The organism is Lysobacter sp. cf310 (assembly GCF_900114355.1).
In the GTDB taxonomy this organism is placed as follows: domain Bacteria; phylum Pseudomonadota; class Gammaproteobacteria; order Xanthomonadales; family Xanthomonadaceae; genus Lysobacter.
This window is the reverse complement of sequence record NZ_FOSS01000001.1, coordinates 284,868-400,210: the sequence shown is the minus strand read 5'-3', so window position 1 is coordinate 400,210 and position 115,343 is coordinate 284,868. Positions and strand designations below refer to the sequence as shown.

Here is a 115,343-nt window from a genome sequence, read left to right as displayed (position 1 = left end):
AGGTCTGCTCGCGCAGCAGCCGGGTCAGGTCGTTGCCGATGTTGCGCAGCGAGACCGCGTCGCCGCCGGGGCAGCGCACGGTGATCTTGCGCACCACCGGGCGCAGGCGGCCGTTGTCGGGCAGGTCGCGCACCGGGAAATCGGGATCGCGCGCGGGCACGTCGCGGCCATAGACCTCGCGGTCCAGGCGGTCGAAGGCGTCCAGCAGGTCGGGCACGCGGATGCGCACCTGCGCGGGCAGGATGCGCGCGACCACGGTGTAGAGCAGGTCGCGGTAGCGCAGCTCGTGAGTGCGCAGCAACTCGAAGGCCTGGTCGGGCGTATCGACGCCGAACTCCTGCGCCATCAGCGCCGGTTCGCCGCGGAACACGCTCGCCGGCGGCGCCATCAGCTGCTGCGCCAGCGCGTCGGTGGCCGGGTCCAGCGCGAACGGCGCGGCCATGTCCACGTCGAACTCCGGGCCCCAGGGCGTGGACAGGGTGATGCCGCCGCGCGCCGCGCCGACCATGAGCTTGGCCATGTCCATGCTGGGCGTGGGCGGCGCCACCAGCATGCCGCTGAGTACGCGTGCCGGCGCCAGCGCGCTGCTGATCGCGCCCGGGCTGCCCGACGAGGACGGCGGCGGCGCGGCGGCCGGCGGCGCCGCCGGGGCGGCCGCGCCGGTGCTGGCGAAGATCTTGCGGACCTCGGTCACCACGCGTGCGGCCGCGCGGAACTGGCGGATCAGCGGAATGTCCTCGATCAGCCCGCGCGCGGCGGATACCGATATGTCGATGTAGGCGCGGGTCTCGTTGGCGATCGAGCCGAAACCGTCCTTCAGCGCTATCGCCATCTGCGCCAGCATCGCGCCCGCGCCTGCGATCAGGCGTCGCGCCATCGCCATGACGTGATCGATCATGCGCGTCAGGATCGCCATCGGCGAAGCTTCCGGATCGGCGCCTTCGAGCGCGGCGACCGTGCCTTCGCCGATACGCTTGACCACCTCCCAGATGCCCTTGCCGAATTCGATCAGGGCGTGGAACTGCATCGCGGTCGGCAGGATCAGCCTGCCGAAGCGGGTCAGCAGCCAGGCCGCGGCGCCGATCAGTTGCGCGAACAGCGCGGCGACGCGATCGACCAGCTCCAGGATGCCGCGCAGCAGCGGGTTGCGGATCGCTTCGCGCGGGCCGGTGAGCAGGTTGATGAAGCGCGTGAGCGCCTGGATCGTGCGGGTCGCGTCGCCGACCAGCTCGTAGGCCATGACCAGGACGCCGTTGGCGCCCTGCGCGGCGGCGACGATGGCGACGACGAAGCCGCCGAGCAAGGCTAGCGGAAACAGGATCGCCGCGGCCGCGGTGCCCAGGCCGGTGAACTCGGCCAGGAAGATCGGGCTGTACAGGATCGTGAGCAAGCTGGCCGCGACCGCGCACATCGATTCGCGGATCTTCACGTACAGATACATGATGATGCCGCTGGGGCTGATGAACATGCCGACGGCCATGCCGGCCATGCCGGCCACCGGCTCGAGCAGATTGGGGCCGGTCTGGCCGCCCTTGGACTGCGCGCGCGCCTCGCGATAGCGCTCGCCCAGCGCGGTGATGTTGGCGATCACCACGCGCAGGCGGCTATCCAGACGCGGCAGACGCACGCCGAACCATTCCACCAGGAAGGCGCCGCGTGCGCGGTCCATCACCACGGCTTCCAGCCGCAGTACCGCGTTCCATCGCTCGAACGCCGTGGCCATGCCGGCCAACGGCGCAGAGAGCGATGTGAGTAGCAGCCCGATGGGCATTCAGCGGCTCCAGTTCAACGACCTGCGGTTCAACGTCCTCGGGACGATTCGATCTCGGCGTTTTCCCGCTCGATCTGCTCGATCAGCAGACGCGCGAAGCTGCGTCGGTCCTCGGTGGGCATGTCCATCAACTCGGCGTGCGGCCAATGAAGGTGGTACGCCAGAAAGAACACCTCGCGACGCAAATCCTCGAGCGTCAGTCCAATGCCAAAAAATGGGACAGATCCAGGCTGGCCTTGAACTCGTGACCGCAGGCCGGGCACTCCAGCGCGCGGATCAGATCGACGCCGGGCGCGGCCGAGTTGAGCGCCCGGTCGATCAGGCGCCGGTCGGTCATGGTCAGCTCGGCCAGCAGCTTCGGTCCGATCGCGTTGAGCCGGTGCTGCGGCACGTCGCCCAGCGACTTCAGGCAGCGGGCGAGCAGCGCGTTCTTGCCCAGCGAGGCGTTCTTGCGCATCTGCGGCGCCACCGCCGATTCGTCGGCACCGGTGGGCAGCCGCATCACCATCGCGTGGTGGGTCACGCCCTGGTTGTCGATGTAGCCGTCCTCCAGGCGGATCCGGATCTCGCCGGCCGATTCCTCTTCCGGCATGCGCCGCACCGGCAAGGCGTCGAGCTCCTCGGTGACCTCGTGGCTGTGGCCGCAGGACGGGCACTTGTAGGTCGCCTGCAGCTCGTTGCCGAAGGTCGCGCCGCGCAGTCGCAGCAACAGGTAGTTGCGGTCGGCCGAGTACATCTCCGAAACCACCGATGGTCCGGTGGACTTGAGCTCGCCCAGGCCGACGATGCAGCTGGCCAGCAGTTCGGTGACCAGCTTGCCGCCGTTACGCTGGTTCTGCGGATCGGCCAGGATCGCCTCGTCGCGGCCGGTCATCTTGCGCAGCATGCCGTGGCGATGCAGGCGGCCTTCGTCGTCGTAGACGCCGATCGGCAGCTCGAACTCGTAGGTGCGGTGGGTCGTGCTCGGCGGCGGCGCCAGTGGGACCTCGCGCAGTGCGGTGGCTTCGGTTCTCATTCGACACGCTCCAGTCCTTCGTGTTCGAGGACGATGGTCTGCTTGAAGTGGTTGGTGGACCCGGCTTCCAGGTCGGTGAATTTCGACGACTTCACCCAGGCCCCGTAGAAGGCGAAGGTCAGCACGTCGGCGCCGTTGTGGCGCTTGACGATCATTCCGTCGCGACGCGGAACGGAGCCGCCCTGATCGTCGCGATTGAGCTTGAAGCACTCCTGGAACCAGTCCTTGAAGCGCTGGTCCTCGGGGCTGCCGTCGACGTAACGCTCGATCGTGAGCGAGTCGAACTTGACCTTCGCGCCGGCGGTCTTGAACACGCGGAACGAACCGCCGTGCGGCTGTTCCACGGTCTCGATCTCGCCTTCGCTGAGTCCGCCGATCTTGCTCACGCCGGGGCTTTCGCGCCCGTCGATCACCAGTACGAACTCGCTCGCGCGATAACTTTCCCAAATGTCTCCGACTTGTGGCATGACGCCCTCCTGCGTGCGCTAGTGATGAGTTCAGCCTTCGGACGCCGAAGCCCCGGAGGGCTGCTGGCCGACGGTGATGACGATGGTTTCCGCCGGCTTGGACGGATAGAAATAGACTTCGACGTTGAGCAGGCCCTGATCGACCTGGTCCGGCGGATTGTTCGAGGCGTCGCAGATGACGGTGAACACTTCCTCCGGCGAACCGGTGCCGAACGCGCCTTGTCGCCACAGCCCCAACAGAAACGGGTTGACGGCGTTGAACTTGACCGCGTTCCACAGCGAGTTGCGGTTCGGTTCCTGGCGCACCCAACGCAGGCCGTTCTTCAGGCTGCTCTTGACGAAGTTGAAGAGCAGGCGCACGCCGACGTACATCCAGCGCGGATCGGTGCTCAGCGTGCGCGAGGAATCGATCACGATGCCGGCGCGCGGAATCGCGCGGATGCCGTTGACGCTGCCGTCCTTGACCAGTTGGGTGTGCTCGGCATCGGTGAGGCGGTAGGTCACGTCGAGCACGCCGGCCAGGTTGGCCTCGTCGCCCGCCGGCGCCTTCCACACGCCACGCGAGCGCTCGACGCGCGCGAACACGCCCAGCACATGCCCGACCGGCGGCAGGTTGCGGCGCGGGTTGTCGCCAACGCCGGCCGGATCGGCGATGGTGATCCACGGCGCGTACAAGGCGCCGTAGGCCTTCTTGGCCTGGAAGGACTGGCCGTAGGCGACCGCCTGGCCGGCCTCGGTGAAGCCTTCCGGCACCGCGCCCACGTACATGCAGTCGCCGCGGTTCTCGCAGTAGGCCAGGGCGGCGGCGACGATGCCCGGATCGGTGCGCTCGCAGGTCAGCAACTGCACGTCGTGCGGATCGAAGGCGAAGAAGCCGCTGCGCACCGACGAGTCGCCGTTGAAATGGGCGGAGGTCGGGGTGCCGTCGCGGCCGGCCGCCAGCGGGGTCCAGGCCAGCACCGCCGGACGATCGACGCCGACCGCGCTGGCGCTGAGCATGTCCTCGGCGACGACGTAGCGCGAGCCGCGGATGGTGTCGTTGATGCGCGCCGGCGCGTAGTTCGGCGTGTCGGCTTCCATCGACAGGTCCGACCAGGTCTCGCGCACGTTCTCCGCTTCGGTGCCGCCTTCGGCCACGGTTACGGTGAAGCGCAGGTTGCGCACGCGGATGTTCTGCGCGGTCCAGCCGGCGATGCCGGCGATCGGCGGTCCCCAGGTGACCGCGCCGGTCAGCGGGTTGCGCGACAGCAGCTTGACCATGGTGGTGTTGGCCGGCACGGTCGGGTCGAAGACCTCGATCGCGTCGCCGAGATCGAAGTCCTCGGTGCGGCGCAGGGTGGCGCCGTTGGTGGCCACCGCGCTGGCGGTGCCCGGCACCGCCGCGGCGATCGCGAAGCCCAGGGTCGCGTTGGCGGCGATGACCTGGATCGACGTCCAGCCGTCGCTCAGGCGCGCGACTTCGCCGGTCGAGGTCAGCACCAGGTTGCCCGGGCCGGTCAGAGACGCGACCACCCGGCTCTGACGGCCGTTGATCGCGTCGCGGATCTGCTGCGGGGTGGCGTTGGCGGCGCCGCCCGGGAAATCGGCGGGCAGGAAGGTGATCACGGTGTTGTCGGGCGAGCCGTCCACGCGCAGCGTCAGGCTGGGGAGGGTGCTCATGTCGACCGGCGCGACCATGGCCACCGTGCCGGTAATGGTGGCAGCCGCGGCTTCGCGCAGGCGGGTGGTGGTGGGCGTGGAGCGCGCCACCCGCACCTGCAGGGTATTGCCCCAACTGCCCGGATCCTCGGTGCCGCGGAAACCGGCCGAGATCCGCAGCGTGTCGGCGGGGCTGCCGTCGCGCAGCGCCAGCGTACCCGGCGCATGGCCGGTGGCGGGGTCGTCGGAGACCACCCGATTGACGTAGGCGACCTGGCCGCCGTTGTCGAAGTAGCCCTTGACGAGATACGCGCCCAGGCCTCCCGGGAAATAGCCGCCGAAACGCTCGACGAAGCGAGCGTAGGAATCGACCATCACGGCCTGATTCGGCGTGCCGCGCCGGGTCAGGATGTTGAAGCCCGCGATGGAGGTGGGTGCGGCGGCCAGTACCGGCGCGCCCGTTCCGTCGACTTCCCGCACATTGATGCCGATGAAGCTCATGATTCTTTCTTCCTCTTGGGTGGTTGCGGGGGCCGCGCGGATCCATCGGCGGCACCCTGGCCGCGCCTGCGCGGAGTGATTGCGTTGCCGGCGGCCTCGGCGGCCTCCGGCGGCGTTGCGCTGCGTACCGCCAGCGCCTTGCGATCGAGCAGATAGGTCAACTGCGGCGACGCCAACGCGGCGGCGTCGAGCTCGAGGCTCTGGCCGGCCGCGAGCACGTGCACCGACGAGCCCAGATGCAGCTCGACCGGCTGCGAGCGCGTATTGATCAGGCGGACGCGTTCGCTCGCCTTGTCTTCAGCCATGGCCGGACTCCTTCCAATCGATGTGGTTGACCACGCCCAGCACCGGCTGCACCGACGAAGGCGCGTCGTGGTCCTGCCACGCGTACACGCGGCAATACAGCCGCTGGCGTGGCGCTGGGTCGAGGTGGGGGTTGTATTCGTAGGTCGGCGGCGTCTGGGTCTCGATCGACCACGGATGCGCGGCCACGCGCAGCGCGCCGCGCGGGGCGATCTCGCGCAGCAGGAAATCCATCAGCGCGCCCTGGTCGATGCGATCGGCGGCGACGGCCTCTATCGCGTAGGCGGCCTCGAACGCGGTCGGTGCCGGGCGCACCCGATAGCCGTCGGCGACGAAGTCGCAGCGTTGCGCGCTGCCGATGCTGCGCTCGGCGAGATTGCGCACGTCCATCGGCACGATCGCGATGCAGGGCGTGGTTGCGGGCCAGGGTCCGCCGGCGCTCACCAATTCGGCCGGCACCGGTGTGCCGCCCAGGCTGGTGCGCTCGTGCAAACGTGCGAGCAAGGCCTGTTCCAGATCGGCGAGCATGCTCGGCCGCACCGCCAGCGCCTCGTCGATGGCGACGCTGTAGCCCTGGCCGGCGTCGATGCAATGCAACTGCGCCACCGTGACCGCGCCGCGCACCGCGGCCGGCAAGTCGGCCAACGAGAAGCGCACCACGTCCCAGCCGGCGCCGCCGCCCACCGGCACGCGCCGGTGCCAGGTATTGCCGGGCGCGCCGATCGGCAGCGCCACGCTGCCCAGGCGCAGTTCCAGATAGAAGGCGGGCGCGGAGCTGCGATCGCCGCGCAGAACCAGGCGCAGTTCGTCGTAGTCGTCCAGGTCCAGCGCGGCCAGCGGGCGACGCGCGATGTGGTCCAGCGAGGCCGCGGTGTAAGCCAGCGTCAGGCTGCGGTGGTCGCCGCTGGGTGTGTCGCCAACCAAATCCTCGGCCACCGCGATCTGCGCCGACGGCGTCACGCCATCGCCTTGCAGAGTCTGCCAGCCGGCGAGTTGGGTGAAGGCGGCGAGCGTCAGCGACGGCACGGGCGACTCTCCTGCATCCTTGCGTGAGCGGGCGTCATGTCAGCCGGCGCCTCGACAGTTCCTGCAGCACGCCGTCGAGCTCGTCGGCGCTGGCGATGCAGCGGTAGCGGTCGCCGGTGCTACTGGCGCTGAGCATTTCGACCAGGCCGCGTTCGCGCATCCAATCCAAGGCATCGAGCAGCGCGTGCCCGTCGACCACGGTTTGTTCGCGGAACCACCACATGGCGATCCCTTCCGCGGTATCGGAACTGTTCGGGTTCACCCGCAGGTAGCGGGCGAGAGCTCTTACGATCGCTAGCATTTCGGGGTAGTCGTCCATGCGTCCCAGCCTTGGACTGAAGAGCGCAAGTCGCGTGCCAAGTGCGCGGGTGTCGCAAACGATTGATTCCAAACGGGTGCGCGTAGCCGCGTGGGCCGGTGTCGGCCGTGCTTTGTCCTGCATCCGCGCAGCGTCGATGCCGCCAAAGCCTGTTGCGACGCGCTGCGAGCGGTAGGGCGTTTTTGTCCTGGAACGCGGACGATTCCGACCGGGCGCGTCGTCGTTACGACAGTGCGTCGTCTCCGCGCAGACGAATTCCGCGCGAATGGGCGGCGCAGGCGGCGATCCGGCGTGGATCGGGCGCAGCGCATCGCCGGCGCCGGGCGCCGTGGTGGTCGTGGTGAGCGTCATCAGGAGGCGTCGTTGAAGCGACGGGTGTCGATCTGGTGTTTGCGGACCAGCTCGAAGAACGCGCGTCGGTTCTTCTTGGCCGCGTGCGCTGCATGGGTGAGGTTGCCGTGGTGCAAGGCCAGCAGGGTTTCGATGTACTGCCGCTCGAAACGATCGACCACGCGTTTCTTCGCCGACTGGAAGGACTCGCCGGCGAGTTCGCCGCTGCCGACGCCCGCACCCTCGTCCGCGTCCAGGTCCGGATCGATGTCGATGTCGTCGGCGCCGATGCTGTCGCCCGTGGCCAGCAGCACCGAGCGCTCGATCACGTGGCGCAACTCGCGCACGTTACCCGGCCAGTCGTGGGCCAGCAGCTTCTGCAGCGCTTCGGCGGTGAGCCGGCGGCCGTCGCCGCCGCCGTGGGACTGGTCGAACTGATGCACGAAGTGGCCCGCCAGCAGGGCGATGTCCTCGCGCCGCTCGCGCAGCGGCGGCAGGGCGATCGGCAGCACGTTGAGGCGGAAATACAGGTCCTGGCGGAAGCTGTTCTGACGCGCGAGCACGCGCAGGTCGCGATTGCTGGCCGCGATCACGCGCACATCCGAGCGCTGCACGGCGTTGCAGCCGACCGGGCGGTACTCCTGCTGCTGCAGGAAGCGCAGCAGCTTGCCCTGTGCGAGCAAGGGCAGGCAGTCGATATCGTCCAGGAACATGGTGCCGCCCTCGGCCTCCTTGACCAGGCCGTGGCGAGAACTGTGGGCGGTGGTGAACGCGCCTTTGACATGGCCGAACAGCTCGCTCTCGATCAGTTCCACCGGCACCGCCGCGCAATTGACCGCGACCCAGGGCCCGGCCGAGCGCCGCGAGAGATAGTGCAGCGCCTGCGCACAGATCTCCTTGCCGGTGCCGGTCTCGCCGACGATCAACACGCTGGAATCGCTGCCGGCGATCACCGGCAAGCGCTCGGCGACCTTCGCGCAGGCGTCGCTGGCGTAGAGGAATCCGCGTATGTGGGGTGATCGTCCTAGCGCTGCGCCATGCGGCATACATCACTCCTTCCTTGGGTCGCCGAATCTGAGCAGCTGCGTCGCTGCCGGCCTGCCTGGCCGTTCTTGGCTCGGGGTACTGGGAGAAGAACGGCGATGGAACGCGCGACCGGACACGCGATGAAATATTTCGTATGCGGCCGGTGTCGCGCGGCGCTTGCGTTCGCGCGCGGCATGCGCACGCGACGGTACGGTGAGACTCGCGTTGCATTGAGATGCGCGTGTCGTGCGTCGCTAACCTGTTAGCGCGCGATCGATGAAGCTCAGCTGCGGCAGGCGTTGCGCGTCGCGCGGCGTCGTCCAGCGATCGGCCTCATTCGATCGGCGCGGTCTTCATTGCACTCGCGAGCAATGGAGAACCAGGCCTTCGCGCCGATCGACGGAACCCACGAAGTAGCCCCGCGCGTGGCATTGGAAGAGCCGGTGCGCGCGGCTGCCCGGCGCGAAGCACACTTCGGCGACTTCGGCGCGCGAGCGGGTCGCCGGCCGGCCGCGTGCGATCGCGTTCCGGCTCTCTTGGGCCAGATGGCGCGGCTCGGTCCCGGTGGCGGTGGCCGCCGCCGCGCAGGGCAGGTGGCCACGGAGGCGAGGGTGACGAGCAGGCGCGGGGGGTGTGGAGGCCGCGGCGGCGCCGGCCTGCGGATGATCCGCAGGGGCGGCGGGCCTCGGCGGCGCCGAAGGCCGCAGGGGCGGGGCGGACCGGCCCGCGGCGGACCCCGTTTGGCCGCCAAGCCGGCGCGCCCTGTGCCCGGGAACGGCCGGTCTGCGTCGCGCAAAGCCCGTCCCTATTGGCTCTCAGCCGCTCCGGCGGGTCGCCCGGGCCTACCCCGGGCCGCGGCATTTCCCGACAGCGAGCCGGGCGGCGGCCCGACGGTCCTGGGCCGGCGGTTATACTTCACTATCTATCGCCCGCTTTCGGCGACAACTTAAGGACCCGCATCCTCATGGCACGTGGCATCAATAAGGTCATCCTGGTCGGCAACCTCGGCAACGACCCCGAAACCAAGTACACCCAGGGCGGCATGGCCGTGACCACGCTCAGCCTGGCCACGACCAGCGTGCGCAAGGACAAGGACGGCAACACCCAGGAGCGCACCGAGTGGCACCGGGTCAAGCTGTTCGGCAAGCTCGGCGAGATCGCCGGCGAGTACCTGCGCAAGGGCCGCCAGGTCTACATCGAAGGCTCGATCCGCTACGACAAGTTCACCGGTCAGGACGGCGTCGAGAAGTACTTCACCGATATCGTCGCCGACGACATGCAGATGCTCGGCGGTCCGGGCGGCGAGGGCGGTGGCGGCGGTGGTGGTGGCGGTCGCGAATTCCGCGGCGGTGGCGGCGGCGAGCGCGCCGCGCGTCCGGCCGGCGGCGGTGGCGGTGGCGGTGGCGGCTACGGTGGTGGTGGTCGTCAGGACTCGGCCCCGCGCCGCGATGCGCCCCCGGCCAAGTCCAACGACTTCGGCGACGAATTCGCGGACGACGACATCCCGTTCTGAGTCGCGGCCTGATTCAGGTCACAGCTTCATGAAGTGGCAGGGGGCTCCGCGCTCCCTGCCATTTTTTTGAGCCCGGTTCCGCGCCGTGCCCGGCTCGGTCCATGGCCGGCCGCCATCGCGCTCGCTCGACCTGGCGATTCCGGCATCCGCATGGCCGATCGCGCTTACGGGCGTTCGATGCGCTCGATATAGGCCAGGAACATGTCGGACATGGCGTCCGCGTAGGCCTTGATCTCCGCTAGCGTGCGCGGGGATTCCGAGAACTGCTTGCCCACCGTGCTCAGCGTGGTGCTGATGAGGTCGCCGGCGCGCGCACGCGCGGCTCTGCGCGTGTTCGGCAGCACTTCGCGCATGAAGGCCTGGAGCGTGCGTTCGCCCTTGGCGCGTGCCTGCTTGGCCTCGGGCGCATCGCGGTAGAGCGGGGCGGCGTCGTTGAGCGCCACCCGCATCTGGGCCTCGTCGCATTCGGAACGGATGAAGGCGTGGACCAGGTTGCGCAGCCGTTGCTGCGGCGGCGTGCCGGCATCTTTCAGGATGGTGCTCAGCAGGTCGGTGGTCTGCTGCCACTCGTCGCTCTGCAGCCGGAACAGGATCGCGGCCTTGTTCGGGAAGTACTGATACAGCGAACCCACGCTGACGCCCGCGCGCTCGGCGACGCGCGCGGTGGTGAAGCGCTGCGCGCCCTCCGCCGCCAGCACCTGGGCGGCGGCCTGCAAGATCGCGGTGACCAGCAGGTTCGATCTCGCCTGCTTGGGTTGCTTGCGCGAGGAAATTCTGGGGGCTTTGCGTGCGGTCATGAGGCGGCCTGCCGATGCGGACGGTGAATCCGACGAAACATTCGCATCATAGGCCCGGTCGAGAAAGCCGAGGAGGTCGTCGGCGCTCGTCGCGAACACCGGATCGGCGAGCCGAAACGCGAACGGGCATGCGTCGGGACACGAAAAAACGCTGGATATCGCGGTCGGCCTGCACTCGAAATGGCCGGGAAAACACGCGATTCGTCATCGGTCGAATGCGCCGAATTCGAATGCGAATACGAAACACGACGATTTATTCGTATTGTGTTCCTGCACTGAATTCACCCATACGAAGGCCGAAACGACGATGAACACCCTTGCTACCGCCCCCCTGTCTCCCTTGCTCGAACGCCTCTTCACGGAAGCCGACGCCGCGACCAGCCCCGCCGTCGCCGAGATGTCGCGCGACGAACGTCAGCGCCTCATGCAGAGCAAAACCGAATACCTGGACTTTTACGAGCGCTTGAAGGATCTGTGGCTGCCGGTCTCGCGCGAAACCGGTCGTTTGCTCTACATGCTGGCGCGCGCGGCCAAGGCCCGCAGCGTCGTCGAATTCGGCACCTCGTTCGGAATTTCCACCCTGCACCTGGCGGCGGCGGTGCGCGACAACGGCGGCGGGCGCGTCATCACCACCGAGTTCGAACCGGCGAAAGTCGCGCGCGCCCGCCAGCACCTTGCCGAGGGCGGTCTGTCGGAGCTGGTGGAGGTGCGCGCGGGAGACGCATTGCAGACCCTGAGTTCGGACCTGCCCGATTCGATCGACTTGCTGTTGCTGGACGGCGCCAAATCGCTTTACGCCGAAGTGCTGGCGCTGGTGGAACCCCGCCTGCGGCCGGGCGCGCTGATCGTGGCCGACAACGCCGACAACAGCCCTGAGTACCTCGCGCATGTGCGTGCGCCGGCCTCGGGCTATCTGTCGGTGCCCTTCGCCGACGACGTCGAGCTGTCGATGCGGGTCGGCTGAGTCATCGAGGCGTTGCGGGCATGGTTCGACGGCCGCAATTACGCACCCACGCGCTCAGGCGGATTCGTCGCCCGCGTCCGCCGCGCGCTCGCGGCCGGCCACCACGCCGGTCGCGGCGAGGTCGCCGGTGACGTTGCCCAGGGTCGCGAACACGTCGGGGATGGTGTCGACCGCCAGCAACAGGCCCATGGGCTCCACCGGCAGGCCGGCGGCCTGCACCACCGGCATGTTGGTCGCCATGAAGCTGACCTGGCCGGGCAAGCCCACCGAGCCCAGGCTGATCACCACCGCCAGCGCGGCGCAGCCGGCCAGCTGCGCCGCGCTCAGGTCGACGCCGTAGATCCAGGCCACGAAGGCGGTCACGCCGATGTACTGGATCGGACTGGTCATGCGGAACAGCGACACCGCCATCGGCAACACCAGCGAAGCGATCTCCAAGGGATAGCCCAGACGCACGCGTGCGCTGTCGACCATCGCCGGCAGCGACGCCAGCGAGGACTGCGTGCTCGCGGCGATGGTCTGCGCCGGCAGCACGCCGGCGGCGAAGCGCCGCAGCGGCGTGCCGGCCGCGGCCGCGACCAGGTACAGCATCAGGGTCACCGAGATGTACAGCGTGCACTGCAGGGCGATGTAGTAGCCGACTGCGCCCAGCATGCCCACGCCGACGTGGGCGCAGACCGCGAACATCAGCGCGAACACGCCCAGCGGCGCGATCCACAGCAGCCAACGCACGATCACGATCATGGTGTCGGCGATGGCCTGGAACAGTTCGACCAGGCGCGCGCGACGGGCCTGATCGATGCGGGTCAGGGCGAAGCCGAAGAACAGCGCGAACACCACCAGCGGCAGCATCGCGCTGGCCGCGGCGGCGGCGACCACGTTGCTGGGGATCACCGCGGTCAGCCAATCGCCCAGCGCCGGCGGCGTGGCGGTCGGCGCCGTGGTGGCGGTGCGGAAGGCCTGCACCAAGGCCTCGTCGCGCGGCAGCAGCGACAGCAGGGCCGGTGCGGCGATCGCGGCGAAGGCCGCACCCAGGCTCAGCAGCACGATGAAGACCACCATCGCACGGCGCGCGGTGCGTCCGGACGCGGCCGCGTCGGTGGCCGAGGTCACGCCGATCACCACCAGCGACACCACCAGCGGCACCACCGTCATCTGCAGGGCGTTGAGCCAGAGCTTGCCGATCGGCTGCATCACCGCCGCGGCGCCGTGCGCGGCCTCGGGCGCCAAGGCGACCAGGATCAGGCCGGCGGCGGCGCCGGCGATCAGGGCGGACAGGACGCGGGCGGTCATCGACATGCGGACAGCGACTCCGGGTGGTGGGCGAGGAATGGTTCGGCTCAGGGCGCGGGCAGACGCCAATCCTGCCGCAGTCGGCGCAGTTCCGCCTGCGGCAACAGCACGAACACCGGATGCTGCTGCGGGCGCAGCCAGGCCAGCAAGGCCTCCATCGCCGGGTCGGCCATGGCGGTGCAGCCCGCGGTGGGCTCGCCGGGCGCTTTCCAAAGGTGGGCGAAGATGCAACTGCCGGCGCCGCTCAGGCGCTGCGGGTTGTGCTCGATCACCAGGCCCAGCCGGTAGCGTTGATCGCCGTCGGCATGCAGGTCGCGGCGCATGGGCTCGGTGGACTCGGCGACCGCGTCGCGGCCGACCGCGCCGGCGTCGACGATGCGGTTGTACAGCGGCGAGGCGTTGACGTCGATGCAATAGTCGTCGGCGCCCATGGCCTGGTAGGGCATGGGTGTCGCCGCGCTCGCGCCGTAACCGAAGGCGGTGCCGAGCGCGAACACGCCGGCCGGCGCGCGCCCGTCGCCCTCGCGCTTCTGTGGTCCGTCGGATTGGGCGGGGTGCAGCCCCAGGCCCCAGGCGCTGCCGTTGCGCCCGACCGTGACCGGGGTGGCCGCGCCGACTTCGCGCCAATCGCCGCCGTCGCGCTGGTAACGGCGCAATTGTCCGCCGCTGGCGTCCCAACCGTCGGTGGTCACCAGCACCAGCTGGCGCGCGTTGCCCCAGGGCGACGATGCGTTCGTGCCCGGACCGCTGGCGCAGGCGGCCAGCAAGAGCAGGGTGGGCGTCAGCAGAGCGATACGGAACGGGATGCGCATGCGGCCTCGGGTGGCGTCAGCTGTCGAGCAGATCCTGCATGCGCTCGAGGTTGAGGTCGAGCTGGCGGCGCCGGCCCTCGTGGGCGTCGCACAGCAGCACGAAGATCAGGTCCAGCAGATGCTGCAGCGCCGACTGGTACAGCAGCGGCTCGATATGCCGGCGTTCGTCGTGCGCCGACACCACCAGGGCGGTATCGGCGTGCGCGCGCAACGGATTGGGGGTGTGGCGGGTCACGGTGACGACCTGGCCCACGCGTTCGCGGAAGCGCCGGCCGATCTGGCACAGCGCCGGCTGGCGGCCGTGTTCGGAGAACAGCAGCAGCACGTCGCCGGCCGCCGCGCTGGAGATGCCGGCCTGCATCAGCATCGCGTCGACGTAGTGCACGGTGACGATGCCCAGCATCGACAGCCGGGTGGCGAAGGCGCGCGCCGGGATGCCGTCCTCGCCCAGGCCGATGATGTAGACCTTGCCGGCACGCTCGATCGCCGCGGCGATCGCGTCGATGCGCTCGGCCGGGTTGATCAGGCGGGTTTCGGCTTCCGCCAGGGCCTTGAGATGCCACAGGTCCTCGGCCAGCGCGGTGTGCGGGTCGTCCGCCGCGGTGGCGGTGGGCGCATGTTCCTCGCCGTTGCCGTTGCCGCGCGCGACCGCTTCGCCGATCGAGTACTTGAGGTCGGGATAGCCCTTGAAGCCGAGCTTCTGGCTGAACTTGACCACGCTGGACTGGCTGATGCCCAGCGCGTTGGCCAGTTGCTGCGAGGAGTAGTCGCGCAGCAGGTGGGCGTTGTCGAGCAGGAAATCGCCGATGCGGCGTTCGATCGCCGACATGCGGTCGCGTTCGGCCCGGATTTTCAACAGCGGCGACATGTACGGGGCGGTCCTGTGCTCAGCCGGGCAGGGGTTCGAGGCCGCGGATCTCGCGGATCCCCAGGCCGGGCGCGTCGGTGACCGAGATCTCCGACTCGTTGAAGATCACCCCGCCATCGACCGGATTGAACGCGCACAGAGAGGGCCCGTCCAGGTCCACCTTGGTGATCACGTTGGCCTTGGCCACCGCCACGTGCACGGCCGCGGCGACGCTGATGCTGGTTTCGATCATGCAGCCGATCATGCATTCCACCCCGTACAGGGCGGCGATGTCGGCGATGCGGATGGCATTGGAGATGCCGCCGGTCTTCATCAGCTTGATATTGATGATGTCGGCGGCGCGCATACGGATCAGATCGATGACCTCGGTGGGGCCGAACACGCTCTCGTCGGCCATGATCGGAGTATGCACGCGCTCGGTCACGTACTTCATGCCGTCCAGATCCTGCGCCTTGACCGGCTGCTCGACCAGTTCCAGGCGCACGCCGGCGTCCTCCAGCTGCTGGATCGCGTACACCGCCTGCTTGGCGGTCCAGCCCTGGTTGGCGTCCAGGCGCAGCAGGGCGCGGCCCTCGACCGCGGCGTAGATCGCCTTGACCCGCTCGATGTCGACGCCGATGTCCTTGCCGACCTTGATCTTGAGCGACTCGAAGCCGCGCTCCACCGCGCTCATCGAATCGGCGACCATCTTGTCGATGTAGTCGACGCTGATGGTGATGTCGGTGGCGATGACCGGGTCGCCGCCGCCCAGCATCTTGTACAGCGGGGCGCCGTAGAGCTGGCCCCACAGGTCGTAGAGCGCGATCTCGACGGCGGCCTTGGCGCTGGTGTTCTTCTCCAGCGCGCCCTGGACCAGCTGGGTCAGGCGGTTGAGGTCGGCGATGTCCTCGCCGATCAGGCGCGGGGCGATGAACTTGCGGATCGCCTCGACGATGGAGCCGTGGGTGTCGCCAGTGATCACCGCGGTGGCCGCGGCCTCGCCGTAGCCGATCTGGCCGCTGTCGGTGTGCACGGAGACGACGATGTCCTCGACCGTGTCGACGGTGCGCAGGGCGGTCTTGAACGGCGTCTTCAGCGGGACGCGCAGCATGCCGAACCGGATGTCGGTGATTTTCATGGAGCTCCGATCGCTTCGTGGTAGTGGGGCGCTCAGGGGCGGATACGCTGGATGCTGGTGATGCGATCGACGTAGCTGTGGGCCTCGTCGAACAGCAGCGGCGTCAGCGGCGATACCGATACCCCATTGAGGTGAGCGCGGGCCATGCGGCCCTCGCCGTCGCGGTAACTGATGCCGGTGGTGTCGTGGATCACATAGGGTTCGCCGTCGCGGTCGCCGATCACCATCATCACGTGGCCGGGGATGTAGATCAGGTCGCCGACCTGCAGCTCGCGCACCACCTTCATGCGCGCGGCGCGGTCGTCCTGCTCGCCGAAGGCGATGCGGTTCAGCGCCGGGCTTACCGCCTGGTCGCGGGTGTTGCGCGGCAGGGTCACGCCGAAGCTGCGGTACACGTCCGAGACGAAACCGCTGCAGTCGCGCGCGTTGTAGGAATGGCCCCAGCCGTAGCGCTCGCCGAGGAACTTGAAACCCTGGCGCAATAGGTTGGCCTTGGTCAGCGGCAGGTACTGTGCGGCGGTGTCCTGGGTCTTGGGCAGCAGCGCCGGGGCGAAGCTCAGGCGGCCGTCGTCGCCGCGCAGCGGCAGTTCGATCACGTGCGCGGTGTAGGGGTGCTGGCCGTTGACCGGGCGGTCGGCCGGCCAGTCGGCCAGCAGCGGCACGCGCACGCCCATGTCCAGCTGCAGCTGCGATAGTTTGGGCTGCTCGGGCGTGTACACGGTGCGCGCGGTCGCGCCGGTGACGATCAACTGCGGCGTGCGCCGGCCGTAGCCGAACACCGTCCCGGCCTCGCCCTCGGCGACGTGGCGCTTCTCGACCCAGGCCGTGTAGAGCGGGCTGACCACGAACCACCATTGGCGGTCGCGGCTCTCGTGGGCGATCGCGACCGGGTCGCCGGGGAACAGCCCGCTTTCCTGAAAGCGGTCGATGTCGTGATCGTCGGGCGAATTGAACACCCGCAGCGGCGTCGGGAATGCGCGCAGGTCGGCGCGGTGCACGATCAGGCCGTAACGCAGGGGCTGCTGCTGCGGAATCGCGTCCAGATCCAGCGCCGTCTGCAGGCCGTCCAGCACCTGGGCGGCGATGGGCTGGCCGCGGTCGTCGTACAGCGCCTGGGTCGGCCGCTCCGATACGGAGGCGATCCAGTCGCGGATCTGCTGACGCGAGACCGTCGCCGGCAGGCCTTCCAGGTCGTGCACCGAGGCATCGAGCTCGCGCAGCTTGGCGTTCTGCCCGGCGATCGCCTTCGTGTCGAGCACCACGCGGTCCGCGCGCGCCTGCCGCTGGATCCAGTAATCCGCATTCAATTGGCGTTCCTCCACGCCGATCACGCCGTGGGCGGGGATGGTTAGCGCGGCGGGCGGCGCCGCCGCGAGCGACCGCGGCGCGGCGCTGTAGAGGCCGGCCGCGACGAGCAGGACGAGGAGCGCACGCATCGGATCAGACTCCCGTGGGCGAAAGGCCGGACAGCACGCCGGCCATGAACAGTCCGATGCCGGTGCCCAGCACTAGGCCCAGCATCGCCAACAGCACCGCCGCCGGCACCAGCGCGCGCGAGTACGTCGCCGCCAGCACCGGCGCGGTCGCCATGCCGCCGATCTGCGCCAGCGAAGAGATCCCGCACAAGTACAGATCGAAGTGGAACGCGCGCGCGGCCAGCGCGAACAGGGCGACATGCAGCACCAGCACGGTAAAGCCGACCAGCAGGAACAGAGGCGCGGCCGACATGCCGGCAAAATTGCTCTGCGAGGCCAGCACCGCGACCAGGCAGGCCAGCAATGCGCCGGCCAGCGGTGCGGGCACCGGCGAGCCCGCCAGCGGCGTGCGCGCGAGCACCAGCCCAGCGACCGTCGCGATCAACACCGTCCAGGCGGTGCCGGTGAGGAAGCCCTGCGCGGGCAGTTGCGCGGCCAGCGCCATCGCAGCATTGCCGACCAGCAGGGCGATGCCCAACCACAGCAACACGCCGCCGGCACTGGCCGTTCCATGGGCGAGCGGCGCGGCGGCCATGGGCAGCGCACGCTCGTCTGCGCGCGTCCAACGATTGAATCGCGGCGCGAAGCGCACGGCCGAGAACAGCAGCACCACCCACACCGAATAGCACAGCGCGTCGGCCAGCAGCACCGGCGGCAGCAGGTTGTCGGGCAAGCCGATCGATTGCTTGACCGCGACCAGATTGGCCGAGCCGCCGGTCCAGGTCGCGCTGAGCGCGGCCAGCATCTTCCAGCCGTCGGCGGGCAGGGCGTTGCGGAAGATCAGATAGGCCAGCACGATCGCGACCAGGATGCTGGCCATCGCGCAGGCGAAGACCGCCAGCATGCGTGGGCCCAACGCCAGAATCGCGCGCAGGTCGCAGCCGACCATCAGCAGGAACAGCAGGGCCGGCAGCAGTTGCGTGGTGAGATGGCGTTGGGCCGCCGCGATCTCGGCCGTGCTCTGCCACAGGCCGGCCACCGCCAATGCGGTCACCAGCAGATAGGTCAGCACGATCGGCGGCAGCACTGAGAACAGGCGCCAGCCGTAGCGCCGTTCCAGCGACGGAAACAGCCCGGCCGCCAGCAGCACCACCGCCAGATATGGCCAGACCGTTTCGATCATCGCGTCCCCTCGCTAGCGCCGGGCGGTCGTCGCGACCGGCTCAGTGGGAATACATACTTCACAACGAGAATTTGTCAAGAATAAATTATTGACCAGCCCGTCCGGCCATGTTACACAGCCGTGACTGGGTCCTCGGATGGTCTGGCTGCGACGTGGAAACTTCCGTGCTTCCGCTAGCTTCGGCGACGTCGCCGGCACGCACCATGTGCCTGGGTGTGTGCAGCCTGTGCCTATCGGGCCTGCTGCTCGCGCTGCCTGCGGCCTACGCCGGTTACGACCGTGGCCCCGCCGATATCGTCGCCCTGGTCGATGACGGCCGCTTTCTCGACGCCCACGCGAGCATAGACGCGGCGCTCGCGCGTCCGAATCTGAGCGCCGACGAGCGCGCGGCGCTGGACTTCCAACGCGAGCGCATGCGTCGCATCCGCCTGGACTTTCCGCTCAGCGAGACCGAAGCGCGACGCAAGTTGGGCGAGCTGGTGCCGGATCTGCGCGAAGAAGAGTTCCAAGCCTGGAAGCGCAGCAACCGGCTCGAGCATCTGGACATCGACGGCCAGTCCTACTACTTCAGCCGCGCCGTCTCCAACCTGTTCCTGCTCGATCCCGCCGCCGATGCGCGCCGTCGACCGCCGCGCAAATCCGGCGGCGGACCGATGGAGCAGGCCAACGCCTATCACGACGAGGCGCTGCGCGAAGCGCGCGCGACCGGCAAGCGCAGCGTCGCCCCGCGCCGCGTGCGCGTGACCCAGTCCATCGTGGTGAACGCCGACGCGGTGCCGGCTGGCGAGACCGTGCGCGCCTGGATCCCGTATCCGCGCCTGCGTCCCGGCCAACAGGAGGACCTGGTCTTGCTGTCCAGCGCGCCCGTCGCCCACCGCATCGCGCCCGAATCGGCGCAACAGCGCACGGTCTATCTGGAGCAAGCCGCGAAGGCCGGCCAGCCGACCACGTTCTCGATCAGCTACGAGCTCACCGTCTACGGCCAGGTGCACCGCATCGACCCGGAGCGCGTGCGGGCGCTGGGCGAGCGCCCCGAGCTCGCGCCCTACCTGGGCGAGCGCGCGCCGCACATCGTCTACACCGACGCGCTGCGCCGCTACTCGCGCGAGGTCGTCGGCGACGAGACCAATCCCGCGCGCATCGCGAAAAAGCTCTATGCCGCGGTCGACCGCATCCCCTGGGCCGGCGCGCGCGAATACTCGACGCTGTCCAACATCAGCGATTACGCCCTGCGTGCCGGCCATGCCGATTGCGGGCAGCAGACCTTGCTGCTGATGGCCCTGCTGCGCTTGAACGGCATACCCGCGCGCTGGCAGTCGGGCATGGTCTATTCCGACGGCGATTACGACAACCTGCACGACTGGGGCTGGCTGTATCTGGCGCCCTACGGCTGGGTCCCGATGGACGTCACCACGGGACGCTTCCAGGACGCCAAGGATCCCGGCGTCGAGTGGTTCTATTTCGGCGGACTCGATGCCTACCGCATTGCGTTCAACGACGACTACGGGACCGAGCTGGTCCCGGCGAAACGGCACTTCCGTTCGGAAACCGTGGATTCGCAGCGCGGCGAAGTGGAGTGGGCGGGGGGCAACCTCTACTTCGATCAGTGGGACTACCGCTTCAAAGCACAAGTACTGCCGCTGCCCGGCCACGCGCCGTAGCGGCAGCTCACCACACGGCCATGCTCTAGGGGAAACGGAAACATGCGCGCAACAACGATGAGGAAGACCGCGCTCTGCGTCGCGATGGGGCTCTGCTTCGGCTCGCTCTCCATGGGCGCGCTGGCGGCCAACAACGACGGCTCGCTGGCGGGCCGCACCACGCCCGGCGCCGAAGTCACCATCCGCAGCCCGGACACAGGCTTCACCCGCACGGTCAAGGCCGACGAACAGGGCAACTATCGCTTTCCGTTCCTGCCGGTCGGCCAGTACACCCTGCAGACCAGCATCGACGGCGCGGCCGGCGAGCCGACGCCGGTGACGGTGTCCCTGGGCACCACGACCAACGTCAACGCCGGCTCGCAGGCGGCCACGGATCTGGCGGCGGTGCAGGTGGTGGGGACGCGGGGGATCAGTCCGGTCGATGTCAGCTCGACCGAGATCGCGACCAATATCACCCGCGAGCAGATCGATGTGCTGCCGGTCGAACGCGATGTGGTTTCGGTGGCCCTGCTGGCGCCTGGCGTCGTCAAGGGCAAGGGCTCGCTGGGCGGGCAGGGCCTATCCTTCGGCGGTTCCTCGGTGGCGGAAAATACCGTCTATATCAATGGCCTGAACGTCACCGACTTCTACAACCGAGTCGGCTTCTCCTCGGTGCCGTTCAACTTCTACCGGGAGTTTCAGGTCAAGACTGGCGGCTACTCGGTCGAGTTCGGCCGCAGCACCGGCGGCGTGATCAACGCCGTGACGCGTTCGGGCGGGAACGACTTCCATGCCGGGGTTGAGCTCAATTTCGAGCCGCGCGCGTGGCAGTCGGCGGCCAAGGACCGCTTCGATCGCGATGTCGAGCGCTATCTGACCGCGAGTCAAGACGATTACAGCCGCACCACGCTCAACGCATTCGCCTCCGGCGCGCTGATCAAGGATCGCCTGTTCTTCTTCGGTATGTACGAAGCCCGCGACTACACGCCGCGCAACACCAACGATGCCGGCACCGTCTACAACATGGGCGAGGCCAAGGACCCGTTCTGGGGCGGTAAGCTGGACTGGCAGATCAACGACGATCACCTGCTGTCCGTGTTTGGCTTCTCGGACAAGAATCGTACGACCACCGATGTCTTCGGATACGACTTCGACACGAAAACCAGGGGGCAGCGCACCAATCAGATATATAACGACACGGGCGGAACCAACTGGGCCCTGTCGTACTCCGGCTACTTGTCGGACTCCTTCTCAATGAAGCTGCTGTACGGCGAGAATGAGCGAGAACGCGCCCAAAGTAGCCTCAACGACATCACCTGTAACCGGGTGTTCGAGAATCGTACGGCTAGCCAAGGTGTTCCAGTAAATCTGCAGGGAGATCGCGGCTGTACGTCCAGCCCGTTGATCGAGAATGCGATCGACAATCGAAAGGCTGCGCGCGCCGACTTCGAGTGGCAACTCGGCGACCATTTGTTGCGCTTCGGCTTGGACCATGAGGAGAATACTTCGGATTATCAACGCTACTACCCCGGACCCAGCGGCTACCGATACGACGTCTACTATCGAAATCCGGGCGCGCCGCTCAACGGCGGCGTCGTGCCGGCCAGCGGCCTCGTCGTTCGCACGAGACGGCTTGAAGTCGACGGCAGTTTCGAAACCATCAATTCGGCCTACTACCTGGAAGACAATTGGTCGATCACGCCGAACCTGCTGCTGAACCTGGGCGTGCGTCTGGAGGCGTTCGACAATAAGGGCGGCGACGGCAAGAGTTATATCAAGATCGACGATATGCTCGCGCCGCGCTTCGGTTTCTCTTGGGACATGAAGGGAGACGGCACCACAAAGTTGTTCGGCAACGTCGGCCGCTATTTCCTGCCCGTGGCCAACGTGATCAACATCAAGCAGGCCGGCGGCTTCCTCGACGAACGGACCTGGTACGAGTTCCTGGGCTATGGCACGGGGCCGCAGAACACGCCCATCCTCGGCGGTCAGATCGGGCCGGTTGACAACTCGCAAGGCGACGGCACCGTGCCGGACCTGCGGGCTGAAGTGAATCGCGACATGGAACCGGTCTATCAGGACGAGGCTATCCTCGGCTTCCAGCAGATGTTTGGCGACCATTGGTCGTGGGGCATTACCGGTACCTACCGTAAGCTGCACGATGCCATCGACGACATGAACATCACGGCGACCGGGCGCTGCGGCGAGATCGATGGGGTCTGGATCATGGGCAATCCAGGTCGGGTCAACACGGTCTGGGGAGATACCGACTGCGACGGCAGTAACGACGGCTGGATCGATATCGATACCTCGCGCGAGGGCTGGGCCCTGTACGACGCTGCGGGCAACTATGTCGGTCAGACCGGCTGGGTGAAACCGCGTCGCACCTACAAGGCGATCGAGTTGCAGTTGGACCGCGCTTGGGACGGAAAATGGGCGTTCAATGCCTCGTACACCTATTCGAAGAATGAAGGCAACGCCGAAGGTCCGGTTAATTCGGATACGGATTTCGCGGATAGCGGCCGTACCGAGAACTTCGACAATCCGTGGGTGAACTACAACGGCTATGGCTATCTGGCGAACGACCGTCGCCACCAGTTGAAGCTGCGCGGTGCATATGCTGTGGGAGGTCACTGGCTTTTTGGTGCGACCTTGGACGTCAAGTCGGGCTCGCCGATCACCGGTTTCGGGGCCGGTAATCCATTCGACGAAACCGATTTCCATAGTTATTACATCTGTGTGCAGAACTGCATCGGCCCGGCGTCGCAGCGTGTGTACGCGCTGTCGCCGCGTGGAGGCTACGGGCGTACCGATTGGACCTATGACCTCGGTGCCAGCGTGACCTACCAGGCCAAGCTGGGGCGCGCAGATCTGAGGGTTAAGTTCGCCGTCTACAACCTGTTCAACCAGCAGCGCGAACTGGCGGTCGACCAGGACCTGGAGCCGCAGGACAGCATCGGTACCCCGAACGAACGCTTCGGTCTTGGGAGTAGCTTCCAGGAACCGCGGCATGCCCAGTTGACCGTTTCCGTTAACTTCTAAAACCCCCTTGCCGGCGAGCTGTGGCTTGCAGTTCGCCGGCTTTTTCCCTTTCGCACGACGGCGAGCCTGCCTCTTGCTACCCGCTCGGATGCTTAATGACCGAAGTTGCGTCTTGTCTCGATGGCGTCGACCTGCACGCCCTCGCCGAGCAGGTCGGCACCCCCTGTTATGTCTACTCCGCCAACGCGATCCGTGAACGCGTGCAAAGCCTGCAAGACGCGTTGCAGGGGCTGGACGCGCGCATCTGCTATGCGGTCAAGGCCAATTCCAGTCTAGCGATACTGCAAATGATGGCCGGGCAGGGCGTCGGCGCCGACATCGTGTCGGTCGGCGAGCTCAGACGCGCGCTGCGGGCCGGCATTCCGCCGCAAGCTATCGTGTTCTCGGGCGTGGGCAAGACCGCCGGCGAGATGGCGGAGGCGCTAACGGCTGGCGTCTGGCGCTTCAACGTCGAATCCCAGGACGAACTGCAGACCCTGCAGCGCGTCGCGGCCCGGCTGGGTGTCGTCGCGCAGGCGTCGGTCCGCGTCAATCCGGACGTAGATGCGGGCACGCACGCCAAGATCTCCACCGGCAAGTCAGAGAACAAGTTCGGCGTGTCGATAGACGAGGCGCAGCGCTGGTTCGCCGAGTCCGCCCTTTATCCCAATGTCCGCCTCGACGGCCTGCATGCACATATCGGCTCGCAGATCCTGCAACTGGCGCCGATCCGCCTGGCCTTGCAGCGCGTAGCTGCGTTCGCGCGGGAGTTGGCCGGCCAGGGCCACGCGCTGAGCTGCATCGATGTCGGCGGTGGTATGGGCGTGCGCTACCGACAGGACCAGGATCCGCCGCTCACCGCGGACGAGTATGCGGCCATGCTGCGCGAGACTTTCGCCGGATTCGCCGGCCGCCTCATCCTGGAACCCGGCCGTTACCTGGTCGCCGAGGCCGGGCTGCTGTTGACCCGCGTGATCCGGGTCAAACCCGGCCAGGCGCGTAACTTCCTGATCGTCGACGCGGCGATGAACGATCTACAGCGCCCGGCCCTGTACGACGCCTGGCACGACATCCTGCCCCTGCATGGGCGCGATGCGCAGACGGTCGCCTACGACGTGGTCGGCCCGGTCTGCGAAACCGGCGATACTTTCGCGCTGCAGCGGCGGATGCAGGCCTGCCGCGCGGACGACCTGATCGCGATCGCGGGCGCTGGCGCCTACGGGGCCTCGATGGCCTCGACCTACAACTCGCGGCCGCTGGCCGCCGAGGCCTTGTTGGACCGCGGCCGCTATGCGCTGGTACGGCGCCGCCAGGACTTCGATGCGATGATCGCCGACGAGCGCCCGGCGCAGGAGTGGCTGACCGCATGAAGCGTCCCTGGTTGATCTTGTTCGCCGCGCTCGGCTGCGCGGTGCCCGCGCTCGCGCAGCAGGCGCCGCCGCCGCAAGCCGCGATGGACGCCATCGTCGACGAGGTGGTCCAGCGCTACCGCCTGCCCGGTCTGGCCATCGGCGTGATCGAACACGGCGAGGTCGTATACCGGCGCGGCGTCGGCGAGTTGGTCGCCGGTGGCGGCGAGCCGGTCACGCCCGAAACGCTGTTCAAGATCGCCTCCAACAGCAAGTCCATGACCACCGCGCTGCTCGCGCGTCTGGTTGATGCCGGCAAGCTGCGTTGGGACGATCCGGTCACCAAGTACCTGCCGCAGTTCCGCATGTACGACGATTGGGTCACGCGCGAGATGCAGGTGCGCGACCTGCTGATCCACGACAGCGGCCTGCGCGCGGGCGCTGGCGACCTGATGCTGTGGCCGGAGCCGAGCCGCTTCAGCCGCGCCGACGTGATCCATGGGCTGCGCTACCTGAAGCCGGTGCATAGCTTCCGCTCGCGCTACGACTACGACAACCTGATGTACATCGTTGCCGGCGAAGTCGCCGCCGTGGCGGGCGGGGTGCCCTACGAAGAACTGCTGCGTCGCGAAGTGTTCGAGCCCTTGGGATTGAAACGCTGTCGCGTCGGCGAATGGCGGCGCGACGAGGTCGGCAACGTCGCCCAGCCGCACCGGCGCGAGGGCCTGCGCAACCTGCCGGTGCGCGAGGACGGGGCCGTGATCGCCAATAGCACCATGGCCGCGGCCGGCGGCGTGCGCTGCAGCCTGGACGATATGCTGATCTGGCTGCGGACCTGGTTGCGTCCGGACGACCCGGCCCAGCCCTGGCTGTCGGCCGAACAACGGCGCGCGCTATGGGCCCCGCAGATGCCGATGCCGGTGTCGCAGCGTCAGCGCGACTGGGACGGCAGCCGCTACAGCGCTTACGGGTATGGCTGGCGTTTGTCGGACGTGGACGGCAGTTTCAAGGTGTCGCACACCGGCACCCTGATGGGCATGTACTCGGTGGTGACCATGCTGCCGGAGCGCGACGTCGGCTTCGTGATCTTGATCAACGGCGAGGCCGAGGAAGCGCGCACGGTGCTGAATCAGGTGCTGGTCAAGCATTACGCCGCACCCTCGCAAGGGCGCGACGTTGCCTACTACGCGCAGGCATTGAGGCGCGAGCGCGCGAACACGCCGGCCGCGCAACGGGCGCCCGACACGTCCGCGCGTGCGCCGGCCAGCATCGACGCGATGCAAGGCTGGTTGGGTCGTTATCAAGACCCATGGTTCGGCGGCGTTTCGCTATGCGCCCAGGACGGGCGGGTTCGCTTCGTATCCCGGAAATCGCCGATGCTCAGCGGCACGGTGCAGCGCGTGGGACAGCGCTGGCTAGTGGACTGGGACGACGACAGTGTCGACGCCGAGGCTTGGCTGGACTTCGCCACGGGCGAGGCGCCTCAGGGTGGGGCGATGACCCTGGCCAAGGTCGATCCCGAAGCGGACTTCAGCTACGACTACGAGGACCTGGCATTCGTGCGCACGGGCGGCTGCGATTGAATGGCCGCTCTTTCTCGGTGCAGCCATCCCCGCGATCCGGTGCACGCAGGGGCCAAAAAAAACGGCCGAGCGCGCTAAAGCGCGATCGGCCGTGGGGACAACGCTCGGTGTAGGGCTATCCGGTGCGAGTAAGGTCCAGGCAGCGCTTGCGCAGCGCCGTCATGCCCGCTCCACCCGATCCGGCGCCGGCTTGACCTTGCGCAGCGCCAGCAAGGCGGTGGTGAGCAGCGAGAACGCGACGATCAGCGCCATCAAGGCCTTGGCCGTGCGATCGCTGGTCTGAGTCATCATCACCGGGCCGTCCACGATCACCCACAGCATCGCCGCGCAGGTCAGCAGGACGAACACCGTTTCGATGCGGCGCAGCACCGGCGACCAGCGGCCGCGGATCATGACGGTGGCGTAGAAGGGCAGGTTGAGCAGCAGCAGCGCGAACATCCAGGGCGCCTGGCGCTGCAGGAAGGTATCGGTGTAGGTGAGGGCCTGGTAGGCCGCCGGCGCGGCGCGACCTCCGAAGGCCAGATCCAGCACGACGGTCGGTTGGGTGAGTATGTACAGCCCGCAAGCCATGCCGACCAACGCCAGCGCCATGGCGGCGCGGCCGCCCTGGATGCGGTCGCCCGAGCGCGGTTCCCACTGCGCGGTTTGCGGCCAGCGCCGACGGATCCAGGCGGCGAGGGCGTAGCCCGTCACCAGCATGCCGGGCCACCATAGCGAGGGCACGAACACGCTGCCCCACCAGTAACCCCAGCGATGGCCGAAGGCGCTGAGCAGGCTGACGCCGGGGTCGATGGGTTGGCTCAGGCTGGACCACAGCCCCAGGCCCCAGATGATGAGCAGGCCGATCACCGAAGCGCGCAGGAAGGCGTGCGCGTCGGCGGGATCGATGATGCTCAGGTGGGGGCGGTAGCGCGCCGCGACCTCGTCGGGACGTCCGAACTCGCGCAGGAACGCGATCGCCATCGCGGAGTCGGGCTCGCGCCCCGCGGCTTCGGCGCGGTCCTGCAGCCCTTCGCCGATCAGGGCGCGCAGCTCGTAGGCCACGTCGTTGCGTTGCTTGCGCGGCAACTGCAGGGCCACGTCGGACACATAGGACTCGATCACTTCGTTCGCATTCATTCCTCATTCCTCCCGCAGCAGTCGATGCATGGCGTCGTTCATCCCCTGCCATGAGTCGGTGAGTTTGCTCAGCAGCTTTCGCCCGTTCGCATTGAGCGAGTAGTAGCGGCGCGGCGGCCCGTCCTCGGTGCGCCATTCGCTGTGCAGCAGGCCCTGGGTTTCCAGGCGCCGCAGCAGCGGGTAAAGCGTGCCTTCCTCGATCGCCATGCCTTTTTCGGCCAGGGCCTGACGCAGCTCGTAGCCGTAGCGCGGGGCCCGCAGCTGCGAGAGCGTGGCCAGCACCACCACGCCGCGCCGTAGCTCGAGTTCCAGTTTTCCGAAGGCATCTGAGTCGACCATGTGGCGCACAGTACTGTGTGTTGCACAGTATGTCAAACGGCCCCTCCCCCCCTGGGGCGCCGAGCGGCCGAATTCGAAACAAAACCTATCGTTTGAACATGCCTGGCCTGTGCGCTCGCTATCTTTGCCTTGGCGCACACTCCGGCCATGACCCAGACGACTCAGGCTCGGCCGTTCCATGCGTAGCAAATTGTTCGTGCCCGGAACGCGGCCGGAGCTGTTCGCCAAGGCGCTGGCCGGAGAAGCCGATGCGCTGTCGTTCGATCTTGAAGACGCCGTCGCGCCCGAGCGCAAGGGCGACGCGCGTGCGGCGGTGGCCCAGTTCGTAGGCTGCGAAGCACTCGTTACCAGCGCCAAGCTGACGATCGTGCGCGTCAATGCGCCGGATTCGCCTTGGTTCGCCGACGATCTGGCTGCGGTGGTCAAGCCGGGCGTGGACTTGCTCAATCTGCCCAAGATCGAAACGGCCGATGCGCTGCGCGATGCGGTCGCACGCGTCGAAGCGGTCGAGGCCGACAACGGAGTCGAATGGCCGATCGGGTTGCTGATCAATATCGAGACGCCGCGCGCGCTCGCCGCGGCGGCGCAGATCGCGGCTGCCGCGCATCCGCGCGTGGCCGGGCTGCAACTGGGGCTGGGCGACCTGTTCGAGTCCGAAGGCGTGGACCGGCGCGACCGCGCCAACGTGCACGCAGCGATGTTCGCGCTGCGCATGGCCGCGGCCCAGGCCGGCGTATTCGCCCTGGACGGAGCCTATCCGGACCTGCAGGACGACGAGGGCTACCGCGCCGAGGCGGAGATGGCGCGGCGCCTGGGTTTCCTGGGCAAAACCTGCGTGCATCCGCGCCAGATCGCCTTGGCCAACGCGGCCTTCGCGGCCACCGAGGCCGAACTGGCGGCGGCGCAGCGCATCGTCGATGCGGCGGCGCAGGCGCCCGAGCGCGGCGTGTTCGTGGTCGATGGCCGCATGATCGATCTGCCATTCTTGAAACGCGCACAGGCGCTGCTGGCTGCGAAGGGACGTGCATGAGCGTGCGGGCGATGGGTAGTTCGATTTGCGGCGCGTCCGTGTTGCCGAGGTCGTGGCGCACGGTGTTGCTGTTGCTGCTGCTGAGCGTGGTCGGACCGCTGCAGGCCGAAGCGCTGACGCCGATGCGTGCGCAAGCGCTGCCCAGCCTGAAGACCGACTCGCCATTGATCGGCCTCGCACGCGTGCAGGGCCGCGCGATCGCGATCACGCATGACGGCGCATGGTCGTTGCAGGAAGGCGCCCGCGCCTGGTCGCCGCTGCCTTGGCCCGAACAGACGAAGGCGTCCGAAGTCGTGTCGCTGGTACAGGACGGCGAACGCGCCTATCTGTTGCTGGGGCAGGGTGCGCCGCGCATGGCGACGCAAGTGGTGCAGCTGAGTCTGCGCGACGGCGCGATCGCGCTGCAGCCGTTGGCGCCGCTGCCGCTGGCCCTGCGCGACGCGCGCGGCGCTTTGTCCGCGGATGCGTTCTATATCGCCGGTACCGCGGGCGACGGCAGCGCGCACCTGCTGCAATTGAGTTTCGAAGACGAGCGCCCGCATTGGGCGCCGCTGCCGCCCTGGCCGGGCGGCGGCGCCGCGAGTTCGCTGGTCGCGCAGACCAAGGCCCTGTTCGCGGTGGTGCCGTCCACCAGCGGCGGCGACCGCGTGCTGCGCTGGTCGGCCGAGCCCGGCTGGACCGAGCCCAGCCGCGCGCCCGGCCGCGTCGTGCCCGGCTCCGGCCGCGCCATCGGCCAGGCCCACATTCTGTATCTGGTGGAGGAGGGCGCCGAGGCCGGCGCCGCCGCCAAAGTCGCGACCTACCAGACCATCACCGCCAGCTGGGCGACCCTGCCTGGCGCGCAGGCCGGCCGCAGCATCGCCACGGCCGCCTGGCCCGACGGCCTGATCTGGGCCCAGGCCGGTGCGGACGGGCGCGAGATCGCCTTCGCCAGCGCCCAGGTGCAGTCCAGCAAGCTGCGTCTGCATTGGCTGGACTGGGTGGTGATCGTGGTCTACCTGGCCGGCATGATCGGCATCGGCCTGTACTTCTACCTGCGCGAGAAGCGCAGCTCGACCTCCAACTTCTTCGTAGGCGGCCGCACCATTCCGTTCTGGGCCGCGGGCATCAGCCTGTACGCGGCCAACACCAGCTCGATCAGCTTCATCGCGATCCCGGCCAAGGCCTTCGAGACCAATTGGCAGTACATGGCCAACAACGTCATCGCGGTGTTCGGCCTGATGTTCGTGGCGGTGTGGATCGTGCCGTTGCTGCGGCGCCTGGACCTGATGTCGGTGTTCTCCTACCTGGAGACCCGTTTCCATCCCTCCATCCGCATGCTCGCCAGCGCCTTGTGCGTGTTCGTGCAGATCGGCAGCCGCATGAGCGTGATCCTGTTCCTGCCCGCGTTGGCCATCGCCACCATCACCGGCATCAGCGTGTTCTGGAGCGTGATCCTGATGGGCGGCTTCACCATCGTCTACACCGCGATGGGCGGTATGAAGGCGGTGATCTGGACCGACTTCGTGCAGGTGATCGTGAAGATGGGCGGCGCGATCTTCGCCATCGGCTTCATGATCTGGAGCCTGCGCGGCGGTTTCGGCGAGTTCTGGTCGGCGGCGATGGCCGAGAACAAGATGCACACCTTCGATTTCAGCTTCGACCTGACCAAGGCCACGGTCTGGGGCTTCATCTTCCTGGTGCTGTTCGAAGTGGTGCTGACCTTCCCCAAGGACCAGGTGCTGATGCAGCGCACCCTGTCGACCAAGTCCGACCGCGAGGCCGGGCGGTCGATCTGGGCCTTCGCGGCGATCATGATCCCCGGCGGCATCATCTTCTACACCATCGGCACGGCCTTGTTCGTCTACTACAAGGCCAACCCGGAGCGGATGAACCCGCTGCTGCCGATCGACGCGACCTTCCCGATGTTCATCGCCGCCGAGCTGCCGGTGGGCGTGACCGGGCTGATCATCGCTGGCATCTTCGCCGCGGCCATGGCGACCCTGTCGGGCATCATGAACTCGGTCGCGACTCTGATCTCGGTCGATTTCTACGAGAAGCTGGCCAAGAACCGCACGCCCAAGCAGAGCGTGTTTTTCGCCGAGATCATGACCGTGGTGGTGGGCCTGGTCGGCATCGCCACCGCGCTGGTGCTGTCGCGCTTCGACATCCATTCGCTGTTCGACGTCTCGATCGAGCTGGCCGGCCTGCTCGGCGGCGGCTTCGCGGGCGCCTACACCCTGGGCATGTTCACCCGCCGCGCCAATTCGCCGGGCGTGGCGATCGGCATCGGCGCCAGCATCGTACTGACCCTGGTGATCTGGTCCTTCGACATGGTGCATCCGTACTTCTACCTGGCGATCTCGATCCTGCTGTGCATCGTGATCGGCTACGTCGCCAGCCTGTTCTTCCCGGCGCCGACGCGATCGCTGAAGGGTCTGACGATCTATCGCGACCGCGTCAGCGATGTCTGAGCCGGGCGTGGCGGACCGGCCCAAGGGCAAGGGCTAGGGACTGGATGATCCAGGGTCGGGCGAACGGAGCGCCGCTGGCGCCTCGTCGAGCCGCGCCGCGAGCGGCGCTACATGCCCATCGCGCCCGGATCGTGCGCGCCGCCGCCGGGCACGCTGCGTTCGCCGGTCTGCTGGTTCACCTTCACCCGCCAGGGGTAGTGATCGCCCGAACCGGTGCCGTCCGCGGCCTGCAGATGATTGGTCACGGCCTTGCGCCAGGCGCTGCCGGTGTTGGCGTTGCTCATGTGCGGGGTCTTGGAATGATGGAAGGCGACATCGCCGCGCGCCATCGGACAGGGCACGGCGCGAGCTTCGTCGACCTCGCACACCAGCAGGTCGCTCTGCACGCCTTCGACCAGCCGATGGCGCAGCACGCCTTCGCGGTGGCCGCCGTCGACGAAATGCATGCAACCGTTGACCGTGTCGACGTCCTGCAGCGGGATCCAGCCGGTGATGCCGCGATCGAACAGGTTGCGCCCCCAGTAGCCCTCGTCCTGATGCCAGTAGGTGGGCGAACTGTTGCCCGGCGGTTTGCCCAGGAACTGGTCGTACCAGAACGCCATGTCGCGCTCCATCAACGAAGACGCGAAGGCGGCCAGCCAGGCCCGGTACGGCTGCTCGGCGATCTCCGGCCAGACCAGGGTGGGCGAGGATTGCACGATGCGGAACGAGCGCCGCTCCTTGCTTTCGCTGCGGTCCCAGGCCCAGTCGTTGGCCAGGCGTTCCTTATCCGCCAGCAGCAGGTCGCAGCGCGCCTCGATCCGGTCCAGCTCCTGCGCCGGCAACGCCTGGCGCACGATCAAGTAACCGTGCTCGGCGAAGAACGCGATCTGTTCGGCGCTTGCGATCGGGTAGGCCATGCGGGCGTCCGGCTGAGTTGGGGTGTGACGCCGATTGTTCGCCTGCCTGCGCGCCGCACCAAGACGCCAACGCTATATTCAGACGCTGGCCCAGCTTGGCTTTGGCGTTCGCCACGCACAGCGGTCGGCGACGCGCGGCCGCGCGCATGGTGCGGGCATCGGCGCTGGAGTAACCTCCAGCCTTCAACGGATTAAGGTCTCGTGGAAACTCAGTTCCTGCACACCTTCGTAACCGTGGTCGACCAGGGCTCGATGGCCGCGGCGGCGCGCGTGCTCGGGATCACCCCGGCCGCGGTCGCCCAGCAGATCCGCACCCTGGAGCGCGAGATCGGCGCGCCGCTGATCGCACGCGTCGGCCGTACCGTCAGCGTGACCGAGGAAGGTTCGCGGATCCTGTCGCGCACGCGCGAGCTGCTGCGCAGCGTCGCAGACCTGCGCAGCGTGGCCAACGAGAGCGGGGTCTCCGGCGAGCTGCGTCTGGGCGCGTGCCCGACCGCCCTGGCCGGCATGCTGCCCGACGTGCTCGCGCGCATGGTCGAGACCTTTCCGCAGATCAACGTGTTCATCAAGCCCGGCTATTCGGCCGATCTCTACCACGCCGTGGAGAAGGGCGATCTGGACGCGGCGGTGGTGCTGCAGGCACCGTTCCCGCTGCCTAAGACCTGCGAATGGCAGTTGCTGCGCGAGGAGCCGCTGATCGTGCTGGCGCCGCAGAGCATGGCCGAGCGCGACCCGCACGAACTGTTGGCGACCCAGCCGCTGATCCGCTACGACCGCCACCAGTGGGGCGGGCGCCAGGCCGACGAGTACCTGCGCGCGGCCAACATCGTCCCGCGCGAGCGTTTCGAGCTCAATGCGCTCAATGCGATCGCGGTCATGGTCGACCGCGGCCTGGGCGTGTCGCTGGTCCCGGATTGGGCCAAGCCCTGGCCGGAAGGGCTGAAGCTCGCGCGCATCCCGCTGCCCGATGCCTCGGCCACGCGCCGGATCGGCATCGTCTGGTCGCGTTCCAGCGTGCGCGTGCGGCTGGTCACGGTGTTCCTGCAGGAAAGCCGCAAGGCGATGCAGGCGGCGCAGAAGGGCTGAGCGCCGCGGCGCGCTTGCCTGCAGAAAAATGCTGCAACGCGACATTTTTCCTGCGCACTCAAGCAACAAAACCTAGTCTCTGAACATAGCCCGCGCCGGTTCTATGCCTGCGTCCGAGCGCATACGCTCGTTTACACCAACAGGGCTGCCGGGACGTCGGGGGGCGTCGCCAGAGCGAAGCGCGATCCGCGCGGTTCCACGCATCATCGATCAACGACCACGCCGCGACGGCGCGAACCGTCGCCATCCGAATCCAGCACGAGACACGACATGGTCAAGCCACTCAGCGCCGCGATCAGCAGCATCCTGCTGCTCTCCGTCATCTCCGGAAATGCCCGCGCGCAGGACGCCGAAGCGGTTGCCGAAAGCGAAACCAAGGATTCCTCGGCAGTCGACCTGGACAACGTGGTCGTCACCGGCACGCGCAGCCCCAAGGCGGTCGACAAGATCCCGGGCGCGATCACCCTGGTGTCGAAAGAAGAAGTGCAGCGCAGCCTGGTCCTGACCGAGGACGCGACCGCGGTGCTGGCGCGCTCGGTACCCGGCTACGCCGAGTCCTCGCAGGCGATGAGCAACACCGGCGAGAACCTGCGCGGGCGGGTCGCACTGCGTTTGTTCGACGGCGTGCCGCAGGGTTCGCCGCTGCGCGAAGGCACCCGCAACGCCACCTTCACCGACATGGGCATCGTCGGTCGCATCGAGGTCATCAACGGCCCCTCCGCATCGGAAGGCATCGGCGCGGCGGGCGGCATCATCAACTACCTGTCCTCGTCGCCGACCAAGGAGGGCAACGAGGTCACCCTGATCTCGCGCTACTCGACCCAGTTTGGCGACGACAGCGACGGCTGGAAGCTCGGCCTGAACTTCGCCCGCAAGGACGGCGACTTCGACATGCTGGCCAGCGCCTCCATCATCGACCGCGGCATCAGCTACGACGCCGACGGCCGCCGCGTGGGCATGAACACCAGCGGTTCGGTCGCCGATTCGGAAGCGCGCAACCTGTTCCTCAAGGCCGGCTACAACTTCGGCGAGGACGGCACCCAGCGCATCGAGGGCTCGGTCAGCCACTTCAAGATCGAAGGCAAGGCCAACTACATCCAGGTCCTGGGTTGCCGGCCGGAGGAATTCGCGATCTGCGGCGAGACCCGCACCAACACCTCCGAGCGCGGTCAGATCTTCGGCTCCAAGGCCGCCTTCAACGACTTCAAGCAATACCAGCTGAGCTACACCCACTTCGACTTCTTCGGCGGCACGCTGGTGCTCAACGGCTACAAGGCCGACCAGGCCATGCGTTACCTGGTCGAGAACTCCTCCGATCGTCAGGACCCGCTGATCGCGCCGATCGGCAGCATCTACGACCAGTCCGAGATCCGGGCCGACAAGCAGGGCCTGCGCACCTCCTGGACCCGGCCCTCGCTGTTCTCGGTGGACGGCCTGGAACTGCGGGTGGGCCTGGACCTGGTCAAGGACACCGCCGAGCAGCGTCTGGCCCTGACCAACCGGGTCTGGGTGCCGCCGATGGAGTACAAGAGCCAGGCGCCCTGGCTGCAGCTGTCCTGGGACGTGGGCCCGCTCACCTTCAGCGGCGGCATCCGCCGCGAAGACGGCGAGATGCACGTCGACGACTACACCACCACCTGGTTCCGTGACCGCCGCTTCGTGCGCGGCGGCACTCTGGACTACCAGGAAAACCTGGTCAATGCCGGCGTGGTCTGGCGCATCAACGAGGGCTTCTCGGTGTTCGGCTCCTACGGCGAGGGCTTCACCCTGGCCAATGTCGGCATCCCGCTGCGCAACATCCAGTGCTCCAACGACAGCCCCGAAGGCACCCAGCCCGACGGTTGCCCGAACGATCCGCAGATCAGCGTCGGCGACCTGCTCGATCTGAATGCGATCGTGGTGGACAACACCGAGTTCGGCTTCAACTGGCGCGGCAGCCGCGGCTCGCTGAGCGCCTCGCATTACGACTCCAAGTCCGACTTCGGCCAGTCGCTGTCGATCGATCCGGTCACCAACGACTTCGTGCTGCTGCGCGCGCCGGTGCGGATCAAGGGCTACGAGCTGTCCGGCGACTACCGCTTCTCGGAGAAGTGGAAGTTCAGCGCGGTCTATTCGCACACCCGCGGCGAGACCGCGTTCTGGTCGGCCGACGCGGCCGGGCGCTATCCGGCCGGCGGCCTGAACCGTCCCATGGGCGTGCTCGACATCAACCCCGACAAGTTCGCCTGGTCGGTGACCTGGAACTTCGTGCCGCGCGGCGACATCACCCTGGGCGCGACCACGCTGTTCTCGCGCAAGCTCTCGGGCACCGATGTGCGTCCCTTCGATGGCCAACGCTTCACTTTCACCGAAGAGACCCACGGCTACACCCTGTTCGACCTGGGCATGAACTACGAGACCGAGCGTTGGGGCCGGTTCTCGCTCGGCATCGAGAACCTGCTGGACAAGCAGTACATCCTGAGCTGGTCGCAGCCGCCGGGCGGCTTCCAGAACTACTGGGCCGGCCGCGGCCGCATGGTCTCGCTCACCCACACCATCAAGTTCTGAATCATAAGAAGTGGCGCGACACTCCCGAACTGCCGCCGACGGGCCCGTGGCCCGCGGCGGCTCTCTTTTCTCCGCTCTGGTTCGGTGCGCAGGCCTGTGCGGCCTGTTGCTCTGCGCCATGACGCTGGCCCCGGCGCAGGCGGCCGAGCCTTCGCCGCTGCCGGAGTCCGCGCCCGAGGCGCAGGGCTATTCGGCGCCCCGTCTGCAACGCCTGCACGCCTTCATGGAACAGACCACCGGCGCGGACGGCTATCTCGGCGGGATCACGCTGATCGCGCGCAAGGGGCGCATCGTCGACTGGCGCGCCTACGGCCACCGCGACCTCGCGCGCAGCCGTCCGCTGCAGCGCGACGATATCTTCCGCATCTACTCCATGAGCAAGACCGTCACCTCGGTGGCGGTGCTGATGTTGATGGAGGAGGGCAAGTTCGCCCTCGACGATCCGATCTCGCGCTATCTGCCGGGCTTCGACGCGCCGCAGGTGGTGGCCGGCGGCAGCGTCGACGCGCCGCGGCTGCGTCCGGCCGCGCGGCCGATCACGATCCGGCACCTGCTCACCCACACCGCCGGTTTCGCCGCCGGCCGCCCGGGCGACGACATCGCCCTGGCGCTGCTGCAACGCGCCGATCCGCACGCCGCGCGCGATCTGCGCGGCTTCGTGGAGCGCTTGAGCCGGGTGCCGCTGGCCGCCGATCCGGGTACGCGCTTCGGTTACGACGGGGCGGCCTTGGAGACCCTGGCGCGCCTGGTCGAGGTCGGTAGCGGCCTGAGTTTCGACGACTTCCTACGGCAGCGCGTATTCGCGCCGCTGCGCATGCGCGACACCGGCTTCAGCGTGCCCGCCGCGCAGCGCGCGCGCGTGGTCGACATCACACGCATGGGCGACGACGGACGCCTGCGCCTGGACGACGGCACCAGCGCGCGCGAACCCGGCGCGCCGCTCAATGCCTATCCCAGCGGTGCCGGCGGCTTGTACTCCACCGCCGGCGACTATCTGCGCTTCTGCCAGATGCTGCTGGCGGGCGGGAGCCTGGACGGCGAAACCTTGCTGGGCCGCAAGACGGTCGAGCTGATGATGCGCAACCATCTGACCATGTTGAACCCGCCGGTGACGCAGTTCAGCGACGCCGAGGGCTTCGGCCTGGGCGGCTACGTGGTGCTGGACCCGGCGCTGCGCGGCCAACCCGGCTCGGTGGGGCAGTTCGGCTGGTCGGGTGCGGCGTCCACCAGTTACACCATCGATCCGCAGGAGCAGTTGATCGCGATCCTGTTGTTGCAGCATTTGCCGCGCGAAGATCGCGCCGATCTGCCGCGGGTCGCGCGTCGGTTCTACGGCCTGGTCTACCAGGGCCTGGCGCCATGAGCGCGCGTGGCGGCAGCGTGCTGGTCGCGGGCTCGGCCAACCTGGATTTCGTGGTGCGCGCCGCGCACGTGCCGGCGCCCGGCGAGACCGTGCTCGGCCAGGGCTTCGCGACCTATCCGGGCGGCAAGGGCGCCAACCAGGCCGTGGCCTGCGCGCGCGCGGGCGCGCCGACGCGGTTGCTCGCGGCGTTCGGCGACGACGACTACGCGGCGCCGATCGAACGCTCGCTGCAGGCGGCCGGTGTGGACGTGCTGGCGCTACGCGTGGCCGACACCGCCACCGGCACCGCCTTCATCTGCGTGTCCGACGACGGCGAGAACGCGATCACCGTGGCCCCGGGCGCGAACGTCGCGCTGCGGCCCGAGCATCTGCCGGACCTGCGCGGCGTCAGTCATTTGCTGCTGCAACTGGAAACGCCGCTGGCGACGGTCGAGGCCTGGGCGCTGGCCGCGCGCGCGGCGGGAGTGAGCGTGATCCTCAACGCCGCGCCCGCCTGCGCCTTGCCGGAACGCCTGCTGGCCGCCGTCGATGTGCTGGTCGTCAACGAGGGCGAGCTGGCTGCGATCACCGGCGTGCGCGACGACCGCGCCGCGGCCCTGGCGCGTCTGAACACACCTTGGGTGATCGTCACCCTGGGTGCGCGCGGCTGCTGCGCGCGCATCGGCGACGCGCTGCTGCATCAGCCCGCTTATCCGGTGACCGCCGTCGACACCACCGCCGCCGGCGACACGTTCTGCGGCACACTGGCGGCAGCGCTGGCCGCGGGCGAGGACGGCGCCGCGGCCCTGCGTCGCGCCAGCGCCGCCTCGGCCCTGGCCTGCACCCGCGCGGGCGCGCAATCCAGCGTGCCCAGCCGTGACGAGGTCGAGGCCTTGCTGGCCCGCGTGCAAGCCGACGACGCGCCGGCCACGCGAGCCGCGTCACCCTGAAGCCAAGCCTGGCCGCAGTCCCCCAATTCCGCACCTTCCGATACGACCCGATCCGATGAACTCCAGCTCCGACCCCATCGCTCCCGAACCCGCCGATGCCGACGAACGCCGTCCGGTGCGCAGCGAATACAAGTTCTCGCACGTCACTACCCAGCGCTATCTGCCCCTGCCGGGCAAGGCGCCGGGCTGGCCGTTCGCCGAGATCGGGCACTGGAAGATGGACGTGGACAGCACGGTCGACGACTGGATCGCCGAGCTGGTCGATTGGCGCCGCGAGCATCTGACCCGGATCGGCTACGACGACGCCAACTACCGCCGGCCCGAGCTGCAATGGGCGCAGCGCAACTTCGTGCACGCGCAGATGATGGCCGAGGACCGCTACTTCTACGATCCAGTCGCCGGCCGCTACACCGTCGAGCGCTATCTGGACGATCTCAAGCAGCGCTACGGCGGCATCGACAGCGTGCTGATCTGGCATGTCTATCCCAATATCGGCATCGACGACCGCAACCAGTTCGATCTGGCCGGCGATCTGCCCGGCGGCCTGGACGGCCTGCGCGAGGCGATCGCCGAGTTCCATCGCCACGGCGTGCGCGTGCTGCTGCCGACCATGCCCTGGGACAACGGCACCCGCGACGACGGCCGCCACGATTGGGAATCCATGGCCGAGCTGGTCAAGGCGGTGGGCGCCGACGGCATCAACGGCGACACCTACAACGGCGTGCCGCGCGCGTTCTTCGACGCCTGCGACGCCCTGGGCCATCCGGTGGTGCTGCAGCCGGAGTCCACGATCAGCGCCGAAGAGGCCTTGATCTGGAACGTGCAAAGCTGGGGCAAGAAGGCGCCCAACGAGGTCGTGCCGCCGGTAGCCAAGTTCAAGTGGCTGGAGCCGCGCCACATGATCAACTACGAGAACCGCTGGGGCCGCGACCGCAACCACGATCTGCAATACATCTTCTTCAACGGCGTCGGCTACAACGCCTGGGAGAACATCTGGGGCCTGTGGAACCAGCTCACCCCGCGCGACGCCGAAAGCCTGCGCCGTATCGCCGCGATCGAGCGCCGCTTCGCCGCCTGCATGGTCAGCCTGGACTGGCGGCCTTACGAGCGCACCCTGCAGGCAGGCGTGTTCGCCAGCCGCTTCCCGCACGAGGGCGCGACCTTGTGGACCGTGGTCAACCGCAACGAGTACGAGGTCGCGGGCGAGCAGTTCGCGGTGCCGCATGTCGAGGGTAGGCGTTACTTCGATGTCTGGAACGGCGTCGCCTTGAGCCCGCGCCTGGACGACGGATGCGCGGTGTTCGAGTTCGCGCTCGAAGGCCGCGGCTTCGGCGCGGTCGCGGCGCTGGCGCCCGGTGCCGAAGGCGAGGGCTTCGCGACTTTCCTGGCGGGCATGGCCGAACGCGCCGCCACCCCTTTGCGTGCGTACTCCCACCAGTGGCGCGCGCTGACGCAGCAATTGGTCGCGATCGAGCCCACGGCGCCCGCGCCGACCGCGCCCGCGGGCATGATCGCGATCCCCGGCGGCGATTTCGATTTCGTGGTCGGCGGTGTCGAGATCGAGGGCCAGACCTGGGAGGGCGTGGACGTGCAGTACCCCTGGGAGACCAGCGCGCGCCGCAGTCATCGCCAGCGCATGCGCATGCGGCCGTTCCATATCGATCGCACGCCGGTGACCAACGCGGACTACCTGCGCTTCGTCCAGACCAGCGGCTACCGCCCGCGCGATGCGCACAACTACCTGCGTCACTGGATCGACGGCGCGCCGCCGCCGGGTTGGGAGCGCAAGCCGGTGACCTGGGTCGCGCTGGAGGACGCACGCGCCTATGCGCAATGGGCGGGCAAGCGCCTGCCGCGCGAATGGGAATGGCAGTACGCCGCGCAAGGCGGCGACGGCCGCCGCTATCCCTGGGGCAACGACTGGCGCGAGGATGCGGTGCCCGCGACCAATCGCGGCCGCCGCCTGCGCGCGCCCGACGATGTCGATGCGCATCCCGATGGCGCCAGCCCGTTTGGCGTACTGGACCTGGTCGGCAACGTCTGGCAATGGACCGACGAGTACCAGGACGAGCACACCCGCGCCGCGATCCTGCGCGGCGGCAGCTCGTATCAGCCGCAGACCTCGCATTGGTATTTCCCGCAGGCGCACCGGCTGGATCAGCACGGCAAGTATCTGCTGATGGCGCCCAGCAAGGACCGCTCCGGCTGCGTCGGCTTCCGTTGCGTCGTGGATGCGGGCTGAGCCCATGCAGCGCATTCCCGCCGCCGCCGTTCGTCTCGAAGGCCTGCTGGGCGAGGCCCTGGACGCCAATCTGGCCGGGCGCCTGTCGCATTTCATCGTCGACGAGCGCAGCCCGGCGATCGAGATCTTCGCGCCGGAGCGGCGCGCGCAGAACCACGAGGGCGATTGGTACGGCGAGCATGCCGGCAAATGGATGGTCGCCGCGGCCAAGGCCGCCGCGCGCTCCGGCGATGCGCAGCTGCTGGCGCGGCTGCGACGCGTGGCCGATTTTCTGGTCGACAGTCAGGAAGCCGACGGGTATCTGGGCACTTACGCGCCGGAACGGCGTTTCATGCGCAAGCAGCCGCCCAAACCGCTGAGTTGGGACGGCGCGCCCAGCGTGCGGACCTGGGACATCTGGACACACGCTTATCTGATCCTCGGCTTTCTCGAAATCCACCGACACTTCCCCGAGCCGCGCTATCTCGAAGCCGCGCGCCGCATCGGCGATCTGTGCGCGCGCGCCCTAGGCGAGGGCGGCATCGACATCACCGAGCTCGGCAACCATCACGGCATGTCGGCGACGGTGCTGATGGATCCGGCGACGGAGCTGTACTTCGCCACCGGCGAGCGGCGTTATCTGGATCTGGCGACGACGGTGCTGGAGCAGGCCGATCGTCACCCGGAGCTGGCCTTGCTCAGCCGCGCCCTGGCCGGCGTCGACGCAGCCGAGATCGCGACCGGCAAGGCCTACCAGTTGGCCTGGAACCTGGTCGGCCTGGCCAAGCTGCATCGGGCCACCGGCATCGCCGCCTATCGCGATGCGGTCGAAGGCCTGTGGCGCAGCATCCGCGACCATCATCTGACGCTAGGCGGCGGCCCCTGGGGCGGCGTCGCCCACCGCTCGCGCGAAGTGTTCAATGCGCCCGGCGCGTTCAGTCCTCACGGTTACGTCGAGACCTGTTCGACTCTGGCCTGGATCCAGTTGAACCGCGAATTGCTCACGATCTCCGGCGAGGCGCGCTATGCCGAAGAGATCGAGCGCTCGGCCTACAACGACCTGCTCGGCGCGCAGGCGCCCAACGGCGAGGACTGGTGCTACTACGTGTTCCCGAACGGGCGCCGCGTGCACACCACCTATTGGCGCTGCTGCAAGTCCAGCGGCGCGATGGCGCTGGAGGAACTGCCTGCGATCGCCTATGCGCGCAGCGGCGACGAGGGCATCGCGGTGAATCTGTACGGCCCCGGGCGGGCCGAGATCGAATTGGGCGCGGCCGGTCGGGTGCGTCTGGAACAGGCGACCGCCTATCCGTTCGATGGCGAGGTGCGCCTGCGCATCGGCCTGGAGCGCGAAGCGCGATTCGCCTTGAGCTTGCGCCTGCCGTCCTGGGCCGAAGACGCGACCGTGCGCGTCGACGGCGATACGGCCAGCGCCGTGGTCGAGCACGGCGGCTATGCCGTGCTCGACCGCGTCTGGCGCGACGGCGATGAGGTGATCGCGCGGTTCCCGATGGCGCCGCGCAGCCATCGCGCGCTCAGCCGCAACGTGCAGGAATCGCGTGCGCCCGACGGCAGCCCGGTTCGCCAGGAAGTCCTGCGCCACGAGTACCTGGGCATCACCCGCGGGCCGCTGGCTTACGCCTCGGGCCTGATCGACGGCTTCAAGACCGAGGAGACCCTGCGCCTGCCGTCGCAGCCGGAGGCGACCTGGCTGTGCGCGACGCAGGACGAGCAGGGCGCGCCGCTGCTGGAGCTGCGCCTGGGCTACCGCTCGCCGCTGGTGTTCGCTCCGTACTACCGCGCGGGCGGCCGCGTCGACGGGGCCTGGCGCCTGACCTGGATGAGTCTGGCGCCGGAGCCCACACCATGAGCGCCAAGCAAGATTTTGTGGCGCCAGAACATATGCGGCCTGCCTGTTTCTTTGCGCGGGCGCGCGGCACAGTGCAGACAGCATCACGCCAGGAGTTTCATGGACGCGCAGCGTATGGACGCATTTCGGCCTGACCCCAGCAGCGGGCGCGACGCCCCGGCGGGGCCGCTCGCCGGCGTGCGCGTGCTCGACCTGAGCGCTTATATCGCCGGCCCTTACGGTTGCGCGCTGCTGGCCGATCAGGGCGCGGACGTGATCAAGATCGAGCCGCCCGATGGCGACAATCTGCGCCAGTATCCGTCGACCCTGCCCAGCGAAAGCCGCGCCTTCCTGGGCGTGAATCGCAGCAAGCGCGGCATGGTGCTGGATCTCAAGCAGGCCGCCGATCACGCCGTGCTGCTACGGCTGGTGCGCGACGCCGACGTCCTGGTGCACAACTTCCGGCCTAGCGTGCCGCAGCGGCTGGGGATCGATTTCGAACGCCTGAGCCTGATCAATCCGCGCCTGATCTACTGCGCGGTCACCGGCTATGGCGAGACCGGGCCGATGAAGGACAAGGCCGGTTACGACCAGGTGCTGCAGACCATGACCGGCATGTGCGCGTTGCAGGGCCGACGCGGCGGGCCGCCGGAGATCATCTACGGCTCGGTCGTCGACTACTACACCGCGGCGTTGCTGGCCGCGGGCGTGTCCTCGGCGCTGTACGAGCGCGAGCGCAGCGGCCTGGGCCAGTTCGTCGGGGTGTCGCTGCTGCGCAGCGCCTTGACCATGCAGTCGGCGCGCATGATCTGGGCCGAGGGCGAGTCGCTGGACATCGGCCGCGACATGCGCTCCGGCGGCGTCACCGGCATCCATCCCACCCGCGATGGCCATATCTATATTTCCGCGAACACGCCGCGTTTCTGGAAAGCGCTGTGCGAGAAGACCGGCTTGGACGATCTGGCGGTGCAGGCGCGCTACGACAGCGTGCGCAAGCGCGCCGAGCACGCCGCCGAGATCGTGCCGCGCCTGCACGAGGCCTTGGCGCAGCGCGGCGCGATGGAATGGGAGGCCTTGTTCGGCGACGAGGTGCCCTGCGCGGCCGCGCGTCGCATCGAGGACATGTTCGAACACCCGCAAGTGCTGGCCGAAGGCATCGTCGGCACCATCGAGCACCCGCGCGTGGGCCACTACCGCGCGGTCGCGCAATCGATCAAGTTCGGCCGCACCCCGGGGCCGGCGCCGTTCGCCGCGCCGATGCTGGGTCAGGACACGCAGGCGGTGCGAGCCGCGGTCGAGGCCGGCGAGGGCGTCGAGTAACGGCGCCGACGGCCGGAATGAGAGCCCCGTCGCAAACCGCCGGCCCGATGCCGAGCGGACCGTTCTTGCACGTCGGCACCAGTTAGTCACTTTTTAGACGCCGCGGTTGCTGCTTTCGGCTTTAGGCCCGGCGCCACCGCGGCCGGGCTCGGGCGCGCGCTCGTTCAGCCTGGCCCGGGGCCGCACCGATTTCCCGCACGCAGGTCATTGGCGCGTAAGGCTTTGCGCCTCCGGATGCGACTGAACGGGCCGGCTCAGGCCGCCCCGTTGGGCCGGTTGCGCGCCGCCTTCGGCAAAAAGAAAGTATTAGAATCATTCGCTTGCACGACTCGGGCGTCATCGGACGACGGCCGGGCGCCGGCGCGATGGGTCTTTTCAGCTGGCCTGCCGTATCGTTCGGGCGGTTTCGGCGTCCGGTTCGGCCGGCTCGGTCCGATCTGCCCTCTTGCCGGCGCAAGGCGGCGTGCAGCGACTAATTTCTTGAGCAGGGAGTGTCTGAGTGTCTACTTGGTTGGTGACCGGCGGCGCCGGTTTCATTGGCGGTAATTTCGTACTCGAAGCGGTGCAGCGCGGCATCAAGGTCGTGAATCTGGATGCGCTGACCTATGCCGGCAACCTGGACACCCTGAGCCCGCTAGACGGTGACGGGCGCCATGTGTTCGCACAAGGCGACATCGGCGACGCGTCCCTGGTCGCGCGCCTGCTCGCCGAGCACCGCCCCGACGCGGTGATCAATTTCGCCGCCGAAAGCCACGTCGACCGGTCGATCGACGGCCCGGCCGCGTTCGTGCACACCAACGTGGTCGGCACCCTGAGCCTGCTGGAGCAGAGCCGCGACTACTGGAAGTCGCTGGACGCGCCTGGCCGCGACGCCTTCCGGTTCCTGCACGTGTCCACCGACGAGGTCTACGGCAGCCTCGGCGACAGCGGCAAGTTCAGCGAAACCACCCCCTATGCGCCCAACTCGCCGTACTCGGCGTCCAAGGCGGCATCCGATCATCTGGTGCGGGCCTTCCATCACACCTATGGTCTGCCGGTACTGACCACCAATTGCTCGAACAACTACGGCCCGTACCAGTTCCCGGAGAAGCTGATCCCGCTGATCATCGCCAAGGCCCTGGCCGGCGAGCCGCTGCCGGTGTACGGCGACGGCCTGAACGTGCGCGATTGGCTGTACGTCGGCGACCACTGCGCCGCGATCCGGCGCGTGCTCGAAGCCGGGCGCCTGGGCGAGACCTACAACGTCGGCGGCGATGCTGAGCGCCAGAACATCGTCGTGGTCAAGACCATCTGCGCGCTGCTCGATCAGCGCCGCCCGCTGGCCGACGGCCGCAAGCGCGAATCGCTGATCACCTACGTCAAAGACCGCCCGGGCCACGACCGCCGTTATGCGATCGACGCCTCCAAGCTGCAGGGCGAGCTGGGCTGGGCCCCGACCGTGACCTTCGAGCAGGGCATGGCGCGCACCGTGGACTGGTATCTCGACAGCCAGGCCTGGGTGCAGCGCGTGTTGGACGGCAGTTACCGACTCGAACGTATCGGCCAGGCCTGAGGACGACCATGAACCGCAAGGGCATCATCCTGGCCGGCGGCTCCGGCACGCGGCTGTATCCGATCACCCAGGCGATCAGCAAGCAGCTGTTGCCGGTGTACGACAAGCCGATGATCTATTACCCGCTCAGCGTGTTGATGCTGGCGGGTATCCGCGATGTGCTGATCATCAACACCCCGCACGAGCAGGCGCTGTTCCGTCACCTGCTGGGCGACGGTTCGCGCTGGGGCATGAACATCGAATACGCCGCGCAGCCCAGCCCCGACGGCCTGGCGCAGGCCTTCCTGATCGGTCGCGAGTTCCTCGCCGGCGGCCCCAGCTGCCTGGTGCTGGGCGACAACATCTTCCACGGCCCTGGCCTGACCGCGATGCTCAAGCGCGCCGACCAGCGCGAGCACGGCGCCACGGTGTTCGGCTATTGGGTCAACGATCCGGAGCGCTACGGCGTGGCCGAGTTCGACGGCGAGGGCCGGGTGATCGGCCTGGAGGAAAAGCCGGCCGAGCCGCGCTCGAACTACGCCGTGACCGGCCTGTATTTCTACGACGGCCGTGCCAGCGATTTCGCCGCGCAGCTCGAGCCGTCGCCGCGCGGCGAGCTGGAGATCACCGACCTCAACCGGCGTTATCTCGAGGAAGGCTCGCTGCACCTGGAACAGCTGGGCCGCGGTTATGCCTGGCTCGACACGGGCACCCATCAGTCGCTGCTGGAAGCGTCCAACTTCATCGAGACCATCGAGGCGCGCCAGGGCCTGCGCATCTGCTGTCCCGAGGAAATCGCCTGGAACAACGGCTGGATCGACGGCGAGCGCCTGATCGAACTGGCCGCGCCCCTGGCCAAGAACGGCTACGGCCAGTACCTGTTGGGCCTGGCCAAGCGGGGGTTCGTGCCGTGAAAGTGATCGAAACCGATCTACCCGGTTGCGTGGTGATCGAACCGCAGGTGTTCGGTGATGCGCGCGGCTATTTCTTCGAGTCCTTCAATCGCGACAAGCTGGCCGCGCACGGGCTGTCGCCGAATTTCGTCCAGGGCAACGTGTCCTCGTCGGCGCGCGGCGTGCTGCGCGGCCTGCACTACCAGTGGCCCAATCCGCAGGGCAAGTACGTGTCGGTGATCGAGGGCGAGGTCTGGGACGTCGCCGTCGACATCCGTCGCGGCTCGCCGCATTACGGCCGTTGGACGGCGGTGCTGTTGAGCGGCGAGAACAAGCGTCATTTCTGGGTGCCGGAAGGTTTCGCCCACGGCTTCTGCGTGCTCAGCGAGCGCGCGGTGTTCACCTATCTGTGCACCGCGACCTACGACGCCAAGGCCGACGCCGGCATCCGCTGGGACGATCCGGCGCTGGCGATCGACTGGCCGGTAAGCGAGCCCTCGCTGTCGGACAAGGACGCGCGCGCGCCGCTGCTGGCGGACGTCGCCCAAGACCGACTGCCCGTTTACAGCGCATGAGCAAGATCCTGCTGCTGGGCGCCAACGGTCAGGTCGGCCAGGAGCTGCGACGCAGTCTGGCGCCCCTGGGCGAGGTGGTGGCGACCACCCGCAGCGGCGAGCTGCCCGACGGCGGCCGCTGCGAGGCGCTTGATCTGGCCGAGCTCGACGCGATCGCGGCCCTGATCGAGCGGGTGGGGCCCGATGTGGTCGTCAACGCCACCGCACACACCGCGGTCGATCGCGCCGAGGACGAGGCCGAGGCCGCGTTCCGGGCCAATGCGCAGGCGCCCGGTCGGATCGCCCAAGCCTGCGCCGCGCGCGGCGCGACCCTGCTGCATTACTCGACCGACTACGTATTCGACGGCAGCGGCACGCGCCCTTATCGCGAGGACGACGCCACCGCGCCGCTGGGCGTATACGGCGCCAGCAAACTCGCAGGCGAGCAGGCCATCGCGGCCAGCGGCGCGCCGTATCTGATTCTGCGCACGGCCTGGGTCTACGCCACCCACGGCGCCAACTTCCTGCGGACCATGCTGCGCGTCGGCGCCGAGCGCGACGAACTGCGGGTGGTCGCCGATCAGATCGGCTCGCCGACGCCGGCCTGGCTGATCGCCGACGTCAGCGCGGTCATCCTGCGACAGGGCTTGGCCGAGTCCGGCGTGCGCCATCTCGTCGCCGGCGGCGAAACCACCTGGCACGGCTTCGCCGAGGCCATCTTCGAGCGCGCGTTCGCGCTGGGCCTGATCGCGCGCAAGCCGGTCGTGCACCCGATCGCGACCTCGGATTACCCCACGCGCGCGCGCCGTCCGGCCTACTCGGTGCTGGATACCGCCCGCTTGCGCGGCGAGTACGGTCTGGATTTGCCGGACTGGCATACCGCCCTGGACAGGACGCTGTCGACAGATTCGGCAAAGTCCCCGGCCTGAGCCCGCCGACGGGTAGGGGCCTGTATGCCCGGAACCGTTGGATGGGTTAGGCTAGGCGCGAGCCGTTTTTTCGCGTCGTTTTAGGGGATAACCGAAATGAAAAAGCTGCACCTCGCGGTGCTGGGCCTGGCGCTGTGCGCGGCCTCAGCGCAAGCCGCCGATGCGCCGTCCGGCGCGCCCTCGATCGCCGACTTCGTCCGCCACCCGACCTACAGCAGCGCCAAGATATCGCCAACGGGCGAATATTTGGCGTTGACGGTCGACATGGGCGAGCAAGACGTGTTGACCGTGCTGCGCACCAAGGATTTGAGCTTGGTGAAGATAAATCAACTTCCGGAGAAGAAGAGCGTCGGTCGTTTCGAGTGGGTGAGCCCTGAGCGGCTCATGTTCACCGCGCATCGAAAAGTCGGTCGATATGCTGCACCGATGGGGGATGGCCAGTGGTACTCAGTCAATGCCGACGGTAGCCAGCCCCGGACACTGGTCGCTCACGAGTCGGGTGACTCGAAGAAGCAGCGCAGTAAGCAAATCGGGAATAGGTCGTTTCAGTTGCTTGATACTTTGCAGGATGATGATGCGAACGTAATCATGGCAGCGTCCTCACGCCGTTCCATCGATGGTGTGGGGACCGAATTGATTTTGATGGACGCGACGAGCGGCCTCCAAAAGCCGCTGGCTCGCGCACCACGTGAGAACTGTGAGCTCGCGCTGGACGCAACCAAAGCACCGCGCTTCGCGATCTGCTACGACGACGAGGACGCGCAGGGCAACTTCGACAGCCAGAACGAGCTCTATCGTCGCGACGACGATGGCAAGTGGACCCTGATCAACAGTTCCAAGAACTCGGGCAAGCACCTGAGCGTGATCGGCACCTCCACCGACGGTCTGATCTACGCCAATCAGAGCGACGGCAAAAAGCCAGAGGCGCTGGGCACCATCGATCTCGCCACCGGCGCGTTCAAGACCCTGTTCGAGGACCCGATATCCGATCCGGCCGGTTACATTACTTCCGCCGACGGCGAAACCATCCTCGGCGTGATCACCGAGGCCGGCGCGCCGCGCGTGACCATGGTCGACGAGAAGCACCCCGATGCCGAGATCTACGCCTCGCTCGCGGGCGCCTTCCCGGGCCAGCTGGTGCGCTTCTCCAGCGCCACCAAGGACGGCAAGAAGATCGTGGTCTCGGTGGTCAGCGACAAGAACCCGGGCGAGCTCTACCTGTACGACCGCGATACCGGCAAGGCGCGCTTCCTGATGCAGGGCCGCAAGTGGCTGGACCCGAAGAAGATGGCCAGCGTCAAGCCGTTCTCGATGACCACCCGCGACGGTCTCAAGATCTACGGCTACCTGACCATCCCGCACGGTTCCGATGGCAAGAACCTGCCGATGATCGTCAACGTGCACGGCGGCCCGATGGGCCCGCGCGACGATTGGGCGTTCAACTGGGAAACCCAGCTGCTGGCCAGCCGCGGCTATCTGGTGATGCAGATCAACTACCGCGGTTCGGGTGGCTTCGGTAAGGGCTTCCAGGACATGGGCTACGGCACCTGGGCCACCGGCATCATGAACGACATCATCGACGCCACCAAGTGGACCATCAACCAGGGCTACGCCGACGGCGACCGCGTCTGCATCTACGGCGGCAGCTTCGGCGGCTACGCCTCCCTGATGGCGCCGACCATCGACCAGAAGCTGTTCAAGTGCGCGTTCGGCTACGTCGGCGCCTACGACATCGACGTGCAGCTGACCAAGAGCGATACCTCGGATCGCGAGAGCGGCCGTCGCTACATGGCGCGCGCCTTCGGCAAGACCAAGGCCGAGCAGGACGCGATGTCGCCGGTCAAGCACGCCGACAAGTTCAAGATTCCGGTCTACCTCGCCGCCGGCGCGCGCGATCCGCGCTGCCCGCCGGAGAACACCGAGTCGATGAACAAGGCCCTGATCGCGGCCGGCAACCCGCCGGAAGGCATGATCATCCAGTCCGGCGAAATGCACGGCTTCTACAAGGAAGAAAACAACCAGCGCCTGTACACCGAGATGCTGGGCTTCTTCGACCGCCATATCGGCGGCAAGGTCAACGTCGGGGGCGCGTCGAAGGCCAATTAAGCCCTTCGCATGCGTTCGACCGTTTTACCTGCGGCTACCTTTCGAGGTGGCCGCAGTCGTTTTGAGAATGGCGCCAACAGCAGTGGAAACCAGGGGAAAAAGACACAAATGAAACATCTATTCTGCGCGACCGCGCTCTGCGTCGGTCTACTGTCGGCACCGGTCGCATCGGCGGTCAACGTCGATGCCTACATCAAGAAAGATCGGTTCAACGAGGTCAAGATTTCGCCCAATGGCGACTATCTGGCCGCGACGGTGCCGTTCGAGGACAAGACGGCGCTGGTGATCCTGCGCCGCTCGGACAATAAGGTCACCGCCAATTTCCGTCTTGGAAAGAATAGCCATGTCGCCGGTTTCTGGTGGGTCAGTCCCGAGCGTGTGGTGATCAGCATGTCGCGCAAGTTCGGCGAGCTGGATACGCCGTTGTTGGACGGCAACCTTTATGCGATCAACGCCGACGGCACGAAGCCGGGGCTGTTGGTTGGGCAGGATGTGCAAAGCGCCGGGCCAGGCACCAAGATTCAGCCTAAGAAGGTCGAGCAGGTTGCGGCATTCCTCGTCGACGAGCTCGCGTCCGATGACAAGAATGTGGTCATTTCGGTCGAGCCGTTCAGCGACGACCCGTTCACCCGAGCCGAGAAACTCGATGTGTTTACGGGCCGCCGCACCCCGTTGGCGCGCGCGCCGGTGCGCAACGCGCGATTCATTACCGACAATCAAGGCGTCGTTCGCTTCGCGACCGGTGTGGGTAGCGACAACGTTCGCAAGCTCTACTATCGGACCGGCGACGGCGCGGAGTGGAAGTTGATCAGCGACGAACTGACCGCCGGCGGAATCGAAGTGCCGATCGGCTTTTCGGCCGACGACAAGGTCGCCTACCTGCAGGCAGAGCAGAAGAGTGGTCCCGACTCGATCGTTTCCTTCGACATTGCATCCGAAGCTCGCAAGGAGATCGTGCGCGACAAGGTGGTCGACCCCGATTCGATCATCTATCAGGGCGTGACGTCGGTGCCGGTTGGGGCGATGTTCGCCGATGGCAAGCCGCGCAGCGTGTTCTTTGATGCAGCAGCACCGGAGGCGAGGCTCTATCGGAGCCTGGAGGCAGCGTTCGGCGGCGACGTCGTGCACATCACCTCCAAGACCTCGGACGGGCGCCTGCTGCTGGTGCAGGTGTGGAGCGATCGCAATCCTGGCGACTTCTTCCTGTTCGACACCGTGGCCAAGAAGGCCGAGCACCTGCTGAGCCGGCGCGATTGGTTCGATCCGGCGGAGATGTCCGAAGTGCGGTCCGTCAAGTACGCGGCGCGCGATGGGCTGGAAGTGCATGGACTGTTGACCGTCCCCCACGGCTCCACCGGCAAGCAGATGCCGCTGATCGTCATGCCGCACGGTGGGCCGTTCGGAAAGAAGGACGAATGGGCTTTCGATTCCGACACGCAGATGTTGGCGGCCGCGGGCTATGCGGTGTTGCAAGTCAATTATCGCGGCTCCGGCGGCTACGGTCGGGCCTTCCAGATCGCCGGCGCGAAGGGATGGGGCGGCGCGATGCAGGACGATTTGACCGATGCCACGCGCTGGGCGATCAAGGAGGGTATCGCCGACCCGGCCAAGATCTGCCTCTACGGCGCCAGCTATGGCGGCTATGCGTCGCTAATGGGAGTGGCCAAGGAGCCGACGTTGTACAAGTGCGCGGTCGGCTATGTCGGCGTGTACGACCTGCCTGCGATGATCAAGGAAGACGCCTCGAGCGGCACCCATCGGGCCAAAAACTGGTCGGCGGAGTGGATTGGCGATGATCCCGCCCAGCTGGCGGCGACGTCTCCCAATCGCATCGCCGAGCGCATCAAAGTCCCGGTGTTCCTGGCTGCCGGCGGTGAAGACAAGGTGGCACCCATCGAGCACAGCAAGATGATGGAGCGCGCGCTAGTGAAGGCCGGCACGCCGGTGGAAACCCTGTACTACGACACCGAAGGCCACGGCTTCTACACCGAAGCGCACCAGCGCGAGTACTACACCAGGCTGCTTGCCTTCCTGGCGCGCAGCCTCGGCGGGCAGGTCGCCACCGCCCCGGCGGCGAAGCCGGCTGCTGCGAAGTAGGAGCGGTGGAATCGAGACCGGCGACGGAATCGGTCGTGCCGACTGAGCGGTCACGACGAAAGGTCTTGCCGTTCCAGTTGTGAGTCGAAGATCGCAAAGAGGGTCGGCTTCATGCCGACCCTCTTTGTTTTCAGCTACGGGTACTCGCGATCTGCATGCCGCCACGGCTGGAGATGTTCGCAGGCGGTGGGCGGCAAGCGCGATCCGAGTGACTGCCTGATGCGGATGCTCAAGGGCAGACGCCGCCTTCGCCGGGCAGCTCGATCGGCTGTTCGGGGATGGGGTTGCCATCGTTGCCGCCCGGGGGCGTGCAGCCGCCGCCCGCGCTGGAGGTCCAGGACGTACTGGCGGTGGAGACGACGTCGGTACCGTACAAGGTGTCGACGGTGAGCGAGGCCACGCCTTCCTCGGTATCGACCGTATCGATGTTCGGCAGTTCGACGTCGTATCCGTCCGCGGACGGGAACTGCGCCAGCCAGGTATTGACCGTGGATGGATCGGCGACGACCGCCATCGAGTCGAATACCGCGTAGTCGAACGGCGTCGATGCGATCACATTGCTGCCCTGTTTCACCAGCAGGGTGCCGGTGCCCAGACCGTCGAGCACGGTGGTGCGCTGGCCGGTGATGTCGATCGCGATGTCGGAGACGTCGACGCCGCCGCCCATGCTGAGTGCGCTCAGGCTGCTGCGACCGCTCTTGCGCGTGAAGGTGATGCTGCCGGTGACGGTGGTCGTTTCGCTGTGTCCCGTCGGGCCATCCACCTCTTGGCGGGTGACGCCGACCGTGCCCGAGACGTCGCACGCGGTAAGGCTTCCGCAGACCGCGAGCGCGGCCACGATGATGCGCAGTTCCATGTTTCCTCCTTGATATCCCCTGAATCCATCCTGCCCAGCCGGCGGCCGGGCAACCTGAGCATATGCGTGCGCACGGCCCCGCGCCACGTGGGCGCGCGGGGCGCGGATCAGGGCAGGGGGCGGCGGCAATCGGCCAGCCGTTGGGGAGCCGCATGAAGGTCGGCTTGCTTCCGACCTTCATGCCTCGTACGAAAGCGCCGCTTTCGTTCTGCGCAGAACCGGGGGCTTACTTCACCCCATGCATCCACTTGCGCAACAGCGGCGACAACAGGAAGTACAGCACGCCCGAGCCGATGCCGATCCACATCATCAGCTGGAACAGCTCGCCGTACTTGGCGCTGGCGGTGACGAAGTCGACCGCGGCGCCTTCCGGCAGATCCAGCGAGGCCAGCTTGCCGAACTGCGCGGCCAGCACTTCCGAGTAGGCGGTGGCGAGCCAGAAGCCGCCCATCATCAGGCCGACCACGCGCGCCACCGAGAGCTGGGTGACCGCGGAAAGGCCGATCGGCGACAGGCACATCTCGCCGACTTCGAGCACGAAGTAGGCCAGCACCAGCCACCACACGCTGGCCATGGCGCCACCGGCCGTGGCCTGGGCGGCCAGCATCAGCGGCACGAAGGCCAGGCCGGCGACGATCAGGCCGATCGCCATCTTGGCCGGCTTGCTCGGGTTGAGCCCGCGCCGCTCCAGCCACGGCCACAGCCAGGCGAAGATCGGCGACAGCACGACAATGAAGAATGCGCCCAGGAAGGTCAGCGAGCCGGCGGTCTGCGGTACCAGCACCACGTCGTGGAAGCAGGCCACGCCCAAGCCCAGGGCGAGCAGGACGATCATGGTGCGCGCCAGTCCGGCATTGCCGCTGTCGCTGGCCTTGAGCGCCACGATCATCAGGAACGGGCTGGCGCCGAGCAGGAACAGCGACCAGGGTAGGGTGCTGGTGCTGACGCCGCTGAGGCTGGGGAACAGGTCCTTGGTCAGCAGGCGGTCGGTGAAGGTGATCCAGCTGCCGTAGGTCTGCTCGTACAGGGTGAAGAAGATCAGCACGCCGACGATCATGAGCACCAGCGACAGCATTTGCTGGCGCTGGACCTTGTCGCACTTGGCGATCAGGAACCACACGAACCAGGCCAGGAACGCGGCCGCGATCAAGTGCATCGCGCCGTGCACGGTCCAGGTGCGCTGGATCAGCTGCCACACCACCGCCACGCCGCCGATCGAACCCAGATAGATCCACCATTCGCGCGACAGGCCCGCGACGCGTTCGCGCAGCAGACTCGGGTTCGCGGGTTCGGCATGGCCGTACAGGTATTTCTGGCCCCAGATGAACATGATCAGGCCGGCGACCATGCCGATACCGGCGGCGCCGAAGCCGTACTTCCAGCCGTAGGTTTCGCCCAGGAAGGCGCAGATCAGGCTGGCGAACAGTGCGCCGACGTTGATGCCGGCGTAGAACAGGGTGAAGCCGGAGTCGCGGCGCGCGTCGTTGTCGGGGTAGAGCTTGCCGACGATGGTCGAGATGTTCGGCTTCAGGAAGCCCACGCCCATGATGATCAGCGCCAGCGACAGGTAGAACACCTGCAGCGCGGCGGCGTCGCGCTGGATCGTGCCGTCGGCCAGTCGAACCGCCTGGTGGCCCTCGTAGGCCATGCCCAGGTGCCCCAGCACCAGCAGCACGCCGCCCAACACCACCGCCTTGCGCATGCCCAGGTAGCGGTCGGCCAGCACGCCGCCGATCACCGGCATGGCGTAGACCAGGCCGCCGTAGGCGCCGAGCAGGTCGTAGCCGGCGTCGTCCGTGAACAGGTGGTACTTCAGCAAGTACAGCAGCAGCAGCGCCTTCATGCCGTAGAAGGAGAAGCGCTCCCACATCTCGGTGAAGAAGCAGACGTAGAGGCCTTTGGGATGGCCGAAGAACTCGCCGTGGGCCGGCGTCGATGCGGTTGCGGGTACGGTCACAACGGGCTCCGTAGGGAGGGGCTTGCGGGACGGCATTCGGGACAATCGGGGGAGTATAGCGGCGCCGGCCCGGTCGCCCGATCCGGCCCGGAGCCGAGGCCCGGCCTTTGCGGCCCCCGGCCCGGACCCCTACCATCGACGTTTTGGTCCTGCCCGGAGTTCCCATGAACCTGCGTCACGCTCTCCTGCCGCTGCTGATCGCGGCCGCGCTGCCCGCCACCGCCGCCCCGCGCGGCTTCGAAGTGCGCGACATGGCCACCATGGACCGCGTGTCCTCGCCGACCGTGTCGCCGGACGGGCGCCGGCTGGTGTTCGCCAAGCGCAAGGTCGATTTCGCCGCCAACAAGTCCAGCACCGGTCTGTTCGTCGAGGACCTGTTCGCCCGCGATGCGGCGCCGCCGCAGCCGCTCACGCCCGCGGGCTGGAGCGTGAATTCGCCGGCCTTCTCGCCCGACGGCCGCACCGTCTACTTCCTCAGCGCCAAGTCCGGCAACCAGCAGCTGTACTCGATCGCGGCCACCGGCGGCGCGCCCAAGCAGCTCACCGCGTTCGCGGCCGACGTCGGCAGCTTCCAGCTCTCGCCCGACGGCAAGCGCGTGGCCTTCAGCGCCGAGACCTATGTGGATTGCGCGGCCGATCTGGCCTGCAGCAAGAAGCGCGTCGACGAGCGCGCGGCCAGCAAGGCCAGCGGCGTGGTCTTCGACCGCATGTTCGTGCGCCATTGGGACACCTGGAACGACGGCCGCTTGAACCGCTTGTTCGTGGTCGCGTTGCCGCAGGCGAACAAGCAGGGCGTGGTCAAGCCGGTCGCCGCCGCGACCCTGATCGGCGCCGACGTAATCGGCGACGTGCCTTCGCGCCCGTTCGGCGACAGCAGCGAGTACGCCTGGGCGCCGGACAGCGAGTCGCTGGTGCTGAGCGCGCGCCAGGCCGACGCCAAGGAGCCGTGGTCGACCAACTTCGATCTCTACCGCGTGCGCGCCGACGGCAGCGGCGCGGCCCAGAACCTCACGCCCGACAATCCGGCCTGGGACACCGGCCCGGTGTTCAGCGACGACGGCGGCACGCTCTACTACCGCGCGATGAAGCGTCCGGGCTTCGAGGCCGACCGCTTCGGCCTGATGGCGCTGGACCTGGGCAGCGGCCAGCGCCGCGAGATCGCGCCGAAGTGGGACCGCTCGGCCGAGAACATCGTGCTGTCCGCCGACGGCAAGACCCTCTACACCACCGCCCAGGACCTGGGCCAGCTGCCGGTGTTCGCCGTGGACATCGGCAACGGCAGCGCGACCCGTGTGATCGGCGAGGGCAGCGTGTCCTCGCTGGTACGCGGCGGCCCGACCCTGGCTTTCACCCGCAACAGCCTCAAGAGCGGCGACCAGGTCTTCGTCGGCGGCGTCGAGGGCGCACCGGTGCGCGCGATCACGCCCAGCGCCAGCGAGATGCTCAAGGACGTGGCGTTCGGCGATTACGAGCAGTTCGAGTTCAAGGGCTGGAACGGCGACACCGTGCGCGGCTACGTGGTCAAGCCCTGGAACTATCAGGAGGGCCAACGCTATCCGGTCGCGTTCCTGATCCACGGCGGCCCGCAGGGCAGCTTCGGCGACGGCTGGAGCTACCGCTGGAATCCGCAGACTTACGCCGGCCAGGGCTACGCCGTGGTCATGATCGACTTCCACGGCTCCACCGGCTACGGCCAGGCCTTCACCGACGCGATCAGCCAGCATTGGGGCGATCGCCCGCTGGAGGATCTGCAGAAGGGCTGGGCGGCGGCGCAGAAGAAGTATGCCTTCCTCAACGGCGACAAGGCCTGCGCGCTGGGCGCGTCCTACGGCGGCTTCATGGTCAACTGGATCGCCGGCAACTGGAACCAGCCCTGGAAGTGCCTGGTCAATCACGACGGCGTGTTCGACCAGCGCATGATGGGCTACGCCACCGAAGAGCTGTGGTTCACCGAGTGGGAGCAGGGCGGCACGCCTTACGCGGTGCCGAAGAATTACGAGCGCTTCAACCCGGTCAACCACGTCGACAAGTGGCGGGTGCCGATGCTGGTGGTGCACGGCCAGCTCGATTTCCGCATCCCGGTCGAACAGGGTCTGGCCGCGTTCACCGCGCTGCAGCGTCAGGGCATCGAGTCCAAGTTCCTGTACTTCCCCAACGAGAACCACTGGGTGCTCAAGCCGCAGAACAGCGTGCTCTGGCACGACACGGTCAACGGCTGGTTGAAGCAGCACATCGGTCAGTAAGGCCACGCCCCCTCTCCCGCGACGCGGGAGAGGGCTGGTGTGAGGGCGCGCGACACCGCAACAAGCGCGAGTTGGGACGCCGCAGGAAATCTAGGATGCGGTATGCCGAAGGCGCACCGCATCGTTCGCGGCCGTTCGGCACGGCGATGATGCGGTTGTCGCCGCGTCCTACGAGTCGGATTCGCAAAGAAAAGGCCGCCCCGGGGGCGGCCTTTCTTGCGGTGAGCGGAAGTCATCAGCAACAGCGCGATCGGCCTTTCCCGTACCGCGCCAACATCCGTTCGTGGAAGAAGGCATCGCGCGACATCGGTGCGATATCCGGATGCATGCGCCGCATGTGTTCGACGTAGTAGTCGTAGTCCGGAATGCCGATCGCCAGGCGCGCGGTCTGCGCCGCCGTGCGCCACCAGCGCAACAGCAGCGACCCGGCCAGCAGACCGGCGTCAGCGAGCCAGCGTGTCGAGCGCGACATAATCGCTCTCCTTGGCCGTGGCCACGTTGTTGCGGCGCGCGGCGAAGGCCGCGCGCAGGCCGAAGAACACCGTCGCCACCACCACCGCCACGAACAGCGCGGTCAGGCCGGCGTCGAGGTAGTTGTTGAAGACCACCCGCTGCATTTCCTCGACCGACTTGGCCGGCGCCAGCACCTCGCCGCGCGCGGCGGCGTCGGCGAACTTGCGCGCGTTGGCGATGAAACCGATCTTGGGATTGGGGTCGAACAGCTTCTGCCAGCCCGCGGTGAGGGTGCAGATCAGCAGCCAGACGGTCGGGATCAGCGGAATCCACAGGTACTTCTCGCGCTTCATCTTCACCATCACCACGCAGCAGAACACCAGCGCCAGGCCGGCGAGCATCTGGTTGGCGATGCCGAACAGCGGCCACAGGGTGTTGATGCCGCCCAGCGGATCGACCACGCCCTGATACAGGAAGTAGCCCCACATCGACACCGCGAGCAAGGTGCTGGCGATGTTGGCGGCCCAGCTGTCGGTGCGCTGGAACGGCGCGTAGGCCAGGCCGACCAGCTCCTGGATCATGAAGCGCGCCACGCGCGTGCCGGCGTCGATCGTGGTCAGGATGAACAGCGCTTCGAACAGGATCGCGTAGTGGTACCAGAAGGCCATCATGCCTTCGCCCGGGATCAGCCCGTGCAGGATCTGGGCCATGCCCACCGCCAGGGTCGGCGCGCCGCCGGTGCGCGACAGGATCGTGCCCTCGCCGATTTCCTTGGCGGTGGCGGTCAGCACGTCGGGGGTGATCACGAAGCCCCAGTTGGAGATCGCCAGGGCGGCGGATTCGGCGGTGGTGCCGATCAGCGCGCCCGGCGAGTTCATCGCGAAGTACACGCCCGGCTGCAGCACGCAGGCGGCGATCAGGGCCATGATCGCGACGAAGGCCTCCATCAGCATGCCGCCGTAGCCGACCAGGCGGATGTCGCCCTCGCTGGAGATCATCTTGGGCGTGGTGCCCGAGGAAATCAGCGAGTGGAAGCCGGACACCGCGCCGCAGGCGATGGTGATGAACAGGAACGGGAACAGCTTGCCGGAGAACACCGGGCCGGTGCCATCGACGAACTGGGTCATCGCCGGCATCTGCAGATGCGGCGCGGCGATCACGATCGCCAGGGCCAGCACCAGCACGGTGCCGATCTTGAGGAAGGTCGACAGGTAGTCGCGCGGCGCCAGCAGGAACCACACCGGCAGTACCGAGGCGATGAAGCCGTAGCCGATCATCAGCCAGGCCAGGGTCGTGCCCTTGAGGTGGAAGATCTCGCCCCAGGTCGGGTCCGCGGCGACCTTGCCGCCCAGCCAGATCGCGAGCAACAGCAGGACGAAGCCGATGATCGACACTTCCAGGATGCGGCCCGGGCGGAAGTAGCGCAGGTACACGCCCATCAGGATCGCGATCGGAATGGTCATGGCGACCGTGAAGGTGCCCCAGGGGCTTTCGGCCAGGGCCTTGACCACCACCAGCGCCAGCACCGCCAGCAGGATCACCATGATCATCAGGATGCCGATCATGGAGATCACGCCGGCCGCGGGGCCCATCTCGGCGCGAATCATCTCGCCCAGCGAGCGCCCGTCGCGGCGGGTGGAGAAGAACAGCACCAGCATGTCCTGGACCGCGCCGGCCAGGACCACGCCGAACAGGATCCACAAGGTGCCGGGCAGGTAGCCCATCTGCGCCGCCAACACCGGGCCGACCAGCGGGCCGGCGCCCGCGATGGCCGCGAAGTGGTGGCCGAACACCACGCTCTTCTCGGTGGGGACGTAGTCCAGGCCGTCGTTGCGGCGCCAGGCCGGGGTCGCGCGGCTGGGGTCGACCAGCAGGGCGCGCTGGGCGATGAAGCGGCCGTAGAAGCGATAGGCGATGGTGAAGGTGGAGACCGCCGCGACCACCAGCCACATCGCGCTGATGGATTCGCCGCGGTTCAGGGCCACGGTACCCAGGCAGAACGCCGCCAGTACCGCGAGCAGGCCCCAACCGAGCCAGGACAGAGCTTTCATCGACGCCTCTCCGAATGGACTCGGGCAGCGTCGCCCCTGGGTCCGCCCGGGGTCAATGCGCAGTGCGGCATCGGGGCTAGTACTTTGGTCTAAGGCCGGGCGCCGGCCGCTGTTCATCGGCGCGCGACGGCCCAAGCTCTGCTCTGGGATAGGAGCGGCGTGAGCCGCGACCGTGAGGCTTCGGCGACGACGCGGTCGCGGCTCGCGCCGCTCCTACCCGGAAGCATGGCGCGATTCGGATAACGGGGGGCGGATCGCGGTTGCGCGGCTATGGGATATAGCGCGGTCGCGGCATACGCCGCTCCTACCCCAAAGCGGATGCGTGGCGGATGTCGGGTGCTGTTTGGGCTACAACCACTTCGCGCGGCGCAGCAGGCCGAACAGCACCACGCAGACCACGGCGGTCACGCCGATCACGATCCAGTAGCTGTGCTCGCCCGCCAGCTCCGGCATGTGCACGAAGTTCATGCCGTACCAGCTCGCGATCAGGGTCGGCGCGGCCAGCAGCGCGGCCCAGCCGGCCAGGCGCTTGACTACCTCGCCCTGACGGATGGTGACCAGCGACAGGTTCACGCTCATCGCCGCGGTCAGCATCTCGCGCAGGGTGTCGGTGGTTTCGTTGATGCGCACGGCGTGATCGAGCACGTCGCGGAAATACAGCTGGCTTTCCTCGTCGATCAAGGCGCTGCGCGAGCGCGCGAGCTGGCCCAGGATGTCCTGCAGCGGCGAGACCGCCATGCGCAGGCGGGTGAGTTCGCGCTTGAGGTCGTAAAGCTTTTCGACCGTGCCCTTGCGGAAGTCCTCGGCGAAGACGTCCTTCTCCAGTTCGTTGAGCTCCTGGCTGAACTCGTCGACGATGGGGGTGAAGTTGTCGACCACCATGTCCAGCACCACGTACAGCGCCGAGGCCGGGCCGTGCCGCAGTTCCTCGGACTCGCGCTCCAGACGCAGGCGCGCGGAGGCGTAGCTGCTGGACGCGCCGTGGCGCACCGTGACCAGGTAGCGCGGGCCGACGAACAGATGGGTCTCGCCGAAACGGATGTGGCTGTCGACGGTCTGCGCGGTGTGCACGACGATGAACAGCGAGTTGCCGTAGGTTTCGATCTTGGGGCGCTGGTGGGCGTTGTGCGCGTCCTCGATCGCCAGATCGTGCAGGCAGAACTCTTCCTGCAGCTTCTCCAGGATGCCCTCGTCGGGCTCGTACAGGCCGACCCAGACGAAGCTGCCGTCGTCGACGGCGAGCACGTCGCTGATCTGGTCGAGGCTGATGTCGCGGCGGACGCCCTCGCGGCTGTAGGCCGCGCAGTTGATCACGCACTGGGGCAGGTTGGGATCCTTCATCCCGCGCATCGTGCCCGTGCGAGGCCGCGCGGGCAAGCCGCGCGCACGGCCTCAGCGCTTGCGCAAGCCCGCGAGCAGGCCCAGATGCAGGGGCAGCAGCAGGCTGATCCAGTGCACGTTGCGCTGCGGCTGCACCGGCAGCCAATGCGCGAACAGCGCCAGCACCGCGCAGGCCGCGACCGCCGTCAGGATGCGCCCGAACCAGGGGCCGGCGTCGCGGCCGCGCAGCACGCGCCAACCGCCCAGCCACAGCAGCCAGCACAGCGGATTGAACAGCAGCAGGTTCTGGTTGGCCCAGCCGTAGGTGTGCTGCGTGCCGAACCAGATGAACAGCATCAGCGCCGACAGGATGCCGCATAGGGTCCAGAACGGTAGTGCGATCGCCGCCAGCACGCGCGGCCGGCGTCGACCCAGCCAGGCCAGGCCCAGGCCGACGACGACGCCGGACAGCGCCCAGGGCACCCAGTCGATCGGCGCGTCGACCGGTTCGGGCGCGATCCGATGCGGCAGGATTTCCTGTTCGGACAGGACCAGCGGGCGACCCTGGGTGTTCTTGGTTTCGCGCAGCGCCGCGGCCAGGCGCATCGGCACGTAGGATTCGCTCCACACCGGCAGCGGGCGATCGGCCGACGGCCCCAGGCCGATGTCGAAGCCCAGCCACATCCACGGCGCCGGCGAGGCCAGGCGCACCGCTTCGCTGCGGAAGGTGCTGCCGTGCGAGCGGCCCTCGATCTGTCGACGCAGCGCGCCGCCCAGGGCCCGGTCGATGGCGTCGCGTACGCGGGTAGCGCAGTTGTCGTCGAAGTACTGGTAGCGGTAGTAGGCGTTTTCGGGCTTGGCGTTCTCGGCCAGGGTGGCGGCGAGCGTGCGCGCCTGATCGTCGTTCAGGTCCAGCCACTGTATGGATACGCCGCGGCCTTCCTCGCGGTACAGCGCCAGGTCCTGCTCGAACGGCAGCGCGGCCAGTCGGTAGCGCATGTCGTTGCGCATGAAGCGGGCGACGAAGTCCGGCGCTTCCGGGTCGAAGAAGCCGAAGTTGTACGAGGTCGCGGCGCCGGTGTCGGGATCCAGCACCACGATCGAATCGTGGCCGAAGCGTTCCCAGAAAATCTCGCCCGGCTGCATGGTCGCCATGCCGATGCGCGGTACGCCCGTCGGTGCCGTGGCTGCGGTGGGCGCCGGGCTTTGCGTCGTAGCGCCCTGCGGCGCGGCCTGCTGCGGTGGCGCCGCGGAGGCGACCAGGGTGCACAGCCACAGTACGGCGACGGCGAACAACGGGGGCAGGGCGCGGCGGATGGGATTCAAGGCAGACAGCCGGTCGTCGGATCGGGCCATTCTAAGCGGCGCGGCTGACGCGGGCATGATCGGGGCGCGACGGATGCGGTTCGCGCTCGCCGGGCGGGCTCGTCCGAGTCGTGGTCGGGATAGTGCGTCTAGGGATCGTGGCCGCAACCGGCATAGTCCGGATCGTCGGCGCGCAGGTTGCGGTAGCGGTAAGGCAGGCCCTGTTCCGGATGGATGCTGGTCCGGTGCTGGTAGTCCAGCGGTACGCCGTCCGGTACCGCGATCTCCAAAGTGCGCGCGCCTCCAGTTAGCGCAGGCCGATGGCGTGCTTGAGCGAACCGAAGCCGACGCCGCCGCTGCCCACGCGCTAGGAGCCGATCTCGTAACAGTTTTCGGCCTGGGTGCTGCCGTGGCCGGGGCGGCCAGGCTCCTCGTTCTGGGTCTAGGACGCGCCGCACGTTCCGTCCGGAGCGACGACCGGCCTGCTGGACAGGGTCTTGGTGCTGGGGTAGCCCGCAATCAGGACCGGCAGGACTGCGGCGCCGGCGATGACCGCGAGTCGGGTCATTGCCGGCGTTTTCAGGACGGTCAGTCCTTGCCGAGCACGCCGACGTGGAAGGCGTGCACGCGGCGCGCATCGGCGCTGGCAACCCGGAACACGAAGCGGCCCAGGGTGAGCTCCTCGCCGGCTTCGGGCAGGTGGCCGATCGCGGCCGTGACCAGGCCGCCGATGGTGTCGTATTCGTCGTCGTCGAAGTCAGCGCCGAAGCGCTCGTTGAAGTCGGCGATCGGGGTCAGCGCGTCGACCACGTACTGGCCGTCGGCCTGGGCCGCGATTAGCGCGTTCGGGTCCTCGGCGTCGTCGTGCTCGTCGTCGATCTCGCCGACGATCTGTTCCAGCACGTCCTCGATGGTGAGCAGGCCGGCGACGCCGCCGTGCTCGTCGATCACGATCGCCATGTGGTTGCGCGACTGGCGGAACTCGCGCAGCAGCACATCCAGGCGCTTGGACTCGGGGATCAGCACCGCCGGGCGCAGCAATTCATGGATGGTGCCGGGGCCGTTGTCGGCTACCACGCCGCGCAACAGGTCCTTGGCCAACAGCACGCCCAGGATTTCGTCCTTGTCCTCGCCGTGAACCGGGAAGCGCGAATGGCCGGATTCGACCACCAGCTTCATCAGATCGAGAAACTTGCCGTCGGCGGGCAGCACGACCATCTGCGAGCGCGGGATCATCACATCGCCCACGGTGAGGTCGGACACGGCGATCGCGCCTTCCATCATGCGCAGGGTATCGGCGGCGATCAGCCCATCGGCCTGAGCGTCGCGCAACAGCTCGACCAGGTCTTCGCGGGTGGTGGGTTCGCCGGACAGCGCCGAACTGATCCGCTCCAGCCAGGAGCGTCGTTTCTCCGGATGTTCGCTGTGTTGACTACTGTCGTCCTCGGACATTCGATGCGTGCACTAAGCCCTTGGGGGCAGGGCGAGGCCGCCAGTTTAACCCGGATGGCCCGCCGGATCGCTGCGGAGCCCCCGCGCAGGGGCGGCGGTAGGCCCGAGTCCGCCGCCTTGCCAGACTCGATCGCTCGTCGCCGCAGCCCGTCGGGCCCTTCGCGCCGGCCGCCAGGCCAGCGCGTCCGTCGCCGGCGACGGCCTGGGCGGGGTGCTGCAGCTCGGCCTGCAAGCTAACGGTGCCCCGCGCCGGCGCCGGGGAATGCGCCGACGCGGGGTCCGTGCCGCACCGCCAGGGCGGCGCGGGGGGCTCAGGTCTGCGGGCAATGGGGGCGCGGCTCGCTGTCCGCATCGGCGACCCGGAAGCGACCCTCATTGGAGAGCACGAGGGCGCCGACCGGGATGCCGTCGCGGCTGCAGACGCTGAAGCTGACGTTGCTGCCCTCATTGCCGCCGTCGGGTTGGAACACCACCCGGCGGCGGCCTTGCGTGCTGTAGATGCGCAAGCCTTGCACCGGGCCCTGCGGGCGGCCGATCACCGGGTCGCCCAGGCCGTAGCGGCGGTCGCCGTCGACGTCGGCATACACGACCCAGCCCAGGCTCCAGTCGACGCTCTCCTCGCAGCGGCCGTCGCGCGCGGCCGGGCACACGATCATGGCGCTGCCGGTGGATACGGCCATGCGCGCCGAGTCCAGAAAACTCTCGGTCATGGCCGTGGCGACCGTGCCCATGCGGACCCGAACGATGGCGCGGGTAGCGCCGGGCACGGCGATGCCGATCAATACGGCCGCGACGGTCAGCGCGACCAGCATTTCGATCAGGGTGATTCCTTTCACGCGGTTCATGCGGCGCTCCTTGCGACGAAGCGCCAGTGTCGATGCCCGAACCGGTCTTGTCCGTAGGAAATCTCCCCGGCGCCTGATCGGGAAATGCCGCGTCTTCGGCCGATGCGATGAAGGAATCGCCGCAGCGGCGCGATTCGCGGGCCGTCTCATGCAGGCTGGCAGCTTATGCATGGACTGCCGCACCACAGGACGAATCGGGCAGCGATCCGGATTCGGATTTTCCACGTCGTTCGCTCGTGCGGACGCGACACTCGGAGGACTAGGGATATTCCTACCCGACAGCGCGCGCAAACCCCGATACCGGACGTCGTTGGCCTCGGGCACGCTGAGGCCGTCGACGTCGATCGTCGGCGTGCCTGAGTCAATCGAGGAGACAGTTCATGCAAAAACACGATTCGCATCCGCGACGCCCTTGGGCGACATGCGGACTGGCCTTGGCGGCGTGGCTCGCCTTCGCCGGTCATGCCAAAGCGGCTGGCCCTGTTTACGAATACGTGGATGCGGGCAGCTACCTGCGCAACGAAGCGACGGTCCAGGTCTGGTACGGTCTGCGCCAGCGCCTGCGCGAGGAGTTCGACCAAATCTGCGGCGATACCTTCTGCGAGGGCGAGTACAGCAACATCGAATCCTTGGGCTTTCTTTGCTCGGCGAACCGCGTGAACGGCCTTATCGGTCAGTGCGTATGGGTGTTCGCCGGCAGCCAGGAAGACATCGATCCGGCGAATGGCCGCGTGCAGGTGCAGGCGCGGTCCTGGCAATGCTCAATTCCTTTGGCGCCGCGGACGACGATGGAGGCGCTGCTCTCCATAGCGGGCGCGGACTCGGCGCTGCACGCGCCCTTGCCGGGCACGCAGGCTTCTATCTACGACGGCCTGATCGCCTGCTTGTAGCGGCGCTGTGGCGCGCGAGATTCAGCATCCGGACCTCGCGATGGGAAGGACGGCTCTGCAGCCGGATGCAGGGGCCGTCCGAGGTCGTCAGGCCGCTGGATTGCCGAGATGCCGGGACGTGCAGGCGCGTAGCGGTCAGGCGAAGGCCCCGGCTTGCACTCAGGGCGAAATGGCACAACCACCGCAGCGTCGCTGGGCGCCACGATCGATCGGCGCCCGTCGAGCGTGCGCGGTCCGCGTAAGCGAGCCGCGCGGCTGGGCCGAGGACGAGGCGGGCTTTGTTGCCGGCCCCCTCACTTCCAGCAGGAGTCGGTAGATTTCGCCGTCTTCTTCCCGGTCGCATCCACGCTCATCGCACCGCACTTGTCCTGGCTTTGGTCCGAGCCGCTCGCGGGCGTCGCGGTGACGGTGAAACTGCGCGTGTCGGCTTGCAGGCTCAAGCTGTAATAGGCGGTTCCGCTGCTGCGCGGCGACTGGTCGAAGCCGGCGATTTCCTTCAGGGTCTTGCCGCTGTACTTGCCGTTGACCGTGTAGTAACGCTCCATTGCCTGAGCAGCCTCGGCCAGGTCGGCCTGGGCCTGACCGCGCCGGCTCTTGCGCACGCTGTCTTGATACGTCGGGACCGCGATCGCGACGAGGATGCCGATCACCGCCACCACGATCATCAGTTCGATCAGGGTGAAGCCTGCGCTGCGGTGGGCTTGGACGTGGGCGGTCATCGTCGTGCTCCTCATCGGATCTGGCGCCAGGACAGACGTCCGCAGGGACGCAACATGTACAGCGACGGAGCGCCCGGGGCCTGGAGAATGACCGAGCATTGCGTCGGCGGCGGCTGGTCGTCGCCCGGGGCCACGGCGGGATCGCTGTTGCTGGTGAGGAAGGTAGCCAGTTCCTTGGCTGCGCCCGAACCGCCGGTGTCGGTCTTCATCGCCCCGGTGCCCTCGGGCGGCGCGGTGCCGTCGATGGACTGCATGCGGGTGTCCTGCAGGCGTGCGGCACCGCTCAAGGCGTCCAGCCCGTACAGGTAGTTGTCGCCGCCCAAGGCGCAACCGACGCCGCCGATATCGGTGTTGGGCGTGTAGGTGAGGAAGAACAGGATGCCGTTCTGCAGCCTCGGGTAGCCGAGGAAGCGTTCGCCCCTGGCGACCGTGGTGCCGTCGCCGTTCGCGTCCAGTCCGAGGTCCAGGTACCAGCCGCGCGTGTTCAGGCCGCCGATGGTGCGGCTGGCGCTGCGCATGCCGCCGGTTTCGGAGCGGATGAACTGCTGTTGCAGCGCGCTGCGGCCGGAGACCGCGACGCCGCTGTCGAGGATGCCGTACACGGTCTGCATCGATGTGTCGGTTGCGTCGGCGGTGAAGGAGTAGCTGCCGGTGCCGAAGAACACCATCACGCCGGAGCCGGCTGCGCTGACTTCCAGGCCGCCGATGATGGGCTGGCGCTTGTTGGCGCGGTCGCGCGCCGTGTAGAGCGGCTTGCCACCCAGGGCCAGGCTGTAGTCGCGCAGGTCGAACTTCCACACGCTGCCGTGCTGGTCGGCGGCGTAGACGGTGTCGACCAGGCCGTCGCGGCCGCGGTTCTTAGTGCGGCCCTGCCATTGGTCGATCGCGACCAGATTGCCCAGGCCGTTGCTGGCGGTGACTTCGGCTTCGCTGGCCTCGATGCTGGTGACCGCGCCGGTGGACATGTCGACCACCAGCAGGGCGGCCTTGCCGCGCGTGCTGTTGTAACCGTTGCCCAGGATCGCCTTCCATTTCACGCCGCTGGCGTCGGCCACCGGCACCACGACCGGGCGGCCCAGCACGTAGCCCAGCCGGTTCTGGATCGGAACGCCCGTGCTGTCGTTGGCGGTGACCTTGTCGCTGAGCTCCCACATGACGGCCGGCGAGCTGCTTTGCGCGGTGACATCCAGGGCGAACACGTTCTTGCCGCCGGCGCCGGACGAGGCGACCAGCGCGGTCTTCCAACTGCCGTCGTAGACGTCGGACACCACGACCGGCCCGTCGACGTAGTAGCGGTGCTGATGCAGCTGCGCGGTCCGACTGCGATCGAACGGGAACAGCAGGTTGCCCATGTGCCCCAACGAAGTGGTGGGGATGTAGGCGAAGGTCTCGCTGCCGGTGTCGCCATTGAACGCGTGCAGCATGCCGTCGTTGGCGCCTGCGTAGACCATGCTGGTCTGGGTGGCGTACTTGCTCTTCAGATAAGCGGCGTACTTGAGCTCGTCGTACTTGCCGTTGGTGTACAGGTTGCCGTGCCCGTAGTCGTCGCCACGCGCGGAAATCACCACGTCGGAATTGACGATGTCGCCCAGCAGGGTGGTGCGCCTGCGCAAGCGCAAGTTGGTCCTGTCGGCATCGCCTTCCAGCGTGCGGTCGCCGCGCAGATATTGGATCATTTCGGCCGAGCTGGGGTAGGTGGCGAGGAGGGGCAATGCCGTGGCCGGCGCCCGCAACTGGTCGTACAGACCCTTGCAGGGCGACAACGCGTCCGCGCACAGCTCGTTGTAGGTCTCCAGCCCGGTGCCGGTGAACGCCGCCGGCAGGAAGGCTTCGACCTTGGGCTTGACGGTGCCGTTGGCGCGCGCGAACCGGATCGCGCGGGTGGCCGATCGGCCGACCAACTGGGTCTCGGCACGCCATTTCTCGGTGAGCGTGGCGCTCTTGGTCGTGGTGTCGAAGCCCACGGTGGAGGCGATCAGGCGGCTGTGCCAGTCGGTGCTGCTGTTGGTTGCGGCATAGCTGGGCTGTACGCTGAGGCTGTTGCTGCCCAGGCGGGTGCCGGTGGAACCGATGCTGGCCGAAGGCGAAGCGCCGCCGTCGGCGCTGGACAGGACCTCCCGCATGGCCATGGTGATCTGGTCGGGACTGCGGGCGTTGAACATCTTGCCGCGACCGTTGATCGTGGCATGCCACAACTCATCGATTACGTTGCCGTCGTCGACGGTACGGGGGTTGGTCGCGCTCCAGGTCGGGGGGAACTTGTATGGGTCGTTGGTCTGATTCGGATTGTGCGGCCCGTAGATGAGGCCGGCGGCTCCCAGCGTTATGCCGTAGAAGTTCATGTGCAGATTGCGCTGACAATCCACCGAAGGGTTGCCGGCGGGGTCGCGGCAAACTTCCTCGGAAACCGGCACGCGACCGCGCAGGCTCGCGAAGGCGCCGTCGACCCGCAACGGTGTCCCGTTGCCCGAGTAGTAGGCGGTTGCGATGTCGGCCATGGTGTCGTCGTGGATGTCGGCGTACGGCGCGCCTAGGCCTGAATCGGTATTACCGTAGCCGACTGGCCCGGTTTTGCTGTTGGTATAGCCGTCGGTGAACAGGAGCCCGACGTTCCTTTGGCAGGCGCTGATCACCGGCACCTCGCTGCCGCCGACACGTCGGAACTGTTCGCCCAGGTACGCGACGGCGTCGCGATTCGGGGTGCCGCCCTTGGCTTTCAGGGTGTGAAACCCCTGGGTGTACAGCCCGGTTCGCCCGTCGGCAGTGCCGGTGTCGTACATGGTGACGTTGGTGCGATTGTTGATGGTGAAATAGCCCACGCGTAGATCGCGGATGCCATCCATGGAGTCGGTCATGGCGCCGATTGTGGACAGCAGGCGATTACGGCGGTACTGAAACCAGTTGGCGAAGTTTTGAATCGCCGCGTTGTACTGCGCGGTCGAGTCGAAGTTTCCGGGAAGAATCTGGTACTTGCGCACTTTACCCATGTTGAGCGCATCGACTTCCACGATGCGGTCCGCACGATAGCCATAGTTCGGCGGCAGAAGGTTGTTGTTGCGTGTGGTGTAGAAGGTCGGAGGAAAATAGGCGAACGCGATCAGGCAGCTCACGCCCGCCAAGGTGACGTCTGCGGTCAACTGCTGCCACTGCCCGCCGGTGTTGACGAAGTTGGTGCGGATGGAGCCATTGGCATTGCGAATGACGCAAGGCGTCGTCGCTGGGGTATTGACCCAGGTGTTGGCGGGTATCGTCATGCCGTCGTAGACGACGAACATTTCGCTGGCGTCGACTCGGTAGTTCGTCATGTCGTAGACGACATTGGACTCCGGTTGGTTCGAGCGAATGTCGGCGCGCGTTTGAGCGATGACGGCGTTCGGAGTGCGAGTTCCGTCCGGATTGATCCACGGCTCGTAACGCAGCAGGGGGTTGAAGTAGCTGGTATTGACCTCGGACGCGCGGAACAGCGCAGCGCTGTCCAGCGGCGCCAGCGCATAGCCGGCGGGGAAGGCCGTGTTGAAGCCCTCGTGGGGGAACAGATAGAAGTAGCAGTTCATGACGGTGGTGCAGACGGTTTCCTCTGTGCCACCGAAGGTCTTGGCCGAGACGATCCACTTCGACTGACCATCGCGTATCCCGGGGATCAGGATATCGAAGCTCATCGAGCCCGAATCGTCCACCGCCATGATCAGCGCGGGCTTGATCGTGGCTTGCGCGTTCATCGGTGCCTGGGCGAGTTCGCCCGCGCCCTGGTCGGCGACGGAAGGGGCCCAGCGGGCGAGTCCGGTGAGCGCCAGGACCAGCGCGACGGAGATCAGAGGGGTGCGGGATGCCATCGTGGGGGCCTCAGGGGATGAACACGGTGTCGAGCACCGCATCCGAACTGGCGTTGTCGTCGCGATCGGTGGCGTAGGCGGTGATCTGGAACACCAGGTTGGGTTCCTTGTTCAACACTTCGCCCTGCTTCAGCGAGCTGTAGCCGCTGATGCACTGGTCGATGCGGCGCGTGATGCTGGCGCGGCCGCCGGTAGGCGGCGCGGAGAAGTTCTTGTCGGCGGCCCAGTCGCTGGGCGAATACGTCTTCTGGCAGTAGGGCTCGTCCACCGCGACCAGTTCCGCGCCCTGGCTGTCCAACTGGCGATCCAGGTCATTCTCGCGCTGGCGCACGCTGGCTTCGGCGTTCTCCAGGGCCTGCTGGGTGGCGCGATAGTTGGACGACATGCGTTCCTGCAGCCCGGTGACCTGGACCGCGGTGACGCCGATCAGCGACATCAGGATCAGCAGGATCAAGGCGACGTACAAAGACGAGCCGCGTTGGCGCGTGCGACTGCGCGGCATGCGGCGGCGTGCGGGGAGGGCGGCGATCGGGGTCATCGGCAGGTTCTCAGTTGCCGAACAGGCGGTTGCGCAGGGCGACGTTGGTTTCGTAGACGCCGCGGTAGCGCTGGTCGTCCGGGGCGCTGACCTTGACGCCGAGCACCGACGGCGCCTCGCTGCGCTGCGCCGCCATCGCGGGGTCGTTGCTGCGGATCATCATCCCCAGCTTGATGCTGCCCACGCGTTGCCAGCCTTCGCGGCCGCTGGCGTTGGGCAGAATGTTGCTTGCGGTGACCTGGGCGTCGATGTAGCCGGTGGGCACGCCGGCCGGGATCTTCTTGGCGCTGTTGTCCTGTCCGTACAGCAGTTGCAGCGTTTCCACGCCTGGCACCAGTTCTTCGATGTCGCGCTGGATCGCGGTGGCGCCCGGCGCGGCGGTGAAGCGCATCCGGTACAGGGCCGGCATTGCCTCGGCGCCGCTGACGCCGACGTAGTAGGCCAGACTGTCCGCGCGGTAGACGCGGACCTGCATCAGCGCGGGGTCGATGCTGTCGCGCAGATTGAATGCGCTGCGGTTGAACTCGGACTTGCCGCCGCCGGCGATCACGGTCAGGGTCACGTTCGCGCCGCCGCCGGGTTCCTTCACGCTGTCGACATGGAAGGTGGTCGCGCCGCGGCAATCGGCGATCGCCAGCAGGCCGGGCTGGACGCCGTTGCGTTTCATCGACGCCCAGCCGGTGCCGTCGACGAGCATGGTCGCTTCGCTGCCGTCGGCCGAAACGGTCAGGCTGCTGACCTGCGCGCTTTCCGCCGACAGGCTGCGGATCAGCAGCAGGTCGCTGCCTTTGACCGGTGCCGGCTCGCCGGCACCGACGCGCAGCAGGCCCGGCAGCGCCTCCACCCAATCGCCGTCGGGCGCGCCCGCCACCGGCGTCGCGCCCAGGCTCAGCGTGTCGCCGGGGCCGGTCCCTTTGGCTTCGTAGCCGCGCAGCGCGAAATCGAAGCGCAGTGCGTTGGTATAGGTGCGCGCCGGCAGGGATTCGAAGTTGGTGCGGTCGGTCAGAAACAGCTGGCCGAAGCTGGGCAGGCTGGACATCAGGTGCGACTGGTCGTTGACGCAGCCCATGTGGCCGACCATGCGCGCATCGCGTTGCAGGTACTCCACCGCGAAGCGTCCGCCTTCCTGGGCACGCGCCATGCCCTGGGCCATCACATAGGAGGCGCGCGAAGCGGCGAACACCTGCACCAGGCCGAGCACCAGCACGATGCTGAGCGTGATCGCCACCATCAGCTCGACCAGGGACAGGCCGGCTTGGGCATTGCGGGGCGTGCGCGTCATAGGTCGCTGCTCACGCTGAAGCGGGTGCCGCTGTCGTCGCTGCGCCAGCGCTTGGCGTCGCCCCAGTCCAGGGTCACGGTGACCCGGCTGATGCGGTTCACCACGTTGATGTTCACCTGCGCGGTCGCGTCCTCGCCCAGCGCATACAGCAGGCGGCACGCGAATTCCTTCTTCTGTTCCTTGGAGCCGGTGGCGCCGGCCGCGGTGCAGCCGCGCTTGTCGGCGTCGGCGGCCTTTATGGTGCCGGCGTAGTTGATCGCGTTGAAACGGTTGGAGCGGATGCTGTCCATCAATTCGTAGGACAGATTGGTCGCCACGGTGCGGGTGTTGGCGCTCTGGGTCAGGCGCAGGTTGGTCACCTGCAGCATGGCCAGCCCGAGCAGGCCGAAACCGAGCACGAGCAGACTGATGAGCACTTCGATCAGGCTGAAGCCGGCGGCGCTGCGCTTGCGGATGCCGTAGGTACGTCGCGTGTTCATGGGCAGGTCTCCTTGCTGACGCTGGCCTGGCCGATCGCGCCCACGCTGATGCTGCGCACCTGGTACTGGCCCGGGGTGCAGGGATCGGGTTGCAGGCGCAGGCTGCGCGGGGTGGTGGAGGTGGAGCGGCCCTGGTGGTCGAAGGCGATCCGGTCGACGTTGGCGGCGCTGATCGCGATGTCGCCGCTGGGCTCCAGGGTGCGGCGCAATTCCGCGGCGTCGAAGGTCTGGTCGCGGTCGTCGTCGGTCCAGACCAGCAGGCCGGCGTTCCAGTCCTTGCCGCAGCTGCTGCCGTCGGCGCCGCGCGGGCAGACCGTGGAGCCGGCTTTGGCGCGCAAAGCCTCGTTGCGGGCATAGGCCAGGGTGGCCAGGGTCAGATTGGTGGTGGAGGCCAGGCGATTGGCGCGCAGGGATTCGATGAAGCTGGGCAGGGCCAGGCCCATCAGCACCGCGGTGATGGTCAGCACCACCAGCAGTTCCATCAGGCTGAAACCCGCGCTGGTGGCGGGTGCGCGCGATGCGCGGGCGGCATGGCTTATTAAGCTGCGGCGCTCGGCACCATTTTCGTGAGTGCTTCGGCGATTATCTTCTGGCTCGGTATTTTCGTGCCTTTGCTGCGTCGAGACGGATGCTGCGTTCGGCGTCGCCATGAAGATTCGCGCTGCGCTATGGGTGGCGCGTGGATGCTAGCAATGGCGGGCGTTTATTTACTTGCGAAGGCCGATGGGCGGTATGGAATATCCGCTTCGGCGGGGTGTGTATTTAGTGTGTTGTTTTATACTTGAGTATATTCAGTGCCTATTTGTTTTGTTTGTAAGTATTAATTGCGGCGAAGTGTCGATATTTGCCGGATTTTAGTTGCACGACTGGCATTCTCTTGGTGCGCGTTTGAGCCAGCGACGCCCACCCCGCCTCTCGGATCCGAGCGCGCACCCGTGTCCTTCGGCCCAGGCCGGCGATGCGGCGGCGGTGCTAGCGTGCGCTCGGGGACGATGTGGACGGATCGCGGCGCGGCAGCGCGGGCGACGGTGCGCGGGCTCTCCGCTCCCGTTCCCCAACACCGGTACCGACCATGCGCCGAACCCTAGTCCTGCTGTTGCTGAGCGCCGCGTTCGCGGCCACCGCCCAGGCGGCGGCGCCCACCGTGCCCGACGTCGAAAGCCTGCGCATCAAGCACGAGCGCATCGTCCTGCCCAACGGCCTGACCGTGCTGGTGCACGAGGACCACAGCGTGCCGCTGGTCGCGGTCAACGTCTGGTACCACGTCGGTTCGCGCGACGAGCGCCGCGGCCGCACCGGCTTCGCTCATCTGTTCGAGCACTTCTTCTTCAACGGCAGCCAGAACTATCCGCACGGCTTCCGCGAAGCCATGGACGACCTGGGCGCGAACAACCGCAACGGCACCACCAACACCGACCGCACCAACTTCTTCGAGGACGTGCCGGTCTCGGGCCTGGAGCGCACGCTGTACCTGGAGGCCGACCGCATGGGCTTCCTGGCCGGCAACATCAACCAGGACATGCTCGAACGCGAGCGCGGCGTGGTCCAGAACGAGAAGCGCCAGGGCGAGAACCAGCCTTATGGGCGGGTGTTCGACCGCATGGTGCAGTTGATCTATCCGTACTCGCATCCCTACAGCTGGCCGACCATCGGCAGCATGGAAGACCTGCAGGCGGCCAAGCTCGACGACATCAAGCAGTGGTACGCGACCTATTACGGCCCCAACAACGCCGTGCTCGCGCTGGCCGGCGACATCACCGTCGAACAGGCGCGCGCGCTGGCGACCAAGTACTTCGGCGCGATTCCGCCCGGCCCGCCACTGTCGCGCGTGCAGGCCTGGGTGCCGGTGCTGGAGCAGGACCTGCGCGACAGCGTGCAGGACCGCGTGCCGCAGCACCGCATCTACCGCGCCTGGCACCTGCCGCCGATGGGCGAGCGCCAGACCCATGCCATGGAGCTGTTCGCCAGCGTGCTGGCCGGCAGCGAAAGCGCGCCCTTGAACCGGCAGCTGGTGTTCGAGCGCAAGCTCGCCACCGGCGTGTCGGCCTCGGTGTGGGACAAGCAGCTGACCAGCACCTTCATCGTCAGCGTCGACGTCAAGCCGGGCGTGGATCCGGCCGAGGCCGAGCGCGAGCTGGATGCCGTGCTCGCGCGCCTGATCGCGCAGGGGCCGGCCGCACCGGACCTGCAGCGCGCGCGCAGCCGCTACCTGGCCGACTTCGCGCGCAACAGCCAGCGCCTGGGCGGCTTCGGCGGACGTTCCGACGTGCTGGCCGAAAGCGCGACCTACTTCGGCGACCCCGAGGCCTATCTGCGCCGGCTGCGCGATTTGTCCGCGCTGAGCCCGAAGGAGGTGCAGGCGACGGCACGCGAGTGGCTGGGCCGTCACCACGCTACCTTGACCGTGGCGCCGATGCCCGAGCTCAGCGCAGGGCGCGACGGCTTCGACCGCAAGCAGTTGCCCGCGCTGGGCGCGCCGCCGCAGGTCGACTTCCCCAAGCTGCAGCGCACGACCCTGTCCAACGGCCTCAAGGTGATGCTGCTGGAGCGTCACTCCGCGCCGCTGGTGAGCGTGGCGCTGGCGGTGGACGCCGGCGTCGGCGCCGATCCCGCCGATGCGCCGGGCACCTCGCGCTTCGCTCTGGATCTGCTGCTCAAGGGCACGACCACGCGCGACGCCTTCCGCCTGGCCGACGAGCGCGACGCGCTTGGCGCGACCTTGAATGTCGGCAATTCGCTGGACCAGTCCCTGGTCTATCTGACCGCGCTGCGCCCGAACCTGGGCGGTTCGCTGGATCTGCTGGCCGACGTGGCGCGCAATCCGGCCTTCCCCGAGGACATGGTCGAGATCCAGCGCAAGCAGCAGCTGGCCGCGATCGAGCAGCAGCGCGCCAGCCCCACCGGCGCCGCCACCCGCACTTTGCCGCCGCTGCTGTACGGGCCCGGTCATGCCTACGGCAACGCCGGCGGCAGCCTCGGCCAGGCCGCGACGATCTCGGCGCTGCCGCGCTCGGCGTTGCAGGCCTGGCATGCGCGCTGGTTCGTTCCCGGCAACGCGACCCTGATCGTCGCCGGCGACGTCACCCTGGATGCGCTCAAGCCCGAGCTGGAGCGCGCCTTCGGCCACTGGCAGGGCGGCGCCGCGCCGAGCAAGCGGCTGAGCGCGCCGAGCTCGCCCGGTCGCGGCAAGGTGGTGCTGATCGATCGGCCGGATGCGCCGCAATCGGTGATCCTGGCCGCGCACCTGGGGCCGACCGGCGCCGGCGACGACGATCTGGCGCTGGAAACGGTGATGCGCAACTTCGGCGGCATGGCGACCTCGCGCCTCAACCGCAACCTGCGCCTGGAGAAGCATTGGTCCTACGGCACCTCGGGCGGCGTGTCCGGCGTGCGCGGTCCGCGCGCCTTCACCGTGATCGCGCCGGTGCAGACCGACAAGACCAAGGAATCCATGGTCGAGGTGCTCAAGGAAATCCGCGGCGTCGCCGGTGCGCGGCCGCTGGTGGGCGAGGAGTACGACAGCATCATGCGCAGCCAGGTCGCGCGTTTGCCGGGCCGCTTCGAGACCCTGGACTCGCTGGTCGCCGCGGCCACCGACGTCGCCAACACCGGCCGCGCGCCGGAGTACTACTACGACTACGCCCAGCGCCTGCGCGCGCTGGACGCCGACGCGCTCGCGCGCGCGGGCAAGACGGTCAAGCCCGACGAACTGGTGTGGATCGTGGTCGGCGACCTCAAGAAGATCGAGGTCGGCGTGCGCGAGTTGAACTACGGCGAGGTGGTGAAGGCGCAGGCGGAGTAAGCGCGAGCGGCGTGGCGCCGGCTTGCGGCGTCATGCTCGTTCCAGCGACAGGCCGGCACGGTCCCGGCCTATCGTGCGGCGGCCATGGGCGCCGCGTAGCGCGCAATTCGTCGTTGCCGGATCGAGCGCGATGGCGATGCGGCGCGCCGCTGCGGCTCAATCTTCCAGGTAGGGATCCGCGATCCCCAGCCCCGCCAGGATTTCGCGTTCCAGTTGCTCCATGCACTCGGCCTCGCGCTCGTCCTCGTGGTCCCAGCCCAGCAGGTGCAGGGCGCCGTGGACGGTGAGGTGGGCGTAATGCGCGGCCAGCGCCTTCTTCTGCTCGCGCGCCTCGCGCGCGACCACCGGGGCGCAGATCACCAGGTCGCCCAGCAGCGGGAACTTGACGCCCTTGGGCAGGCCCTCGGGCACTTCGGCCGGGAAGCTGAGCACGTTGGTCGCGTAGTCGCGGCCGCGGTAGTGGCGGTTGAGCGCGCGGCCTTCCTTGCTGCCGACGATGCGGATCGCCAGGTCGGCTTCGCGGATGCGGCTGTCGAGCGCGGCCGCGACCCAGCGACGGAAACTCACCGCGGCCGGAATACCGGTGCGCGGGACCGCGTAGCTGATCGCGACATCGAGACGGACGGGGCCTTTGGTCATCGCTGTGTCGGAATGGGTGTGGGGCGGATCAGGCGGACGGGCCGGTCTGGGCATCCTGGGCGTCGCGGGCTTCGTACGCGGTGACGATGCGCGACACCAGCGGATGCCGGACCACGTCGCGCGCCTCGAAGAAGGTGAAGCTGATGCCGTTGACGTTGCGCAGCACGTCCAGCGCGTCCTTGAGCCCGGACTTCATGTGCTTGGGCAGGTCGATCTGGGTGAGGTCGCCGGTGACGACGGCGGTGCTGCCGTAACCGATGCGGGTCAGGAACATCTTCATCTGCTCGATCGTGGTGTTCTGCGCTTCGTCGAGGATCACATAGGCATCGTTAAGCGTGCGTCCGCGCATATAGGCCAGCGGCGCGATCTCGATCACGTTCTTTTCCAGCAGCTTGACCACCTTCTCCACGCCCAGCATCTCGTAGAGCGCGTCGTAGAGCGGGCGCAGGTAGGGGTCGACCTTCTGGGTCAGGTCGCCGGGCAGGAAGCCGAGTTTCTCGCCGGCTTCGACCGCGGGGCGGACCAGGATCAGGCGCTGCACGCGCGCTTCGTTCAGCGCTTCGACCGCGCTGGCCACGGCCAGGAAGGTCTTGCCGGTACCGGCCGGGCCGATGCCGAAATTGATGTCGTGGGTGGCGATCGCGTGCAGGTACTTGGCCTGATTGGTGCCGCGCCCGCGGATGGTGCCGCGCTTGACCCGGATCGCGACTTCCTGCGGTTCGATGTCGTCGTTGACCAGTTGTTCGGCGTCGAACTCGGTCAGGGCGAGGTGGATCGCGCCGTCGTCGAGGGTTTCCTCGGCGGCGTCTTTCCACAGCTGGCGCAGCAGGCGTTCGGTCTTGCCGACCGCGAGCTGCGGGCCGACCACGCGGAACACATTGCCGCGGTTGGCGATTTCCACGCCCAGGCGCAGTTCGATCTGGCGCAGGTGGCCGTCGAACGGGCCGCTGAGGTTGGCCAGGCGTTCGGTTTCGGCCGGTTCTAGGACGAATTCGGAGGCGGTACGTGCTTGCATCGGGAGCGGATGTCTTCCATGGACCGCGCGCGTCATCGCGCGCCGGTGTATCAGCTTGCGCCCGTCGGCGCGGTTTCGCAAAGCCCCGCGACGACGGTGTTCAGTCGTTGGCGCGCGCGCGATGACGGCGCGCCGCGCGCATCACCGCGATCGCGCCCACCAGCACCAGCAAGGCCGAGCCGATCAGCCACAACCAGGTGACGCCGTCGGCGGCGAAGGCGCCGTGTCGGAACGCGCGCATCGCGCCGCGCAGCAGGCCGAGCACGCCCAGGCCGAGGAACCAGAAACCGACGGCGGCGCGCGAAAGCAGGCTGGGCGTGGTGGCGCTGGGCATGGCGACGGACAGGCCGGGGCGGGGTAGGCGAGAGCTTAGCGAGTGCGACGTGAGCGCGGCTTGCGCGTTCGGGCGGCCCACTGCGCCGGGCGCTCCAAGCGGCCGTGATGGCCGTGGCGCGGCCGGTCGCTGCAGCGTCGCGATCCGTATCGCGGACGGGTGCGCGTATGGGCCGCTGCCCGCGCGTTGGATCGGCGCGGGTTGGGGCGGGCGCCACCACCCGGCCGGCGCGCTTGCACCGTCAACCGGAAGGCCGGGACGGGCCCGCCTGGCGACCGTTCGTCGGCTCGCGCTTGTCAACTAATTAAACATTGAATTAAATAAAGTCCATGAGCACCGAGCAACCCCCGAACCCGCGCCGTCCGCGCAAGACCCCCGCCACCCGCCGCGCCCCCGGGCGTCCGGTCGCCGACGGGCCCGACCTGCGCTCGCGCCTGCTGGACGCGGCCATCGTCTGCTACACCCGCCAGGGCATCGCGGCCACCGCGCTGCGCAGCATCGCGATCGAGGCCGGGGTGAATCCGGCCCTGCTGCATTACTACTTCGGCGACAAGGAGCAGTTGCAGGCAGCGGTGATCCAGGAGCGGGTGATGCCCGCGATCGCGACCCTGAGCGGGCACCTGCGCACCGCCGGCGACGACACCGCGCGCCTGATCGCCGCCTTCGTGCGCGGCGTCGGCGAGACCGTGGCCGAACACCCCTGGTTCCCCTCGTTATGGGTCCGTGAGGTGCTGTGCGAGGGCGGCGCCCTGCGCGATTTGCTGGTCGATCAGATCGGCCCGCAGCTGCCGCAGATGATGGCGCAGCGTTTCGCCCAGGCGCAGCGCGACGGCCAGCTCAATCCCGATCTCGATCCGCGCTATCTGGTGGTGTCGCTGGTCGGCCTGACCCTGTTCCCGATCGCCGGCGCGCCGGTCTGGCAGCGCGTGTTCGGGGTCGAGACCTTCGACAGCGCCGCCCTGCGCGACCACACCATCGCCTTGCTCGACCGCGGCCTGGGCTGCGGCTGAGCGCATCGAACCCCGAGGTTTCCGGAGTCATCCGATGAATCATCCGACCAAGAACCATCGCCGCTGGAGCGCGCCGCTGTTGCTGGCGCTGGCTCTGTCCGCCTGTGGCGACGAGCGTCCGCAGGCCCTGGGCACGCTGGAGTGGGACCGCATCACCCTGCCGGCCCCGGCCGCCGAGAAGGTCGTGCGCATCGACGTGCGCGAAGGCCAGCGCGTCGCCGCCGGCGCGCCCCTGCTGCGACTCGAGCTCAGCCGCACCCAGTCGCAGCTCAACGCCCTGCAGGCGCAGGCGCGCCAGGCCGGCGATGCCCTGGCCGAACTGCAGGCCGGTCCACGCAGCGAGGCGATCGCCCAGGCGCGCGCCAACCTCAGCGCGACCCAGGCGCAGGCCGCCGATGCGCGCGCCTATTACACGCGCCTGCAGCCGCTGGGCCGGCAGAAGCTGGTCGCCGCCTCCGACGTCGATCGCGCTCGCGCCGCCGCCGGCAATGCCGAGGCGCAGGTGCGCGCGGCGCAGGCGGCCCTGCTGGAGCTCGAGCGCGGCACCCGCAGCGAGCAGATCGCGCAGGGCGAATCCGCGCTGGCCGCGGCGCAGGCGCAAGCCGCCGCGCAACAGGTCACGCTGCAGAAGCTGGACGTGGTCGCGCCGCGCGCGGGCGTGGTCGACAGCCTGCCGTACAAGCTCGGCGACCAGGCCCCGGTGGGCGCGCCGCTGGCGGTGATGCTGGTCGGCGCGGCGCCGTACGCGCGCGTCTACGTGCCCGAGCCGATCCGCGCCAACGTGCGCATCGGCCAGGGCGCGCGGGTCTACGTCGACGGCCGCGAACAGGCATTCGCCGGACGCGTGCGCGCGATCCGCAGCGATCCCAACTTCACGCCCTACTACGCCCTGACCGGCGAGGACGCCGCGCGCCTGAGCTACCTGGCCGAAATCGAGCTGACCGCGCGCGATGCCGCCGATCTGCCGGCGGGGCTGCCGGTGCGGGTGGAGTTCGACCCGGCCCGCTCCGAACCGGTGCGCGCCGAACCGAGCCAAGCCAGCGAGCGCCGGCCATGAGCGCCGACGCCGCGACCGCCGCCGCAGGCGAGCACGCCGGTCCGGCCGGCGAGCCGGCGATCCGCGCGCGCGGCCTGACCAAGCAATTCGGCGCCCTGACCGCGGTGAACCGCGTCGACCTGACCGTGCCGCGCGCGCATGTGTACGGCTTCCTCGGCCCGAACGGCTCGGGCAAGTCGACCACCATCCGCATGCTCTGCGGCCTGCTCACGCCCAGCGCCGGCGACATCGAAGTGCTGGGCCTGCGCATCCCCGAACAGGCCGAGGCGCTGCGCAAGCGGATCGGCTACATGACCCAGAAGTTCTCGCTGTTCGAGGACCTCACCGTGCGCGAGAATCTGGAGTTCCTGGCCGCGGTGCAGGACATCCCGCGTGCGCAGGCGCGCCAGCGCATCGACGAGCTGGTCGAGCAGTACCACTTCCAGGATCGTCAGAAACAGCTGGCCGGCACCATGAGCGGCGGCCAGAAGCAGCGCCTGGCCCTGGCCGGCGCGGTGATCCAGAAACCCGAACTGCTGTTCCTGGACGAACCCACCAGCGCGGTCGATCCGGAATCGCGGCGCGACTTCTGGGAGAAGCTGTTCGACCTGGCCGACGCCGGCACCACCTTGCTGGTGTCCACCCACTACATGGACGAGGCCGAGCGCTGCCATCGCATCGCCATCCTCGACCGCGGCGTGCTGGTGGCCGACGGCACCCCGCTGGAACTCACCGGCGAGCTCGCCGGGCGCACCGTGGAAGTGCTGGCGCCGCAGCCGCGACGCGCGCAGCAGGCCCTGGTCAAGGTGCCGGGCGTGCTCAGCGTCGCCCAGATCGGCAACAGCCTGCGCGTACTCGCCGACCGCGACGGCGACACCGCCGCGCGCCTGCGCGAGGTGCTGGCCAAGGCCGGCATCGAGGCCGAGGTCGCGCCCTCGCAAGCCAACCTGGAGGACGTGTTCGTCTCGGCCACCCGCGGCCGCGAACAGGACGCGGCCAAGGAGCGTGCCGCATGAACCTGCGCCGCCTGTTCGCGATCGTATTGAAGGAGCTGCGGCAGATGCGCCGCGACCGGGTCACCCTGGCGATGATCGTGGGCATCCCGGTGATGCAGCTGGTGCTGTTCGGCTACGCGATCAACCTCAATCTGCGCGGCCTGGAGACCGGCGTGGCCGACCAGGCCAACACCGCCGCTTCGCGCGCGCTGGTCATGGACATGGTCGCCACCGGGGTGATCGCGCCAACCGTCGCCGCGCGCACGCCCGAGGAACTGATGCAGCATTTGCGCCGCGGCGAGATCAGCATCGGCGTGGTGATTCCGCCCGATTTCGAGCGTCGTCGCTACGAGGGCCGCGAAGCGGTGCAGGTGCTGGTGGACGGCAGCGACACCACCGTCCAGGCCGCGGCCTCGCAGCTGGCGCAACTGCCCCTGAACTCGGCCCCGACCAGCAACGACCGCCCGCTGCGCGCGGGCCCGGGGCAGGGCGGCGGCCAGATCGGCGTGGTCGCGTTCTACAACCCCGAGCGGCGTTCGGCGATCAATATCGTGCCCGGCCTGATCGGCATCATCCTGACCATGACCATGGTGATGTTCACCGCGGTGGCGGTGGTGCGCGAACGCGAGCGCGGCAACATGGAACTGCTGATCGCCACCCCGCTCAGCCGCAGCGAGCTGATGGTCGGCAAGGTGCTGCCTTACGCCGGCATCGGCCTGATCCAGACCACTCTGGTGCTGCTGCTGGGCCTGTGGCTGTTCGAGGTGCCGATCCGCGGCAGCGTGCTGGACGCCTACTGGGCCGCGATCCTGCTGATCATCGCCAACCTAAGCCTGGGCCTGCTGATCTCGACCAAGGCGCAGTCGCAGTTCCAGGCCATGCAGATGACCTTCTTCGTGTTCCTGCCCTCGATCCTGCTGTCGGGTTTCATGTTCCCGTTCGCGGGCATGCCCAAAGTCGTGCAATGGCTGGCCGAGGTGCTGCCGCTGACCCACTTCCTGCGCCTGATCCGCGGTGTGATGCTGCGCGGCGCGCCGTTGTGGGAACTGTGGCCGGACGTGCTGGCGCTGCTGGCCTTCATCGCGGTGATGATGACGCTGGCGATCCTGCGCTTCCGCAAGCGGCTGGATTGAAGCGGCAGCATCGCCGGCAAGCGGACGCCGACCCGGCGTCCGCTTGCGCTAGCGAGAGCGATGGCTCATTCGTTGCGGCGCGACTTGGTCGAGTTCACGCCCTTTTCTCTGATGCTCTTGGATGCCGGCTGGATTTCGATGGCCTGATCGTGTCGCGGCTTGCTGGCGGCGACGCCTGGTTCGCTGACGCTCTGGGGCGCGGGCTCGGCGGTCTGGGCGTTGGCGTCCGGCTTGGTGGAGGTCACGCCCTTGCTGCTGATGCTCTTGGACGCCGGATCGACCTCGGCGGCGGGATCGGCGGCGGCGCTCTTGGCGTCGAAGGCGGCGCCCGCGTACTGGGTGGCGCGCGCCGCGTCTTGTTGCTGGGCCCAGGCCGTGCCGGTGGACAGCGCCAGCGTCACTGCGATCGACAGCATTGCGTTCCTCACAAATGCGTTCCTGCTCATGGCGTCTCTTCCTTAGAACCGCGGAGGGGTGGGGTGGATGTGTTCTAGCACCCTCGCGGCCCGCAGCATGGCCGCGCCGGAAATGTTGTTAATTTATAGTTAACGACGCGGACAGCTCGGGTTCACGCGCCGCAGCCGGCCTGTCGCCGCGTGCCGCGATGTCGATGCGATGCCGGACATCGGTGGATGCGTACGCGAATAGGCGACGTCGTCGGCGCTGGTTGTATGCCGATCTTGGCGCGCGTGCGACTGGCGATACCGTCGCGATGCGAACGCGGCATGGCTACCGCGACCGCGGTCTCCGATCAAGTCGATCCGACGCGCGCGCGCATCGATTACTGTGCGTGCTATCAAGAATCCGAATATGCCGGCGCGCTAGCATCACCGCCCATCAGCGAAGGGGGCGGCTGCATGAGATGGATCGCATTGCGCGCAGGATGGGCGACCGTCTGGCCGCGTCTGTTGGTGCTGCTGCTGGTGCTGGGTGTGGTATCGGTTCCCGATCGCTGGTGGCGCGCGCTGTCTCCGCCGCCCGCGCCGAAGGCCGTCGCGAACGCGACCAAGCCGGCGCCGCCGAAATCCAAACCGCTGCCGGCGCAATTGGTGATCGGCGACGCCGACGCCGCGAACTTCCTGGCCCAGGCCACGTTCGGTCCGACCTGGGCCGATATCGACCGCGTCCAGCAACTGGGCTACTCGGGCTGGATCGATGAGCAGGCGAGCTTGCCGCTGTCGTCGCAGCTGCGATTCCTCAACGCCGCCAGCGCCGCGACCGGCGGCGACCTGCGTCGCGAGTGGCGCATGGACGCCTGGTTCCTGCATGCGCTGGGCGGGCGCGATCCCTTCGACCCGCAGCTCGTGCACCGCGACCAGTTGCGCCAGCGCGTGGCGTTCGCGCTCAGCGAGATCCTGGTGGTGTCCGACGCCAATTCGGACCTGCTCGGCAATGCGCCGCACGGGGTCACCGATTACTACGACACCCTCGCGCGCGGCGCCTTCGGCAATTTCCGGCAACTGCTGGAGGACGTGACCCTGCATCCGGCGATGGGCATCTACCTGTCGATGATGCAGAACCAGAAGCCCGACCCGGCGCGCAACATCCGCCCCGACGAGAACTACGCACGCGAGGTGCTGCAACTGTTCAGCGTCGGCCTGTTGCGGCTGAATCCCGACGGCACGCCGTTGCTGGAGAACGGCCGCACCGTGCCGACCTACAACCAGGACACGGTCAAGGGCTTCGCCCACGTGTTCACCGGCTGGACCTTCAACGGCTGCCGCGAGTTCGACTGCTACTACTACGACTCCGACGCACCGGCCTGGATCAAGCCGATGCAGAACCACGCCGCCTACCACGCCTCGGCGCAGGCCAAGCAGTTGCTGGTGTACCCGGGCGTGGCCCTGGCCGGCGGCGTGCTGCCGGCCGGCGGCGACGGTCCCACCGATCTGCGCGCGGCGCTGGACAACATCTTCCAGCACCCGAACGTCGGTCCCTACATCGGCCGCCAGCTGATCCAGCGTCTGGTCACCAGCAATCCCAGCCCCGCCTACGTCGGCCGGGTGGCGGCGCGCTTCAACGACAACGGCCAGGGCGTGCGCGGCGACATGAAGGCGGTGGTCAAGGCCATCCTGCTGGATCCGGAAGCGCGCGATCCGAACCAACGCCCGGCCCACTTCGGCAAGGTGCGCGAGCCCCTGTTGCGCCTGACCCATGTGTGGCGCGCGACCAAGGCGCGCTCGGAGTCGGGCTTCATGGACGAGTTCTGGACCATCGGCTACGGCATGGGCCAGGCGCCGCTGTCCTCGCCGTCGGTGTTCAACTTCTTCAGCCCGAGCTATTCGCCCATCGGCGAGCCCGCGCAACTGGGGCTGGCGGTGCCGGAAATGCAGCTGGCCACCGATTACCAGATGCCCGGCACCGAGGGCTACTTCGGCGCCAAGATCTACGAGGTGTTCGTCGGCGCGCCGGACCTGAGCCCGCACGAGGTCGCGATCGACCTGACCGACGACATGCCCTACGCCACGCGTCCGGCCGACCTGATCCAGCGCTACAACACCCTGTTCCTGTCGGGGCAGATGTCCACGCGCATGCGCGGCGTGCTGCTGCATCGCTTGAACGGCATGCCGGCCGGCAACGACGAAGAGCGTCGCGTGCGGATCCAGGAAGCGCTGTACATCATCGTCAACTCGCCCGAATACGTGGTGCAGAAATGAACGCACGAGGAGACGAAGCATGAACCGTCGCGACTTTCTGAGCCGGGCCATCCTCGCGGGCCTGGGCGGCGCCGGACTGTACTCGGCGCGCGGCAATCTGCGCCTGCTGGAGTCGGCGACCCGCGCCTACGGCCCGAACGCGTTCTCCGACTACAAGGCGCTGGTGTGCGTGTTCCTGTTCGGCGGCAACGACGGCTTGAACATGGTGGTGCCGCGCAGCAGCACCCATTACCAGCGCTACGCCACCGCGCGCGCGACCCTGGCGGTGCCGCAGGCGCAGCTGCTGGCGCTGACGCCGCAAGTCGGCGGCGGCGCCTCCGACGGCGCCGACTACGGCCTGCAGGCCTCCACCAACGGCAACGACGCGATCGGCATGAGCGGCCTGCAAGGCCTGTTCAACAACGGCCGCGCGGCGATCCTGGGCAACGTCGGCACCCTGGTGCGGCCGGTGACCAAGGCCCAGTACCAGGCCGGCGGCGCCGACGTGCCGCCGCAGCTGTTCTCGCACAACGACCAGCAGTCGTACTGGCAGATCTCGCGCGCCAACGACGGCAGCGGCCTGGGCTGGGGCGGTCGCATCGCCGACCTGCTGCACGACGCCAACCCCGGCGCCTTCATCCCGATGAACATCGCCCTGAACTTCGAGAGCATCCTGCACCGCGCGCAAAGCGGCAGTCAGTACGTGATCGGCGCCGACGGCCCGCGCAGGTTCAGTTATTTCGAATGGGACGGCGATACCCGCGAGGCCATGCTGGGGCTGATGCAGCAGGGCACGCAGGGTCACGTGTTCGAGCGCAGTTATGCCGACGCGTTCCGGCGCGCGCGCGAGAACGCCGAAGCGGTGTACACCGCGCTGGAGACCTCGACGCCGCTGACCACGGTGTTCCCCGACAACGACCTGGCCGGCCAGCTGAAGATGGTCGCGCGGCTGATCAAGGTGCGCAGCGTGCTGGGGCTGAAACGGCAGGTTTACTTCGTGTCGATGGGCGGCTTCGATCACCACGACCGACTGCTGGCCGAGCAGCCGGAGTTGCTGTCGCAGCTGTCGCAGGCGATGACCGCGTTCTACCAGTCCACGGTCGAGCTGGGCGTGGCCAACAACGTCACCGCCTTCACCGCCTCGGACTTCGGCCGCACGCTGTCGTCCAACGGCGACGGCTCCGACCACGGCTGGGGCAGCCATCATTTCGCGGTCGGCGGTGCGGTGCGCGGCGGGCGCTTCTACGGGCGCATGCCGACCCTGCAGAACGAGGGCCCGGACGACGCCGGCTGGGGCCAGATCATCCCGACCACCTCGGTGGATCAGTACGCGGCGACCCTGGCGCGCTGGTTCGGCGTGGGCGATTCGGAGCTGGACCTGATCTTCCCGAACCTGCGCAACTACCCGAGCCGCGATCTGGGCTTCATGGTCTAGCGCATCGGCGGCGCGGCGACGCGCCGCCTCACAGCAGGCGGTGCATCACGTACACGTCGACCAGGCCCAGGCTGACGTGGCGGAAGGCGCCGGGGATCTGGCCGACGATCTGGAAGCCGTGCTTGAGCCACAGATGCACGGCGGCGGCGTTGCTGCTGACCACGTAGTTGAACTGCATGGCCATGTAGCCGGCCTGGCGAGCCTGCGCCAGCGAGTGCTCGCACAGCGCCGAGCCCACGCCCTGGCCCCAGCAGCGCTCGGCCACCATGTAGCTGGCGTTGGCGACGTGGTCGCCGCGGCCGGCGTAGTTGGGGCCGAGCTTGTAGCCGCCCAGGGTCTCGCCATCGTCGCCCTCGGCGACGAAGCAGCGGTAGGGTGGGGCGGTCCACATTTCGCGCGCGCGTTCCAGCGACAGCTCGGCCGGATAGTTGTAGCTCTCGCCGCGCGCGAGCACCTCGTGGAAGATCGGCCATAGCCGGTCGAACTCGTCCGGGCCGATCTCGCGGATGTTGAAGTCGCGGTCCATGCGGTTCTCCGAAAGCTCAGGCGGCGTCGCGGTCCTGTTCGGTCAGCACGCGTCCGCGCAGCGAGTTGGACAGGGCATCGGTGATGACCACGTCGACGAACTGCCCGATCAGGCGCGCCGGCGCGGCGAAGTTCACCGAGCGCATGTTCTCGGTCTTGCCGGTGAGCTCGTTGGGGTCCTTGCGCGAGGGGCCTTCCACCAGCACGGTCTGGACGCTGCCGACCATGGCCTGCGAGATGCGCATCGCGTTGGCGTTGATGGTGGCCTGCAGGCGCGACAGGCGCGCGTGCTTCTCGGCGTCGCTGACGGCGTCCTCGAGGTCGGCCGCGGGCGTGCCGGGGCGGCGCGAGTAGATGAAGGAGAACGACTGGTCGAAGCCGACGTCCTCGATCAGCTTCATGGTCTTCTCGAAATCGGCCTCGGTCTCGCCGGGGAAACCGACGATGAAGTCCGAGGAGATCGAGATGTCCGGCCGGACGCTGCGCAGCTTGCGGATCTTCTGCTTGAACTCCAGCGCGGTGTAGCCGCGCTTCATCGCCGCCAGCACGCGGTCGCTGCCGGCCTGGACCGGCAGGTGCAGGTAGTTGGCCAGCTGCGGCACGTCGCGGTAGGCCTCGACCAGCGAGTCGCTGAACTCCAACGGGTGCGAGGTGGTGAAACGGATGCGGTCGATGCCGTCGATCTCGGCGATGGTGCGGATCAGCAGGCCGAGGTCGGCGATCTCTCCGTCCTCGCCGTAGGGACCGCGATAGGCATTGACGTTCTGGCCGAGCAGGTTGACCTCGCGCACGCCCTGGGCGGCGAGCTGGGCGACCTCGACCAGCACGTCCTCGAACGGGCGGCTGACTTCCTCGCCGCGGGTGTAGGGCACCACGCAGAACGAGCAGTACTTGCTGCAGCCCTCCATGATCGAGACGAAGGCGCTGGGGCCCTCGGCGCGCGGCTCGGGCATGCGGTCGAACTTCTCGATCTCGGGGAAGCTGATGTCGACCTGCGGCTTGCCGGTGGCGCGCTTGGCGGCGATCAGCTCGGGCAGGCGGTGCAGGGTCTGCGGTCCGAACACCAGGTCGACGTAGGGCGCGCGCTTGACGATGGCTTCGCCTTCCTGCGAAGCGACGCAGCCGCCGACGCCGATGATGACCGGGCGGTCGCCCTGCTTGTGCTGCTTCCAGCGCCCGAGCTGGCTGAACACCTTCTCCTGGGCCTTCTCGCGGATCGAGCAGGTGTTGATCAGGATGACGTCGGCCTCGGCCGCGTCGGTGGTGAGTTCCAGGCCTTCGCTGGCGGCGAGCACGTCGGCCATCTTGGCCGAGTCGTACTCGTTCATCTGGCAGCCGTGGGTCTCGATGAACAACTTGCCCCGCGGGGCAGGCGTCGCGCCGGCGTCGGGCACGGGTATGGCGGTGTCGGTCATGGCGGTGTCCGGGGAGGGCGGCGGTTAATCCGCGCCGGAAAGGGGCGCCAGTTTAGCGCCTTGGGCCGGTCGGGGGCGGCCGTCACGTTTTCGAATCAAAGACTTGGCAACCCGTGCCCGAAGGGAGACACTCGCCGCCATGAGGGGGGGCTCGCTACTGCTGGGGATCGTCTGCCTGCTGGCCGTGGCGCCTGCCGTGGCCGGCACCGTGTACCGCTGCGACAGCGCGGGCGGCGAGCGCAGCTACGTGAGCAAGCGCGTGCCCGGGGCCAAGTGCACCGTGGTCAGCCAGTACCGGCCCAGCCGCTCGACGCCCTACGTGCCGCCGCGCGCGCCCGCCGGCGCCGGCAGCGTCACCTCGGCCAACCCGGTCGCGGGCTCGCCCGCCTCGATCCATTCCAATCCGCCGGCCACCTTCATGGGCACGCCGGCCGCGGTCGCGACCAGCGCCAGCGCGCCCGCAGCGGCGCCGGCCCCGGCCGTCGCGATGCCGGTCGCGCCCTCGGCGCCGAGCTCGCGCCTGGTTCAGGGCCAGGTCTACTCCTATATCAAGGACGGCGTCCGCCACTACACCAGCAAGCGCCCCAAGGGCCTGGCCAACGCCTCGGCGGTGCGCACGATCAAGTACAGCTTCATGGAGACCTGCTACGCCTGCGCGGCGCGGCCGGGCGTCAATTTCGGCTCGATCCGCCTGAACATGGACGCCTATCGCGACGAAATCGCGGCGGCGGCGCGCCAGCACGGGGTCGAAGAGGCGATCGTGCGCGCGATCATCCATGCCGAGTCGGCCTACAACCCCAATGCGCTGTCGCGGGTCGGGGCCCAGGGCCTGATGCAGCTGATGCCGGCCACCGCGCGCCGGTTCGGGGTGTCCAACGCCTTCGACGCCGGCCAGAACATCCAGGGCGGCGTGCAGTACCTGGCCTGGCTGCTCAAGCGTTTCAACGGCGATCTGACCCTGGCCGCGGCGGGTTACAACGCCGGCGAGGGCGCGGTCGACAAGTACAAGGGCGTGCCGCCCTACAGCGAAACCCAGCGCTACGTGCAGCGCGTGGCCCTGCTGGCGCAGCGCTACCGCGCCACCCCCGTGGTCCGCTGATCCCCGCCGCATGGACCTTTCCGCGACGATCGCGGCGCGATCGGCGCCCCCGCGCGCCCGTCGCGCATGGGGGCGGCGGCGTCGGGTCCGCGTCCGCGGACGGGTTTCGCCGCAGCGGCGGATTGTCGGGCCGTTAACCGTTCCGTTACACTTCCCCGTCTTTTGAGCCGCGAGCAGTCGCCAGTGGCGGCGCGCTGTGCGGCGTAACTTCGAATTGCAGCTTTGCGGAGTGCCGGATGGCCAACCAAGGGGTCAACGATCCTATCAATACGGGCCGCCGTCGGTTCCTGACGGCGACCACGGCAGTGGTCGGCGCAGTCGGGGCCGGTTTTGCGGCGGTGCCCTTCATCAAGTCCTGGAACCCCAGCGCGCGCGCCAAGCTCGCCGGTGCGCCGGTGACGGCCGATATCAGCGCCCTGGAGGAAGGCCAGCGCCTGGTCTTCGAATGGCGCGGTCAGCCGATCTGGATCGTCAAGCGCTCCAAGGCCATCCTGGACGCGCTGCCGACCCTGGACAGCCACCTGCGCGATCCGCTGTCGACCAACCTCGATCAGCAGCCTAGCTACATCAAGGGCGAGTTCCGCTCGATCAAGAAGGACATCTCGGTCCTGGTCGGCCTGTGCACCCACCTGGGTTGCTCGCCGGAAATGAAGGCCGAGATTCGTCCCGAGCCGTTCGATCCGGAGTGGAAGGGCGGTTACTTCTGCCCCTGCCACAAGTCGCGCTTCGACATGTCCGGCCGCGTGTTCCAGGGCGTTCCGGCGCCGATCAATCTGCTGGTGCCGCCGCACCACTACGAGAACGACACCACGATCATCATCGGCGTGGATCCGAAGGGAGCGGCGTAAGTCATGTCCAACATCATTACCCGCACCGCCAACGGCGTCTGGGATTGGGTCAACGCACGCGCGCCCGGCATGATGCCGGTCTATCGCAAGCACATGACCGAGTACTACGCGCCGAAGAATTTCAACGTCTGGTACTACTTCGGTTCGCTGGCGCTGCTGGTGCTGGTCAACCAGATCCTGACCGGCATCTTCCTGACGATGCACTTCAAGCCGTCCGCGGCCGAAGCGTTCTCGTCGGTCGAATACATCATGCGCGACGTGGAGTGGGGCTGGCTGATCCGCTACATGCACAGCACCGGCGCCTCGCTGTTCTTCATCGTCGTTTACCTGCACATGTTCCGCGGCCTGCTGTACGGCTCGTACCAGAAGCCGCGCGAGCTGGTGTGGATCCTGGGCATGCTGATCTACCTGGTGCTGATGGCCGAAGCCTTCATGGGCTACGTGCTGCCGTGGGGCCAGATGTCGTTCTGGGGCGCCAAGGTGATCATCTCGCTGTTCGGCGCGATCCCGGTGATCGGCAACGGCCTGACCGAGTGGATCATGGGCGACTACCTGCCCGGCGACGCCACCCTTAACCGCTTCTTCGCCCTGCACGTGATCGCGCTGCCGCTGGTGCTGCTGCTGCTGGTCGTGCTGCACCTGGGTGCGCTGCACGAGGTCGGTTCCAACAACCCCGACGGCGTCGACATCAAGAAGGGTCCGAAGGGCAACCGTTGGGATGCGAACAAGCCCAAGGACGGCATCCCGTTCCACCCGTACTACACGGTCAAGGACCTGGTGGGCGTCGGCTTCTTCCTGATCCTGGCGGCCTTCATCATCTTCTTCGCGCCGGCGTTCGGCGGGTGGTTCCTGGAGCACGACAACTTCACCGAGGCCAACCGCCTGGTGACGCCGGAGCACATCAAGCCGGTGTGGTACTACACGCCTTACTACGCGATGCTGCGCGTGATCCCGCATAAGCTGTCGGGCGTGCTGGTGATGTTCGGCGCGATCGCGATCCTGTTCCTGGTGCCGTGGCTGGACCGCGCCAAGGTCAAGTCCTACCGCTACCGCGGCCTGCTGTCCAAGGTCCTGCTGGGCGTGTTCGCGCTGAGCTTCGTGTGGCTGGGCAAGATCGGCGCCGGTCCGGGTACCGACCCGGTCGAGACCATCGTCGGTCGCGTGCTGACCTTCCTGTACTTCGCTTTCTTCATCACCATGCCGCTGTGGACCAAGCTCGACAAGACCAAGCCGGTTCCGGAACGGGTGACGATGCATGATTAAGACAAGCCAGCCTCTGATGAAGAACCGCATCGTGAAGAAGCTCGCCACCTTCGCCGCCGGCATGCTCGTGTCGGTCACCGCCTTCGCTTCCGGCGGCGGCAACCTGATGCAGGCCGGTACCGACCTGGGCGACCGCGCGTCGCTGCAGCGCGGTGCCCAGCTGTACATGAACTACTGCTCGGGCTGCCATTCGCTCAAGTACCTGCGTTACTCGCGCATCGCCGAGGACCTGGGCCTGACCGAAGACGAGGTGATGACCAACCTCAACTTCACCGGCGCCAAGTTCGGCGAGCAGATCCAGGTCAGCCTGACTCCGGAACACGCAAACCAGTGGTTCGGCAAGATGCCGCCGGACCTGAGCGTGATCGCGCGCGTGCGCGGCAGCGATTGGATCTACACCTACCTCAAGTCCTTCTACCTGGACGAGGCGCGTCCGCTGGGCTGGAACAACGCCCTGTTCCCGAACGCCTCGATGCCCAACCCGCTGTGGCAGATGCAGGGCACCCAGACCCCGAAGTTCACCGACAAGGAGCCGGCGCACGGCCTGTTCGGCGAAAAGAAGGACGAGAAGGGCAAGCCGATCATGGAGTGCCCGCACGGCACCAGCGAAATCGACGGCAAGTGCTTCACCAAGTTCGAGGCCGGCAATCCCGGCACGCTCGAGCCGGAGCAGTTCAACCAGTCGGTGCGCGATATCACCGCATTCCTCGAGTACGCCGGCGAACCGGCCGCCCTCAAGCGCGAAAGTCTCGGCGTTTGGGTGATCCTGTTCCTGGCGGTGTTCACCTTCCTCGCCTACCTGCTCAAGAGCGAGTACTGGCGAGACGTCGAGCACTAAGCGATTTCCCCGAACGGCCCGCGCAGCAATGCGCGGGCCTTCTTCGTAAGGCCGGCCGGGATGCCCAAGCCTTTCGCTGAAGGGGGGAAACCGCATACGCTCGGGGACCGTGACGACCGCCCACACGGGGTGGGGGGCGTCTTGCGACCGGCGGATTCCGGTTGCTGGAGAGGTCGATGATGGCGGCGAGTCCACGTATGCGTAATGCCCTGACCCTGTTTTCCTCCACCGACTGCGTGCTGTGTCATCGCGTGCGGCTGGTGTTGGCCGCCAAGGGCGTCACCTACGATCTGATACCGGTGGACCCGCAGAACCCGCCCGAAGATCTGGTCGATCTCAATCCCTACCACTCGGTGCCGACCTTGGTCGAGCGCGACCTGGTGCTGTACGCGGCCAGCGTGGTCAGCGAATACCTGGACGAGCGTTATCCGCATCCGCCGCTGATGCCGGTCGATCCGCTGTCGCGCGCGCGCCTGCGCCTGGCGACGCTGCGTCTGGAGCACGACTGGGTGCCGCAGGTGCAGGCGATCCAGCTGGGCAACAAGGCCCAGGCCGAAGCCGCGCGCAAGCGTCTGAAGGAGCTGCTGACCGCCTCGGTGCCGCTGTTCAAGGCCAGCAAGTTCTTCCTGAATCCGGAAATGAGCCTGGCCGACTGCGCCATGGCGCCGATCATCTGGCGCCTGGATTCGCTGGGCGTGCCGCTGCCCAAGGACGGCAAGGCGATCGAGGACTACGGCAACCGGATCTTCCGCAATCCGGGCTTCACCCGCAGCCTGACCGATCAGGAACGCAAGCTGCGCGACATGCCCGCCTAAACGCGGTGCGGCGGCCCTGCGTCGCCTTGCGCGATCCGGCAGTCGCCGGATCGCGGACGGCAGGCACGTCGGGACCGCCGGCCAGGCGCTAAACTGGCGGGCATGAGTGATGAGAACGCCCCCAGCATGACCAGCCACCGCCCGTACCTGCTGCGGGCGCTATACGAGTGGATCGCCGACAACGGCATGACCCCGCACCTGCTGGTCGACGCCACCCGTCCCATGGTCCAGGTCCCGACCCACGCGGTGAAGGACGGCAAGATCGTGCTCAACGTGGCCGAGCGCGCGGTCTCGCGCCTGGAAATGGGCAACGACACCATCCGCTTCAGCGCCCGCTTCGGCGGCGTCAGCCACCCGGTCTCGGTGCCGGTGGGCGCGGTGCTGGCGATCTACGCGCGCGAAACCGGGCAGGGCATGGCCCTGCCGGACGAGGCCACCACCAACGAAGGCGGCCACGACGACCCGGCCGAGGATTTCGACGAGCCGATGTCGCCGACCCACGCGCCGTTGGCGGCCGTACCCAGCGAGCCCCTGCCCGACGGCGACGACGACGGCCCGCACACCCCCACGCCGCGCCGCGGCGGGCATCTGCGAGTGGTCAAGTAAGCCCCAGCCATGCCCGCCGCCCCCTGTAGGAGCGGCGCAAGCCGCGACCGCGGGATTGAGTAGACGGCGCCAGCCCAGCCCCGCGCCGCCCCTGCCTACTGTGGGAGCGGCGTAAGCCGCGATCGCGCCCCCGGATCGGCGTCGTCGCCGAGCTCTTCGTCTGCTCCCACCGCCCCTGTAGGCGCGGCGCAAGCCGCGGCCGCGGGATTGAGTAGACGGCGCCAGCTCAGCCCCGCGCCGCCCCTGCCTACTGTGGGAGCGGCGTAAGCCGCGATCGCGCCCCCGGATCGGCGTCGTCGCCGAGCTCTTCGTCTGCTCCCACCGCCCCTGTAGGAGCGGCGCAAGCCGCGACCGCGGGATTGAGTAGACGGCGCCAGCTCAGCCCCTCGCCGCCCCTGCCTACTGTGGGGACGGCGTAAGCCGCGATCGCGCCCCCGGATCGGCGTCGTCGCCGAGCTCTTCGTCTGCTCCCACCGCCCCTGTAGGAGCGGTGCAAGCCGCGACCGCGGGATCGGATCGACATCGGCGATCCGGTTCCCCGTGCCGCAGGAGTTCCTTCGGTGGTGAGCGGCAACCGCGTCATCGGGTGCGGCGTCACCACTGAGGTTTCGTGGTCGCGGCTCGCGCCGCTCCTGCAGGACGTCTCCGGCTTGCCCGGGCTAACGGCAGCCGCGCGCCCTCAATGCAACTGCGTAGGCGCCCGCGACACCGGCCCGCTGAACGCGATCAGGCGTTCGCCGCGCAGCACCATGCGGCCGATATGGCGGTCCTCGCCGTCCAGCGAGTAGTCGAAGCGGAAGGTCCGCTCCAGGCCCAGCCAGCCATTGTCGTGCCGACACAGGCGCATCCCGGTCGCATGCACGCTCTGGTCCAGCCATTGCACGCCGGCGGCCTTGCAGGCGTCGCGGCCCAGGGCCTCGGCGCGCTCGGCGGCGGCACGCCCGGCGCTCCAGAACGAGAAGGCGGCGGCACCCAGGATCATTAACAGAATCAAAGTAGGCATGCTTTTTATGTGGCCTCGATATGCGCAACTCACAAGGGTTATGCCCTACGCTGTCGCGCATCAGGGGGAAACGCAAATTCTATGAAACTGGTCTTTCCGGACGGCGAGCATCCGCAGGTACTGCTGGGCCACGGCGTCAACCGGGTCGGCTCCGACCCCGAATCCACCATCGTGCTCGACCGCCCCGGGGTCATGCCCCAGCACTGCCAGCTGCACGTGAGCGCGCAGGGCGTGATGCTGGACGTGCCGCCCGGCGCGCAGGTGCGCGTCAACGGCCGCCAGGTCGCGGCCGGCCTGATCGCGCTGCGGCCCGGCGATGATGTCAGCTTCGACGAGGTGCGTGCGCGCCTGGCCGCGATCGGGCCCTCGGCCGTGCGCCACCAGGGCGGTGTGGCCGGCGTGTTGCCGCCGTCGGCCAACGACGACCCCGGCGTGACCGCGGTGCGGCCGGTGCTGCCGCGCTACGTGCTGCGCGGGGTCTCGGGCGACCTGTTCGGGCGCAGCTTTCCCTTACTGGCCGCGACCGTGGTCGGGCGTTCTTCCGACTGCGGCCTGCAACTGGATCAGCCCGGCCTGTCGCGCCAGCACGCGCGCCTGATCCCGACCCACGACGGCCTGCAGATCGAGGACCTGGGCTCGACCAACGGCACCACCGTCAACGGCCGCCGCGTGCTGCGCGCGATCGCCCAGGCCGGCGACGAGATCGGTTTCGATCAGCTGCGCTTCCGTCTGACCGGTTCGCTGCAGGAAGCCCCCGCGGCCGAGGGCGCCGCCGAGTCCGCGCCGACCACCGCGCCGGTGAAGCTGGGCCGGCCGACCTGGCACTGGGCCGCGCTCGCGGGCGCGGTGTTGTTGGGCTTGGTGGGGTTCGTGCTGCTGCGTTGAGCGCGGGCGGTTCGCGACGATGCGGTTCGCTGCGCTCACCGCATCCTACGTGGGCTGCGTCATTGCGATGGCCGTAGGGTGCAGTGACAACCGCACCGCGGGGTTCGCAGAGATGCGTGGGCGATGCGGTTCGCTGCACTGCGCTCACCGCATCTACGAGCTGCTTCGTGTAGGAGCGGCGCGAGCCGCGACCGCGTCGCCGCGGCGGCTGCGATGACGCGGTGTGCGATGCAAGGCGGTCGCGGCTTAGGCCGCTACTGCCCCAGCGCGCTTTCGTAGCGTTCAGGCCTCGCCGGGCGGCGGGCCCAATTTCAGCGACAGATCGATCGCGCGCACGTGCTTGGTAAGCCCGCCGATCGAGATGCAGTCCACGCCGTCCTCGGCGATCGCGCGCAGGCCGGCCAGGTCGACGCCGCCGGATACTTCCAGCGGGATCTTGCCCAGGTAGGGCGCGCCCGCCGCGATCCGCACCGCCTCGCGGCGGGTGGCGGCGTCGAAATCGTCGATCAGGATGCGGTCGCAGCCTTGCGCCAGCGCCTCGTGCAACTGCGCGATCGACTCGACCTCGACGATCAGCGGCAGAGCCGGATGCATCGCCCGCGCGGCCTGGATCGCCGCGGTCAGCGAGCCCGCCGCACGCACGTGGTTTTCCTTCAGCATCACCGTGTCGTACAGGCCGATGCGGTGATTCACGCCGCCGCCCACGCGCACCGCGTACTTCTGCGCCAGGCGCAGGCCGGGCAGGGTCTTGCGGGTATCGAGGATCTTGGCGCGGGTGCCGCGCACGGCCTCGACATAAGCCGCGGTGACCGTGGCCGTGCCCGACAGGGTCTGCATGAAATTCAGCGAGGCGCGCTCGGCGCTGACCAGCGCGCGCGCGCGGCCCTGCAGAGTGGCCAGCACGGTGCCGGCGGCGACGTGGTCGCCCTCGGCCACGCGCCAGTCGATGCGCACGTCCGGGTCCAGCGCCCGATGACAGGCGTCGAACCAGGGCCGGCCGCAGACCACCGCCGCTTCCTTGCACAGCAGATAGGCGCTGTCGGCCACGTCGGGCAGCAGGGCGGCGGTGACGTCGCCGCTGCCGAGGTCCTCGGCCAGGGCCTGGGCGACGTCGGACTCGACCTGCTCGGCCGGCGGCGGCGCGTAGGGCGCGCTCATGCCGAGGGGAAGCCGTCGAGCTGGGCCGTGGCGATGGCTTCCTCGGTCAGCAGCACCGGGATGCCGTCGTCGATGCGGTAGACGGTCTTGCGGTCGCGCGTGATCAGGCCCTCGCGCAGCGCGTGGGTTTGCGCGCTGCCGTCGCCGCGGACCACGCCGCCGGCCGCGATCGCGGCGTTCAGCGCCTGCAGGCCGCGGTTGTCCAGGGGCAGCAGGGGCTGGCGGGTGAGGGGGCAGACGAGCAGGTCCAACAGTTTGCGATCCATACGGTGCGGTGCCGATACGACGGGACAGGGCGTTAGAATACGTCTTTGCGCCAAGGCCCGACCAATGTCCGCACCCGATTCGTCCGCTTCCGCAGCGCCGCCGCTGGTCGGCATCGTCATGGGCTCGCGCTCAGACTGGGAGACCATGCAGCACGCCGCCGCCAAGCTGGAGGCCCTGGGCGTGCCGCATGAAGTGCGCGTGGTCTCGGCCCATCGCACCCCGGACGTGCTGTTCGAATACGCCGACACCGCGGCCGCGCGCGGCCTGCGCGCGATCATCGCCGGCGCCGGCGGCGCCGCCCACCTGCCGGGCATGCTGGCGTCCAAGACCGCGGTGCCGGTGCTGGGCGTGCCGGTGCAGTCCAAGGCGCTCAACGGCATGGATTCGCTGTTGTCCATCGTGCAGATGCCGGCCGGCATTCCGGTGGCGACGTTCGCGATCGGCAACGCCGGCGCCGCCAACGCGGCCCTGTTCGCGGCCGCGCTGCTGGCGCCGGAACACGCCGCGATCGGTCAGGCGCTGAATGCGTTCCGCGCCAAGCAGACCGACGACGTCCTCGCCAACGACGATCCGCGTAAATGACGACGGTCGGCATCCTCGGTGGCGGGCAGCTCGCCCGCATGCTCGCATTGTCCGGTGCGCCACTGGGCCTGCGCTTCCTGGTCATGGACGCGGCCAGCGACGCCTGCGCCAGCCAGTTCGCGCCGATGGTGGTGGGCGACTACACCGATCAGGCCGCGCTGGCCGAGTTCGCGTCCAAGATCGACGTGGCCACCTTCGATTTCGAGAACGTGCCGGCCGAGTCGGGGCAGTGGCTGGCCGAGCGCGTGCCGGTGTTCCCGAGCCCGCGCGCGCTGGCCGTGGCCCAGGACCGCCTGGCCGAGAAGACCCTGTTCCGCGAGCTCGGCATTCCGGTGCCCGAGTTCGCCGACGTCGCCACGCGCGCGGGACTGGACGCGGCGATCGCCGCGATCGGCACGCCCTGCATCCTCAAGACCCGCCGCCTGGGCTACGACGGCAAGGGCCAGTTCCGCATCAAGACGCCGGCCGACGCCGACGCGGCCTGGGCCGCGCTGGGCGCGCAGGCGGCCACGGTCGGGCTGATCCTGGAAGGCTTCGTGCGCTTCGAGCGCGAGCTGTCGGTGGTCGCCGTACGCGGCCGCGACGGCGAATTCCGCGCCTGGCCGCTCACCGAGAACTGGCACGTCGACGGCGTGCTCTCGGCCAGCCTCGCGCCCGCGCAGGCCGATGAGGCGCTCGCGGCCACCGCGCACGGCTATGCGCGCAAACTCGCCGAGGCCCTGGACTATGTCGGCGTGTTCGCGCTGGAATTGTTCTGCCGCGACGGCCAGCTGCTGGCCAACGAACTCGCGCCGCGCGTGCACAACTCCGGCCACTGGACCATCGAAGGCAGCGAGACCTCGCAGTTCCAGAATCACTTGCGCGCCGTGCTCGGCCTGCCGCTGGGCGATACGCGCATGCTCGGCCAGGCCTGCATGCTCAACTGGATCGGCGAGATGCCCGATGCGACCGCGGTGCTCAACGAAGCCGGCGGGCATTGGCACGATTACGGCAAGTCGCCGCGCGACGGGCGCAAGGTCGGACACGCCACGCTGCGCGCCGACGATCCGCGCGAGCTGGCCGCGGCGTTGGAACGCGTCGGCCGTGCCTTGGGGCGCGACGAGCAGGTCGCGCCGGTAATCGCGCGGTTGGGCTGATCGTTGTCGTAGGTGCCGCGCCGCCGCACCGTTTGCGATTGCGCGACGATGCGGTTCGCCTTCGGCTCACCGCATCCTACGAAGTGCGCTGATGTATGCGGGCGCTCACTCACTGGAGAGGCATGGATGCGCAGAGTTTTGTTGATCGTCGTGCTGTTGGCCGGTTGCGCCGAGGCGACCGGTGCGAAGACCGTGCTGGAACGCGCGAAGGACGACAACGTCACCGAGGTGGCGACCGGCGATCCGGCCATGGAGGCCGCATTCGCCAAGGCCCGCGCCTCGCTGGACGGCTTCCTGAAACTCGAAAAGGACCCGCCGCCGCAACTGTCGGCGTTCTCGGTCAAGGTCGGCATCGAGCAGGACGGCTACACCGAATTTTTCTGGCTGTCCGATCTGGAAGAGACCGCCAGCGGTTACTCCGCGATCATCGACAACCAGCCCGAGCGCGTGGATAGGGTGCGCATGGGGCAGCGTTACGCGTTCGCACGCGACGAGATCGTCGACTGGACCTATCGCGACGACCAACGCCAGGCCTCGCTGGGCAACTTCACCGGCTGCGCCTTGCTCAGTCACGAACCGCCGGAACAGGCCGAGGCGTTCAAGCGCGAGTTCGGCCTCAGCTGCGACTGAGCGAACCGGCGCCGCCGCCGCCGATGCGGCTGCCGCCGGCGCGCAACGAAAACGGCCGGGTTTCCCCGGCCGTTTCGCTTACCGCATGAGTCCGTCGCTTACTTCAGGTTCGAAGCCACGAAGTCCCAGTTGACCAGGTTCCAGAACGACTCGACGTACTTCGGGCGAGCGTTGCGGTAGTCGATGTAGTAGGCGTGCTCCCACACGTCGCAGGTCAGCAGCGGGGTGTCCTCGCCGGTCAGCGGGGTGGCGGCGTTGGAGGTGCTGACCAGGGCCAGCGAACCGTCCGGACGCTGCACCAGCCAGCCCCAGCCCGAACCGAAGGTGCCGACGGTGACCTTGGTGAACTCGTCCTTGAACTTGGCGAAGTCGCCGAAGGACTTGGCGATCAGCTCGGCCAGCTTGCCGGTCGGCTCGCCGCCGCCCTTGGGCGACAGGCAGTTCCAGTAGAAGGTGTGGTTCCAGATCTGCGCCGCGTTGTTGAACACGCCGCCCTGCGACTTGCGGATGATGTCCTCGAGCGACATGTCGGCGAACTCGGTGCCGGGGATCATGTTGTTGAGGTTGGTCACGTAGGCCTGGTGGTGCTTGCCGTAGTGGAAGTCGATGGTCTCGCCGGAGATATGCGGCTCGAGCGCGGTGCGGTCGTAGGGCAGGGCGGGCAGTTCGATGGCCATTGGCGGGCTCCTTGCTGGATTCTGGGGGCTGGCTAGGGGGGGGGCGACGGGCCGCTTACCGCTGCCGGGTCGCGTGTCCGCTGCCGTGAAGGCTTACAATTGCTCATTCTATCCCCACGCCCCGTTGCCTGAACGTATACGGCGCAACAGAGCATTGCAGGAGTTGTCCACATGTCAGTTATGGAGCGGATCCAGGCCGAAGTCGAAGGCCATCCGATCGTTCTTTTCATGAAGGGAACCGCGCAGTTTCCGATGTGCGGCTTTTCCAGCCGCGCGGTGCAGGCCCTCAAGGCCGCCGGCGCGACCGTGCTGCACACGGTCAACGTGCTGGAGGATCCGGAGATCCGCGCCAACCTGCCGCGTTACTCGAACTGGCCGACCTTCCCGCAGTTGTTCATCCACGGCGAGTTGATCGGCGGCTGCGACATCACCCTGGAGCTGTTCGAGTCCGGCGAGCTGGCGCGGATGATCAGCGAGACCCAGCGCCAGTGAGCGCAGTCGCAGCACCCGTCGCCGACCGGGCCCTGGCCGATCGCGTCGTGCTGGTCAGCGGCGCGCAGGGCGGCCTCGGCGCGGCCGCGGCCCAGGCCTGCGCGCGCGCCGGCGCCACCGTGGTCCTGCTGGGCCGCAAGCCGGCCAAGTTGAACCGGGTCTACGACGCGGCCGCCAAGCTGGGGCCGGAGCCAGTGCTGTACCCGCTGGACCTGGAAGGCGCCGCGCCCGACGACTACGCCGAACTGGCGCAGCGCATCGGCGACGAGTTCGGCCGTCTGGACGGCGTGCTGCATTGCGCGGCCGATTTCCCCGGCCTGACCCCGTTGCTGCAGACCGATCCGGCCGCGTTCGCGCGCGCCATCCACGTCAACCTCACCGCGCGCTGGTGGCTGTCGCAGGCCTGCCTGCCGCTGCTGGCGCAGGCGCCGGACTCGGCCCTGGTGTTCGCCCTGGACGATCCGGCCCGCGTCGGCCGCGCCTACTGGGGCGGCTATGGCCTGGCCCAGCATTCGCTGACGGCACTGATCGGCATGCTCCACGCCGAGCTCGGCAATTCGCCGGTGCGCGTGGCCGGCCTGCAGCCGGGACCGATGCGCACTGCGCTGCGCGGCAAGGCCTATGTCGAGGAGAACGACCGCGAGGCGCGCGATCCCGGCGACTACGCGGCCGCCTGCGTGACCCTGCTGTCGCCCGCCGGCGCGGTCCATCGCGGTCAGGTCTGGCATCCGTTGCCGGAGCGCGCAACGCCGTGACCATCGCCTCGGCCGCGCTGCTGCTGTTCCTGATCCTGGACCCGCTGGGCAACATCCCGGTGTTCCTGAGTCTGCTGCGCGGCCTGCCGCCCAAGCGCCAGCGCATCGTGCTGGCGCGCGAGCTGTTGATCGCCCTGGGCGTGCTGATGCTGTTCCTGTGGGGCGGCAAGTACGCTCTGGAACTGATGCACCTGCGCCAGGAATCGGTCTCGATCGCCGGCGGCATCGTGCTGTTCCTGATCGGCATCCGCATGATCTTCCCGCCGCCGGAAGGGCTGATGGGCGAGCTGCCCGAGGGTGAGCCCTTCATCGTGCCGATGGCGATCCCGCTGGTGGCCGGCCCCTCGGGCATGGCCGCGGTGATGCTGATGGGCAGCAACGAGCCCACCCGCCTGGGCGACTGGAGCCTGGCCCTGATGATCGCCTGGGGCGCCACCGCGGCGATCCTGTTCTCGGCGACCCTGCTGTACAAGCTGCTGGGCCGGCGCGCCCTGATCGCGATCGAGCGCCTGATGGGCATGCTGCTGGTGGCGATCTCGGTGCAGATGTTCCTGGACGGCCTGGGCACCTACCTGCAGATCTCGCCGCCCTGAGAGGGCGGGGCCGGTGTCCACAGTTTCCGTGCTTCAAGTGCCAAGCTAAGGGTGGCAATCCTGTGCCGCGCTCGCGTTACCTGACCCTTATGTTGTGACTTCTAAGTGCCGTAACGGCAGACGCGATGTGCCCGGTAGTCCGATCCCCCGGCCCCGAACTTTGCCCGATTGGCCCATTCAGCTTGGACCGCCGTCACCGTGTGACAAGCCTTGACGCCGGTCACGTCTCTGTCACACAGCGCCCTTAGCCTGTTAAACTGCTGTTAACCCGGCGGGGCTGCACGCGCTGCACCCGGGTAGGGGCGGAACACCACCAGTCTTCGGCGTATGGCGCATAGCGCCCGCCGACTCACGCCACGAATTCCACGTTTCCCAAGCTACCGAGGCCATCGTAATGACCCATCCGAATAGCGTCCGGTTGTCCAAGCTCACGCTTGGTCTGCTCGCCGTTCTCGCCACAGCGCCCGTATTCGCGCAGAGCACGTCCGCCGGCGTCGCCGGTCGCGTGGTCGGCGCAGATGGTCAACCCGTCGTAGGCGCCGAAGTCACGATCACCCACACCGAGTCGGGCACCGTCAGCCGTGCCGTGACCGATGCCGACGGCCGCTACAACGCGCGCGGTCTGCGCGTCGGCGGTCCGTACGTGATCACCACCACCAAGGAAGGCGCCGGTACGGGCTCGCAGGACGGCGTGTTCCTGAACCTCGACAAGGTCAACAACGTCGACGTGTCCTTGAACAACTCGGTCACCACGCTGGAATCGGTGCAGGCCGTGTCCTACGGCGGCTCGGAAGTGTTCAGCGCCACCAAGATGGGTGCCGGCTCCAACGTGACCCGCCAGCAGCTGGAATCGTTCCCGTCGATCAACCGCAACCTGCAGGACTACGTCCGCCTCGACCCGCGCGTTACCCAGACCGACAAGTCGCGTAACGAAATCTCGGTCGGCGGCCAGAACCCGCGCTACAACGTGGTCCGCGTCGACGGCATCAGCACCGCCGACTCCTTCGGTCTGGAATCCAACAGCCTGCCGACCCCGCGCCAGCCGTTCTCGATGGACACCATCGACGAAGTGGCGGTCGACGTCGCCAACTACGACGTCACCATCTCCGGCGGCACCGGCGGCGTGATCAACGCCGTGACCAAGTCGGGCACCAACGAGTTCCACGGCTCGCTGTACGGCATCTACCGTGACGGCGACTGGTCGGGCAAGAACCGCAACAACGTGCGTCCGAAGCTGTTCGACAACGAGACCACCTACGGCGCCACCTTCGGCGGCCCGCTGGTCAAGGACAAGCTGTTCTTCTTCGCCAACTACGAGAACTACAAGGGCAAGGGCCTGTTCACCGGCAACTCCGGTTTCGGTCCGATCGGTTCGGGCGAAAGCAACATCGTCAACATCACCCAGGCGCAGATCGACGAAGTCATCCGTCTGGCCGGTCTCAAGGGCTTCAACCCGGGCACGCTGGCCAAGCCGGCGCTGAACTCGGAAGCCGAAGAGTACGGCATCAAGATCGACTGGAACATCACCGACAACCACCGCGCCAGCTTCCGCTACAGCAAGTCCGAGCAGAACACCGCCAACCTGCAGGGCTTCGGCAACACCACGCTGGCGCTGAACACCTATCACTACGTGCGCGACTTCGAGCTCGAGTCGTACACCGCGCAGCTGTTCAGCGACTGGACCGACAACTTCTCCACCGAAGCCAAGGTCTCGTACCGCGACTACTCGGCCGTGCGCAACCCGCTCGCCGACCTGCCGGCGATCGCAATCCGCATCGGTTCGGCCACGCTGAACCTGGGTACGGAAGAGAACACCCACGCCAACGTGCTGGAAACCACCACGAAGAACGCGTTCTTCGCCGGTAACCTGTTCCTCGGCGACCACACCGTGAAGTTCGGCGTGGACTACGAAGAGAACGAGATCTACAACCTCTTCGGCCGTCGCGTGAACGGCGTCTACACCTTCGACTGCATCAACACGGCGACCAACCCGACCACGGGTGCGGGCTGCGCCAAGTCGTTCGAAAGCGGCATCTCCAGCCGCTATCAGCTGTTCTATCCGCGCGGCGGCGACCTCAATAACATGGCCGCCGAGTTCAAGATGAAGAACCTCGGCCTGTTCGTGCAGGACAGCTGGGCGGTCAACAACAACCTGACCCTGACCTTCGGCCTGCGTTACGATGAGCCGATGGTCGATCAGAAGCCGACCTACAACGCTACGGCGTCCAATCTGTTCGGCTACCGCAACGACAACACCATTGACGGCAACGGCTTGCTCTCGCCGCGCTTTGGCTTCAACTACACCTTCGACAGCGAGCGTCCGACTCAGCTGCGCGGCGGTATCGGCCTGTTCCAGGGTTCGGCCGCGACCGTGTGGCTGGCCAACCCGTACGCCAACAACGGCGTGTCGTACACCGACTACTTCTTCTCGACCGGTATCACCCGCTTCGATCCGGATCCGGCCGATCAGCTGGGCCAGTTCACCCCGGGCACGGGTGGTACGCAGTCGGTGGACTTCATCGATCCCGATCTGGGTCAGCCGTCGGTTTGGAAGGCCAACCTGGCGTTCGATACCGAGCTGCCGTGGTGGGGCGTCGTCGGCGCGGCTGAGCTCGTCCTGACCTCGGTCAAGGAAGGCATCTACTACCAGCAGTTGAATCTGGGCAACACCAGCGCGGTGGGTCAGGACGGTCGTTTGATCTACTGGAACCCGGCTGGCCTGCGTCCGGGTAACTGGACCCAACTGGGCGTCTCCAGTGGCGGCGCCAGCGCACGCGGCAATCGCACTACCGCCCAGAACGGCTTCAACGACGCGATCATCGCCCGTTCGACCAGCAAGGGCGAAAGCCAGCAGCTGACCCTGTCCTTGAACAAGCCGTTCAACGACAGCGACTGGTCGTGGTTGCTCGCCTACACCTACACCAACGCCAACGAAGTCAGCCCGCTGACCAGCTCGACCTCGGGCTCGCAGCTGGGCAACGTGGCGGTGTTCCAGTCCAACGAGGAAGTCTCGGCCACCTCCAGCTACGAGATCAAGAACCGCTTCACCGCGGCGATCAGCTGGAAACACGCCTTCTTCGGCGACTACAACACCAGCGTGTCGATGTTCTACGAAGGCCGTTCGGGTCGTCCGTACAGCTACACCTTCGACAACGACGCCAACGGCGACGGCCGCGCCAACGACCTGCTGTACATCCCGAAGAACATCACCGACGTGGTGTTCGGCAGCGCGGCCGAAGCCGCCGGCTTCTGGGCCTTCGTGAACTCGAACGACTACCTCAAGCAGCACCTGGGCGAAGTCGCCGAGCGCAACGCCGCCCACGGTCGCTGGGTGAACCAGTTCGACATGCGCATCTCGCAGGAGATCCCGGGCTTCATGGAAGGCCACAAGGCCGAAATCGCCCTGGACATCCTCAACGTCGGCAACCTGCTGAACAAGAAGTGGGGCAGCGTCGAAGAAATGGGCTTCCCGGGCTACCGCGGCATCGTCGAGTACGGCGGCATTTGCGGCGCCGGTGGCGCTCCGCTGACCGGTACCTGCGTCGGCAACGCCGGCAAGTACGTGTACCGCTACAACGGTCCGGACGCCCTGAACATCTACGACGACAAGGGCATCTCGCGCTGGGCCGCTCAGGTCAGCTTCCGCTACAAGTTCTGATCGGAAGTCAGCCTTGCGACACCAGAAAACGGCCGGGGAAACCCGGCCGTTTTCTTTTATGGGGACCCCTGCGCTAGAGTCGCTGTCCAACTATCGACGATGAACACCCAAGAGAAGGCAAGCATGACCGCAACCATCACCACCGCCCTGCCGACGGTGAACGCACGTATCTACCCCAAGGGCGGGCTGGACGTCCTGTCCCGCGACGAGGTCGCGCGCCTGCGCGACGCTTCCACGGGCATGCACGATCTGCTGCGCCGCTGCGCCCTGGCCGTGCTGACCAGCGGCTCGGCGTCCGACGATCCGCGCGCGGCGCGCGAGCTGTACCCGGATTTCGATATTCAGGTCCACCAGCAGGACCGTGGCGTGCGCATCGACCTGGCCCACGCGCCGGCCATGGCCTTCGTGGACGGCGAGATCATCCGCGGCGTGGCCGAGCTGCTGTTCGCGGTGGTCCGCGATCTGGCCTACACGGCGATCGAGTTGGCGGCCGACGGCGGCCGCGACCTCAAGAGCAGCGACGGCATCACCGACGCGGTGTTCGGCCTGCTGCGCAACGCGCGCATCCTGCACCCGGCGGACCCGAACCTGGTGGTCTGCTGGGGCGGCCATTCGATCTCGCGCGACGAGTACATCTACACCAAGCAGGTCGGCTACGAGCTGGGCCTGCGCGGCCTGGACATCTGCACGGGCTGCGGCCCGGGCGCGATGAAGGGGCCGATGAAGGGCGCGACCATCGCCCACGCCAAGCAGCGCAAGCGCCGCATGCGCTACATCGGCATCACCGAGCCGGGCATCATCGCGGCCGAGTCGCCGAACCCGATCGTGAATCACCTGGTGATCATGCCGGACATCGAGAAGCGCCTCGAAGCTTTCGTGCGCCTCGGCCACGGCATCATTGTGTTCCCGGGCGGCGTGGGCACCGCCGAAGAGATCCTGTACCTGCTCGGCATCCTGTTGCGCGAGGAAAACGCGCACCTGCCGTTCCCGCTGATCCTGACCGGCCCGGTGGCCTCGGCGCCGTACTTCGAGCAGATCGACCGCTTCCTGCGCCTGACCCTGGGCGAGGCGGCGACCTCGCGCTACGAAATCATCGTCGGCGATCCGGAGGCGGTGGCCAAGCGCATGTCCGTGGGCATCCGCAAGGTGCGCGAGCACCGCATCGCCCAGAAGGATTCGTTCTACTTCAACTGGTCGATCGACATCCCGGTCGAGTTCCAGCAGCCGTTCGTGCCCACCCACGAGGCGATGGCGAGCCTGGACCTGCACCACGGCCGCAAGCCGCACGAGCTGGCGGCGGATCTGCGCCGCGCCTTCTCCGGCATCGTCGCCGGCAATGTGAAGGAAGACGGCATGCGCCGGATCGAGGAGTTCGGTCCGTTCGAGATCCACGGCGATGCCGACATGATGCAATCGCTGGACGCGTTGCTGCGCGCCTTCGTCGAGCAGCGCCGCATGAAGATCGCGGGCGAGTACCGGCCCTGCTATCGGGTCGTGACCTGATAGGGCCAAGGCCCGGCGGATTCGCGCCGGGCCCGACGCGGCCGGGATCGATCGACCCCGGCCTGGCATAGCTGGAAGAGCAGGGTAGGCGGCTGCGATCGGACGCGTTGCGCCGGTCGCCCGCTGGGCGCCGCTCATCCGCGCGACGCTCGCGGAGTTGGCCATCCAGTTAAGATTTCGCTCGTTCGGCACTCGATCCGTGTCGATGCGATGCATCGCGCATCCCGTCTACGCGGCGTCGGAATGCTTGAATGGTGACGACGCCTCGTCGCACCGGACCAACGGTCGCGAATCGCGCATTTCGGGCATCGTGCACCGACGCATCGGATTCAGGTCGCACTCGTGCGGCGTCTTCTGTCACAAATTGACGCCATTTGGCACGCCTATCCACACCGCTGGACCGCCTGTCCGGTCAAGACTTGCTACTTAACAACACTCCTTTAGCATCGTTTTCGTGAATGCTGGGGAGAGAGCATGTCCAGAATGAGTGCCAATCAGGGCTTTACCCTGATGGAGTTGATGATCGCGATCGCCATCCTGGGCGTGCTGCTGGCCTTGGGCTGGCCGTCGTTCACCGATGCCCTGAGCAACAACCGCCTGGCCGCGGCGTCCAATTCCATGATCGCCGGTGTGAATCTGGCCCGCAGCGAGGCGATGCGCAGCAATCGTGCCGGGGGTGTCTGCCCCAGCGCCGACGGCGCCACCTGCGGCAACGACTGGAGCGCCGGCTGGCTGGTCTGGAACGACGCCAACACGGACGGCGCCAAGGGGGCCGACGAGCCGGCGATCCGCTACTTCCAGGGCAACGCGGCACAGGTGGCCCTGGCTTCGGCCGGTGCCGCAGTGCCGAACATCGTGTTCGACCGTCGCGGCCGTATGAGCGCGCCAGCCGCCAATGCGGTGTTTAACGCGCATGTCGTCGACTGCACGGCCGGTGCCATCAATAAGCAACGTCGCCTGACCGTGAGCCGCGCCGGTCAGGTGCGTATCCAGAAGGAAAGCTGCTCATGAGCCGGGTTACTTCGCGCGTCCAGGCGCCGTCGAGGCGTGCCGTGGGCGGCTTCTCGCTGATCGAAGTGCTGATCGCGCTGCTGGTTCTGGCTTTCGGCCTGCTCGGTCTGGCCTTCCTGCAGACCCTCAACATCCGTTACACCCAGAGCGCGAACCACCGTACTACCGCGGTGAACCTGTCGCATCAGGTCATCGACATGATGCGCACCAATCGCGTGGTGTCGCGCCAGTACACGGCGCTGACCTTCAACAGCTTCCCGGCCGCACCCGCGGTCGGCGGTTGTGGCCGCGGCGCGGCGATCGACTTCAACGCCAACATGAACGTGTGGCGCTGCGAAGTCAGTTCCAGCCTGCCGGGCGGGCAAGGCCAGGTGGTGTTCAACGGCGACGTCGTGACCGTGACCCTGCGCTGGGCCGACGACCTCAATCAGGCCGCCCTGGGACAGGCCCAATCGACCTACGTGGTGACCACACGGCTATGACTCGTCATTCGCATATTCCTTACCGCTCCCAGCAGGGTCTGTCGCTGGTCGAGCTGATGGTCGCGCTGGCGATCGGCATGGTGCTGATGCTGGGCCTGGTGCAGGTGATGTCGGCCTCGCGCTCGGCCTACCGTCTGGCCGAAGGCATCGGTCGCGCGCAGGAGAACGCGCGCTTCGCGATGGACTCGCTGGAGCGCGACCTGCGCATGGCTGGGCACCTGGGCTGCATCAACGACACCGCGCTACTGCAGGCGGCGGTACCGGCCGAGGAGGGCTTGAACCTGCTGTTCCTCAACCAGGTCGACCGCGTCGCCAACAATTTCGCCAGCGCGCCCTATCTGCTGCGTTTCGACGTCGGCATGCAAGGCTTCGAGGCGGTCAATACTTCGCCGGGCGATACCATCAATGTCGCCAGCGGCACGCCGGTTCTGGGCAACGTAAATCAATGGAATCCGGCCCTGCCGGCGGACATCGGCGCATTGCAGCCGGTGGCGGGCAGCGACATCCTGGTCTTGCGGTACTTCTGGCCGATCGGCACGGGCATGACCAGTTTCGTCGGCGGCGATCCGACCAGCACCATTACCCCGGAAACGACCGATGTCACCACTGGCGGATCGGGCTTGTTCGGTATTGGCGACTGCAAGCGTGCCAGCGTTTTCGCTGGTGGCGTGAACGCGGGCACCGGTGCGATCACCGTTTCTTCGGCGGGCGATCCGCTGAATCTTTCCAATTTCATGGGCGATCGCGACTTCTACGACGCGGCCAAGGCGACGCTGTACCGGGCCGAGGTGGTGGTGTACTTCGTCGGCATCGGCGCGGGTACCGGCGGTACCGGCACGACGGGGCCGTCGCTGTACCGGGCACGCTTCGTGCGCAACGCCGCCGGCGGACTCGATGCGGTCGGGCCGGATCGGCGTGAAGAGTTGGTCGAGGGCGTGGAATCGCTGCAGCTGCTGTACGGTCAGGACCGTGTTGTAGCCGCCGATGCGCCGCCGAGCGGCTATATCACCACCAGTTGGACCGCTAACCAGGTAGGCGGGGGCGTCACCAATCCGACAGGTAACAACGCCAGTCTCTGGCGTCGCATCGGTTCGGTTCAGGTCGGGCTGGTGATGCGCAGTTCCGAAGGCGCGGTGTCCGAGCAGATGGATCCGGCCGTGCAGCGTATGTCGGTGCTGGGCACCTTGGTGACCCCGCAGAACGACGGCTTCTACCGCTCCGTCTATGAAACCACCGTTGCCCAGCGCAACCGCCTGTTCGAGAACTGAGGAGACAGGCCCATGAGTCGTTCCGGATTCAACGGTCCGCGCAAGCAACAAGGTGCCGCGCTCTACGTGGCGCTGATCTTCCTGATCATCCTGGCGTTGCTCGGCATCACGGGCATGCAGGTGGCGACAATGCAGGAGCGCATGTCGGCCAACTACCTGGCCACCAACGTGGCCTTCCAGCGCGCCGAAGACTTGGCGCGTCAGGCCGAGACGCTGGTCGGCGCTTCGACCCGCCTGGAGGAGCGCTGCGGCGGATTCGACCCGGCGGCGTTCGGTACCGCAGCGTCGATCGCGCCGGCCGGTACTCCTGAACCGCCCGCGCGCGTGCGCAACATCGACCAATGCATCGGCGGGGGACAGCTGAACATCGGCGAGATTCCGGCCAGCGAGAAGGTGTTCGTGCGCTATCGCATCACCGCTTACCGCGCCGACCGCGCCGCAGAACCGTCGTCCGACGCTGTCGTCGACACCATTTTCATCGGCCGTTGAGGGCCCTGGCCATGAACGCGAATCGCATTCTCCTCACTATCGCCGCGACCGGTCTGGTGGTGCTCGGCGTCCGCATCCCCAGCCTGGTCGCGAACACGACCACCCAGGGCGCCGGCACGCTCGCGCAGGCGCCGCTGAACCTGGGCGGCGACGGCGTACCGCCGGCCTTCATGATGGCGGTCGACGACTCCGGCTCCATGACCTTCCAGACCATGTTCCCCGGTCAGGACGGCGAGGTCTGTTTCGGCCGCGACAGTTCCAGCGAACCCTACGGCCTGTTCTACACCACCGGCGCCAACGCCGGTAAGCCGCGCACCGACGGCGGCTGCGACCATTTCTATTTGCTGCCGGGCCCGCGCGCGGGCGGCGGCTTCCTCGGCCTGCCGCCGCTGGATTCGCTGGGCGCGGCGCGCTCGTCGGATTTCAATCCCTCGTTCTTCAATCCGAACGTGAAGTACGAGGCCTGGCTGACCTCGTCGATGCCGCCGACCAAGGTCCCGTACGACTACAGCGCGGGCAATCCCAACGGCAACGCCTCGACCACGGCCACCAAGGTCGACCCGCGTACCGCCGGCACCACGGTGAACCTGGCTGCCAGCCGCTACACGACGGCCGAAATCTTCACCATGCGCAACGGCATGTTCATGCCGGCCGGCACCAACTACCAGATCGTGGGCGGCAATTCGTTCACCGTCCCCGCCGGCGGCCAGACCTGGAACGGCGGCACCACCACCGTTTACATGCAGTACTACCCGGCGACCTTCTACATGAAGACGACCACGCCGGCGGCCGAGCAGCCGGTGGGTTACAAGACCGACGCGACCTCGCGTCCGGTGATCGCCAATGCCTGCGGCACCGGCTGCAACATGTGGCGCTACACCATCGCCTCGGCCAACTTCGACACCACGGCCAACTACAACGCCCAGCTGCAGAACTTCGTCAACTGGTTCAGCTACTACGGCAACCGCAACCGCGCGATGGTCGCTGGCATGAGCCGTTCGCTGGCCGACATCAAGGACATGCGCGTCGGCTTCTTCCCGATCAACTCCAACGGCAGCTTCAACGACCCGATCGGCAACGCCAACGAACGCGTCTACATGCAGGACATGAGCGTGCAGGCCCGACGCGACGACCTGTACACCAACGGCGTGTTCGCGCTGGGCGCCAGCGGCGGCACGCCTAACCGCCAGGCGGTCAGCGCGGCGGCCGGCCAGTTCCGACGCACCGACGCGGTCGGCGACGGCAAGGGCGGCGCTCCAGTCCAGCGCGTGTGCCAGAAGAACGCGGTGATGCTGTTCACCGACGGCTACAGCAACGGCGGCACTATCACCACCGGCAACATCGACGGCAACATGGGCCAGCCGTTCGCCGACAGCAACAGCGACACCATGGCCGACATCGTCAGCCAGTACTACCTGGGCACCGAAGCCGGCGGCGTGGTGCCGCTGCGCACCGATGGCAATTTCGCGCTGAACGGCGGCACCGGCCGCGTGCCCGTGCCGGACGAGTGCAAGAGCCCCTCGCCGAGCAAGAAGCTGGACTGCGAACGCCGTCTGCACATCAACTTCTACGGCATCACGCTGGGCGCCCGCGGTACCATCTTCAACCCGGACGTCGCCCAGGATCCGTACGTGACCAATCCGGCCTGGCCCGGCTGGCAGAACGACAACCCGACCACGGTCGACGACATCTGGCACGCCTCGATCAACACCCGCGGCGAATACATCAATGCCAAGACCCCGGCCGACATCACCGCCGCGATGCGTCGCGTGCTGGCTTCGGTCGCCGGTGGCGCCAGCCCCTCGGGCAGCACCGGTCTGAGCGGCGCGCGCATCTCCAGCAACTCGCTGTCGGTGGTGCCGTTCTACGAAGCCAAGAACAACAACACCGACTGGTACAGCCGTCTGAACGCCTCGTCGGTTAGCGTCAATGCCGCCGGCCAGATCGCCTTCACCGCCAAGTGGGAAGCCAGCGCGCAGCTGGCCCGCACTGGCCGCAACCTGCTGTTCGGCACCACCACCGGCGGCGCTGTGAAGCCGGTGGTCAAGGCGTTTTCGTCCGGCAACCTGGGCGATGTATTCACTACGCTGTGCGCCGACACGCTCTCGACCTGCACCAAGGCCGCCGTCACCACGCTGGGCGTGACCGAGTCCGAGGCCGTGGCTTACCTGGCCGGCCAGGACACGGGCGAGAAGAAGAACGGCGGCAAGATGCGCGATCGCACCACTCGCCTGGGCGACGTCATCAATTCCTCGCCAGTGGTGTCTTCCGCGTTCGACAACTACGGCTACATGACCCTGCGCGGCGCCAACGCCACCGACTTCGATCCGTACAACTACGAGGCCTACCTGACGCTGAAGAAGGACCGTCTGCCGATGGTCTACGTCGGCGCCAACGACGGCATGCTGCATGCGTTCCGCGGCGACAACGGCGGCGAGTCGTTTGGCTACATCCCGGCGACCTCGGTCGGCCATATGGGCAACCTGCTGTTCCCGTACGACCCGGACCGCAAGGGCGACCAGATCTTCCAGCATCGCTATTTCGTCGATGGCCCGATCACGGTCTCCGACGCTTACACCGGCAGCGGTTGGGCCACGGTTCTGGTCGGCAGCTCCGGCGCGGGCGGCCGTAGCGTGTTCGGTCTGAACGTGACCGATCCGACCCTGTTCAGCGCCGGCAACGTGATGTGGGAAGTTAACGACAAGGTCACCGGCACCACCGGCCAGCGCATCGGCCACGTGCTGGGCAAGCCGCTGATCGTGCCGGTGCGCACTTCGGGCGGCACGCGCTGGAAGGCGATCTTCGGCAACGGCTACGGCAGCATCAGCGGCAAGGCGTCGCTGTTCGTGGTCGATGTGGTGGACGGTTCGGTGGTGACGATCGAAGTCGCCGAGGCCGCCGGCACCGGCGTGCCGACCGAGCCGAACGGCATGGGCAACGTGATGGCGCTGGACCGCTACGTCTACGACGCGGCGGGTGGCGGCACCTTCACCGCCGGCAGCGACGGCTATGTCGACACCGTCTACGGCGGCGACCTGCACGGTAACATCTGGAAGTTCGATCTGCGCACCAACACCGTCGTGTTCGGCGCCGACAAGCCCTTCTTCACCGCCAAGGATGCCAATGGCAAGCGCCAGCCCATCACCGGCGGACTGAACGCCGTGGCCGGTCCTTCCAGCGGCGTGATGATCCTGTTCGGTACCGGCAGCTACTCCTTCGGCGGCGATTCCGACAACAAGGACATGCAGTCGGTGTACGGCGTGGTCGATAACGGCGCGCGCATCACCGCGGCGCGTGCGACGGCCCTGCAGCAACAGGTGCTCAGCAACGACAACACCGATGGCATCCGCGAGGTCACCCAGAACTCGGTCAACTTCCTCACCAAGTCCGGCTGGTACCTGGATCTGGCGGTGAAGACCGGTGCCGCCGCGCCGGTACAGACGGGCGAACGCATGGTCGGGCGCCCGCGCATCCAGGACGGCACCTTCTTCTTCCCGACCTTCGAGCCGATCGTGTCGTCCGCGGCCAACGCCGCCGAGACCGGGTGCGCGGCGGGTGGTACCAACTGGCTGTACGGTCTTAGCGCGCTCAGCGGCAGCGCCTACATGAGCAGTGTGCGGCCCGGTTCGCCCACGGCCGATCCCATGTCGGGCAACGCCGGTGCCTTGAAGCTGGAGGCCGATACCAGCGGCCCGATCACCGACGTGAACATCTTCAGCCCGCCGCCGCCGCCGGATCTGCCGGCCAACGCCACGGCAGCCGAGATCGCCGCGCGCCTGGGCATGCCGACCTGTTCGCGCATCGTCCAAGCCGCAGGTGGCCCGCCGCTGTACAAGTGGGGCATGTGCGGTCGCCAGTCGTGGCGCCAGGTCCGTTAACGCAATCAGGAAGCCCAGAGACATGAACCGTCCCAACGCCATTCGAGGCTTTACCCTGATCGAGCTGATGATTGCGGTCGCGATCGTCGGCATCCTGGTCGCGGTCGCGGTGCCCGCGTACCAAGACAGCGTGCGCAAAGCGCGACGTGGCCAGGCCAAGGCCGATCTGGTCGAGATCGCCCAGTTGGCCGAGCGCTTCCGCTCGGTCAACAACACCTACGTGGGCTTCGCGCTGCCGACCGGCATGAACGTGTCGCCGCGCCAGGGCACGACCTACTACAACATCGCGATCGCCAACCAGACCGCCAACACCTACACCCTGACGGCCACGCCGCAGGGACCGCAGACCGAGGATACTTTGTGCGGCACCCTCGGCTTGAATGCTGCTGGAGTTAAATCGGCGGCGACGTCGGACATCTCGCGCTGCTGGTAAGACGCAAGACTCGCCAGATCGAACGGGGCCGCGGGAAACCGCGGCCCCGTTCGTTTATGCGCGGCAGCATTGAAACGCGCGTCCGGTTCGGCGATGGTGCGCTTAGGGGCGCGGCCATTCGTGGCCCAAGGATGACGGCGATGCGGGGATCGCGGTGGGTCTGGAGTGCGGCCGCGTTGCTGGCGATCGGCGGCGGCGTGTATTGGTGGGCGCGCGATCGAGCCGAAAACCAAGCTTCGGCGACGGCGTCGGGCGCTGCCTTGCCCGCGGGCCCACGCTACGAAAGCGCGCACTACCGCGCGACCAGCACGGCCACGCCTGAGCAGACGCGCGCGGTGCTGGCGGCGGCCGAGGCCTTGCACGCGGCCTACCTGCAGGCCTTCGATCTGAAGGACGAAGCCGGACGCGCCAAGCACCAGCTCGTGCTCTACGGCGATCGCGCGCAGTTCCGGGCGAACAACCGCAGCAGTGCCTGGGCCGAGGCCTATTACCTCGCGCCGACCTGTTACGCCTACTACGCCGAGGGCGTCGCCAACCCGTATCACTGGATGGTCCATGAGGCCACCCATCAGTTGAACCACGAACTGGCGGTGCTGAAACCGGCGAAGTGGGTCAACGAGGGCCTGGCCAGCTACTTCGGTGCGAGTCGCCTGGAGGGCGGACACCTGCGACCCGGCACCATCGACCCCGACACCTATCCGATCTGGTGGCTGGGCGAGCTGGGCCTGAGCGGCGACCCCGAGGCGGATATCCGCCAGGGGCGCATCGTCGCCCTGCGCACCCTGATCGCCGGCACAGATCGGGCCGACCTCAACCGCCGCTTCAACCAGTACTACATCGGCTACTGGAGCCTGACCCACTTCCTGTTCCACTACGAGGACGGCAAGTACGCCGCCGGTTTCCGAGCCCTGATCCGCGACGGCGGCACACGTGCGGATTTCGAACGCCGGATCGGGCCGGTCGAGACCATCCAACGCGAGTGGTACGACTATCTGCAGGAGGTAGCTGGCGGCGGCGAGGCGACGCTGGTGCGACCGATTCCGCCCCCCAGGGCCGACGCAGCGCGCTAGCCGACCGGCCTGGCGCATGGCGCTGCCGGCTTTCCGGCCTTCTGCCAAGATGCGCGCGAATGGACTGGGGGCGAGGGGAAGACGATGGCCGGAAGGTGGGGAAGATGGATCGTGGGCGCAATGCTGGTCGTCGCGACGAGCGTGGTGTGCGCTACGGAACCGCAGGTCGAACTGCACGGTTGGCGGGTGCAGCAGTTGCTTCCCAAAGGCGACACCGGGCTGGGCGAGCCGTTCAAGACATTCGAGAGCGAGGGCCACATAAACCGCGCCTACAAGCTCGGCGACGATGCCTACTTCGTCATTTCCGTCCTCAAGGACAGGCCGCGCTATGTCGATAGCCTGCAGTTGACCGGTACCCGCGCTGCGACCTTGCCTTTCAAGGGGCTGAGCCTGGGCGACAGCAGCGAACGGGTGCTGGCGGCACTGGGGCCGCCCAGCGCCAAGCGCGAGATCGAATCGCCCAGGGTCACGCAATGGTCCTACGACGACC

Annotated in this window: 96 protein-coding genes and 1 pseudogene (2 of these 97 cut by a window edge); 53 read left to right on the top strand and 44 right to left on the bottom strand. The window is 67.7% G+C overall.

What is annotated here, in order from left to right; genetic code table 11:
- The 9 genes in view from BMZ45_RS01730 to BMZ45_RS01695 are tightly spaced (at most 34 nt apart) and all read right to left on the bottom strand, a layout consistent with a single transcriptional unit that may run on beyond the window.
- Positions 1 to 1,771, bottom strand: partial view of a hypothetical protein gene (locus tag BMZ45_RS01730; RefSeq protein ID WP_139215356.1) — the 5' portion only. Its footprint begins 20 nt before the window's first position; 1,771 of the gene's 1,791 nt are visible here — the first part of the coding sequence; its start codon is at positions 1,769 to 1,771; its stop codon lies beyond the left edge, outside the window.
- 29 nt (positions 1,772 to 1,800) lie between these two features.
- Positions 1,801 to 1,944, bottom strand: a complete 144-nt coding sequence (locus BMZ45_RS21800) for a hypothetical protein (RefSeq protein ID WP_200944040.1) — start codon at positions 1,942 to 1,944, stop codon at positions 1,801 to 1,803.
- 23 nt (positions 1,945 to 1,967) lie between these two features.
- Positions 1,968 to 2,786 (bottom strand): T4 family baseplate hub assembly chaperone, encoded by an 819-nt coding sequence (locus BMZ45_RS01725; protein ID WP_091631685.1) that lies wholly within the window; start codon positions 2,784 to 2,786, stop codon positions 1,968 to 1,970.
- A complete protein-coding gene (locus BMZ45_RS01720) occupies positions 2,783 to 3,253 on the bottom strand; it encodes a phage tail protein (protein ID WP_056183152.1) in 471 nt (156 codons plus the stop codon). The genes BMZ45_RS01725 and BMZ45_RS01720 overlap by 4 nt, the downstream gene beginning before the upstream one ends.
- Positions 3,254 to 3,283: 30 nt before the next feature.
- The gene (locus BMZ45_RS01715; protein ID WP_091631682.1) at positions 3,284 to 5,392 is read right to left on the bottom strand and encodes a phage tail sheath family protein; all 2,109 of its coding nucleotides are present in this window, start codon (positions 5,390 to 5,392) and stop codon (positions 3,284 to 3,286) included.
- On the bottom strand, positions 5,389 to 5,697 hold the full coding sequence (locus BMZ45_RS01710) for a hypothetical protein (RefSeq protein WP_091631679.1): 309 nt from the start codon (positions 5,695 to 5,697) through the stop codon (positions 5,389 to 5,391). Before BMZ45_RS01710 ends, BMZ45_RS01715 begins: the two co-directional genes overlap by 4 nt.
- Positions 5,690 to 6,721 carry a hypothetical protein gene (locus BMZ45_RS01705; RefSeq protein WP_091631676.1) on the bottom strand — a complete coding sequence of 344 codons (1,032 nt, stop codon included), beginning with the start codon at positions 6,719 to 6,721 and terminating at the stop codon, positions 5,690 to 5,692. The genes BMZ45_RS01710 and BMZ45_RS01705 overlap by 8 nt, the downstream gene beginning before the upstream one ends.
- A 34-nt stretch (positions 6,722 to 6,755) precedes the next feature.
- Complete coding sequence (locus BMZ45_RS21040; protein ID WP_139215355.1) at positions 6,756 to 7,391, bottom strand: hypothetical protein; 636 nt, start codon at positions 7,389 to 7,391, stop codon at positions 6,756 to 6,758.
- Positions 7,391 to 8,416: a sigma-54 interaction domain-containing protein gene (locus BMZ45_RS01695; RefSeq protein ID WP_091631670.1), complete on the bottom strand. Its 1,026-nt coding sequence runs from the start codon at positions 8,414 to 8,416 to the stop codon at positions 7,391 to 7,393. Before BMZ45_RS01695 ends, BMZ45_RS21040 begins: the two co-directional genes overlap by 1 nt.
- 944 nt (positions 8,417 to 9,360) lie before the next feature.
- Between BMZ45_RS01695 and ssb the strand changes: the two genes are divergently transcribed.
- Entirely contained in the window at positions 9,361 to 9,909 is a 549-nt protein-coding gene (ssb, locus tag BMZ45_RS01690; protein ID WP_091631668.1) for a single-stranded DNA-binding protein, read from the top strand.
- Positions 9,910 to 10,073: 164 nt separating this feature from the next.
- On the opposite strand, the gene BMZ45_RS01685 is transcribed toward ssb, so the two are convergent.
- A complete protein-coding gene (locus BMZ45_RS01685; protein ID WP_091631665.1) occupies positions 10,074 to 10,706 on the bottom strand; it encodes a TetR family transcriptional regulator in 633 nt (210 codons plus the stop codon).
- Positions 10,707 to 11,013: 307 nt separating this feature from the next.
- On the opposite strand from BMZ45_RS01685, the gene BMZ45_RS01680 reads away from it, so the two are divergent.
- A complete protein-coding gene (locus BMZ45_RS01680) occupies positions 11,014 to 11,670 on the top strand; it encodes an O-methyltransferase (RefSeq protein ID WP_091631662.1) in 657 nt (218 codons plus the stop codon).
- Positions 11,671 to 11,724: 54 nt separating this feature from the next.
- Here BMZ45_RS01680 and BMZ45_RS01675 read toward each other — a convergent pair whose 3' ends face one another.
- Genes BMZ45_RS01675 through BMZ45_RS01650 form a run of 6 tightly spaced genes read right to left on the bottom strand, consistent with a single transcriptional unit; the run spans position 11,725 to position 18,358 of the window.
- Entirely contained in the window at positions 11,725 to 12,969 is a 1,245-nt protein-coding gene (locus BMZ45_RS01675; RefSeq protein WP_091631660.1) for a dicarboxylate/amino acid:cation symporter, read from the bottom strand.
- 41 nt (positions 12,970 to 13,010) lie between these two features.
- Positions 13,011 to 13,775 carry a L,D-transpeptidase family protein gene (locus tag BMZ45_RS01670; RefSeq protein ID WP_091631658.1) on the bottom strand — a complete coding sequence of 255 codons (765 nt, stop codon included), beginning with the start codon at positions 13,773 to 13,775 and terminating at the stop codon, positions 13,011 to 13,013.
- A gap of 16 nt (positions 13,776 to 13,791) precedes the next feature.
- Positions 13,792 to 14,643 carry a MurR/RpiR family transcriptional regulator gene (locus BMZ45_RS01665; protein WP_091631655.1) on the bottom strand — a complete coding sequence of 284 codons (852 nt, stop codon included), beginning with the start codon at positions 14,641 to 14,643 and terminating at the stop codon, positions 13,792 to 13,794.
- 19 nt (positions 14,644 to 14,662) lie between these two features.
- Positions 14,663 to 15,760, bottom strand: a complete 1,098-nt coding sequence (locus BMZ45_RS01660) for a dipeptide epimerase (RefSeq protein WP_056181377.1) — start codon at positions 15,758 to 15,760, stop codon at positions 14,663 to 14,665.
- A 32-nt stretch (positions 15,761 to 15,792) separates the two neighbouring features.
- Positions 15,793 to 17,196, bottom strand: coding sequence for a C40 family peptidase (locus BMZ45_RS01655; RefSeq protein ID WP_091631652.1), 1,404 nt, complete (start codon positions 17,194 to 17,196; stop codon positions 15,793 to 15,795).
- Positions 17,197 to 17,200: 4 nt separating this feature from the next.
- The gene (locus BMZ45_RS01650; protein WP_091631650.1) at positions 17,201 to 18,358 is read right to left on the bottom strand and encodes a DUF819 family protein; all 1,158 of its coding nucleotides are present in this window, start codon (positions 18,356 to 18,358) and stop codon (positions 17,201 to 17,203) included.
- Positions 18,359 to 18,561: 203 nt separating this feature from the next.
- Here BMZ45_RS01650 and BMZ45_RS01645 point away from each other — a divergent pair, with 203 nt between their 5' ends.
- The 4 genes from BMZ45_RS01645 (at position 18,562) to BMZ45_RS01630 (ending at position 25,951) form a co-directional block, all read left to right on the top strand.
- Positions 18,562 to 20,019 (top strand): transglutaminase-like domain-containing protein, encoded by a 1,458-nt coding sequence (locus BMZ45_RS01645; protein WP_091631647.1) that lies wholly within the window; start codon positions 18,562 to 18,564, stop codon positions 20,017 to 20,019.
- A gap of 42 nt (positions 20,020 to 20,061) precedes the next feature.
- Entirely contained in the window at positions 20,062 to 23,040 is a 2,979-nt protein-coding gene (locus tag BMZ45_RS01640; RefSeq protein WP_091631644.1) for a TonB-dependent receptor, read from the top strand.
- 95 nt (positions 23,041 to 23,135) lie between these two features.
- Positions 23,136 to 24,389 (top strand): diaminopimelate decarboxylase, encoded by a 1,254-nt coding sequence (gene lysA, locus BMZ45_RS01635; protein WP_091631642.1) that lies wholly within the window; start codon positions 23,136 to 23,138, stop codon positions 24,387 to 24,389.
- The gene (locus BMZ45_RS01630) at positions 24,386 to 25,951 is read left to right on the top strand and encodes a serine hydrolase (RefSeq protein WP_091631638.1); all 1,566 of its coding nucleotides are present in this window, start codon (positions 24,386 to 24,388) and stop codon (positions 25,949 to 25,951) included. Before lysA ends, BMZ45_RS01630 begins: the two co-directional genes overlap by 4 nt.
- A 159-nt stretch (positions 25,952 to 26,110) precedes the next feature.
- On the opposite strand, the gene BMZ45_RS01625 is transcribed toward BMZ45_RS01630, so the two are convergent.
- Together BMZ45_RS01625 and BMZ45_RS01620 are read right to left on the bottom strand one after the other, a co-directional pair.
- Entirely contained in the window at positions 26,111 to 27,070 is a 960-nt protein-coding gene (locus BMZ45_RS01625; protein WP_091631635.1) for a hypothetical protein, read from the bottom strand.
- A gap of 3 nt (positions 27,071 to 27,073) precedes the next feature.
- Positions 27,074 to 27,409 carry a PadR family transcriptional regulator gene (locus BMZ45_RS01620; RefSeq protein ID WP_091631633.1) on the bottom strand — a complete coding sequence of 112 codons (336 nt, stop codon included), beginning with the start codon at positions 27,407 to 27,409 and terminating at the stop codon, positions 27,074 to 27,076.
- A 178-nt stretch (positions 27,410 to 27,587) separates the two neighbouring features.
- On the opposite strand from BMZ45_RS01620, the gene BMZ45_RS01615 reads away from it, so the two are divergent.
- A complete protein-coding gene (locus BMZ45_RS01615) occupies positions 27,588 to 28,439 on the top strand; it encodes an HpcH/HpaI aldolase/citrate lyase family protein (protein WP_091631630.1) in 852 nt (283 codons plus the stop codon).
- 38 nt (positions 28,440 to 28,477) lie between these two features.
- Complete coding sequence (locus BMZ45_RS01610) at positions 28,478 to 30,892, top strand: sodium:solute symporter (protein WP_254776502.1); 2,415 nt, start codon at positions 28,478 to 28,480, stop codon at positions 30,890 to 30,892.
- Between the two features lie 107 nt (positions 30,893 to 30,999).
- On the opposite strand, the gene BMZ45_RS01605 is transcribed toward BMZ45_RS01610, so the two are convergent.
- Complete coding sequence (locus tag BMZ45_RS01605) at positions 31,000 to 31,791, bottom strand: phytanoyl-CoA dioxygenase family protein (protein ID WP_091631627.1); 792 nt, start codon at positions 31,789 to 31,791, stop codon at positions 31,000 to 31,002.
- 201 nt (positions 31,792 to 31,992) lie between these two features.
- Here BMZ45_RS01605 and BMZ45_RS01600 point away from each other — a divergent pair, with 201 nt between their 5' ends.
- The 13 genes from BMZ45_RS01600 (at position 31,993) to BMZ45_RS01540 (ending at position 51,216) form a co-directional block, all read left to right on the top strand.
- Positions 31,993 to 32,877, top strand: a complete 885-nt coding sequence (locus BMZ45_RS01600) for a LysR family transcriptional regulator (RefSeq protein WP_056181402.1) — start codon at positions 31,993 to 31,995, stop codon at positions 32,875 to 32,877.
- A gap of 270 nt (positions 32,878 to 33,147) precedes the next feature.
- On the top strand, positions 33,148 to 35,424 hold the full coding sequence (locus tag BMZ45_RS01595; RefSeq protein WP_091631624.1) for a TonB-dependent receptor: 2,277 nt from the start codon (positions 33,148 to 33,150) through the stop codon (positions 35,422 to 35,424).
- Positions 35,425 to 35,542: 118 nt separating this feature from the next.
- Positions 35,543 to 36,787, top strand: a complete 1,245-nt coding sequence (locus tag BMZ45_RS01590; protein ID WP_091631620.1) for a serine hydrolase domain-containing protein — start codon at positions 35,543 to 35,545, stop codon at positions 36,785 to 36,787.
- Positions 36,784 to 37,716: a ribokinase gene (locus BMZ45_RS01585; protein WP_091631618.1), complete on the top strand. Its 933-nt coding sequence runs from the start codon at positions 36,784 to 36,786 to the stop codon at positions 37,714 to 37,716. Before BMZ45_RS01590 ends, BMZ45_RS01585 begins: the two co-directional genes overlap by 4 nt.
- A 55-nt stretch (positions 37,717 to 37,771) precedes the next feature.
- Positions 37,772 to 39,958: an SUMF1/EgtB/PvdO family nonheme iron enzyme gene (locus BMZ45_RS01580; protein WP_091631615.1), complete on the top strand. Its 2,187-nt coding sequence runs from the start codon at positions 37,772 to 37,774 to the stop codon at positions 39,956 to 39,958.
- Positions 39,959 to 39,962: 4 nt separating this feature from the next.
- Complete coding sequence (locus tag BMZ45_RS01575; RefSeq protein ID WP_091631612.1) at positions 39,963 to 41,807, top strand: glycoside hydrolase family 127 protein; 1,845 nt, start codon at positions 39,963 to 39,965, stop codon at positions 41,805 to 41,807.
- A gap of 114 nt (positions 41,808 to 41,921) precedes the next feature.
- Complete coding sequence (locus BMZ45_RS01570; protein WP_091633946.1) at positions 41,922 to 43,106, top strand: CaiB/BaiF CoA transferase family protein; 1,185 nt, start codon at positions 41,922 to 41,924, stop codon at positions 43,104 to 43,106.
- Between the two features lie 499 nt (positions 43,107 to 43,605).
- Positions 43,606 to 44,658, top strand: a complete 1,053-nt coding sequence (gene rfbB / locus BMZ45_RS01565) for a dTDP-glucose 4,6-dehydratase (protein ID WP_091631609.1) — start codon at positions 43,606 to 43,608, stop codon at positions 44,656 to 44,658.
- Positions 44,659 to 44,666: 8 nt separating this feature from the next.
- Positions 44,667 to 45,551 (top strand): glucose-1-phosphate thymidylyltransferase RfbA, encoded by an 885-nt coding sequence (gene rfbA, locus BMZ45_RS01560; protein WP_091631606.1) that lies wholly within the window; start codon positions 44,667 to 44,669, stop codon positions 45,549 to 45,551.
- Entirely contained in the window at positions 45,548 to 46,105 is a 558-nt protein-coding gene (gene rfbC / locus BMZ45_RS01555) for a dTDP-4-dehydrorhamnose 3,5-epimerase (protein ID WP_091631603.1), read from the top strand. Before rfbA ends, rfbC begins: the two co-directional genes overlap by 4 nt.
- Positions 46,102 to 47,013: a dTDP-4-dehydrorhamnose reductase gene (gene rfbD / locus BMZ45_RS01550; protein ID WP_091631601.1), complete on the top strand. Its 912-nt coding sequence runs from the start codon at positions 46,102 to 46,104 to the stop codon at positions 47,011 to 47,013. The genes rfbC and rfbD overlap by 4 nt, the downstream gene beginning before the upstream one ends.
- Positions 47,014 to 47,655: 642 nt before the next feature.
- Positions 47,656 to 49,119, top strand: coding sequence for an alpha/beta hydrolase family protein (locus BMZ45_RS01545; RefSeq protein WP_254776501.1), 1,464 nt, complete (start codon positions 47,656 to 47,658; stop codon positions 49,117 to 49,119).
- Positions 49,120 to 49,497: 378 nt separating this feature from the next.
- Complete coding sequence (locus BMZ45_RS01540; protein WP_343124195.1) at positions 49,498 to 51,216, top strand: alpha/beta hydrolase family protein; 1,719 nt, start codon at positions 49,498 to 49,500, stop codon at positions 51,214 to 51,216.
- A gap of 229 nt (positions 51,217 to 51,445) precedes the next feature.
- Here BMZ45_RS01540 and BMZ45_RS01535 read toward each other — a convergent pair whose 3' ends face one another.
- Positions 51,446 to 52,072 (bottom strand): hypothetical protein, encoded by a 627-nt coding sequence (locus tag BMZ45_RS01535; protein ID WP_091631591.1) that lies wholly within the window; start codon positions 52,070 to 52,072, stop codon positions 51,446 to 51,448.
- A 226-nt stretch (positions 52,073 to 52,298) separates the two neighbouring features.
- Complete coding sequence (locus tag BMZ45_RS01530) at positions 52,299 to 54,029, bottom strand: peptide MFS transporter (RefSeq protein WP_254776500.1); 1,731 nt, start codon at positions 54,027 to 54,029, stop codon at positions 52,299 to 52,301.
- A 164-nt stretch (positions 54,030 to 54,193) separates the two neighbouring features.
- Between BMZ45_RS01530 and BMZ45_RS01525 the strand changes: the two genes are divergently transcribed.
- Positions 54,194 to 56,272, top strand: a complete 2,079-nt coding sequence (locus tag BMZ45_RS01525) for a dipeptidyl-peptidase 5 (protein WP_091631586.1) — start codon at positions 54,194 to 54,196, stop codon at positions 56,270 to 56,272.
- A 235-nt stretch (positions 56,273 to 56,507) separates the two neighbouring features.
- Here BMZ45_RS01525 and BMZ45_RS01520 read toward each other — a convergent pair whose 3' ends face one another.
- The 7 genes from BMZ45_RS01520 to BMZ45_RS21795 form a co-directional block, all read right to left on the bottom strand.
- Positions 56,508 to 56,744, bottom strand: a complete 237-nt coding sequence (locus BMZ45_RS01520; protein ID WP_091631583.1) for a YbdD/YjiX family protein — start codon at positions 56,742 to 56,744, stop codon at positions 56,508 to 56,510.
- Complete coding sequence (locus BMZ45_RS01515; RefSeq protein WP_091631580.1) at positions 56,716 to 58,776, bottom strand: carbon starvation CstA family protein; 2,061 nt, start codon at positions 58,774 to 58,776, stop codon at positions 56,716 to 56,718. Before BMZ45_RS01515 ends, BMZ45_RS01520 begins: the two co-directional genes overlap by 29 nt.
- Positions 58,777 to 59,124: 348 nt before the next feature.
- A complete protein-coding gene (gene corA, locus BMZ45_RS01510; RefSeq protein WP_254776499.1) occupies positions 59,125 to 60,117 on the bottom strand; it encodes a magnesium/cobalt transporter CorA in 993 nt (330 codons plus the stop codon).
- Between the two features lie 51 nt (positions 60,118 to 60,168).
- The gene (locus tag BMZ45_RS01505) at positions 60,169 to 61,359 is read right to left on the bottom strand and encodes a lipoprotein N-acyltransferase Lnb domain-containing protein (RefSeq protein ID WP_254776550.1); all 1,191 of its coding nucleotides are present in this window, start codon (positions 61,357 to 61,359) and stop codon (positions 60,169 to 60,171) included.
- A 191-nt stretch (positions 61,360 to 61,550) separates the two neighbouring features.
- Entirely contained in the window at positions 61,551 to 61,691 is a 141-nt protein-coding gene (locus BMZ45_RS21490; RefSeq protein ID WP_175488888.1) for a hypothetical protein, read from the bottom strand.
- A gap of 298 nt (positions 61,692 to 61,989) precedes the next feature.
- The gene (locus tag BMZ45_RS01500) at positions 61,990 to 62,853 is read right to left on the bottom strand and encodes an HlyC/CorC family transporter (protein ID WP_091631571.1); all 864 of its coding nucleotides are present in this window, start codon (positions 62,851 to 62,853) and stop codon (positions 61,990 to 61,992) included.
- 311 nt (positions 62,854 to 63,164) lie between these two features.
- Positions 63,165 to 63,698, bottom strand: coding sequence for a GspH/FimT family pseudopilin (locus BMZ45_RS21795; RefSeq protein WP_217643133.1), 534 nt, complete (start codon positions 63,696 to 63,698; stop codon positions 63,165 to 63,167).
- A 380-nt stretch (positions 63,699 to 64,078) separates the two neighbouring features.
- Here BMZ45_RS21795 and BMZ45_RS01490 point away from each other — a divergent pair, with 380 nt between their 5' ends.
- Positions 64,079 to 64,588 carry a hypothetical protein gene (locus BMZ45_RS01490; RefSeq protein ID WP_091631567.1) on the top strand — a complete coding sequence of 170 codons (510 nt, stop codon included), beginning with the start codon at positions 64,079 to 64,081 and terminating at the stop codon, positions 64,586 to 64,588.
- Between the two features lie 293 nt (positions 64,589 to 64,881).
- Here BMZ45_RS01490 and BMZ45_RS01485 read toward each other — a convergent pair whose 3' ends face one another.
- From BMZ45_RS01485 to BMZ45_RS21790, 6 genes are read right to left on the bottom strand one after another with little or no spacing between them, the layout of a single operon-like run.
- Positions 64,882 to 65,307, bottom strand: a complete 426-nt coding sequence (locus BMZ45_RS01485; protein ID WP_254776498.1) for a type IV pilin protein — start codon at positions 65,305 to 65,307, stop codon at positions 64,882 to 64,884.
- Between the two features lie 11 nt (positions 65,308 to 65,318).
- Entirely contained in the window at positions 65,319 to 69,140 is a 3,822-nt protein-coding gene (locus BMZ45_RS01480; RefSeq protein WP_091631564.1) for a pilus assembly protein, read from the bottom strand.
- Between the two features lie 10 nt (positions 69,141 to 69,150).
- On the bottom strand, positions 69,151 to 69,678 hold the full coding sequence (locus tag BMZ45_RS01475; RefSeq protein ID WP_091631562.1) for a pilus assembly PilX family protein: 528 nt from the start codon (positions 69,676 to 69,678) through the stop codon (positions 69,151 to 69,153).
- Between the two features lie 10 nt (positions 69,679 to 69,688).
- Positions 69,689 to 70,960 carry a PilW family protein gene (locus BMZ45_RS01470; RefSeq protein WP_091631559.1) on the bottom strand — a complete coding sequence of 424 codons (1,272 nt, stop codon included), beginning with the start codon at positions 70,958 to 70,960 and terminating at the stop codon, positions 69,689 to 69,691.
- The gene (pilV, locus tag BMZ45_RS01465; protein WP_091631557.1) at positions 70,957 to 71,439 is read right to left on the bottom strand and encodes a type IV pilus modification protein PilV; all 483 of its coding nucleotides are present in this window, start codon (positions 71,437 to 71,439) and stop codon (positions 70,957 to 70,959) included. The genes BMZ45_RS01470 and pilV (BMZ45_RS01465) overlap by 4 nt, the downstream gene beginning before the upstream one ends.
- The gene (locus tag BMZ45_RS21790; RefSeq protein WP_091631554.1) at positions 71,436 to 72,089 is read right to left on the bottom strand and encodes a GspH/FimT family pseudopilin; all 654 of its coding nucleotides are present in this window, start codon (positions 72,087 to 72,089) and stop codon (positions 71,436 to 71,438) included. Before BMZ45_RS21790 ends, pilV (BMZ45_RS01465) begins: the two co-directional genes overlap by 4 nt.
- Positions 72,090 to 72,511: 422 nt before the next feature.
- On the opposite strand from BMZ45_RS21790, the gene BMZ45_RS01455 reads away from it, so the two are divergent.
- Positions 72,512 to 75,241, top strand: a complete 2,730-nt coding sequence (locus BMZ45_RS01455; RefSeq protein ID WP_091631552.1) for a M16 family metallopeptidase — start codon at positions 72,512 to 72,514, stop codon at positions 75,239 to 75,241.
- Positions 75,242 to 75,397: 156 nt separating this feature from the next.
- Here the strand turns inward: BMZ45_RS01455 and ybeY are convergent, their stop codons facing one another.
- From ybeY to BMZ45_RS21475, 3 genes are all read right to left on the bottom strand, one after another.
- Entirely contained in the window at positions 75,398 to 75,880 is a 483-nt protein-coding gene (ybeY, locus tag BMZ45_RS01450) for an rRNA maturation RNase YbeY (protein WP_091631550.1), read from the bottom strand.
- Between the two features lie 28 nt (positions 75,881 to 75,908).
- Positions 75,909 to 76,895, bottom strand: coding sequence for a PhoH family protein (locus BMZ45_RS01445; RefSeq protein WP_091631548.1), 987 nt, complete (start codon positions 76,893 to 76,895; stop codon positions 75,909 to 75,911).
- 100 nt (positions 76,896 to 76,995) lie between these two features.
- Positions 76,996 to 77,229, bottom strand: a complete 234-nt coding sequence (locus BMZ45_RS21475; RefSeq protein WP_091631546.1) for a hypothetical protein — start codon at positions 77,227 to 77,229, stop codon at positions 76,996 to 76,998.
- 329 nt (positions 77,230 to 77,558) lie between these two features.
- Between BMZ45_RS21475 and BMZ45_RS01435 the strand changes: the two genes are divergently transcribed.
- Genes BMZ45_RS01435 through BMZ45_RS01420 form a run of 4 tightly spaced genes read left to right on the top strand, consistent with a single transcriptional unit; the run spans position 77,559 to position 81,403 of the window.
- Positions 77,559 to 78,239 (top strand): TetR/AcrR family transcriptional regulator, encoded by a 681-nt coding sequence (locus BMZ45_RS01435; protein WP_091631544.1) that lies wholly within the window; start codon positions 77,559 to 77,561, stop codon positions 78,237 to 78,239.
- Between the two features lie 34 nt (positions 78,240 to 78,273).
- Positions 78,274 to 79,296, top strand: coding sequence for an HlyD family secretion protein (locus BMZ45_RS01430; protein ID WP_091631540.1), 1,023 nt, complete (start codon positions 78,274 to 78,276; stop codon positions 79,294 to 79,296).
- A 59-nt stretch (positions 79,297 to 79,355) separates the two neighbouring features.
- Positions 79,356 to 80,291: an ABC transporter ATP-binding protein gene (locus BMZ45_RS01425; protein ID WP_091633943.1), complete on the top strand. Its 936-nt coding sequence runs from the start codon at positions 79,356 to 79,358 to the stop codon at positions 80,289 to 80,291.
- Positions 80,288 to 81,403: an ABC transporter permease gene (locus BMZ45_RS01420; RefSeq protein WP_091631539.1), complete on the top strand. Its 1,116-nt coding sequence runs from the start codon at positions 80,288 to 80,290 to the stop codon at positions 81,401 to 81,403. The genes BMZ45_RS01425 and BMZ45_RS01420 overlap by 4 nt, the downstream gene beginning before the upstream one ends.
- A 65-nt stretch (positions 81,404 to 81,468) precedes the next feature.
- Here the strand turns inward: BMZ45_RS01420 and BMZ45_RS01415 are convergent, their stop codons facing one another.
- On the bottom strand, positions 81,469 to 81,819 hold the full coding sequence (locus tag BMZ45_RS01415) for a hypothetical protein (protein ID WP_091631537.1): 351 nt from the start codon (positions 81,817 to 81,819) through the stop codon (positions 81,469 to 81,471).
- Between the two features lie 441 nt (positions 81,820 to 82,260).
- On the opposite strand from BMZ45_RS01415, the gene BMZ45_RS01410 reads away from it, so the two are divergent.
- Entirely contained in the window at positions 82,261 to 84,060 is a 1,800-nt protein-coding gene (locus BMZ45_RS01410) for a DUF1800 domain-containing protein (RefSeq protein ID WP_175488887.1), read from the top strand.
- A gap of 19 nt (positions 84,061 to 84,079) precedes the next feature.
- Positions 84,080 to 85,474: a DUF1501 domain-containing protein gene (locus BMZ45_RS01405; RefSeq protein WP_091631533.1), complete on the top strand. Its 1,395-nt coding sequence runs from the start codon at positions 84,080 to 84,082 to the stop codon at positions 85,472 to 85,474.
- A gap of 28 nt (positions 85,475 to 85,502) precedes the next feature.
- Here BMZ45_RS01405 and BMZ45_RS01400 read toward each other — a convergent pair whose 3' ends face one another.
- Both BMZ45_RS01400 and miaB read right to left on the bottom strand, forming a co-directional pair.
- Positions 85,503 to 86,000, bottom strand: coding sequence for a GNAT family N-acetyltransferase (locus BMZ45_RS01400; protein ID WP_091631531.1), 498 nt, complete (start codon positions 85,998 to 86,000; stop codon positions 85,503 to 85,505).
- A 16-nt stretch (positions 86,001 to 86,016) separates the two neighbouring features.
- Positions 86,017 to 87,363, bottom strand: a pseudogene (gene miaB / locus BMZ45_RS01395) (tRNA (N6-isopentenyl adenosine(37)-C2)-methylthiotransferase MiaB); the annotation flags it as partial.
- Between the two features lie 190 nt (positions 87,364 to 87,553).
- On the opposite strand from miaB, the gene BMZ45_RS01390 reads away from it, so the two are divergent.
- The 6 genes from BMZ45_RS01390 to BMZ45_RS01365 all read left to right on the top strand — a co-directional run bounded on the left by BMZ45_RS01390 (position 87,554) and on the right by BMZ45_RS01365 (position 92,883).
- Positions 87,554 to 88,513, top strand: coding sequence for a lytic transglycosylase domain-containing protein (locus BMZ45_RS01390; RefSeq protein WP_091631527.1), 960 nt, complete (start codon positions 87,554 to 87,556; stop codon positions 88,511 to 88,513).
- Between the two features lie 236 nt (positions 88,514 to 88,749).
- Complete coding sequence (gene petA, locus BMZ45_RS01385; RefSeq protein ID WP_091631526.1) at positions 88,750 to 89,361, top strand: ubiquinol-cytochrome c reductase iron-sulfur subunit; 612 nt, start codon at positions 88,750 to 88,752, stop codon at positions 89,359 to 89,361.
- Positions 89,362 to 89,364: 3 nt separating this feature from the next.
- Positions 89,365 to 90,624 carry a cytochrome b gene (locus tag BMZ45_RS01380; protein ID WP_091631524.1) on the top strand — a complete coding sequence of 420 codons (1,260 nt, stop codon included), beginning with the start codon at positions 89,365 to 89,367 and terminating at the stop codon, positions 90,622 to 90,624.
- A 16-nt stretch (positions 90,625 to 90,640) separates the two neighbouring features.
- Positions 90,641 to 91,462: a cytochrome c1 gene (locus BMZ45_RS01375; RefSeq protein ID WP_091631522.1), complete on the top strand. Its 822-nt coding sequence runs from the start codon at positions 90,641 to 90,643 to the stop codon at positions 91,460 to 91,462.
- 179 nt (positions 91,463 to 91,641) lie between these two features.
- Positions 91,642 to 92,277 (top strand): glutathione S-transferase N-terminal domain-containing protein, encoded by a 636-nt coding sequence (locus tag BMZ45_RS01370; protein ID WP_056181943.1) that lies wholly within the window; start codon positions 91,642 to 91,644, stop codon positions 92,275 to 92,277.
- A gap of 102 nt (positions 92,278 to 92,379) precedes the next feature.
- Positions 92,380 to 92,883 carry a ClpXP protease specificity-enhancing factor gene (locus BMZ45_RS01365; protein WP_056181521.1) on the top strand — a complete coding sequence of 168 codons (504 nt, stop codon included), beginning with the start codon at positions 92,380 to 92,382 and terminating at the stop codon, positions 92,881 to 92,883.
- A 679-nt stretch (positions 92,884 to 93,562) separates the two neighbouring features.
- Here the strand turns inward: BMZ45_RS01365 and BMZ45_RS01360 are convergent.
- Complete coding sequence (locus BMZ45_RS01360; RefSeq protein WP_091631519.1) at positions 93,563 to 93,886, bottom strand: DUF3301 domain-containing protein; 324 nt, start codon at positions 93,884 to 93,886, stop codon at positions 93,563 to 93,565.
- 81 nt (positions 93,887 to 93,967) lie between these two features.
- Here BMZ45_RS01360 and BMZ45_RS01355 point away from each other — a divergent pair, with 81 nt between their 5' ends.
- Positions 93,968 to 94,771, top strand: coding sequence for an FHA domain-containing protein (locus tag BMZ45_RS01355; protein WP_091631517.1), 804 nt, complete (start codon positions 93,968 to 93,970; stop codon positions 94,769 to 94,771).
- Between the two features lie 282 nt (positions 94,772 to 95,053).
- Here BMZ45_RS01355 and nadC read toward each other — a convergent pair whose 3' ends face one another.
- Positions 95,054 to 95,929, bottom strand: a complete 876-nt coding sequence (nadC, locus tag BMZ45_RS01350; protein ID WP_091631516.1) for a carboxylating nicotinate-nucleotide diphosphorylase — start codon at positions 95,927 to 95,929, stop codon at positions 95,054 to 95,056.
- Positions 95,926 to 96,195 carry a Trm112 family protein gene (locus BMZ45_RS01345; RefSeq protein WP_091631514.1) on the bottom strand — a complete coding sequence of 90 codons (270 nt, stop codon included), beginning with the start codon at positions 96,193 to 96,195 and terminating at the stop codon, positions 95,926 to 95,928. The genes nadC and BMZ45_RS01345 overlap by 4 nt, the downstream gene beginning before the upstream one ends.
- A 64-nt stretch (positions 96,196 to 96,259) precedes the next feature.
- On the opposite strand from BMZ45_RS01345, the gene purE reads away from it, so the two are divergent.
- From purE to BMZ45_RS01330, 3 genes are all read left to right on the top strand, one after another.
- Entirely contained in the window at positions 96,260 to 96,778 is a 519-nt protein-coding gene (gene purE, locus BMZ45_RS01340) for a 5-(carboxyamino)imidazole ribonucleotide mutase (protein ID WP_056181535.1), read from the top strand.
- Positions 96,775 to 97,914, top strand: a complete 1,140-nt coding sequence (locus BMZ45_RS01335; protein WP_091631512.1) for a 5-(carboxyamino)imidazole ribonucleotide synthase — start codon at positions 96,775 to 96,777, stop codon at positions 97,912 to 97,914. The genes purE and BMZ45_RS01335 overlap by 4 nt, the downstream gene beginning before the upstream one ends.
- A gap of 126 nt (positions 97,915 to 98,040) precedes the next feature.
- Positions 98,041 to 98,544, top strand: a complete 504-nt coding sequence (locus tag BMZ45_RS01330; RefSeq protein WP_175488886.1) for a YegJ family protein — start codon at positions 98,041 to 98,043, stop codon at positions 98,542 to 98,544.
- 98 nt (positions 98,545 to 98,642) lie between these two features.
- Here the strand turns inward: BMZ45_RS01330 and sodB are convergent, their stop codons facing one another.
- Entirely contained in the window at positions 98,643 to 99,221 is a 579-nt protein-coding gene (gene sodB, locus BMZ45_RS01325; protein ID WP_056181544.1) for a superoxide dismutase [Fe], read from the bottom strand.
- Positions 99,222 to 99,392: 171 nt separating this feature from the next.
- Here sodB and grxD point away from each other — a divergent pair, with 171 nt between their 5' ends.
- From grxD to BMZ45_RS01260, 13 genes are all read left to right on the top strand, one after another.
- Positions 99,393 to 99,713, top strand: coding sequence for a Grx4 family monothiol glutaredoxin (gene grxD, locus BMZ45_RS01320; RefSeq protein WP_056181547.1), 321 nt, complete (start codon positions 99,393 to 99,395; stop codon positions 99,711 to 99,713).
- Positions 99,710 to 100,468, top strand: coding sequence for an SDR family oxidoreductase (locus BMZ45_RS01315; protein WP_091631509.1), 759 nt, complete (start codon positions 99,710 to 99,712; stop codon positions 100,466 to 100,468). Before grxD ends, BMZ45_RS01315 begins: the two co-directional genes overlap by 4 nt.
- A complete protein-coding gene (locus tag BMZ45_RS01310; RefSeq protein ID WP_055902790.1) occupies positions 100,465 to 101,061 on the top strand; it encodes a YhgN family NAAT transporter in 597 nt (198 codons plus the stop codon). The genes BMZ45_RS01315 and BMZ45_RS01310 overlap by 4 nt, the downstream gene beginning before the upstream one ends.
- A gap of 394 nt (positions 101,062 to 101,455) precedes the next feature.
- Positions 101,456 to 104,719, top strand: coding sequence for a TonB-dependent receptor (locus BMZ45_RS01305; protein ID WP_091631507.1), 3,264 nt, complete (start codon positions 101,456 to 101,458; stop codon positions 104,717 to 104,719).
- A 99-nt stretch (positions 104,720 to 104,818) separates the two neighbouring features.
- Entirely contained in the window at positions 104,819 to 106,222 is a 1,404-nt protein-coding gene (ppnN, locus tag BMZ45_RS01300) for a nucleotide 5'-monophosphate nucleosidase PpnN (protein ID WP_175488885.1), read from the top strand.
- A 519-nt stretch (positions 106,223 to 106,741) separates the two neighbouring features.
- Positions 106,742 to 107,233: a GspH/FimT family pseudopilin gene (locus tag BMZ45_RS01295; protein ID WP_175488884.1), complete on the top strand. Its 492-nt coding sequence runs from the start codon at positions 106,742 to 106,744 to the stop codon at positions 107,231 to 107,233.
- On the top strand, positions 107,230 to 107,715 hold the full coding sequence (gene pilV, locus BMZ45_RS01290; protein ID WP_091631503.1) for a type IV pilus modification protein PilV: 486 nt from the start codon (positions 107,230 to 107,232) through the stop codon (positions 107,713 to 107,715). Before BMZ45_RS01295 ends, pilV (BMZ45_RS01290) begins: the two co-directional genes overlap by 4 nt.
- Before the next feature lie 56 nt (positions 107,716 to 107,771).
- Positions 107,772 to 108,983, top strand: a complete 1,212-nt coding sequence (locus tag BMZ45_RS01285) for a PilW family protein (protein WP_175488883.1) — start codon at positions 107,772 to 107,774, stop codon at positions 108,981 to 108,983.
- Between the two features lie 12 nt (positions 108,984 to 108,995).
- Entirely contained in the window at positions 108,996 to 109,472 is a 477-nt protein-coding gene (locus BMZ45_RS01280; RefSeq protein WP_056181569.1) for a pilus assembly PilX family protein, read from the top strand.
- Positions 109,473 to 109,483: 11 nt separating this feature from the next.
- On the top strand, positions 109,484 to 113,350 hold the full coding sequence (locus tag BMZ45_RS01275) for a pilus assembly protein (protein ID WP_091631500.1): 3,867 nt from the start codon (positions 109,484 to 109,486) through the stop codon (positions 113,348 to 113,350).
- A gap of 22 nt (positions 113,351 to 113,372) precedes the next feature.
- The gene (locus BMZ45_RS01270; protein WP_091631498.1) at positions 113,373 to 113,783 is read left to right on the top strand and encodes a type IV pilin protein; all 411 of its coding nucleotides are present in this window, start codon (positions 113,373 to 113,375) and stop codon (positions 113,781 to 113,783) included.
- Between the two features lie 140 nt (positions 113,784 to 113,923).
- Positions 113,924 to 114,853, top strand: a complete 930-nt coding sequence (locus tag BMZ45_RS01265; protein ID WP_139215352.1) for a DUF1570 domain-containing protein — start codon at positions 113,924 to 113,926, stop codon at positions 114,851 to 114,853.
- Between the two features lie 120 nt (positions 114,854 to 114,973).
- A protein-coding gene (locus BMZ45_RS01260) for a hypothetical protein (RefSeq protein WP_091631495.1) crosses the window boundary here: on the top strand, positions 114,974 to 115,343 show its beginning. Its footprint extends 473 nt past the window's final position; 370 of the gene's 843 nt are visible here — the first part of the coding sequence; its start codon is at positions 114,974 to 114,976; the stop codon falls past the right edge of the window.

Bases quoted from the DNA above. Each gene is read 5' to 3' on its own strand.
- ppnN (WP_175488885.1), top strand. From the start codon at position 104,819: ATGAACACCCAAGAGAAGGCAAGCATGACCGCAACCATCACCACCGCC.
- BMZ45_RS01420 (WP_091631539.1), top strand. From the start codon at position 80,288: ATGAACCTGCGCCGCCTGTTCGCGATCGTATTGAAGGAGCTGCGGCAG.
- BMZ45_RS01410 (WP_175488887.1), top strand. From the start codon at position 82,261: ATGAGATGGATCGCATTGCGCGCAGGATGGGCGACCGTCTGGCCGCGT.
- pilV (WP_091631557.1), bottom strand. From the start codon at position 71,439: ATGAACACGCGACGTACCTACGGCATCCGCAAGCGCAGCGCCGCCGGC.
- BMZ45_RS01545 (WP_254776501.1), top strand. From the start codon at position 47,656: ATGGACGCGACGAGCGGCCTCCAAAAGCCGCTGGCTCGCGCACCACGT.
- BMZ45_RS21040 (WP_139215355.1), bottom strand. From the start codon at position 7,391: ATGACGCTCACCACGACCACCACGGCGCCCGGCGCCGGCGATGCGCTG.
- BMZ45_RS01430 (WP_091631540.1), top strand. From the start codon at position 78,274: ATGAATCATCCGACCAAGAACCATCGCCGCTGGAGCGCGCCGCTGTTG.
- BMZ45_RS21475 (WP_091631546.1), bottom strand. From the start codon at position 77,229: ATGCCCAGCGCCACCACGCCCAGCCTGCTTTCGCGCGCCGCCGTCGGT.
- BMZ45_RS01280 (WP_056181569.1), top strand. From the start codon at position 108,996: ATGAGTCGTTCCGGATTCAACGGTCCGCGCAAGCAACAAGGTGCCGCG.
- BMZ45_RS01715 (WP_091631682.1), bottom strand. From the start codon at position 5,392: ATGAGCTTCATCGGCATCAATGTGCGGGAAGTCGACGGAACGGGCGCG.
- petA (WP_091631526.1), top strand. From the start codon at position 88,750: ATGGCCAACCAAGGGGTCAACGATCCTATCAATACGGGCCGCCGTCGG.
- BMZ45_RS01615 (WP_091631630.1), top strand. From the start codon at position 27,588: ATGCGTAGCAAATTGTTCGTGCCCGGAACGCGGCCGGAGCTGTTCGCC.
- BMZ45_RS01285 (WP_175488883.1), top strand. From the start codon at position 107,772: ATGGTCGCGCTGGCGATCGGCATGGTGCTGATGCTGGGCCTGGTGCAG.
- BMZ45_RS01515 (WP_091631580.1), bottom strand. From the start codon at position 58,776: ATGAAAGCTCTGTCCTGGCTCGGTTGGGGCCTGCTCGCGGTACTGGCG.
- BMZ45_RS01650 (WP_091631650.1), bottom strand. From the start codon at position 18,358: ATGATCGAAACGGTCTGGCCATATCTGGCGGTGGTGCTGCTGGCGGCC.
- BMZ45_RS01630 (WP_091631638.1), top strand. From the start codon at position 24,386: ATGAAGCGTCCCTGGTTGATCTTGTTCGCCGCGCTCGGCTGCGCGGTG.
- BMZ45_RS01685 (WP_091631665.1), bottom strand. From the start codon at position 10,706: ATGACCGCACGCAAAGCCCCCAGAATTTCCTCGCGCAAGCAACCCAAG.
- grxD (WP_056181547.1), top strand. From the start codon at position 99,393: ATGTCAGTTATGGAGCGGATCCAGGCCGAAGTCGAAGGCCATCCGATC.
- BMZ45_RS01380 (WP_091631524.1), top strand. From the start codon at position 89,365: ATGTCCAACATCATTACCCGCACCGCCAACGGCGTCTGGGATTGGGTC.
- BMZ45_RS01275 (WP_091631500.1), top strand. From the start codon at position 109,484: ATGAACGCGAATCGCATTCTCCTCACTATCGCCGCGACCGGTCTGGTG.
- BMZ45_RS01370 (WP_056181943.1), top strand. From the start codon at position 91,642: ATGGCGGCGAGTCCACGTATGCGTAATGCCCTGACCCTGTTTTCCTCC.
- BMZ45_RS01575 (WP_091631612.1), top strand. From the start codon at position 39,963: ATGCAGCGCATTCCCGCCGCCGCCGTTCGTCTCGAAGGCCTGCTGGGC.
- BMZ45_RS01725 (WP_091631685.1), bottom strand. From the start codon at position 2,786: ATGAGAACCGAAGCCACCGCACTGCGCGAGGTCCCACTGGCGCCGCCG.
- BMZ45_RS01620 (WP_091631633.1), bottom strand. From the start codon at position 27,409: ATGGTCGACTCAGATGCCTTCGGAAAACTGGAACTCGAGCTACGGCGC.
- BMZ45_RS01585 (WP_091631618.1), top strand. From the start codon at position 36,784: ATGAGCGCGCGTGGCGGCAGCGTGCTGGTCGCGGGCTCGGCCAACCTG.
- BMZ45_RS01595 (WP_091631624.1), top strand. From the start codon at position 33,148: ATGGTCAAGCCACTCAGCGCCGCGATCAGCAGCATCCTGCTGCTCTCC.
- pilV (WP_091631503.1), top strand. From the start codon at position 107,230: ATGAGCCGGGTTACTTCGCGCGTCCAGGCGCCGTCGAGGCGTGCCGTG.
- BMZ45_RS01355 (WP_091631517.1), top strand. From the start codon at position 93,968: ATGAAACTGGTCTTTCCGGACGGCGAGCATCCGCAGGTACTGCTGGGC.
- BMZ45_RS01490 (WP_091631567.1), top strand. From the start codon at position 64,079: ATGCAAAAACACGATTCGCATCCGCGACGCCCTTGGGCGACATGCGGA.
- BMZ45_RS01375 (WP_091631522.1), top strand. From the start codon at position 90,641: ATGAAGAACCGCATCGTGAAGAAGCTCGCCACCTTCGCCGCCGGCATG.
- BMZ45_RS21795 (WP_217643133.1), bottom strand. From the start codon at position 63,698: ATGAACCGCGTGAAAGGAATCACCCTGATCGAAATGCTGGTCGCGCTG.
- BMZ45_RS01605 (WP_091631627.1), bottom strand. From the start codon at position 31,791: ATGGCCTACCCGATCGCAAGCGCCGAACAGATCGCGTTCTTCGCCGAG.
- nadC (WP_091631516.1), bottom strand. From the start codon at position 95,929: ATGAGCGCGCCCTACGCGCCGCCGCCGGCCGAGCAGGTCGAGTCCGAC.
- BMZ45_RS01305 (WP_091631507.1), top strand. From the start codon at position 101,456: ATGACCCATCCGAATAGCGTCCGGTTGTCCAAGCTCACGCTTGGTCTG.
- BMZ45_RS01535 (WP_091631591.1), bottom strand. From the start codon at position 52,072: ATGGAACTGCGCATCATCGTGGCCGCGCTCGCGGTCTGCGGAAGCCTT.
- BMZ45_RS01390 (WP_091631527.1), top strand. From the start codon at position 87,554: ATGAGGGGGGGCTCGCTACTGCTGGGGATCGTCTGCCTGCTGGCCGTG.
- BMZ45_RS01480 (WP_091631564.1), bottom strand. From the start codon at position 69,140: ATGGCATCCCGCACCCCTCTGATCTCCGTCGCGCTGGTCCTGGCGCTC.
- rfbA (WP_091631606.1), top strand. From the start codon at position 44,667: ATGAACCGCAAGGGCATCATCCTGGCCGGCGGCTCCGGCACGCGGCTG.
- BMZ45_RS01295 (WP_175488884.1), top strand. From the start codon at position 106,742: ATGATCGCGATCGCCATCCTGGGCGTGCTGCTGGCCTTGGGCTGGCCG.
- BMZ45_RS01435 (WP_091631544.1), top strand. From the start codon at position 77,559: ATGAGCACCGAGCAACCCCCGAACCCGCGCCGTCCGCGCAAGACCCCC.
- BMZ45_RS01680 (WP_091631662.1), top strand. From the start codon at position 11,014: ATGAACACCCTTGCTACCGCCCCCCTGTCTCCCTTGCTCGAACGCCTC.
- BMZ45_RS01670 (WP_091631658.1), bottom strand. From the start codon at position 13,775: ATGCGCATCCCGTTCCGTATCGCTCTGCTGACGCCCACCCTGCTCTTG.
- BMZ45_RS01405 (WP_091631533.1), top strand. From the start codon at position 84,080: ATGAACCGTCGCGACTTTCTGAGCCGGGCCATCCTCGCGGGCCTGGGC.
- BMZ45_RS01655 (WP_091631652.1), bottom strand. From the start codon at position 17,196: ATGCGTGCGCTCCTCGTCCTGCTCGTCGCGGCCGGCCTCTACAGCGCC.
- BMZ45_RS01525 (WP_091631586.1), top strand. From the start codon at position 54,194: ATGAACCTGCGTCACGCTCTCCTGCCGCTGCTGATCGCGGCCGCGCTG.
- purE (WP_056181535.1), top strand. From the start codon at position 96,260: ATGTCCGCACCCGATTCGTCCGCTTCCGCAGCGCCGCCGCTGGTCGGC.
- lysA (WP_091631642.1), top strand. From the start codon at position 23,136: ATGACCGAAGTTGCGTCTTGTCTCGATGGCGTCGACCTGCACGCCCTC.
- corA (WP_254776499.1), bottom strand. From the start codon at position 60,117: ATGAAGGATCCCAACCTGCCCCAGTGCGTGATCAACTGCGCGGCCTAC.
- BMZ45_RS01445 (WP_091631548.1), bottom strand. From the start codon at position 76,895: ATGCAAGCACGTACCGCCTCCGAATTCGTCCTAGAACCGGCCGAAACC.
- BMZ45_RS01665 (WP_091631655.1), bottom strand. From the start codon at position 14,643: ATGTCGCCGCTGTTGAAAATCCGGGCCGAACGCGACCGCATGTCGGCG.
- BMZ45_RS01335 (WP_091631512.1), top strand. From the start codon at position 96,775: ATGACGACGGTCGGCATCCTCGGTGGCGGGCAGCTCGCCCGCATGCTC.
- BMZ45_RS01660 (WP_056181377.1), bottom strand. From the start codon at position 15,760: ATGAAAATCACCGACATCCGGTTCGGCATGCTGCGCGTCCCGCTGAAG.
- BMZ45_RS01360 (WP_091631519.1), bottom strand. From the start codon at position 93,886: ATGCCTACTTTGATTCTGTTAATGATCCTGGGTGCCGCCGCCTTCTCG.
- BMZ45_RS01365 (WP_056181521.1), top strand. From the start codon at position 92,380: ATGAGTGATGAGAACGCCCCCAGCATGACCAGCCACCGCCCGTACCTG.
- BMZ45_RS01400 (WP_091631531.1), bottom strand. From the start codon at position 86,000: ATGGACCGCGACTTCAACATCCGCGAGATCGGCCCGGACGAGTTCGAC.
- ssb (WP_091631668.1), top strand. From the start codon at position 9,361: ATGGCACGTGGCATCAATAAGGTCATCCTGGTCGGCAACCTCGGCAAC.
- BMZ45_RS01710 (WP_091631679.1), bottom strand. From the start codon at position 5,697: ATGGCTGAAGACAAGGCGAGCGAACGCGTCCGCCTGATCAATACGCGC.
- BMZ45_RS01645 (WP_091631647.1), top strand. From the start codon at position 18,562: ATGTGCCTGGGTGTGTGCAGCCTGTGCCTATCGGGCCTGCTGCTCGCG.
- BMZ45_RS01485 (WP_254776498.1), bottom strand. From the start codon at position 65,307: ATGACCGCCCACGTCCAAGCCCACCGCAGCGCAGGCTTCACCCTGATC.
- BMZ45_RS01640 (WP_091631644.1), top strand. From the start codon at position 20,062: ATGCGCGCAACAACGATGAGGAAGACCGCGCTCTGCGTCGCGATGGGG.
- BMZ45_RS01625 (WP_091631635.1), bottom strand. From the start codon at position 27,070: ATGAATGCGAACGAAGTGATCGAGTCCTATGTGTCCGACGTGGCCCTG.
- BMZ45_RS01590 (WP_091631620.1), top strand. From the start codon at position 35,543: ATGACGCTGGCCCCGGCGCAGGCGGCCGAGCCTTCGCCGCTGCCGGAG.
- BMZ45_RS01570 (WP_091633946.1), top strand. From the start codon at position 41,922: ATGGACGCATTTCGGCCTGACCCCAGCAGCGGGCGCGACGCCCCGGCG.
- BMZ45_RS01270 (WP_091631498.1), top strand. From the start codon at position 113,373: ATGAACCGTCCCAACGCCATTCGAGGCTTTACCCTGATCGAGCTGATG.
- BMZ45_RS01475 (WP_091631562.1), bottom strand. From the start codon at position 69,678: ATGACCCCGATCGCCGCCCTCCCCGCACGCCGCCGCATGCCGCGCAGT.
- BMZ45_RS01580 (WP_091631615.1), top strand. From the start codon at position 37,772: ATGAACTCCAGCTCCGACCCCATCGCTCCCGAACCCGCCGATGCCGAC.
- BMZ45_RS21790 (WP_091631554.1), bottom strand. From the start codon at position 72,089: ATGGCGACGCCGAACGCAGCATCCGTCTCGACGCAGCAAAGGCACGAA.
- BMZ45_RS01675 (WP_091631660.1), bottom strand. From the start codon at position 12,969: ATGTCGATGACCGCCCGCGTCCTGTCCGCCCTGATCGCCGGCGCCGCC.
- BMZ45_RS01345 (WP_091631514.1), bottom strand. From the start codon at position 96,195: ATGGATCGCAAACTGTTGGACCTGCTCGTCTGCCCCCTCACCCGCCAG.
- BMZ45_RS01265 (WP_139215352.1), top strand. From the start codon at position 113,924: ATGCGGGGATCGCGGTGGGTCTGGAGTGCGGCCGCGTTGCTGGCGATC.
- BMZ45_RS01455 (WP_091631552.1), top strand. From the start codon at position 72,512: ATGCGCCGAACCCTAGTCCTGCTGTTGCTGAGCGCCGCGTTCGCGGCC.
- ybeY (WP_091631550.1), bottom strand. From the start codon at position 75,880: ATGACCAAAGGCCCCGTCCGTCTCGATGTCGCGATCAGCTACGCGGTC.
- BMZ45_RS01695 (WP_091631670.1), bottom strand. From the start codon at position 8,416: ATGCCGCATGGCGCAGCGCTAGGACGATCACCCCACATACGCGGATTC.
- BMZ45_RS01520 (WP_091631583.1), bottom strand. From the start codon at position 56,744: ATGTCGCGCTCGACACGCTGGCTCGCTGACGCCGGTCTGCTGGCCGGG.
- BMZ45_RS01720 (WP_056183152.1), bottom strand. From the start codon at position 3,253: ATGCCACAAGTCGGAGACATTTGGGAAAGTTATCGCGCGAGCGAGTTC.
- BMZ45_RS01470 (WP_091631559.1), bottom strand. From the start codon at position 70,960: ATGACGCGCACGCCCCGCAATGCCCAAGCCGGCCTGTCCCTGGTCGAG.
- sodB (WP_056181544.1), bottom strand. From the start codon at position 99,221: ATGGCCATCGAACTGCCCGCCCTGCCCTACGACCGCACCGCGCTCGAG.
- rfbD (WP_091631601.1), top strand. From the start codon at position 46,102: ATGAGCAAGATCCTGCTGCTGGGCGCCAACGGTCAGGTCGGCCAGGAG.
- BMZ45_RS01500 (WP_091631571.1), bottom strand. From the start codon at position 62,853: ATGTCCGAGGACGACAGTAGTCAACACAGCGAACATCCGGAGAAACGA.
- BMZ45_RS01415 (WP_091631537.1), bottom strand. From the start codon at position 81,819: ATGCTGTCGATCGCAGTGACGCTGGCGCTGTCCACCGGCACGGCCTGG.
- BMZ45_RS01330 (WP_175488886.1), top strand. From the start codon at position 98,041: ATGCGCAGAGTTTTGTTGATCGTCGTGCTGTTGGCCGGTTGCGCCGAG.